At 69.9% G+C, this 112901-nt stretch carries 112 protein-coding genes, 1 tRNA gene, 1 pseudogene and 1 riboswitch (2 of these 115 running past the window's edge); of the genes and pseudogenes, 61 read left to right on the plus strand and 53 right to left on the minus strand.

Going from position 1 to position 112901, the window contains the following annotated elements:
- The 11 genes from CDO52_RS04630 to CDO52_RS04675 all read left to right on the plus strand — a co-directional run.
- Positions 1-34, plus strand: the final stretch of a protein-coding gene (locus CDO52_RS04630) for an antibiotic biosynthesis monooxygenase (protein WP_017621269.1). It extends 1211 nt beyond the left edge of the window; 34 of the gene's 1245 nt are visible here — the last part of the coding sequence; its start codon lies off the left edge, out of view; it ends in the stop codon at positions 32-34.
- A 258-nt stretch (positions 35-292) separates the two neighbouring features.
- Complete coding sequence (locus CDO52_RS04635; protein ID WP_017621268.1) at positions 293-991, plus strand: LmeA family phospholipid-binding protein; 699 nt, start codon at positions 293-295, stop codon at positions 989-991.
- A gap of 228 nt (positions 992-1219) precedes the next feature.
- Positions 1220-1531, plus strand: coding sequence for a thioredoxin family protein (locus CDO52_RS04640; protein WP_094932798.1), 312 nt, complete (start codon positions 1220-1222; stop codon positions 1529-1531).
- Positions 1532-1625: 94 nt separating this feature from the next.
- Positions 1626-1715, plus strand: a complete 90-nt coding sequence (locus tag CDO52_RS29380) for a putative leader peptide (protein WP_394340776.1) — start codon at positions 1626-1628, stop codon at positions 1713-1715.
- A gap of 125 nt (positions 1716-1840) precedes the next feature.
- On the plus strand, positions 1841-2263 hold the full coding sequence (locus CDO52_RS04645) for a DUF4395 domain-containing protein (protein WP_017621266.1): 423 nt from the start codon (positions 1841-1843) through the stop codon (positions 2261-2263).
- A 154-nt stretch (positions 2264-2417) separates the two neighbouring features.
- The gene (locus CDO52_RS04650) at positions 2418-3257 is read left to right on the plus strand and encodes a sulfurtransferase (protein ID WP_017621265.1); all 840 of its coding nucleotides are present in this window, start codon (positions 2418-2420) and stop codon (positions 3255-3257) included.
- Positions 3200-3562 carry a DUF1416 domain-containing protein gene (locus tag CDO52_RS04655; RefSeq protein ID WP_051060927.1) on the plus strand — a complete coding sequence of 121 codons (363 nt, stop codon included), beginning with the start codon at positions 3200-3202 and terminating at the stop codon, positions 3560-3562. Before CDO52_RS04650 ends, CDO52_RS04655 begins: the two co-directional genes overlap by 58 nt.
- A 248-nt stretch (positions 3563-3810) precedes the next feature.
- Positions 3811-4650 carry an EamA family transporter gene (locus tag CDO52_RS04660; protein WP_017621263.1) on the plus strand — a complete coding sequence of 280 codons (840 nt, stop codon included), beginning with the start codon at positions 3811-3813 and terminating at the stop codon, positions 4648-4650.
- Between the two features lie 119 nt (positions 4651-4769).
- Complete coding sequence (locus tag CDO52_RS04665) at positions 4770-6794, plus strand: hypothetical protein (RefSeq protein WP_094932219.1); 2025 nt, start codon at positions 4770-4772, stop codon at positions 6792-6794.
- A 181-nt stretch (positions 6795-6975) separates the two neighbouring features.
- On the plus strand, positions 6976-8232 hold the full coding sequence (locus CDO52_RS04670; RefSeq protein WP_017621261.1) for a MurT ligase domain-containing protein: 1257 nt from the start codon (positions 6976-6978) through the stop codon (positions 8230-8232).
- A 12-nt stretch (positions 8233-8244) separates the two neighbouring features.
- Positions 8245-8958: a type 1 glutamine amidotransferase gene (locus CDO52_RS04675; protein ID WP_017621260.1), complete on the plus strand. Its 714-nt coding sequence runs from the start codon at positions 8245-8247 to the stop codon at positions 8956-8958.
- A 169-nt stretch (positions 8959-9127) separates the two neighbouring features.
- Here CDO52_RS04675 and CDO52_RS04680 read toward each other — a convergent pair whose 3' ends face one another.
- The 4 genes from CDO52_RS04680 to CDO52_RS04695 form a co-directional block, all read right to left on the minus strand.
- Positions 9128-9907 (minus strand): GIDE domain-containing protein, encoded by a 780-nt coding sequence (locus CDO52_RS04680; RefSeq protein WP_017621259.1) that lies wholly within the window; start codon positions 9905-9907, stop codon positions 9128-9130.
- Positions 9908-10259: 352 nt separating this feature from the next.
- Complete coding sequence (gene ygfZ / locus CDO52_RS04685; RefSeq protein WP_017621258.1) at positions 10260-11288, minus strand: CAF17-like 4Fe-4S cluster assembly/insertion protein YgfZ; 1029 nt, start codon at positions 11286-11288, stop codon at positions 10260-10262.
- 9 nt (positions 11289-11297) lie between these two features.
- Positions 11298-11768, minus strand: coding sequence for a Fur family transcriptional regulator (locus CDO52_RS04690; protein ID WP_017621257.1), 471 nt, complete (start codon positions 11766-11768; stop codon positions 11298-11300).
- Positions 11769-12125: 357 nt separating this feature from the next.
- The gene (locus CDO52_RS04695; RefSeq protein ID WP_017621256.1) at positions 12126-12671 is read right to left on the minus strand and encodes an FABP family protein; all 546 of its coding nucleotides are present in this window, start codon (positions 12669-12671) and stop codon (positions 12126-12128) included.
- Between the two features lie 450 nt (positions 12672-13121).
- Between CDO52_RS04695 and CDO52_RS04700 the strand changes: the two genes are divergently transcribed.
- Entirely contained in the window at positions 13122-13898 is a 777-nt protein-coding gene (locus CDO52_RS04700; protein WP_017621255.1) for a GIDE domain-containing protein, read from the plus strand.
- Positions 13899-13964: 66 nt separating this feature from the next.
- Positions 13965-14327, plus strand: coding sequence for a DsrE family protein (locus CDO52_RS04705; protein WP_026126312.1), 363 nt, complete (start codon positions 13965-13967; stop codon positions 14325-14327).
- 117 nt (positions 14328-14444) lie between these two features.
- Here CDO52_RS04705 and CDO52_RS04710 read toward each other — a convergent pair whose 3' ends face one another.
- The 5 genes from CDO52_RS04710 to CDO52_RS04730 all read right to left on the minus strand — a co-directional run bounded on the left by CDO52_RS04710 (position 14445) and on the right by CDO52_RS04730 (position 19257).
- On the minus strand, positions 14445-15191 hold the full coding sequence (locus CDO52_RS04710; RefSeq protein WP_026126311.1) for a phosphoglyceromutase: 747 nt from the start codon (positions 15189-15191) through the stop codon (positions 14445-14447).
- Between the two features lie 139 nt (positions 15192-15330).
- Entirely contained in the window at positions 15331-15840 is a 510-nt protein-coding gene (locus CDO52_RS04715) for a YbjN domain-containing protein (protein WP_017621252.1), read from the minus strand.
- Positions 15841-15897: 57 nt separating this feature from the next.
- Complete coding sequence (mshA, locus tag CDO52_RS04720) at positions 15898-17205, minus strand: D-inositol-3-phosphate glycosyltransferase (protein WP_232524384.1); 1308 nt, start codon at positions 17203-17205, stop codon at positions 15898-15900.
- A gap of 335 nt (positions 17206-17540) precedes the next feature.
- Complete coding sequence (locus CDO52_RS04725) at positions 17541-18551, minus strand: alpha/beta hydrolase-fold protein (protein ID WP_017621250.1); 1011 nt, start codon at positions 18549-18551, stop codon at positions 17541-17543.
- Positions 18552-18729: 178 nt separating this feature from the next.
- Positions 18730-19257, minus strand: coding sequence for an O-acetyl-ADP-ribose deacetylase (locus CDO52_RS04730; RefSeq protein ID WP_026126309.1), 528 nt, complete (start codon positions 19255-19257; stop codon positions 18730-18732).
- Positions 19258-19513: 256 nt separating this feature from the next.
- Here CDO52_RS04730 and CDO52_RS04735 point away from each other — a divergent pair, with 256 nt between their 5' ends.
- The 3 genes from CDO52_RS04735 to CDO52_RS04745 all read left to right on the plus strand — a co-directional run bounded on the left by CDO52_RS04735 (position 19514) and on the right by CDO52_RS04745 (position 21292).
- Positions 19514-19882, plus strand: a complete 369-nt coding sequence (locus CDO52_RS04735; RefSeq protein WP_083920105.1) for a BlaI/MecI/CopY family transcriptional regulator — start codon at positions 19514-19516, stop codon at positions 19880-19882.
- Between the two features lie 4 nt (positions 19883-19886).
- Entirely contained in the window at positions 19887-20828 is a 942-nt protein-coding gene (locus CDO52_RS04740) for a M56 family metallopeptidase (RefSeq protein ID WP_017621247.1), read from the plus strand.
- A gap of 158 nt (positions 20829-20986) precedes the next feature.
- Positions 20987-21292, plus strand: a complete 306-nt coding sequence (locus CDO52_RS04745) for a DUF2516 family protein (protein ID WP_017621246.1) — start codon at positions 20987-20989, stop codon at positions 21290-21292.
- On the opposite strand, the gene CDO52_RS04750 is transcribed toward CDO52_RS04745, so the two are convergent.
- From CDO52_RS04750 to CDO52_RS04760, 3 genes are read right to left on the minus strand one after another with little or no spacing between them, the layout of a single operon-like run.
- Positions 21215-23578: a hypothetical protein gene (locus CDO52_RS04750; RefSeq protein WP_017621245.1), complete on the minus strand. Its 2364-nt coding sequence runs from the start codon at positions 23576-23578 to the stop codon at positions 21215-21217. The two genes, CDO52_RS04745 and CDO52_RS04750, sit on opposite strands and share 78 nt — an antisense overlap.
- A gap of 48 nt (positions 23579-23626) precedes the next feature.
- The gene (locus tag CDO52_RS04755) at positions 23627-24640 is read right to left on the minus strand and encodes a neutral zinc metallopeptidase (RefSeq protein ID WP_017621244.1); all 1014 of its coding nucleotides are present in this window, start codon (positions 24638-24640) and stop codon (positions 23627-23629) included.
- 48 nt (positions 24641-24688) lie between these two features.
- A complete protein-coding gene (locus CDO52_RS04760; protein ID WP_017621243.1) occupies positions 24689-25645 on the minus strand; it encodes a neutral zinc metallopeptidase in 957 nt (318 codons plus the stop codon).
- 231 nt (positions 25646-25876) lie between these two features.
- Between CDO52_RS04760 and CDO52_RS04765 the strand changes: the two genes are divergently transcribed.
- Both CDO52_RS04765 and dtd read left to right on the plus strand, forming a co-directional pair.
- Complete coding sequence (locus CDO52_RS04765; RefSeq protein WP_232524385.1) at positions 25877-27652, plus strand: DUF2207 domain-containing protein; 1776 nt, start codon at positions 25877-25879, stop codon at positions 27650-27652.
- A 27-nt stretch (positions 27653-27679) separates the two neighbouring features.
- Positions 27680-28105, plus strand: coding sequence for a D-aminoacyl-tRNA deacylase (gene dtd, locus CDO52_RS04770; protein WP_017621241.1), 426 nt, complete (start codon positions 27680-27682; stop codon positions 28103-28105).
- Between the two features lie 87 nt (positions 28106-28192).
- On the opposite strand, the gene CDO52_RS04775 is transcribed toward dtd, so the two are convergent.
- Together CDO52_RS04775 and CDO52_RS04780 are read right to left on the minus strand one after the other, a co-directional pair.
- Positions 28193-28888 carry a response regulator transcription factor gene (locus CDO52_RS04775; protein WP_017621240.1) on the minus strand — a complete coding sequence of 232 codons (696 nt, stop codon included), beginning with the start codon at positions 28886-28888 and terminating at the stop codon, positions 28193-28195.
- Positions 28885-30063: a sensor histidine kinase gene (locus CDO52_RS04780; protein ID WP_394340777.1), complete on the minus strand. Its 1179-nt coding sequence runs from the start codon at positions 30061-30063 to the stop codon at positions 28885-28887. Before CDO52_RS04780 ends, CDO52_RS04775 begins: the two co-directional genes overlap by 4 nt.
- Positions 30064-30187: 124 nt before the next feature.
- Between CDO52_RS04780 and phoU the strand changes: the two genes are divergently transcribed.
- The 3 genes from phoU to ispF all read left to right on the plus strand — a co-directional run bounded on the left by phoU (position 30188) and on the right by ispF (position 32229).
- Positions 30188-30850 carry a phosphate signaling complex protein PhoU gene (gene phoU, locus CDO52_RS04785; RefSeq protein WP_017621238.1) on the plus strand — a complete coding sequence of 221 codons (663 nt, stop codon included), beginning with the start codon at positions 30188-30190 and terminating at the stop codon, positions 30848-30850.
- 386 nt (positions 30851-31236) lie between these two features.
- Positions 31237-31719: a CarD family transcriptional regulator gene (locus CDO52_RS04790; RefSeq protein ID WP_017621237.1), complete on the plus strand. Its 483-nt coding sequence runs from the start codon at positions 31237-31239 to the stop codon at positions 31717-31719.
- Positions 31720-31755: 36 nt separating this feature from the next.
- A complete protein-coding gene (gene ispF, locus CDO52_RS04795) occupies positions 31756-32229 on the plus strand; it encodes a 2-C-methyl-D-erythritol 2,4-cyclodiphosphate synthase (RefSeq protein WP_193373711.1) in 474 nt (157 codons plus the stop codon).
- An 80-nt stretch (positions 32230-32309) separates the two neighbouring features.
- Here ispF and CDO52_RS04800 read toward each other — a convergent pair whose 3' ends face one another.
- Positions 32310-34037, minus strand: coding sequence for a DUF2637 domain-containing protein (locus tag CDO52_RS04800; RefSeq protein ID WP_020380415.1), 1728 nt, complete (start codon positions 34035-34037; stop codon positions 32310-32312).
- A gap of 342 nt (positions 34038-34379) precedes the next feature.
- On the opposite strand from CDO52_RS04800, the gene cysS reads away from it, so the two are divergent.
- From cysS to CDO52_RS04815, 3 genes are all read left to right on the plus strand, one after another.
- Positions 34380-35783 (plus strand): cysteine--tRNA ligase, encoded by a 1404-nt coding sequence (gene cysS / locus CDO52_RS04805; protein WP_026126304.1) that lies wholly within the window; start codon positions 34380-34382, stop codon positions 35781-35783.
- A 158-nt stretch (positions 35784-35941) separates the two neighbouring features.
- A complete protein-coding gene (gene rlmB / locus CDO52_RS04810) occupies positions 35942-36922 on the plus strand; it encodes a 23S rRNA (guanosine(2251)-2'-O)-methyltransferase RlmB (RefSeq protein ID WP_017621234.1) in 981 nt (326 codons plus the stop codon).
- A 40-nt stretch (positions 36923-36962) separates the two neighbouring features.
- Positions 36963-37035 (plus strand) — tRNA-Thr (locus CDO52_RS04815).
- A 160-nt stretch (positions 37036-37195) separates the two neighbouring features.
- Here CDO52_RS04815 and CDO52_RS04820 read toward each other — a convergent pair.
- Entirely contained in the window at positions 37196-37411 is a 216-nt protein-coding gene (locus tag CDO52_RS04820; protein WP_017621233.1) for a hypothetical protein, read from the minus strand.
- On the minus strand, positions 37408-37854 hold the full coding sequence (locus tag CDO52_RS04825) for a hypothetical protein (protein WP_017621232.1): 447 nt from the start codon (positions 37852-37854) through the stop codon (positions 37408-37410). The genes CDO52_RS04820 and CDO52_RS04825 overlap by 4 nt, the downstream gene beginning before the upstream one ends.
- Before the next feature lie 376 nt (positions 37855-38230).
- Here CDO52_RS04825 and CDO52_RS04830 point away from each other — a divergent pair, with 376 nt between their 5' ends.
- Together CDO52_RS04830 and CDO52_RS04835 are read left to right on the plus strand one after the other, a co-directional pair.
- Positions 38231-39082 (plus strand): helix-turn-helix domain-containing protein, encoded by an 852-nt coding sequence (locus tag CDO52_RS04830; RefSeq protein WP_026126303.1) that lies wholly within the window; start codon positions 38231-38233, stop codon positions 39080-39082.
- 6 nt (positions 39083-39088) lie between these two features.
- Positions 39089-39274 carry a DUF397 domain-containing protein gene (locus CDO52_RS04835; RefSeq protein WP_083920103.1) on the plus strand — a complete coding sequence of 62 codons (186 nt, stop codon included), beginning with the start codon at positions 39089-39091 and terminating at the stop codon, positions 39272-39274.
- A 94-nt stretch (positions 39275-39368) separates the two neighbouring features.
- Here the strand turns inward: CDO52_RS04835 and CDO52_RS04840 are convergent, their stop codons facing one another.
- Positions 39369-39614, minus strand: coding sequence for a hypothetical protein (locus CDO52_RS04840; protein ID WP_094932220.1), 246 nt, complete (start codon positions 39612-39614; stop codon positions 39369-39371).
- A 407-nt stretch (positions 39615-40021) separates the two neighbouring features.
- The gene (locus CDO52_RS04845) at positions 40022-40360 is read right to left on the minus strand and encodes a sugar ABC transporter substrate-binding protein (RefSeq protein ID WP_017621229.1); all 339 of its coding nucleotides are present in this window, start codon (positions 40358-40360) and stop codon (positions 40022-40024) included.
- A gap of 84 nt (positions 40361-40444) precedes the next feature.
- On the opposite strand from CDO52_RS04845, the gene CDO52_RS04850 reads away from it, so the two are divergent.
- Positions 40445-40927 carry a hypothetical protein gene (locus tag CDO52_RS04850; RefSeq protein ID WP_152471859.1) on the plus strand — a complete coding sequence of 161 codons (483 nt, stop codon included), beginning with the start codon at positions 40445-40447 and terminating at the stop codon, positions 40925-40927.
- A gap of 443 nt (positions 40928-41370) precedes the next feature.
- On the opposite strand, the gene CDO52_RS04855 is transcribed toward CDO52_RS04850, so the two are convergent.
- The 5 genes from CDO52_RS04855 to CDO52_RS04875 all read right to left on the minus strand — a co-directional run bounded on the left by CDO52_RS04855 (position 41371) and on the right by CDO52_RS04875 (position 45731).
- On the minus strand, positions 41371-42288 hold the full coding sequence (locus tag CDO52_RS04855; protein WP_017621227.1) for a MinD/ParA family ATP-binding protein: 918 nt from the start codon (positions 42286-42288) through the stop codon (positions 41371-41373).
- Positions 42289-42367: 79 nt separating this feature from the next.
- Positions 42368-43693 (minus strand): EsaB/YukD family protein, encoded by a 1326-nt coding sequence (locus tag CDO52_RS04860; protein WP_017621226.1) that lies wholly within the window; start codon positions 43691-43693, stop codon positions 42368-42370.
- A gap of 41 nt (positions 43694-43734) precedes the next feature.
- Positions 43735-44769 (minus strand): TNT domain-containing protein, encoded by a 1035-nt coding sequence (locus tag CDO52_RS04865; RefSeq protein WP_017621225.1) that lies wholly within the window; start codon positions 44767-44769, stop codon positions 43735-43737.
- Between the two features lie 249 nt (positions 44770-45018).
- A complete protein-coding gene (locus CDO52_RS04870) occupies positions 45019-45324 on the minus strand; it encodes a pore-forming ESAT-6 family protein (protein ID WP_017621224.1) in 306 nt (101 codons plus the stop codon).
- Between the two features lie 71 nt (positions 45325-45395).
- The gene (locus CDO52_RS04875) at positions 45396-45731 is read right to left on the minus strand and encodes a hypothetical protein (RefSeq protein WP_017621223.1); all 336 of its coding nucleotides are present in this window, start codon (positions 45729-45731) and stop codon (positions 45396-45398) included.
- Positions 45732-45978: 247 nt separating this feature from the next.
- On the opposite strand from CDO52_RS04875, the gene CDO52_RS27185 reads away from it, so the two are divergent.
- The 6 genes from CDO52_RS27185 to CDO52_RS28545 all read left to right on the plus strand — a co-directional run bounded on the left by CDO52_RS27185 (position 45979) and on the right by CDO52_RS28545 (position 51207).
- Entirely contained in the window at positions 45979-46317 is a 339-nt protein-coding gene (locus CDO52_RS27185; RefSeq protein ID WP_157745427.1) for a hypothetical protein, read from the plus strand.
- Between the two features lie 39 nt (positions 46318-46356).
- Positions 46357-47249, plus strand: a protein-coding gene (locus CDO52_RS04880; RefSeq protein WP_394340787.1) for an IS5 family transposase whose coding sequence is annotated in 2 segments (ribosomal slippage) — positions 46357-47065 and positions 47065-47249 — 894 coding nt in all. Because the reading frame shifts where the segments join, the coding sequence is not laid out codon by codon here.
- A 151-nt stretch (positions 47250-47400) separates the two neighbouring features.
- A complete protein-coding gene (locus CDO52_RS04885; protein WP_017620329.1) occupies positions 47401-47769 on the plus strand; it encodes a DUF6507 family protein in 369 nt (122 codons plus the stop codon).
- 82 nt (positions 47770-47851) lie between these two features.
- A complete protein-coding gene (locus CDO52_RS27190; RefSeq protein WP_152471772.1) occupies positions 47852-50317 on the plus strand; it encodes a CdiA C-terminal domain-containing protein in 2466 nt (821 codons plus the stop codon).
- 12 nt (positions 50318-50329) lie between these two features.
- Complete coding sequence (locus tag CDO52_RS27195; protein ID WP_152471771.1) at positions 50330-50689, plus strand: hypothetical protein; 360 nt, start codon at positions 50330-50332, stop codon at positions 50687-50689.
- A gap of 59 nt (positions 50690-50748) precedes the next feature.
- Positions 50749-51207 (plus strand): hypothetical protein, encoded by a 459-nt coding sequence (locus tag CDO52_RS28545; protein WP_232524386.1) that lies wholly within the window; start codon positions 50749-50751, stop codon positions 51205-51207.
- Positions 51208-51461: 254 nt separating this feature from the next.
- On the opposite strand, the gene CDO52_RS04895 is transcribed toward CDO52_RS28545, so the two are convergent.
- A complete protein-coding gene (locus CDO52_RS04895) occupies positions 51462-51866 on the minus strand; it encodes a hypothetical protein (RefSeq protein ID WP_033301270.1) in 405 nt (134 codons plus the stop codon).
- Positions 51867-52474: 608 nt separating this feature from the next.
- Here CDO52_RS04895 and CDO52_RS04900 point away from each other — a divergent pair.
- Both CDO52_RS04900 and CDO52_RS04905 read left to right on the plus strand, forming a co-directional pair.
- Positions 52475-52846, plus strand: coding sequence for a BlaI/MecI/CopY family transcriptional regulator (locus tag CDO52_RS04900; protein ID WP_017620326.1), 372 nt, complete (start codon positions 52475-52477; stop codon positions 52844-52846).
- Positions 52843-53913, plus strand: a complete 1071-nt coding sequence (locus tag CDO52_RS04905) for a M56 family metallopeptidase (RefSeq protein WP_017620325.1) — start codon at positions 52843-52845, stop codon at positions 53911-53913. Before CDO52_RS04900 ends, CDO52_RS04905 begins: the two co-directional genes overlap by 4 nt.
- Here the strand turns inward: CDO52_RS04905 and CDO52_RS04910 are convergent.
- Positions 53880-54635, minus strand: coding sequence for a tRNA-dependent cyclodipeptide synthase (locus CDO52_RS04910; RefSeq protein ID WP_017620324.1), 756 nt, complete (start codon positions 54633-54635; stop codon positions 53880-53882). The two genes, CDO52_RS04905 and CDO52_RS04910, sit on opposite strands and share 34 nt — an antisense overlap.
- A 162-nt stretch (positions 54636-54797) precedes the next feature.
- On the minus strand, positions 54798-55547 hold the full coding sequence (locus CDO52_RS04915) for a hypothetical protein (RefSeq protein ID WP_017620323.1): 750 nt from the start codon (positions 55545-55547) through the stop codon (positions 54798-54800).
- Positions 55548-55686: 139 nt separating this feature from the next.
- On the opposite strand from CDO52_RS04915, the gene CDO52_RS04920 reads away from it, so the two are divergent.
- The 5 genes from CDO52_RS04920 to CDO52_RS28035 all read left to right on the plus strand — a co-directional run bounded on the left by CDO52_RS04920 (position 55687) and on the right by CDO52_RS28035 (position 59256).
- The gene (locus CDO52_RS04920) at positions 55687-56517 is read left to right on the plus strand and encodes a cupredoxin domain-containing protein (protein WP_232524387.1); all 831 of its coding nucleotides are present in this window, start codon (positions 55687-55689) and stop codon (positions 56515-56517) included.
- The gene (locus CDO52_RS04925) at positions 56514-57851 is read left to right on the plus strand and encodes a hypothetical protein (protein WP_017620321.1); all 1338 of its coding nucleotides are present in this window, start codon (positions 56514-56516) and stop codon (positions 57849-57851) included. Before CDO52_RS04920 ends, CDO52_RS04925 begins: the two co-directional genes overlap by 4 nt.
- Positions 57852-57965: 114 nt before the next feature.
- The gene (locus CDO52_RS04930; protein ID WP_017620320.1) at positions 57966-58583 is read left to right on the plus strand and encodes a TlpA family protein disulfide reductase; all 618 of its coding nucleotides are present in this window, start codon (positions 57966-57968) and stop codon (positions 58581-58583) included.
- A gap of 149 nt (positions 58584-58732) precedes the next feature.
- A complete protein-coding gene (locus CDO52_RS28030; protein ID WP_017620319.1) occupies positions 58733-58870 on the plus strand; it encodes a hypothetical protein in 138 nt (45 codons plus the stop codon).
- Positions 58871-58875: 5 nt separating this feature from the next.
- Positions 58876-59256 carry an SCO family protein gene (locus CDO52_RS28035; RefSeq protein ID WP_017620318.1) on the plus strand — a complete coding sequence of 127 codons (381 nt, stop codon included), beginning with the start codon at positions 58876-58878 and terminating at the stop codon, positions 59254-59256.
- Here CDO52_RS28035 and CDO52_RS04940 read toward each other — a convergent pair.
- From CDO52_RS04940 to CDO52_RS04955, 4 genes are all read right to left on the minus strand, one after another.
- On the minus strand, positions 59234-59563 hold the full coding sequence (locus tag CDO52_RS04940) for an SHOCT domain-containing protein (RefSeq protein WP_094932222.1): 330 nt from the start codon (positions 59561-59563) through the stop codon (positions 59234-59236). The genes CDO52_RS28035 and CDO52_RS04940 overlap by 23 nt on opposite strands.
- 203 nt (positions 59564-59766) lie before the next feature.
- Positions 59767-61038 (minus strand): ADP-ribosylglycohydrolase family protein, encoded by a 1272-nt coding sequence (locus CDO52_RS04945; RefSeq protein WP_232524388.1) that lies wholly within the window; start codon positions 61036-61038, stop codon positions 59767-59769.
- A gap of 93 nt (positions 61039-61131) precedes the next feature.
- A complete protein-coding gene (locus tag CDO52_RS04950; RefSeq protein ID WP_017620315.1) occupies positions 61132-61830 on the minus strand; it encodes an ABC transporter ATP-binding protein in 699 nt (232 codons plus the stop codon).
- Positions 61827-62921: an ABC transporter permease gene (locus CDO52_RS04955; RefSeq protein ID WP_094932223.1), complete on the minus strand. Its 1095-nt coding sequence runs from the start codon at positions 62919-62921 to the stop codon at positions 61827-61829. The genes CDO52_RS04950 and CDO52_RS04955 overlap by 4 nt, the downstream gene beginning before the upstream one ends.
- A gap of 174 nt (positions 62922-63095) precedes the next feature.
- Here CDO52_RS04955 and CDO52_RS04960 point away from each other — a divergent pair, with 174 nt between their 5' ends.
- The 3 genes from CDO52_RS04960 to CDO52_RS04970 all read left to right on the plus strand — a co-directional run bounded on the left by CDO52_RS04960 (position 63096) and on the right by CDO52_RS04970 (position 65751).
- On the plus strand, positions 63096-64361 hold the full coding sequence (locus CDO52_RS04960; protein WP_017620312.1) for a sensor histidine kinase: 1266 nt from the start codon (positions 63096-63098) through the stop codon (positions 64359-64361).
- Complete coding sequence (locus CDO52_RS04965) at positions 64358-64996, plus strand: response regulator (protein ID WP_017620311.1); 639 nt, start codon at positions 64358-64360, stop codon at positions 64994-64996. Before CDO52_RS04960 ends, CDO52_RS04965 begins: the two co-directional genes overlap by 4 nt.
- Positions 64997-65103: 107 nt before the next feature.
- Entirely contained in the window at positions 65104-65751 is a 648-nt protein-coding gene (locus CDO52_RS04970; RefSeq protein WP_083920007.1) for an RDD family protein, read from the plus strand.
- Between the two features lie 149 nt (positions 65752-65900).
- Here CDO52_RS04970 and CDO52_RS04975 read toward each other — a convergent pair whose 3' ends face one another.
- From CDO52_RS04975 to CDO52_RS05005, 7 genes are all read right to left on the minus strand, one after another.
- Positions 65901-66206 (minus strand): putative quinol monooxygenase, encoded by a 306-nt coding sequence (locus tag CDO52_RS04975; protein WP_026126095.1) that lies wholly within the window; start codon positions 66204-66206, stop codon positions 65901-65903.
- A gap of 156 nt (positions 66207-66362) precedes the next feature.
- Positions 66363-67232, minus strand: coding sequence for a helix-turn-helix transcriptional regulator (locus tag CDO52_RS04980; protein ID WP_026126094.1), 870 nt, complete (start codon positions 67230-67232; stop codon positions 66363-66365).
- A 119-nt stretch (positions 67233-67351) separates the two neighbouring features.
- Positions 67352-68410: a DUF6177 family protein gene (locus CDO52_RS04985; RefSeq protein ID WP_051060858.1), complete on the minus strand. Its 1059-nt coding sequence runs from the start codon at positions 68408-68410 to the stop codon at positions 67352-67354.
- Positions 68407-68847, minus strand: a complete 441-nt coding sequence (locus tag CDO52_RS04990; protein ID WP_051060857.1) for a hypothetical protein — start codon at positions 68845-68847, stop codon at positions 68407-68409. The genes CDO52_RS04985 and CDO52_RS04990 overlap by 4 nt, the downstream gene beginning before the upstream one ends.
- On the minus strand, positions 68844-72866 hold the full coding sequence (locus CDO52_RS04995) for a type VII secretion protein EccC (protein WP_033301260.1): 4023 nt from the start codon (positions 72864-72866) through the stop codon (positions 68844-68846). The genes CDO52_RS04990 and CDO52_RS04995 overlap by 4 nt, the downstream gene beginning before the upstream one ends.
- A 109-nt stretch (positions 72867-72975) precedes the next feature.
- Positions 72976-73812, minus strand: a complete 837-nt coding sequence (gene otsB / locus CDO52_RS05000) for a trehalose-phosphatase (RefSeq protein WP_017620306.1) — start codon at positions 73810-73812, stop codon at positions 72976-72978.
- Positions 73813-73906: 94 nt separating this feature from the next.
- The gene (locus CDO52_RS05005; protein ID WP_017620305.1) at positions 73907-74185 is read right to left on the minus strand and encodes a DUF3263 domain-containing protein; all 279 of its coding nucleotides are present in this window, start codon (positions 74183-74185) and stop codon (positions 73907-73909) included.
- A gap of 265 nt (positions 74186-74450) precedes the next feature.
- Between CDO52_RS05005 and CDO52_RS05010 the strand changes: the two genes are divergently transcribed.
- Complete coding sequence (locus CDO52_RS05010) at positions 74451-75824, plus strand: S8 family serine peptidase (RefSeq protein WP_157745433.1); 1374 nt, start codon at positions 74451-74453, stop codon at positions 75822-75824.
- A gap of 74 nt (positions 75825-75898) precedes the next feature.
- On the plus strand, positions 75899-76510 hold the full coding sequence (locus CDO52_RS05015; RefSeq protein WP_017620302.1) for a GrpB family protein: 612 nt from the start codon (positions 75899-75901) through the stop codon (positions 76508-76510).
- A 125-nt stretch (positions 76511-76635) separates the two neighbouring features.
- Here CDO52_RS05015 and CDO52_RS05020 read toward each other — a convergent pair whose 3' ends face one another.
- Entirely contained in the window at positions 76636-78078 is a 1443-nt protein-coding gene (locus CDO52_RS05020) for an alpha,alpha-trehalose-phosphate synthase (UDP-forming) (protein ID WP_026126092.1), read from the minus strand.
- A 531-nt stretch (positions 78079-78609) separates the two neighbouring features.
- Positions 78610-78753: riboswitch (SAM riboswitch) on the plus strand.
- Between the two features lie 13 nt (positions 78754-78766).
- Between CDO52_RS05020 and thrC the strand changes: the two genes are divergently transcribed.
- The 6 genes from thrC (at position 78767) to CDO52_RS05050 (ending at position 87279) form a co-directional block, all read left to right on the plus strand.
- Positions 78767-80035: a threonine synthase gene (gene thrC / locus CDO52_RS05025; protein ID WP_017620300.1), complete on the plus strand. Its 1269-nt coding sequence runs from the start codon at positions 78767-78769 to the stop codon at positions 80033-80035.
- A 128-nt stretch (positions 80036-80163) separates the two neighbouring features.
- Complete coding sequence (locus CDO52_RS05030; protein WP_017620299.1) at positions 80164-80442, plus strand: MoaD/ThiS family protein; 279 nt, start codon at positions 80164-80166, stop codon at positions 80440-80442.
- A gap of 333 nt (positions 80443-80775) precedes the next feature.
- The gene (gene groL, locus CDO52_RS05035; protein WP_017620298.1) at positions 80776-82401 is read left to right on the plus strand and encodes a chaperonin GroEL; all 1626 of its coding nucleotides are present in this window, start codon (positions 80776-80778) and stop codon (positions 82399-82401) included.
- 470 nt (positions 82402-82871) lie between these two features.
- Entirely contained in the window at positions 82872-84416 is a 1545-nt protein-coding gene (locus CDO52_RS05040; RefSeq protein WP_198345828.1) for a condensation domain-containing protein, read from the plus strand.
- Positions 84410-85834, plus strand: coding sequence for a condensation domain-containing protein (locus CDO52_RS05045; RefSeq protein ID WP_017620296.1), 1425 nt, complete (start codon positions 84410-84412; stop codon positions 85832-85834). Before CDO52_RS05040 ends, CDO52_RS05045 begins: the two co-directional genes overlap by 7 nt.
- A gap of 2 nt (positions 85835-85836) precedes the next feature.
- A complete protein-coding gene (locus CDO52_RS05050) occupies positions 85837-87279 on the plus strand; it encodes a condensation domain-containing protein (protein WP_017620295.1) in 1443 nt (480 codons plus the stop codon).
- Positions 87280-87560: 281 nt separating this feature from the next.
- On the opposite strand, the gene CDO52_RS05055 is transcribed toward CDO52_RS05050, so the two are convergent.
- From CDO52_RS05055 to CDO52_RS05065, 4 genes and pseudogenes are all read right to left on the minus strand, one after another.
- A complete protein-coding gene (locus CDO52_RS05055) occupies positions 87561-87860 on the minus strand; it encodes a type II toxin-antitoxin system Phd/YefM family antitoxin (protein ID WP_017620294.1) in 300 nt (99 codons plus the stop codon).
- Positions 87861-87881: 21 nt separating this feature from the next.
- Positions 87882-88079: pseudogene (locus CDO52_RS29385) on the minus strand (hypothetical protein); the annotation flags it as partial.
- A gap of 168 nt (positions 88080-88247) precedes the next feature.
- The gene (locus CDO52_RS05060) at positions 88248-90143 is read right to left on the minus strand and encodes an ABC transporter ATP-binding protein (RefSeq protein WP_017620293.1); all 1896 of its coding nucleotides are present in this window, start codon (positions 90141-90143) and stop codon (positions 88248-88250) included.
- Entirely contained in the window at positions 90140-91954 is a 1815-nt protein-coding gene (locus CDO52_RS05065) for an ABC transporter ATP-binding protein (protein ID WP_094932225.1), read from the minus strand. The genes CDO52_RS05060 and CDO52_RS05065 overlap by 4 nt, the downstream gene beginning before the upstream one ends.
- Positions 91955-92111: 157 nt before the next feature.
- On the opposite strand from CDO52_RS05065, the gene CDO52_RS05070 reads away from it, so the two are divergent.
- From CDO52_RS05070 to CDO52_RS05080, 3 genes are all read left to right on the plus strand, one after another.
- The gene (locus tag CDO52_RS05070; RefSeq protein ID WP_017620291.1) at positions 92112-92729 is read left to right on the plus strand and encodes a TetR/AcrR family transcriptional regulator; all 618 of its coding nucleotides are present in this window, start codon (positions 92112-92114) and stop codon (positions 92727-92729) included.
- 68 nt (positions 92730-92797) lie between these two features.
- Positions 92798-93529, plus strand: a complete 732-nt coding sequence (locus CDO52_RS05075; protein WP_017620290.1) for a phytanoyl-CoA dioxygenase family protein — start codon at positions 92798-92800, stop codon at positions 93527-93529.
- Positions 93522-94505: a CPBP family intramembrane glutamic endopeptidase gene (locus tag CDO52_RS05080; RefSeq protein ID WP_017620289.1), complete on the plus strand. Its 984-nt coding sequence runs from the start codon at positions 93522-93524 to the stop codon at positions 94503-94505. The genes CDO52_RS05075 and CDO52_RS05080 overlap by 8 nt, the downstream gene beginning before the upstream one ends.
- 120 nt (positions 94506-94625) lie before the next feature.
- On the opposite strand, the gene CDO52_RS05085 is transcribed toward CDO52_RS05080, so the two are convergent.
- The 3 genes from CDO52_RS05085 to CDO52_RS05100 all read right to left on the minus strand — a co-directional run bounded on the left by CDO52_RS05085 (position 94626) and on the right by CDO52_RS05100 (position 96852).
- The gene (locus tag CDO52_RS05085) at positions 94626-95054 is read right to left on the minus strand and encodes an NUDIX hydrolase (RefSeq protein ID WP_033301222.1); all 429 of its coding nucleotides are present in this window, start codon (positions 95052-95054) and stop codon (positions 94626-94628) included.
- Positions 95055-95143: 89 nt separating this feature from the next.
- A complete protein-coding gene (locus tag CDO52_RS29390) occupies positions 95144-95620 on the minus strand; it encodes a type II toxin-antitoxin system VapC family toxin (RefSeq protein WP_083920002.1) in 477 nt (158 codons plus the stop codon).
- A 182-nt stretch (positions 95621-95802) separates the two neighbouring features.
- Complete coding sequence (locus CDO52_RS05100) at positions 95803-96852, minus strand: R2-like ligand-binding oxidase (protein WP_017620285.1); 1050 nt, start codon at positions 96850-96852, stop codon at positions 95803-95805.
- Positions 96853-97033: 181 nt separating this feature from the next.
- On the opposite strand from CDO52_RS05100, the gene CDO52_RS05105 reads away from it, so the two are divergent.
- Positions 97034-97270 carry a hypothetical protein gene (locus CDO52_RS05105; protein WP_017620284.1) on the plus strand — a complete coding sequence of 79 codons (237 nt, stop codon included), beginning with the start codon at positions 97034-97036 and terminating at the stop codon, positions 97268-97270.
- A gap of 57 nt (positions 97271-97327) precedes the next feature.
- On the opposite strand, the gene CDO52_RS05110 is transcribed toward CDO52_RS05105, so the two are convergent.
- On the minus strand, positions 97328-98974 hold the full coding sequence (locus CDO52_RS05110) for a DNA repair helicase XPB (protein WP_017620283.1): 1647 nt from the start codon (positions 98972-98974) through the stop codon (positions 97328-97330).
- 262 nt (positions 98975-99236) lie between these two features.
- Between CDO52_RS05110 and CDO52_RS05115 the strand changes: the two genes are divergently transcribed.
- Together CDO52_RS05115 and CDO52_RS05120 are read left to right on the plus strand one after the other, a co-directional pair.
- Positions 99237-99899, plus strand: a complete 663-nt coding sequence (locus CDO52_RS05115) for an RNA-guided endonuclease InsQ/TnpB family protein (RefSeq protein ID WP_017620282.1) — start codon at positions 99237-99239, stop codon at positions 99897-99899.
- A 76-nt stretch (positions 99900-99975) separates the two neighbouring features.
- Positions 99976-100404: a TetR family transcriptional regulator C-terminal domain-containing protein gene (locus CDO52_RS05120; protein WP_017620281.1), complete on the plus strand. Its 429-nt coding sequence runs from the start codon at positions 99976-99978 to the stop codon at positions 100402-100404.
- Positions 100405-100499: 95 nt separating this feature from the next.
- Here CDO52_RS05120 and CDO52_RS05125 read toward each other — a convergent pair whose 3' ends face one another.
- The 4 genes from CDO52_RS05125 to CDO52_RS05140 all read right to left on the minus strand — a co-directional run bounded on the left by CDO52_RS05125 (position 100500) and on the right by CDO52_RS05140 (position 104736).
- The gene (locus CDO52_RS05125) at positions 100500-100925 is read right to left on the minus strand and encodes a hypothetical protein (RefSeq protein WP_017620280.1); all 426 of its coding nucleotides are present in this window, start codon (positions 100923-100925) and stop codon (positions 100500-100502) included.
- 113 nt (positions 100926-101038) lie between these two features.
- The gene (locus CDO52_RS28555) at positions 101039-101560 is read right to left on the minus strand and encodes a hypothetical protein (protein WP_232524389.1); all 522 of its coding nucleotides are present in this window, start codon (positions 101558-101560) and stop codon (positions 101039-101041) included.
- A 53-nt stretch (positions 101561-101613) separates the two neighbouring features.
- A complete protein-coding gene (locus CDO52_RS05135) occupies positions 101614-102030 on the minus strand; it encodes a CD225/dispanin family protein (RefSeq protein ID WP_017620279.1) in 417 nt (138 codons plus the stop codon).
- Positions 102031-102186: 156 nt separating this feature from the next.
- Positions 102187-104736 (minus strand): helicase-associated domain-containing protein, encoded by a 2550-nt coding sequence (locus tag CDO52_RS05140; RefSeq protein ID WP_017620278.1) that lies wholly within the window; start codon positions 104734-104736, stop codon positions 102187-102189.
- Between the two features lie 121 nt (positions 104737-104857).
- On the opposite strand from CDO52_RS05140, the gene CDO52_RS05145 reads away from it, so the two are divergent.
- The 4 genes from CDO52_RS05145 (at position 104858) to CDO52_RS05160 (ending at position 110900) form a co-directional block, all read left to right on the plus strand.
- Positions 104858-105709, plus strand: coding sequence for a hypothetical protein (locus tag CDO52_RS05145; protein ID WP_152471768.1), 852 nt, complete (start codon positions 104858-104860; stop codon positions 105707-105709).
- A 548-nt stretch (positions 105710-106257) separates the two neighbouring features.
- Positions 106258-106641: a cold-shock protein gene (locus CDO52_RS29060; RefSeq protein WP_017620276.1), complete on the plus strand. Its 384-nt coding sequence runs from the start codon at positions 106258-106260 to the stop codon at positions 106639-106641.
- A gap of 266 nt (positions 106642-106907) precedes the next feature.
- On the plus strand, positions 106908-107714 hold the full coding sequence (locus CDO52_RS05155; protein ID WP_232524390.1) for a DUF3027 domain-containing protein: 807 nt from the start codon (positions 106908-106910) through the stop codon (positions 107712-107714).
- A gap of 108 nt (positions 107715-107822) precedes the next feature.
- Positions 107823-110900 carry a sacsin N-terminal ATP-binding-like domain-containing protein gene (locus CDO52_RS05160; protein WP_017620274.1) on the plus strand — a complete coding sequence of 1026 codons (3078 nt, stop codon included), beginning with the start codon at positions 107823-107825 and terminating at the stop codon, positions 110898-110900.
- A 95-nt stretch (positions 110901-110995) separates the two neighbouring features.
- On the opposite strand, the gene CDO52_RS05165 is transcribed toward CDO52_RS05160, so the two are convergent.
- On the minus strand, positions 110996-112537 hold the full coding sequence (locus tag CDO52_RS05165) for a DUF7059 domain-containing protein (protein WP_094932226.1): 1542 nt from the start codon (positions 112535-112537) through the stop codon (positions 110996-110998).
- Between the two features lie 212 nt (positions 112538-112749).
- A protein-coding gene (locus CDO52_RS05170; RefSeq protein WP_083919997.1) for a DUF2530 domain-containing protein crosses the window boundary here: on the minus strand, positions 112750-112901 show its end. Its footprint extends 154 nt past the window's final position; only the last 152 of its 306 coding nucleotides appear in the window; the start codon falls outside the window, past its right edge; its stop codon occupies positions 112750-112752.

A 112901-nucleotide genomic window follows, 5' to 3' on the forward strand; every position in this document is an offset into this window, starting at 1 on the left:
CGACAACCTGGCGAGCATGCTGATGCCGCGCTGAATCCGGGGCGAACGCGCGCGGACGCACCGATGAGCACGGGATGAGAAGTGCCCGACGTTTCCTGGGTCGGCGGTGGGAATCGGCTGGGAGATTCCCACCGGAAACCGGGAGAAGGGGACGCGTCAAGTACGCTTCCTTCTCGTCGACTAGTCAGCCTGGGCGTCCTGTGGCGTCGCTGAGCTGTGCTCCGCGGCCCGTGGACCATCTCCCCCGGGCCGTGCGGAGCGCCGGGACTAACGGGAGTGTGCTGGAACCCCGATGCGTAAGTTTCTCGTCTTCATCCTGATCTTCCTGCTGGTGATGGTCGTGGTCGCCGACCGCGGGCTGCACTCGGCCGCGCAGAACGAGATCGCCAAGCGTGTGAGCCAGCGGTACCAGCTGTCCTCGGAGCCCGAGGTCACCATCGGCGGATTCCCCTTCCTGACGCAGGCGATCGGCGGGGAGTACTCCGAGATCCACATCGTCACCGGCGCGATGACCGTCAACGACGTCAACCTCGACCGTGTGGACATCACCGCCCGAAACGTCCAGGCTGCCATCGGCGACCTGATGACCGAGCCGAAGGTCATCGCCGGTGCCGCCGACGCCAAGGTGATGCTGCCCTACAGCGAGCTCCAGTCGCGGCTCCCGCAGGGCATCGTGATCGAGAACAAGGACGGCAAGCCGCGGATGACCGGCGACCTCGCGGTGCCCGGCGGCATCAGCGTCCCGGTCGCGGCCGACCTCGACGTGAGCATCGACGGCGACATCATCAACGTCACGCCGACCGATATCGAGGTGAGCGATGCCCCGATCGACCTCGGCTCGGCGGTCAAGGACCGGCTGACGGTCAGCTTCCAGGTCCCCCAGATGCCGTTCGACCTGCAGATCACCAAGATCGACGCGCTGCCCAACGGTGTCGAGGTGTCGGCCGAGGCCACCGACGTCCGGCTCGTGGGCGCGGCTTCGGAGGGGTAACCGCGCATGGGGCCGGATCAGCTCGTCGGCGGGGCGGTGGTCATCGCGACGCTCGCTCTGGCGACGCTGGCCGGTGTGCTGTGGCAGCGCGGCAATGGGCGGATGCGCGAGGTGCGGCCGACCGCTGCCGCGAACGCGGGGGAGCGCGGCGGGTCGGGGGACGACCGCGCTGCGCCGGACGACGGAGGAGCGGGTGTGAGCGAGGCCGACGGCAGCAGTCTCGACGGAATGGCCCTGACGGCCGAGGACATCGGGTCCCCGCTGGGGGAGCGGGCCACCCTGGTGCAGTTCTCCACCGCCTTCTGCCAGCCCTGCCGCGCCACGCGGCGCGTACTCACCGAGGTCGCGACCATGGTCGAGGGCGTCGCGCACGCGGAGATCGACGCCGAGTCGCGGCTCGACCTGGTACGGCGCCTCGACATCATGCGCACGCCCACCGTCTTCGTCCTCGACGCCCACGGGCGCGTCACCCGCCGGGCCAGCGGCCAGCCGCGCAAGGCCGACGTCATCGCCGCGCTGGGCCACACCATCGACTCCTGAGAACGCACCCCGCGCCGATCGCCGACGCCAGCGCGGATGGATGTGATCCGCCCCACTCGTGACATCGGCGCGTCCAACCCGTACGATCGTGAGCGTGACTTCTCCGACAGATGCGCTTTTGACGAAGCGACGCGCCGTGGACTTCTGCCGCGTCGCCACCGCACTCTGTCGCGCTTCCCGCTAGAGCGGATCTCCGCGGCGCCCATGCCCCGGATCCGGCCCGCGGCCAGCCGTCCGTGACCACGGAGGACTGACCAGGCCACCGCCTCTCGCCCCTCCCGCACCGCTCACGCAGCTGGGAAGCCCATCATGCAGGTCGACCCCCGCGGACAGCGATTCGCCGCCGTCGTCACCACCGTCGTTCTCGCCCTCGTGCTGATCACCGGCAGCCCCTGGCTGCTGGCGTTCCAGGCGCTGGTGTTCGCCGTCGCCGTGATGATCGGCGTCCGCCACTCGCCCTACGCGTGGATCTTCGCCCGCTTCGTGCGCCCCCGCCTCGGTGATCCCGAGGAGCTGGAGGACGCGGCCCCGCCGCGCTTCGCGCAGGGGGTGGGGCTGGCGTTCGCCCTCGTGGGGCTGGCCGGATACCTGTTCGTCGGTGCCTGGCTGGGGATGGTCGCCACGGCATTCGCTCTCTTCGCCGCTTTTCTCAACGCCGCCTTCGGCTTCTGCCTGGGCTGCGAGATGTACCTGTTGCTCCGCCGCCTGCCCCTCCCGGGCAGGGCCGCATAGGCGCGGCTCGGTGGCCCCCTACGTGGGAACGCATCACACCGGTCCGTGGGTAGGGACAGACACAGTCGGTTCCCCGCCTGCGGACGACACACAACCGACCGACCGATCCGGCCATTGAGGCCATCGCAGGCAACGATCTATGAGGAGGATCCCCATGAGCCGCTCCGACGTCCTTGTGGACGCCGACTGGGTGGAGGCTCACCTGAACGACCAAGATGTCGTTCTCGTGGAGGTCGACGAGGACACCTCGGCCTACGACAAGGGGCACATCCCCAACGCCGTCAAAATCGACTGGAAGAAGGACCTCCAGGACCCGGTCCGGCGCGACTTCATCGACAAGACCGGCTTCGAGACACTGCTCTCCGAGCGCGGCATCTCCAATGACGACACCGTCGTCCTCTACGGCGGCAACAACAACTGGTTCGCCGCCTACGCCTACTGGTACTTCCGCCTGTACGGCCACCAGAAGGTGCGGCTGCTCGACGGCGGCCGGAAGAAGTGGGAGCTCGACTCCCGCGAGCTGGTCGAGGAGGTGCCCGAGCGCACCAAGACCTCCTACAGCGCCCAGGACCAGGACCGGGCCATCCGGGCCTTCCGCGACGAGGTCGTCGGCGCCATCGGCACCAAGGACCTGGTGGACGTGCGCTCCCCCGACGAGTTCGTGGGCAAGCTGCTCGCCCCGGCCCACCTGCCGCAGGAGACCTCGCAGCGGCCCGGCCACATTCCGACCGCCCGGAACATCCCGTGGGCCAAGACCGCCAACGAGGACGGCACGTTCAAGTCCAACGATGAGCTGCGTGAGCTCTACACCGAGGCCGGTGTGGACCTGAACAAGGACATCATCGCCTACTGCCGTATCGGCGAGCGCTCGTCGCACACCTGGTTCGCCCTGCACGAGCTGCTCGGCCTGGAGAACGTGAAGAACTACGACGGTTCATGGACCGAATACGGCTCGCTGGTCGGCGTGCCGATCGAGCTTGGGGAGGCCAAGTGAGTAACGACGGATGCGGAGCGCCGGTCGGCGGCGTGGCCCTGGCCAACGCGGACGCCGGTGACCAGGCGGTCATCCAGGGCGTCGTGAAGCGCGACGGGGCCCCGCTGCGCGGCGCCTACGCGCGGCTGCTCAACACCGACGGTGACTTCGTCGGCGAGGTCGCCACCGGCGACGAGGGAACGTTCCGCTTCTTCGCCGCCGATGGGGACTGGAAGGTCCGCGTGCTCGCCTCCCAGGGCTTCACCGCGGAGTACGACGTCGCGGCCCAGGTGGGCAAGGTCATCGACCTCCAGGTCGAGGCCTGATCGTCCACCGCGCCCTCCACCGGAACGTCGGTCGGCACCACGTCTGACATGCCGACCGGCACGGAACGCGCCTGACATCGTTCAGGCCGCCCGATCGGACGCCGGCCGATCGGACACCGAGCGCGTGCCCGCAGAGGAATCCCCTCTGCGGGCACGCGCTCGTCTTTTCGCCGTGATCACCGCGAGGAGGGGGTCCGGACAGCACCCTCCCCGCTGTATCGGCGGTCGGGTTGGGAGGATCGGCTTCCATGAGCCCCGCCATCCTCGCCGCCGTGCTCGGCGCCGCGCTTCTGCACGCCGCCTGGAACGCGATCGCGCACGCGATCACCGACCGCCTTCTCGGCTTCGCGCTCATCGGTGCCTCCGGGATGGTCTGCGGCGGGGCGCTGGCCGTGGCGACCGGGCCGCCCGCGCCGGAGGTCTGGCCGCTCCTCCTGGGGTCGGCCCTGGTGCACGTGGTCTACATGAGCCTGCTCATGCTCTCCTACCGGACCGGGGAATTCGGTCAGGTCTATCCGCTGGCCCGGGGGACGGCGCCGTGGGTGGTGGCGCTGGCCGCGACCGTCGTCATCGGCGAGGCCCTGCCCCCGGTCCACCTGGCCGGGGTGCTGGTGATCTCCGCCGGGCTGATGGCGCTGGTGTTCGCCGGCGGACGGCCCCGACCTGGTCAAGCTCCGGCTCTGGTCGCGGCCGTCGCCACCGGGCTGGCGATCGCCGCCTACACCGTCCTCGACGGCTCCGGCGCCCGCCTGTCCGGCGACCCCGTCGGCTATCTGGCCTGGCTGATGCTGCTGCAAGGGCCGGTCTTCATGATCGTCGCCGTCATCACGCGCCGGGGGCGGCTCGTGGAACAGCTGCGCCCGATCTGGCGCGTCGGTGCCCTGGGCGGCGCGCTGAGTGCGGGCGCCTACGGTCTCGTGCTGTGGGCGCAGACGCAGGGGGCGCTGGCGAGCGTCGCGGCCCTGCGCGAGACCAGCATCGTTTTCGGCGCCATAATCGGCGCGATCGCGTTCAAGGAGAGTTTCGGCCATGTCCGATCTATCTCCGCGATCGCTGTCGTGACCGGTATCGTCCTGCTCGCGCTCTGAATTACCGGTCGCGTTATTTCCCGGGAGGTCGTGACAACTCGGCTACCGCCTGAAACCATTCCACCGTACCCATCCCGATCTCCCCGGCTCCCGTTGGCCCGGGCAGGAGGTGCGACGCGGTGGCAGCCCCTCGATCAGGAGTACAGACCGGGCTGACCTATCTCGGATGGCGCCATGAGCTACTGGTCCCGGACCCCGGACCGGCGCCCCGCCGTCCCGCACCTCCGGAGAGAGCCGCCATCAGCGAGGAGTGGCGCGCCGCCCAGCGGCGCCACGAGGCGAGAACGAACCGGCCCCTCACCGCCCTCCTCGCCCTGCTGAGCCTCGTGGCCCTGGCCTGCGTCGGCCTGTGGCCGGTGCGCATCCTCCCCGGGCTCATCGCGCTGGGCCTGTGCCTGGCCTGCCTCGCCATGGCGGCGCCCATCGTGGTCGCCCTGATGCAGAGCCGCCAGGTCATGGCCGAGCGTCTGCGCCGCGAGGAGGCCCGCCTCGCCGAAGAGCAGGAGCGGCTCGACGCGCAGCAGCGTGAGCGCTTGGAGGAGCACGCCCGCCGGTACGCCGCATGGCAGACCCGCAAGCGCGCATTCGAGGCGCAGCCCCGCTGGTACGGGGTGCGGGTACCCGAGGACGCCGGAACCGTGGTCGTCGCCGGAGGGACAGAAAGCGGCTGGTCGGCCCTGCTCACCACCCTTGGCGCGTCCCGGCTCCGCAGCGGGCGCGACCTCACCGTCGTGGACCTCTCCGGCCGCGCGCTCGCCGGAGACCTCATGGCCCTGGTCAAGCGCTCCGGCATCACCCCGCGCATCCGCGTCCTCCCCGCCGACCTGCAGCGCCTCCACCTCGGCACCGACCTCGACGGCGCGCAGCGCGCCCGCATCCTCTCGTCGGTCGCCTCGGCCCTCGACCCCAAGGCCGACATCGACATCGACGAGATGCTGCTGCTCCAGATCCTCGACGTCGTCGGCCCCGGGGCAAACGTCTCCGCTCTCATCGGCGGACTGCGCGCCCTGGCCGAACCCGCCGAAGGCGCCGCCACCCGGAGCGACCCCGCCCTGATGCTGCTCAGCCCGGAGCAGCGGGCCGAGATCCGCGAACGCTGCGGATCGGACCGGCCCGTCATGGAACGCGCCTGGGAACTGGAACGGCACATCGCCCCGTTCGAGGGCATCGGCACGCGCTGCGGCGACGAACCCTACGCGCAGATCAAGGTGATCGCCACCGACCGCGCCTCGGGGGCTGTCTCCACACGCGCCTACGGCACCTACGCCGTCGCCGCCCTGCGCGAGCTGCTGGAACTGCGCTCCCGCAACCCCCAGAGCGCGCAGCGCGCCCTCCGCCCGTGGGCCAACACCATCGTGGTGTGCGGCGCGGACGTGCTCCCGGCCGCCGAGATCGACCGGCTGATCGGGGCGGCCTCCTGGTGCGGGGCCGGCCTGGTGCTGATGATCCGCGAGGTCGGCGAACGCACCGCGCACCGGCTGGCCGCCCACGGGGTCTTCCCCGTGCTGATGCGCCAGCCCACCTCCGCATCGGCGGCACGCGCCGCCTCCTGGCTGGCGACCGGACGCGTGGCGGCGTCCGCGGCCGCGGGAGCGGCGGCCGAGAAGGCGGAGGACGTGGAGGTGCTGGCCGCGAGCAACGGCCACCGGGGGGCGGCGCGGCTCCCGATGCATCAGCTCACCGAGGTCATCGGCGAGGCGCTGAACGACGCGGTGGGCGAGGGCTACGTGGCCGAGGACAGCGAGGGCATCACCGCTCCCGTGCCCGTGCGCACCGCGGCCCCGCCGATCGCCCCGCTCAACCTCGCGCAGAACATGCGCGCGGCCACCGCCTGGGGCCGCGTCACCACCCAGGCCACCGAGATCGGCGAGGCCGACGGCACCGGTCCGGTCAACGGCTACCAGGTTGACCCGCACGGCCTGCGCACCCTGCCGCCCACCGCGATGGTCGTCCCCGGTGACGCGGGGCCGGTCCTCGCCGACGCCAACCCGGGCATCCTGACCCTGCCCACCGCCACCCTCAGCACCGTCGAGGAGTCCCGTGGGGAACCGGCCCGCCCGCCGGAGCCCCCGACCGCTGATCCCGGCGCCGCGCACCCCAACGTCGGCCCGCCTCCTGAGCGCCTGGACTGGCGCACGGTCTGACCATCCGGGCCCCGACCGGCCGCCGTCGCGTGCGAAGCGGGCGTCCGCCCGCCCTCCGCCTCCCCTTTTGGTCCCACAGGAGGCCACGGGCAATAGGCTTAGGAGGCGCCGCCACTCGCGTCAGGCGCCTTTTCGAACTGCCTTTCCGGCAGCCACCTCCAGCAGCAATCTAGTGGGGATCATGAGCGAACTTCCCTTGCGCGCCCAGCTGGCCGCGGTTTTGGGCAAGGGCGCGGCCACGCTGTCCCGGGCCACCGGGCGCGGCGACGGTTCCGTCATCGGCGGCCGGGTCGCGCTCAAGGTCGAGCCGGAGCTGCTCGCCAAACTCGCCCGCGGACGCAGGCTGACGCTGGTCAGCGCGACCAATGGCAAGACCACGACGACCCGGCTGATCGCGTCGGCACTGCGCGAACTCGGCGAGATCGCGACCAACGAGCACGGCGCGAACATGCCGACCGGGCACATCACGGCCTTGGCGAACGCCCCGGAGGCCCGCAACGGCGTCCTTGAGGTCGACGAGAAGTACCTGCCGCAGGTCCTGCGGGACACCAGCCCGGCGGTCGTCGTGCTGATGAACCTGAGCCGCGACCAGATGGACCGCGCCTCGGAGATCAACCTGCTCGCCAAGAAGTGGCGCGACGCGTTGCGCCGCAGCGAGGCGCACGTCGTCGCCAACGCCGACGACCCCCTCGTCGCGTGGGCGGGCCTCGGCGCGCGGCACGCCACCTGGGTGGCGGCGGGCCAGCGCTGGAAGGAGGACTCCTGGTGCTGCCCGGAGTGCGGCGGCCACCTCAAGCGTGAGCCCGATCCCCACTGGGAGTGCCCCGAGTGCGGGCTGAGCCGCCCGGAGGCGAGCTGGGCCGTCGACAACGAGAACGACACGATCACGGACTCCAACGGCCAGCCGATGCGGATGGAGCTCGGCCTGCCCGGCGACGCCAACCGCGCGAACGCGGCCGTCGCCGTGGCCACCGCCGCCGCCTACGGCATCCACCCCAAGCAGTCGCTGCCGCGGCTGCGCGAGATCCGTTCGGTGGCCGGGCGCTACACCTCCGTCGTCACCGACGGCGTCGAGGTGCGGCTGCTGCTCGCCAAGAACCCGGCCGGGTGGCTGGAGTCGTTCGCGGTGCTCAGCCAGCCGCACGTGCCGGTGATCCTGTCCGTCAACGCGCAGATCCCCGACGGCAAGGACACCTCCTGGCTCTGGGACGTCGACTACACGGTGCTGCGCGGGCGGCGGGTCTTCGTCATGGGCGAGCGCCGTACCGACCTGGCGCTGCGGCTGGAGACCGACGGTGTTCCGTTCCAGGTCGCCGACACGGTCGCCGACGTGGTCAGCCACGTCAAGGCGGAGCAGTCCGGCATCACGCAGATCGACGTCATCGCCAACTACACGGCCTTCCAGCAGATCCGCACGGCCTACGGCCGTGTGCAGTAGGAGGGGGACCCCATGAGCGACTCCAGCAGCGCCCTGCGCATCGTCTGGATCTATCCCGACCTGCTCAGCACCTACGGGGACAAGGGCAACGTGCTCGTGCTGCGCCGCCGCGCCGAGCTGCGCGGCATCCCGGTGGAGGAGGTGCACGTCCACTCCAGCGACCCCGTCCCGGCCGAGGGCGACATCTACCTGCTGGGCGGGGGCGAGGACCGGCCGCAGATCCTGGCGGCGGAGCGGCTGCGCGCCGACGGGGGGCTGAAGCGGGCGGCGGAGCGCGGCGCCTGCGTCTTCGCGGTCTGCGCCGGATACCAGATCGTCGGCGAGAGCTACGGTGACGACGACGACAACCCGCTGCCGGGTGTGGGCATCCTGGACATCCGCAGCGGGCGGGGCCAGGTCCGCGGGGTCGGCGAGATCGTGGCCGACGTCGAGCCGTCCCTGGGCGTCGGGCGCATCACCGGCTTCGAGAACCACCAGGGCCGCACCGCGATCGGGCCGTCCGCCACCCCGCTGTCGCACGTGGTCAAGGGCGTGGGCAACGACGACGGCCAGACCGAGGGCGCCGTCCAGGGCCAGATCCTCGGCACCTACCTGCACGGTCCCGCGCTGCCGCGCAACCCGGGCCTCGCCGACCTGCTGCTGCGCTGGCGCGTCGGGCAGATCCCGCCGCTGGAGCCGTCGTGGGGTGAGCGCCTGCACGAGGAGCGGCTCACGGCCGTCCTGTAGGACCCCGCGCGGCGCGCTCTTCGCACGTTCCCGCCTCCGTCGCGAGGACCAGCGGAAGCGCAGGGAGGCGGAGCAGAAGCGGAGCAACGCTGAAGGGCGGTGCCCCCGAACGGGGGCACCGCCCTTCACCGTCGTGGCCCCGTCACCGGGGCACGCGTGCCACGCCCTCTTACAGCAGGATCAGCATCGCGGCCAGGATCAGCAGCGCGACGGGCAGCAGCCCGAACCCGAGCAGCTCCTTGTGCCAGTCGGCGCTGATCATCTCCTGCTCGGTGTGGGTGGAGATGCTCACCGGGTCGTCTTCGGTGCCCTCGATGAACATGTCGCCGTCCTCGTTGCGGCGTGCCAGGCCCCCGACGAACAGCTCCTGGCCGGGGCGGATGACCCACTCCTTGTAGGTGCAGCCCGGGGTGAGACCGGCGGGGCCGATGACCGTGGTGCTGGTGCACTTGTCCTTGCCCACGGCGGCCAGCTGCGCCGGAGAGAGGATGTCGGCCGGCGGCTCCTCGCTCGCGACGAACTGGTCGACGCTGACCTCGGGGTCGTTGACCTCGGCCCAGTCGGGCGCGCAGAGCACGCTGCCGGTCGTGTCGCTCATCCGGAACGGTTCGTGGGAGTGCAGGCCGAACAGCCGCTCGACCTCAAGGCGGTCGCCCGGTCCCCGCTCCTCCCGGTAGTGGTGGTGGGTGACCTCCACACGGAACCAGACACACGGTGTCTGCGAGTAGGGGGAGGTCAGCAGGCCTCCGGGCCCCTCGGCGGCGGTCGCGTTGATCTCGGCGCGTGACGGCAGCCGTTCGCACGCCTGCAGACCACCCGCCGTGTAGTCGGGGGTCAACTCAAGCCGCCGACGGTGCCGGTGGGCCCGCATGGCACGCAGCCACAGGAAGGCACTGAAGCCGACCAGCGCTAGCGCGATCAGCTGGAGTGTTGGCGCTACTTCATCCACGGTGTCGTCCTCGTGAACCGATGCGAGTCAATGATTGTTATGGCAGGTCGGGGGGCATTTCCCGATGCCGATTCCATCTGTATCCCGAGGCGAATCCACGGGGCAATGATTTCGGGTGTTCAGGTTTCGCTAAGAGAGACCCTGGGTACCCGCATTTGGCCTGCTCCTTGGGCGCGCGGAGGGCCTACTGCTCATGGCATCCCGCGCACATATCAGATGCGGAATACCACGCCCCGGTTCCCCGCAGTGGCAAAGAGCACACACATATAAGGATAGGGCCGGTCGTGGGACCGGCCCCGCACGCATGTCCGCTTGTGGCCGCGTGTTTTCGCGTCCGTCATTCGGCCGGTGATCAGGCCGGCCGGCGCCGGAGGCCGATCTGGGCGTTGGCGCCCGTGTCCGGCGGGACGATGACCTCCTGACCTGCCGCGATGCCGTCCACGACGAATTCGGCGTCGACGGGGACATTGCGCTTGACCAGACCGAGCGCGATCGGGCCGAGCTCGTGGTGGCGCGCGGAGGAGCCCACGGCGCCGACGGCGCGGCCGCCGAGCTCGATCGACGCCCCCTGCTCGGGCAGGCGCTCGGCGGTGCCGTCCAGGTGCAGCAGCACCAGGCGGCGCGGCGGGCGCCCCAGGTTGTGCACCCGCGCGACCGTCTCCTGGCCCGGGTAGCAGCCCTTCTCGAGATGCACGGCGCGGCCGACCCAGTTCATCTCGTGCGGGATGCTGCGGTGGTCGGTGTCCCGCCCCAGGCGGGGCCGGTGCTCGGCGATACGCCGGGCCTCATACGCCCACATCCCCACCGGGCGGGCACCGGCGGCGGTGAGCGCCTCGGCGACCGGGGCGAGAGCGTCGGCCGGGAGGAACAGGTCGGTCTCGTCCTCGGCGCGGCGTAGGGGAACGTCGTCCAGCCGGTCGGCGACGGCCTCCAGGGCCTTCTCCCGCTCGGGGCCGGCCAGCGTGAGGACGCGGCGGCTGTCGCTGAGGTCCTCGACCTCCACGCGCAGCATGAACCGCATGGAGTCCAGGAACTGCGCCAGGTCCGCGGCGGCCCCGGGCTCGGTGTGCGCCCAGACGGCCGTGCCGTCCTCGACGACCGACAGGTGGAACCGGATGTGCCCCTTGGTTTCCATCACCAGGGCCTCGGTCGCGGTGCCCGGCGCGATGCCGTCCAGGAACTGGCTGGTGAGGCTGTGCAGCCAGCTCAGGCGGTCGGGGCCGGTCACCCGGACGACGCCGCGGTTCCCGCGGTCGATCCATCCGGCGGCGTCCTCCAGGGCGCGGCCCTCCTGGGCGGGTTCCCCGTAGTGTGCGGCGACGTCGGCGTCCGGGGGCTCGGCGGCGACGGCCCCGGCGCGCGTCAACAGCGGCGAAGTCATACTTCGAGCCTATGCGGTCTCGGTGCCCCGTTCCGCGCCCGCGTCCGCCTCCTGCCCGGCCGCCGCGGCGCGGCAGCGGCTGCACTGGCCGACCACCGTCAGGTGGCGGGCGTCGGCCTCGAAGCCGAGGTCGCGGCGGAGCCGCTCGACCAGCGGATCGGCCAGCTCGAGCGCGGTGTCGGTGACCTCGCCGCACTCCCGGCACACGACGTGCAGGTGGTCGGCCTCCTCGGCGAGATGGTAGGAGGGCGCGCCCGCTCCGAGGTGGGTGTGCGTGATCAGCCCGACCTTCTCGAGCACGTCGAGGGTCCGGTAGACGGTGGAGAGGTTGAGCCCGGCGGCGGTCTTCTGCACCTCGGTGCAGATGGCGTCCGGGGTGGCGTGCTCCAGCTCCCGGACGGCTTCGAGCACCAGCTGCCGCTGCGGGGTCACGCGGTAGCCACGGGCGCGCAGCTCTTCACGCCAGGTGAGGTGCGACATGCCCTCGAGTCTAGGCGGTGGCCGGGTGACACCCGCCACGCCGGAGTCCGGCGTGAGGCCCGCGAAAAAACATTTGCCCTGTGTGGAGCGGCGGACATAACGTCAGAATCACGCAGGAAAGGAGGTGGTCCTAACAGTGAAGGCTTATGGGACTTGCGAGGTGTCCGCCCGCTAGGGCGACACGAAGAGTCGGATCGCTCTAGCGAATCCACAGTGGACACCCGGATCCCCGGGCAGCCGGACCTTGTCCTACCCGGCCCCGCCGCCCAGCGGAGGGAAGCGCCTGGGGATCTGTCATGCCCGCGCCGTCCCCGGCCACGGGCATGACAACGGGCACCGCACCCGCCTGTTCCCGGCTCAGCTCTGCGTGGTGGCCTGCTTGAGCTGGGCGGACATGTAGGAGCGCAGCTCCTGGCCGTGTGCGGCCATGTCCCACGCGTAGCCCAGCGTCTCGCGGTTGTCGCCGAACAGCCCGTAGAGCCGGTGCCCGGCGGTGACGTGCTTGCCCGTCTCGGTGCGCAGCACCACGTCGGTGGACATCTCCACGCGGTGGGCGAAGATGTTGCCGAGGTAGAGCTCCGTGAAGCCCTCGGGGTGCGAGATCAGCACCTCCAGGTGGATCGTCGGAGAGTCGGCGGTCGGCTCCGTGCCCTGCTCCGCCTCCGACTGGCGGATCCGCCAGAAGCCGGACTCGGAGGTCACGAAGTCGCCGAGGGAGCCGTCCTCGTTGATCCGCCACACGCGGCTGCGGTAGGTCAGGTAGGGCTCTCCGTCGTGCGTGAACTCGATCTCCTGGCCGAACTGGAACTCGTCCATGTCCGTGTAGCCGGCGACGCCGACACCTTCCCAGCGACCGATCAGGAACGACAGCTTCTCAAGATCGGGGTGCACCTCAGGCTGCATAATGTCCGAGGGTAGTCGCGGTGCGGGGGTGGCCTGTGCACTTTGGAGTACGGGTGTCGTCCGCCCCCTCGCCCCCCGTCCGAATACCGGTGGCTGTTCCGTCCGTTCCTGGTGAGCGTGTGGCATGCCTCGCAGTGCCGCCGCGTACGGGCTCGCGCGGGGCCGTACCGTGCCATTGACACCGATCGCCTGGATATCGGTGTCACGCAACGTACGCGACGTGCCAGGACATGCCGCGTCTTCCGCTGAACGGCGCGTTATCAATCTGTAATTTACGGTTCTGTCGTCCGCGTCGGGTATCAACGTTGATCGCTCCCGACCTGGGAAATCGGCCGCGAACAGGGGCAGCTGCGGTGTTCCGTCGCTACGTCCGTGCCCGCGGAACCTGGTAAAGAAGATGCCAATGCCACGACGATGTGTGGACGGCGAGTCACAGAAAAGAGGCGGCCCGTGTTGCTGGTGATCGGGGTAGTGCTGCTGCTCGGCGCAGCGATCCTGGCACCCCTGGCCATCCGGGCGGTGCGCAGATGGTCCCTGCAGCGGGGCATGGCCGAGGTGCGCCCCCGGGCGCTGGCCACGTGTGCCGGGCGGCAGGTCAGCGTCTCCGGGACCGCCGTGCCCGGCCCCAACGGCGCCATCGAGTCGGGCCTGGCCAGCGCCGAGTGCGTCTGGCACGGCCACGAGGTGCTGCGGCACTACTGGGCGCTCACCCGCAGCCCCGAGACCGCCGTTCACGACCGGGAGCGCGCCTCGGACTCCATCGCCGACTACGGTTCCTCCGAGCTGTTCGGCATCGTCGGTCCCGGAAACTCCGCCGACGGCTCGCCGGTCCTGATCGATCCCGAGGACGCCGCACTGTCCGGCGCCCACATGTGCCTGCAACGCGTCGTCGGCCGCCCGCAGCCCGGTGTGCCCGCCCAGGCCGACGACCTGCTGCCCCGGGTCAAGGGGAAGATCTCCGGTCTCTTCCGCGGCGAGACCATCGAGTTCGAGTACCGCGAGTGGGTGCTGCGCCCCGGCGACCCGATCGTCGTCCACGGGCGCCTGGAGATGCGCGACGGCCGCCCGGTGATCACCGCGCCGCTCGACGGGCGACTCCGCATCGAGCAGGGCGGCGACCGCCCGGAGGCCCCGTCCGCGCACCGCGCCACGGACGCTCTGCTGCTCAGCGGCAGCGCCGTGGTGACCGCCTGCACCGGCGTGCTGCTGGTGTTCGCCGGAGCCTGAGGGAGCGCGGAGGGCTATCGGCAGGGGCGCGCTTCATCGCGGTGCCCGCGGGGCTACGCTGGCCCCATGAGTCGCTCATTGGTGATCAAGGCCACGTCCGGTGAGGATGCCCCGGAACGGTGTAATCAGGCGTTCACGGTCGCCGCGGCAGCGGTGGCGAGTGGCGTCGACGTGTCACTGTGGCTCACCGGTGAGGCCAGCTGGTTCGCCGTCCCCGGTCGGGCCGAGTCCTTCTCCCTCCCGCACGCGGTGCCGCTCGGCGACCTGCTCCAGGGCATCCTGGCCGGTGGGAGGGTCACCGTCTGCACCCAGTGCGCCGCGCGCCGGGACCTCACCGAGGACGACCTGATCGACGGCGTGCGCATCGCGGGCGCCCCGACCTTCGTCGAGGAGGCCACCGCCGACGGAGTACAGGCGCTGGTGTACTAGCCGCCACGTCCACACCGCGTCCCTGACCCTGATCACCGCCGGGTGCGGGCCGCTGGAACAGCGAAAGGCCCGCGCCCCCATGGGAGCGCGGGCCGTGGACAGCGGGATGGGCGGCGGCTACTTCTTGCCCTGGTTCTTCACGGCTTCGATCGCGTCCTTGGCGGCCTCGGGGTCGAGGTACTCGCCACCGGTCTTGCGCGGCGTGAAGTCGTCGTTGAGCTCGTAGACGAGGGGGATGCCGGTCGGGATGTTGAGCCCGGCGATGGTCGCGTCGTCGATCCCGTCCAGGTGCTTGACCAGCGCGCGCAGCGAGTTGCCGTGCGCCGCGACCAGGACGGTGCGCCCGGCGGCCAGGTCCGGCACGATCTGGTCGTACCAGTACGGCAGCATGCGGTCGACGACGTCGGCCAGGCACTCCGTGCGCGGCATCAGCTCGGTCGGGAGCTCCGCGTAGCGGCGCTCGCCCACCTGGGAGTAGGGGTCGTTGTCGGCGATCGGCGGCGGGGGCGTGTCATACGAGCGGCGCCAGACCATGAACTGCTCGTCGCCGTACTCCTCGCGCGTCTGGGCCTTGTCCTTGCCCTGGAGCGCGCCGTAGTGGCGCTCGTTGAGCCGCCAGGAGCGCCGCACCGGAAGCCAGTGCAGGTCGGCGGCCTCAAGGGCGAGGTTGGCCGTGCGGATCGCGCGCTTGAGTACCGACGTGTGCACGATGTCGGGGCGAAGGTCGGCCTCGTGCAGCAGCTTGCCGCCCCTGCGCGCCTCCTCCTCACCCGTTGCCGAAAGGTCGACGTCCACCCAGCCGGTGAACAGTCCTTCGGCGTTCCAGACGCTTTCGCCGTGTCGAAGTAGAACCAGAGTCCCCATGGTGGCCAGCCTAGCGAGTCGGTGCCGGCGCCCTGACCTCGCCTTCGGCTTGGAGCCTCTCCTCCGTTGATCTCGGGGATATCGACCGAATTATGGCGGACATTCGGTCGATATCCCCGAGATCAACGGAAGTGGGGGGTTACCCGGGCCCCGGGCTCTCGATCAGGTGCCGGAAGGCCTCCAGGTTGCGCAGGCTGTACCCGCTGCTCTCGCGCCAGGCCCACTCCTTGCGGATCGAGGAGGCGAACCCGCGCTCCAGAGCCGCGTTGAAGTTCTCGTCGGAGTAGGTGAGCACGCAGCCCAGCAGCCGGTCCACCTCGTGCGGAGTGACGGCGGCCAGCGGCATTCGGCCGGTGATGTAGACGTCCCCGTTGTCATCAGCGGAGAAGGCCATGCCGTACATGTCCTCGTTCAGCTGCAGCAGCCAGCGGTAGAACCCGCCCTCGTTCTCGTCGGGCCGACGGCAGAAGAACGTCTTCACCAGGAGACTGTGCTCTCCGACGTTCAACCAGACCAGCGTCTTGAGCTTGCGCACGCCGGGCAGGGAGATCAGGAACGCTTCGGGGCGCGGACGCTCGAACTCGAGCTCCGCCTCCTTGACCGCGGTCTCGATCGCGGTGATGGCGTCGGCCTGGTGCTGCGTCGGCATCGGTGTCCCTCGTGTGCGAGTCGGGGCGGAGTGCTGGTGGGCGGACCTGTGGCGGGCCTACTGGCAGGCCGCGACGGGGAGCGGTTCGGAGACCAGGGTTCCACGGTAGACGTCCAGCAGCCCGTCCACCGTCGCCGACCAGGTCAGTGTGGCGGCGTGGCCGACACCCGCGGCGCCCAGGGCGTCGCGCCACGACCGCTCGGTGATCATGTGGTGCAGCGCCCGCGCGTAGTCGTCCGGGTCGTGTCCGTCGATGAGCACGCCGGAGACCCCGTCGCGCACCGCCGTGGGCAGGCCGCCCACCCGCGCCGCGACAACGGGGGTGCCGCACGCCTCGGACTCCACGGCGACCAGACCGAAGGACTCCGAGTGGGAGGGGACGACGGTGGCGGTCGCCGCGCGGTAGTAGTCGGCCAGCTCGGCGCGGGAGCGCGGCGGCTCCATCCGCACCACGTCGGCGATCCCCAGCGACCGGGCGAGTTCGGCCAGCCGCCGCGGCTCGGCGACATCGGCGCCGGACTGGCCGCCGACGACGGCCACCACGAGTCGGTCGCGCAGCGCGGGGTCGCGCTCCAGCAGCGCCGCCGCCGCGCGCAGCAGCACGTCGGGTGCTTTGAGCCGCTGGACGCGGCCGACGAAGAGCAGCAGCTCGGCGTCGGGCGGCAGCCCGATGCGGCGCAGCGCCTCCGTGCGCGACCCGGGGGTGAACATGTCCAGGTCGACGCCGGGCGGCACGGTGCTGACCCGGCTCGGGTCGGCGTCGTAGTAGGTCATGAGCTGGGCGGCCTCGTCGGCGGTGTTGGCGACGAGGTGGTCGGACTGCCGGACCAGCTGGTCCTCGCCGCGCACGCGTGCGTCCGGCTCGGCGGTGTCGCCCTGGGCCAGTGCCATGTTCTTGACCCTGGCGAGCGTGTGCATCGACTGCACCATCGGCACGCCCCACCGCTGCGCGGCGACGAGCCCGGCACGGCCGGACAGCCAGTAGTGCCCGTGGACGAGGTCGTAGTGGCCCGGAGCGTTGTGGGCCTCGGTCTGCAGCACGCCGAAGATGAACGGACACAGGTAGTGGGCAAGCGCCTGCTTGTCCAGCCCGCCGAAGGGGCCGGCGGGGATGTGCCGGACGGTGACGCCGGGCACCATCTCGACCGTGGGCGGCTGGTCGGGCCGCGTGGCCCGGGTGAAGACGTCGACGGCGACGCCGCGGTCGGCCAGCCGTTTGGCGACCTCGACCACGTAGACGTTCATCCCGCCCGCGTCGCCCGTCCCCGGCTGTTCGAGCGGGGAGGTGTGCAGGCTGATGGTCGCGATCCTGCCGGGAAGCCGGAGATGCTCGGGCTCATCGGGATCCGTCCCGGGTCCGGGCACACCACGAACGTCCGCGACCAATGTTTCCGTCCCCTCTTTCGGCTGCCGCGCCCTTCTCCTGTCCACAACACGGGCGACGGCGCGTCGTGTTCCCCGGTCGGGCCGTCCCCGCGATGTGCGAAGCGCTACCTATGATGAACGCCGCGCTGCGCGCGGCGTGCGTCCGGGGTGGGGTAATCGGGGTGAATCGGGCGCCCACGCGGGCCTGCGGGGCCGCACGGCCGGGGAAGCCGGCACAGAAGGACCGGCCCGTCGCGGCGGGCGGAGAGAGACGGACCACATTTCCCCGGCCGACCGTGGGGACGCCCGCCGCGTGAGCGGGGCGCGGCGTCGGGTCAGTCCGCGCTGGACGTCGGGGCGATTCCCAGGTCGGGGGCGGCCCACTGCTCCACGAGGAAGTCCACGGCCTCGGGGAAGGTCTTCTTCCAGGTCTCGAAGTCGTGCTCGCCTTCGGGGAAGGAGGTCCGCACGGTCATGTCGCGCTCGCGCAGCAGCTTCTCGAACCGCCGCGCCTCGCCGTGGATGCTGCCCTCCTGCAGAGGGGTCCGGTCGTCGGTGCCCTCGACGAGCATGAAGCGGATGTCGCGGACGCCTGGCTCGTCCACGAGCTGGTCGGGGGCGTGGGCGTCGGCGTTGTCGCCGAAGGTGCCGCTGGGGTCGTCCACCTTGTAGTACCCCGCCCAGCTGACGGCCTGGGAGTAGAGGTCGGGGTGGCGCAGCGGTAGCGCCGCGGCCGCGTATCCGCCCATGGAGAAGCCGCCGATCGCGCGCATCGCGCGGGGGCGGCGGTGGTCGCCCTCGACCGCCTCGATCGCCTTCTCGGTCACGAAGGTCTCGATCTTGAAGCTGCCGTCGACCGCGTCGCCCCACTCGGTGTCGGCGCCGCCGATCTCCTGCCCGAAGGGCGCGGCGATGACGAACTCCACCCCGCTGCGGCACATCTCCTCGTCCAGGAGCGGCCCGATGTCGGCCTCCATGATCGTGCGGTGCGTGCTCGTGGAGCCGTGCAGCAGGTAGAGCACGGGCAGGTCGGCGCTGTCGGGGCCGGGTGGGCGGCGGACCCAGACGGGGCGTCCGGGGGCCGGGGCGCCCGGGTCGGGGACGTGCAGGATCTCGTCGGTGCCGGGTTCCTCGCAGACGGCCACCTCGCCGGGGCGCGAGCGGAGCGGAGCGACGAGGTTCTGGGGTGTGCTGTTCACGCTCGGCCGGGGGCGGGGCGCGGTGTCCTGGGCGGCCGCCCCGGCGTGCTGTTCGGTGCCTTTGAACGCGGCGAGCGCGGCTGCGAGCGCTACGACCAGCGAGGTCGCCACCAGGAGGAGGGCCCTGCGGGAAACAGTCGTGAACACACCGAGATCCTAGGAGTGGGGATGGAACCGATGCGGGTCCGCATCGGGTGGGGGTAGGGGGCGCGGGTTTCGGTGCCGGGTGCGCACGCTCCGACATCGAAGGGTAGGCATTAGACTACCAACTGTAGTCAATGGCGGGTTTTCGCGTGCCGGGATGGCGGGTTTTCTCCGTGTGCCACTACCGGTCTGATGAGTCCGACGCGCCGACCGCCCGCTCGAACGCCGCGTATGCGTTGGCGTCGAAGAGAACGAAACGCACGTCGCGCACGGATGCCGGGGTCTCCCGGACCGTCCGGACGGCGATGCGCGCGGCGTCGTTTATCGGCCAGTGGTAGACCCCGGTCGAGATGGCGGGGAAGGCCACACTGTGCGCGCCGAGTTCGTCGGCGACCCGCAGCGACTCCCGGAAGCACGAGGCGAGCAGCGCGGACCGGTCCTCGGTCGCGCTGTGCACGGGGCCGACCGTGTGGATGACCCACCGCGCGGGCAGCCGCCCCGCCGTGGTCGCCACGGCCTGCCCCGTGGGCAGTCCCTTCCCGTAGGTCGAGGCCCGCAGCTGTCGGCACTCGGCGAGGATCTCCGGCCCGCCCTTCCGGTGGATCGCGCCGTCCACACCTCCGCCCCCGAGGAGGGAGGTGTTCGCGGCGTTCACGATCGCGTCCACCCGCTGCTCGGTGATGTCGCCCTGAACCAGGTGGATGTCCATATAGCCCTCCTTTTCCCAGGCGTCTTCGGCGAGTCGCGAAAGATCACGTCCTCCGCCGTAGCGCCAGGCGGTCGCCGAGCCGGTGAAGTCCATCTCCACACTGTCGAATGCCGCGAAGGCCTCCTGCGCCTGCTTGCCGACCGCGAATGAACTCCAGGCCGCATTGGAAGTCACGGGATGCCTCCATAGTCAGAGGAAGAGGGATGTAACTCAGGGGTGCGACGTGGTGTAGTACTACCCTCGGTAGACTTGAGGTATGAATCGGCTCGGAGATCTTGAACGTGCGGTGATGGATGTACTGTGGGCACAGGACGAGCCGTTGACAGTGCGTGAAGTGGGTCGGGCCCTCGCGGATCGCGACCTCGCCCACACCACCGTGATGACGGTACTCGACCGCCTCGCCAAGAAGGAGGTCGTCTCCCGGGATCGGGAAGGGCGCGCGTGGCGCTACCGCCCGGCCGCCAGCCGGGAGAGCTACGTGTCCGAGCTCATGTACGACGCGCTTGGCGAGACCGGTGACCGCGATGCCGCCCTGGCGGCCTTCGTACGGTCCATGAGCGGCACCGAAGCCGAAGCGCTTCGCCGTGCCCTCGCCGATGCGGATCTCGACGAGCCAAGGACGTAGCCGTATGGTCAGTGCCGCTCTGCTCACCGTGATCGCGGTCGGCTGTCTCTTCGCGGCGGCACGCCTCCGACAGGCCTCGTGGCCGGTCCGCGGCCCCTACGTCGCCGTCATCGCGTGGCAGGCGCTGGGCCTGGCCTGGGGCATCTCCACCATCGGCGCGCTCCTCGCGTTCGGTCTCGCGCCCTATGAGCGCGGCGTCTTCGGCGGCCTGATCTCCCTGTTCCAGGATGCCGCCTCGCACGACCTCTACCTGTCCGAGATCGCCGGGACCTCCTTCGGTTCCGCGCAGATCGCGGCCGTGGTCCTCGCGTTCGGCCTGACCCTCCTCCTCTTCTGCGGTCTGGTCGCCTCGTTCGTGCAGGTGGTGCGCACCCGGCGGCGCCACCACGACCTCCTGGGCCTCGTGGCCCGCGACGACCCCGACGTGCCCGGCGCCCGCATCCTCGACCACCCCGTGGCCGCCGCCTACTGCCTGCCCGGCGTCCTGCGCTCCCAGGTGGTCATCAGCGCCGGAGCGCTGCGCATGCTGGAGCGCGACGAACTCGCGGCGGTCATCGCCCACGAGCACGCCCACCTGCGCCAGCGCCACGACCTCGTGCTGCTCCCGTTCTCCTCGCTCAAGCGCGCCTTCCCGCACGTCAAGCTGGTCGAGACCTACTACAGCGCGGTCGCCCTGCTCATCGAGATGTGCGCCGACGACCAGGCGGGCCGCGAGCGCTCGCCCAAGGAGCTGGCGAAGGCGCTGGTGCGCTTCGGCACCTCCGGCTCCGCCGCGGTCCCGGCCGGTGCGCTGGCCGCCGCCGTGGACCAGCCCGAGGTCGTCACCCGCGTCTCGCGCCTGCTCAACCCCGTCGGCGAGCTGTCGCGCCGGGCCACCGTCACCGTCCTGGGATCGGCGTCGATTCTGATGGTCACTACCCTGGGTCTGTGGCATCTGCCCATGTGACGCCGGTCCTCGCGCGGGCCCGGCCGTCGGGCGGCGCGGTCACGTGGGACACGCTCGGGTCGGGCACGATCCGGCGGCGTTCGGCGTTGTGTTTGGGGAAGGCGGGTCCCGGCGCGGCCGGGGAAGCCCATCGTCACGTCAATGTTTCGGAGCGGCTCGTGCTCGGCAGTTCGATCGTGTTCGTCTGGCAGATCATCTACATCGCGATCTTCGTCACGACCCTGTACGCGTTCATCGAGGCACTGCGCGTTCCTGCGCAGGCGTATCCGGCGATGGACAAGCAGACCAAGGGCCTGTGGGTGGGGATCCTCGGTGTCGGGCTGTTCGTCTCCCTGAGCGCCGCCCTGACGTCCTACGGGTTCTTCACCTTCCTGGCGCTCGTCGCCTCACTGATCTTCCTGCTCGACGTCCGCCCCGCGGTGCGCGGGATCGGCCGTAACGACGGACCCTACGGGCCGTGGTAGCCGCTCGACCTCCGGCGCCCGCGCCACCCGCCTGACCGCCGCCAACGCGGCCTCGGTGTAGGCGGGATCGCGCGTGTAGAAGGAGTGGCCGAGCACCGGCGGCCGCAGGGCCTCGCCCTCGCCGGGGTCGAAGTGGCGCGGGTCCGGCAGCGGTTCGGCGAACCCGACGAACGCCGTCGCGCCCTCCTCCGCGTCGCGCTCCACCTCGATGGGGCCGCCGATCGCGTCGGTGGCGCGCCACAGGTTCCGCCAGTAGTCCACCCGCGCGTAGAGGTCGCCCAGCGCCCGCGGGCCGAAGTAGGCGGGGAAGTAGCGCGCGTACAGCCGGTAGAGCGGCGAGCCGTGCGTGAGCAGCACGACGTGCGACCGACAGCGGGCGGGCAGCTGCCAGGCCGTCGCCGCCGCCAGCACCGACCCCTGCGAGTGGCCGGAGAGCACCACCCCGATCCCCCGGCCCGTCTTCCCCGCGACCCGCGCCACCAGCTGCGGTACCGCCCGCTCGGCGTAGGACGGCGGCGCGAGCGGGTGGGCGGCGCGCGGCCAGAACGTCCCGATGTCCCACAGCACCCCGACCACCTGCCGGGTCGGCCGGTTCCGGTAGGCGCTGCCACCGATCGCCACCAGCGCGACGAGGAACAGCCCGCCCAGCCACGAGCCCACCGTCACCATGGCCGCGACCGTTCCCTGGATCCAGCCGGTCGCCCCGGAGACGGCCATGAACGGGCCGTCCACCGCCTCCGGCGCCACCGACAACCGCCCCGTCACCGCCGAATACAGGACCAGCACGATCAGCGCGACGACAGGCAGCAGGAACGCCGCGAGGACGGCGGGCAGCGTCTCGGTGAGGCTGCCGAACGCCCGCGCCTTGGCCAGCTCGCGGGTCCGGCGCTCCCGCGGGTCGCGCTGGTACAGCGCGGCCACCACGTCGACCTCGCGCCGGGTCCGGTTGTGCATCCAGATCCACAGCACGGCACCCGCCACCAGGGCGATGACCGCCTCCATGGTGAAGGCGAGCTGCAGCCACGCGAAGCCGCCGGGAGCGTGCAGCTCGATGCACCCGGTCGCCTTCGCGCCGGGGTAGTAGCACCCGCCCAGCATCCCGGCGGACTGGTAGACCACGGCCGCCGTCAGCACGCCGCCGAGCAGCGTCCCGAGCGCGGCGGCGGCAGGACCGGCCATGCCGCGCAGCGGGATGTCGGCGTGCGCCCGCCCGCCCCGGTACAGCACGATGGCGCTGACCAGCAGCAGCACCCCCAGCGCGCACTGGGCCGCGAACAGCGCGTTGAGCCCGACGCCGAAGCCGGGCAGCCGGCCGGTGGCCTCCCACCCCGGTCGCGGCACCAGCACATACAGCAGCGTGACCGCGAGCAGGAACAGCGCCAGATTGCGCAGCACTCGGCAGATCGCGTCGGCGTACCCGTTCCACCGGGGATCGGTCCCGGGAACGAGGACGCTCAGCGTGCTGCCGGTGAAGGTGAGCGCGACCAGGACGGACAGCGTCGTGCCCAGCACCGGGGAGCCGACCGCCCGGTCGTAGCCCAGCGCGGGCGCCAGCAGCAGAGTGGTCACCGCGGCGACGGCCGCGGCGATGTGCGCCGAGCGCAGCCGCCCCATGGTCCGGCTGTTGTGCCAGAACTCCGGGTCGCTGAGCGGCGCCTTGGGGTGGTGGACGGGCTTGTAGGGCGGTTCCACGACCTCGTAGACGCTCTCGGTCCGCCGCGACAGCCGCCAGAGCAGCGCGATCACCACGAGCGGCAGCAGCGCGCCGATGACCAGCGCCCATCCCGGCGTCGCCACGGGCGATTCGGGTGCGGACAGGAAGCCGAGCAGCGGGCGCAGCTCCGCGCACTGCTCGGCGTAGCCGGAGCACTGCCAGCCGATGAGGTCCATCCCCACCCCGGCCGCGGCCAGGGTGAGCAGCATGGTGAGGCTCAGCGCGAGCAGGCGCACCGCCAGCCCGTAGCCGGTGTCGGCGAGGCGGCGCACCGGGCCGGGGCGGTCGCCCGGCCGCCCGGGCCGCATCCAGTAGGCGATGTTGACCAGCATGAACGGAAGCAGGAGCAGCCACAGCGCGCGGGAGGCGCGACCGGAGGTCAGGTTGCCCCAGGCGAAGATCTCGCGGGGGACGTCGTCCTCCAGTTCGGTGTCGGGTTTGCGCCGCCACCGGAAGAACCCGGCCAGGCCGTCACCGGAGATCCGCATCGCCGGTTCGACGTCCAGCAATTCTTCTGCCTCGCCGCCACTGACACCGTGGATTCGCAACTCCACCGCACGCTCATCCGGCATATCCCGATTTTCACACGCACGGCGGCAAATTCGTATGACCGCAGTCGCTCATTCCAGCAGAGCCGTATTCTCGGTCGCCCAGGTGTTGCAGGTGCCGGGGCTCTGTCCGGTCAGGCCCTGGTCGAGCCAGTAGCGGCTGTTCTCCGCCGTGCCGTGGGTGCGCTCCTCCTCCGGGCCGTTCTCCCGGTCGGCGGTGGCCTCGGCGTCGGTGAGGACCGCCGACCGGTCGGCGTCGGTGAGGGGGTAGCTGACCTGGACGGAGCCGAGGAACGCCCCGGCGAAGCAGTTGGCCTGCAGTTCGCTCTTGCGGGTCCAGCTGTTCTGGTCCTCGCGGTCGGCCTCCTGGCCGCGCCGCTCGTGGTAGTACTCCAGCAGACCCGATTCGCCCTGCACGTGGTGGCCGTACTCGTGGGCGATCAGCGAGGCGTAGACGACGCTGTCGTCGGCCTCGTTCCACTTCCGCACGACGTCCTCCACGCCGATGTAGATGCCGGTGTCGGCGCGGCAGTAGAAGGCACCGGCGGCCGAGGGGTAGTCGCGGCAGGGGCTGCGGCCCGGTTCCCGCCAGAAGACCCGCCGCGGCGGGTGGAACGGGATCCCGGCCCGGTCGAACTGGCGCTGCCAGGTGTCGTCGAGGCAGTCGGCCATCGCGTTGAGGAAGGTTTCGACGGAGTCGGGGTCGTGGATGTCGAGGTCGGGGGCGGGGCAGGGGAGCGGGGACAGCCGCCCGGTGTCGTAGAGGGGGTTGGCCACGAGGGCGGACTCGCCCGACGGGCGCCGCGCGTCGGCCTCCTCGCCGCCACCGGTATCCGAGCCCGGCGTCCCGCGCAGGTCGCCCGGATCCGACGTGGGCGGTTGCGCGGTGCCGGCCCCGGCGCTCGCTGGCGGCTGGGGGTCCGCGCCTCCGGTGGTCGCGTTCCAGGCCAGGGCGGTCAGCGCGAGGACGAAGACGGTGAGAGCGGCGTACAGCGCCAGGCGGCGTTGTTGGGGCAGCAGCCATCCGCCGAGGCGCCCCAGGGCGCCTCGGCCGTGCGCGGGCGGCTCACCGAGACCCGGTTCCACGCTTGTCCGTTGATCCATCCGGCCGCTGGGGCGCGCGCCGCTCCGCCGTCATTCGACCAGGTCCTCCCGGGCGATCCAGGTGTTGCATGCGGCCGGGTCCCCCCGGTCCATTCCGTGGGCGGTCCACATCCCCCCGTTCTCGGGGGAGCCGTGCGTTCGGTCGTCGGTGCTGTAGTCGCCCCGACGCTCAGCGTCTTTGAGGATATTCGCATGCGCGCGGTCGGTGATCGGGAACGTGTCGCCGATCGCACCCAGAAACGTCCCACCCAGGCAGTTGGCCTGCAGTTCGCTGCGCCGGGTCATCAGGTGGCGGTCCTGGGCGCTGTCCTTCCCGCCACGCGCGCTGTGGAAGTAGGTCAGGATCCCCGCCTCGCCCTGCACGTGGTGCGCGTACTCGTGGCTGAGCAGGAAAGTGTAGGCCTCGGGGTGCCGATTGTCGCCGGAGTTGCGCACGATGTCCTCGACACCGAGGTAGAGCCCCTTGTTGGCCTGGCAGTAGAACGCGGCCGTGCCCTCGGCCGGGAAGTTGCCGCACGGGCTCTGTCCGGAGGCGTACCAGTAGACCCGGGTGGGGCGCTCGAACGCCATGTCCGTCTCGGCGAACTCCTCGCTCCACGCCTTATCGAGGCAGTCGGTGATCTCGTGGAGGAAGGCCGCCATCGACTCCGGGTCGTCCGGGTCGAGCTCCGGCGCGGGGCAGGTGACCTCGGTCAGCCGCTCGCCCTCGTACAGCGGGTTGTCGGTGAGGACGTCGGGGCCACGGGAGGCCACGCCGCTACCGGCCGCGGCTCCCCCTCCGGCAGTGGGGCGACCCGGGTCGCTGAACATCGCCGAGACACTCACGAAACCGGCCAGGCCGATGGCCGACAGGCCGGTCAGCAGGACCATCGTCACCGCGGGGTTCAGCCGCCGCCGCGTTCTGCGCGCGTACTCCGGAAGCTCGTAGCGCCGCGCGTCGCGCACCCGGCCGTCGCTCAGGCGCGTTCTGGCCCGGGTCTGGGCCATGGCCGATTCACCCCCCGTCGGCGGTTGGATGGCTGCCGGCGGAGCGCGCACGCGCCACCCGCCGGTCAGTGTGAGCCGGGCGGCCCCTGCCACGCCCGACCTGAACGATTATGACGGGTATGGCGGGCTTGTGCCCTCTCTTGCCCTCCCTGTCCCCAATCCGTGACCGGCCGGTATCACGTCGACCGGGGTGAACGGATAGGCTCTCACGCCATGTGGTGGGTTCGGATCATGCGCCCGGTGCCGGCGGCCGCGGCAGTCGTGGCGGCAACACTTCTCACCGCCCTCCCCACCGCACCCGCCACCGCGTCCGAATCGCCCTCCGCCGCCCAGGCCTCGACAGCCCCGCCGAACCACGCCGTCGTCCCCTCCGAGCGCGGCGACCGCATCGTCAACGACATCTCCCTGCGCCTCGACGACGACGGTGTGCTGCACGCCAAGGAGACCATCTCCTTCGGCACCGCCGCACCCGAGGAGTTCACCCGCACCTTCGTCACGCGCGAACCCTACGACGCCGACAACGACCGGCTCTACGAGATCGACGACGTCGCCGCCGAGGCCGCCGACGGGTCCGCGGTCGCCACCACCACCGACGAGCACCGCACGACCACCGACATCCGGCTCGACTCCGCCGAGGCCGAGACCGTCGTCCTGCGCTACCAGGTGCGCGGCGTCGTGGACGAGGTCGGCGACGGCGTGGAACTGGGGTGGACGGCCGTCGGCGGCTACAGCGCCCCCGTCGCCGAGACCAACGTGGTCGTCGACGCCCCGCTGCCGCCCGTGGCACTGTCCTGCGCGGCCGGGGAGCCGCGCAGCTCCATCTACTGCACCTCCTCCGACATGGGCGGCCACCAGGCGCTGGTGGCCCGCTTCCTGCAGGCCGACCTCGCCCCCGGCCAGCGGCTGGACATCGTCGTCGGCTACCCCGCGGGGACCGCCCCCGGCACCCCCATCCTGGAGCGGAGCTGGTCGCTGAGCTCCGCCTTCGCCATCACCCCCATGACCAGCAGCATCTTCGGCGTGCTCCTGGTGGTCCTCGTCGGCGGCTTGTTCGCGCTGATCCGGATCCGCGGCCGCGACGAGCGCGCCCTGCGCACCCACGCCGCCGCGGGCGACCACGCCCCGCTGGAGCCCGGCGCAGGGGACCCCGGCGGAATCCGCTTCCACCCGCCCGACGACGTCCACCCCGGTCAGATCGGCACCCTCGTCGACGACCAGGTCAACGTGGTCGACCTCACCGCCACCGTCGTCGACCTCGCTGTGCGCGGCCACCTGACCATCCGGGAGCTGCCGCACGCCCAGTTCTCGCCCGTGGACTGGCGCCTGGAACAGAACCCCTCCCCGGCCGACGACGCGCTGCTGCCCTACGAGCGCAAGCTGCTCGACGCCCTGTTCGACCAGTGGCACCAGATCAAACTCTCCGAGCTGGGGCACAGCGGCTTCGCCGGCCGGCTGGCCGACGTCCGCGAGGAGCTCTACCGGGACATGGTGCGGCTCAAGTGGTTCGCCAACCGGCCCAATGTGGAGCGCAACCGCTGGGCCACGGGCGGCATCGCGCTCACGGTCGTCGGCGTCGCCCTCACCGTGCTGCTGGCCGTCTTCACCAGCGCCGCGTTCACCGGGCTGGCCGTCATCATCGCGGGCGCCGCCGTCACTGTCGGCGCGCAGTACATGCCCGCCAAGACGGCGCTGGGCAGCACGGTCTACGCCCACACCCTGGGCTTCCGCGCCTACCTGCTCGGCGCCGACACCGCCGACGTGCCCGAGGGCCAGCGGGTCCGGCTGTTCTCCCGCTACCTGCCCTACGCGATGATCTTCGACAACGTCGAGCGGTGGGCGGGCATCCTGGCATCCGCGGGCTCCGACGAGATGCAGGGCGACGCGCTGCCCTGGTACGTGGGGCCCGACGACTGGACCCTGGCGGACTTCGCCGACTCCATCAAGACGTTCACCCTGACCCTGGCGGGGGTCATCTCCAACGCCCGCCAGTTCCGCACACTCGTGTAGAGAGCCACAGAAAGGCGGGGAGCAGCAGTGCGAGCGGTCGTGCAACGCGTCGCCAACGCCGCGGTGACGGTCGAGGGCGCCGTCGTCGGCGAGATCACCCGGCCCGGCCTGCTGGCGCTGGTCGGCGTCACCCACAGCGATACCGAGGCCGAGGCCCGCAAGCTCGCCGCGAAACTGTGGAAGCTGCGGATCCTCGACGACGAGAAGTCCTGCTCCGACATCGGCGCCCCGCTGCTGGTGGTCAGCCAGTTCACGCTGTACGGCGACGCGCGCAAGGGACGCCGCCCCACCTGGCAGGCGGCGGCGCCCGGATCGGTGGCCGAACCCCTGGTCGACGCGGTCGTCAAGGAGCTCCGCGATCTGGGAGCCGAGGTCGCGACCGGGGTGTTCGGCGCCATGATGTCGGTGTCCCTCACCAACGAGGGCCCGTTCACCGTCATCGTCGAGGTCTGATACCCCATCCTCCGTTGATCTCGGAGATATTGGGGTAAAAAGCGGCGCTGAGACCCCAATATTCCCGAGATCAACGGAGGGGGTGGGCTACCCCTCCGCGGCGGCGGGCTCGAACTTGTAGCCCAGGCCGCGGACGGTGACGATGAACTTCGGATTGCCGGGGTCGTGCTCGATCTTCGCGCGCAGTCGCTTGACGTGCACGTCGAGGGTCTTGGTGTCGCCCACGTAGTCGGCGCCCCACACCCGGTCGATCAGCTGCATCCGGGTCAGCACCCGCCCCGCGTTGCGGAGCAGCACCTCCAGCAGCTCGAACTCCTTCAGTGGGAGCTGGACACTGTCGCCGCGCACCGTCACCACGTGCCGCTCCACGTCCATGCGGACCGGACCGACCTCCAGGGCGGTGGGCAGGGCCACCTCGTCCTCACCCCGGCGGCGGAGTACCGCCCGGATGCGGGCGACGAGCTCACGCGAGGAGAACGGCTTGGTCACGTAGTCGTCGGCGCCCAGCTCCAGGCCGACGACCTTGTCGATCTCACTGTCCTTGGCCGTGAGCATGATGACTGGCACGTTGGACTTCTGCCGCAGCGTTCGGCACACCTCGGTGCCCGGCAGGCCGGGCAGCATCAGGTCGAGAAGTACCAGGTCGGCCCCGGTCCGGTCGAACGTGTCCAACGCGACCGTCCCCGTCGATGCCACCGCGACCTCGAAGCCCTCTTTGCGCAGCATGTACGACAGGGCATCGCTGTAGGATTCCTCGTCCTCAACGACAAGTACACGCGTCACTGTGCTGCCTCCCGATAGGTGTGTTCCCCCGAGCCCGTCCGCTCGCGGGTCTGCGGCCGGGGAAGACGCAGTGTAAACGTCGACCCCGAGCCCTCCTTGCTCCACACGGTCACTTCACCGCGGTGGTGGGTCATGATGTGTTTGACGATGGCCAGCCCGAGGCCGGTCCCTCCGGTGGCGCGGCTACGGGCCGCGTCGACGCGGTAGAACCGCTCGAAGATGCGCTCCAGGTCCTGGGGCGGGATGCCGATTCCCTGGTCGGCGACGCTGATCTCCACCGCTTTCTCGGTGACATCAGCGGAGACCGATACGCGTGTGCGCTCTGGACTATAGGCGACGGCGTTGGCCACGAGGTTGCGCATGGCCGTGACGAGCAGGCCCTCGTCGCCCATGACGGTGATGTCGTCGGTGCCGCTGGAGACCAGCTCGATCTCCTTGGCGTCGGCGGCCATGCGCACCGCGTCGAGCGCCTCCTCGACCACGGTGGCCACCTCCACTTTGCCGGGCTCCGTCATCGGTTCGGCGCCCTGGATCCGGGAGAGGGTGATCAGGTCCTGGATGACACTGGTCAGCCGGGCGGCCTCCTGCTGCATGCGGCCGGTGAAGCGGCGCACGGCCTCGGGGTCGTCGCTGGCGTCGGCGACGGTCTCGGCGAGCAGCGACAGCGCGCCGACCGGTGTTTTCAGCTCGTGGCTGATATTTGCGACGAAGTCGCGGCGGACCGCCTCGACGCGGCGGCGCTCGGTCTGGTCCTCGGCGAGTACCAGGACCAGTCCGGTGCCTCCGAGCGGGGCGACGCGGACGGCGAAGGAGGTAGCGTCGGGACCGAACTTGCGAACGGCCACCTCGATCTCGGTCTCGCGGATGACGCCGTCGCGGCGCACGCGCCGGGCCAGCGCCAACAGGTCGCTGATGACGAGTTCCTCGCCACGCACGATGCCGAAGGCGCGCGCGGCCGAGCTCGCCCGCAGCACGCGGTCGGCGGGGTCGAGGACCACGGCGGACGAGGGCAGCGCGGCGAGCACCTCGGCGATGCCCGGTGGCAGCTCCGAGGTGAGCGGCGGCTCAGGGGCGCGGCTGCGGCCCGACTCGCTGATACGGAAGGCGAGCCCGGCGGCGAGGCCGATCACCAGCCCAACGATGCCGGCGACCGCGGCCAGCAGTTCTCCTTGCACATTTTCGATCGTAAGCGGGCGGATCCGGGCTTTACCCGAATGACCATGTGTTACAACCTAGATTCTGCGATTATTCACCGATCCTTCCGCAGTGATTCAGCTACTACCTGGGACGATGTGAACCATGCGCGACACCTACCATGAGGAGCTCGACGCTCTTGGCGAGCGGCTCGTCGAGATGACACGGCTGGCCCGGAACGCCATCGCGCGCGCGACGACGGCTCTGCTCGACGCCGACCTCACCGCCGCCCAGGAAGTCATCTCCGGAGACGATGAGCTCAACCGCCTCGACGACGAGATCGAGAAGAGCGCGTTCGATCTGATGGCCCGGCAGCAGCCCGTGGCCCAGGACCTCCGGATGATCATCACCTCGCTGCACATGGCGGGGGACCTGGAGCGGATGGGCGACCACGCGGTGCACATCGCGAAGATCGCGCGGCGCCGCCACCCCGACTCCGCCATCCCGGCCGAGCTGCGCTCGATCGTGCTGGAGATGGGGCACCAGGCCGAGCTGCTCGTCATCAAGGCTGGCGAGGTCGTGGGCAACCGCGACGTCGACACGGCGCTGGAGCTCGACGCCGACGACGACCGGATGGACCGGCTGCGCCGCAAGCTGCTGGAGCGGATCCTGCGTCCGGGCTGGCAGCACGGGGTCGAGGCGACGATGGACGTCACCCTGGCCGGTCGCTTCTACGAGCGCTTCGGCGACCACGCCGTGCACGTGGCGGACAACCTCGTCTACATGGTCACCGGCGAGAAGCCCAAGGACTACGACCCGGAGGTCTAGCCAGAGGGAGGTCTGGCTAGCAGGACGAGCTCGGATCGGGGACGGCCGGAGTCATGGACACGGCCGCCCCGCTGTCAGTGGCGAATATCACGTCGTGGAGGCCGCGCTCCTTGCGCCACCGGCGATCCGGGGTCAGAGGCGGGGGCATCCGCGAGTTTTCTCGATTCCGTCAGCGGCTTCTACCCGTTACTCTGGGTAGGTACTGCGGTCGGCGATGACCGGCGAGAACGTGTGGCCGGAACGGTTTCCCTGGGTGCCGGAAGCACCTCCGGCACACTTTGTCAAGCCCTGAAAAGCGCCGCTGACCTGCGCGTACACAAACGGAATAGGTACGTTAAGTCACAGATTCATGGTACCCTTGTGGTAGCGGAAGGGGTACTTGTCACATGACTTTCAAGGTCGGCGACACCGTTGTCTACCCCCATCATGGGGCTGCTCGTATTGAGGCGATCGAGACTCGCGCCATTAAGGGTGAGGATAGGACCTACCTGGTTCTGAGGGTCGACAAGGGTGATCTCACGGTACGCGTGCCTGCCGAGAACGCCCAGGATGTCGGTGTTCGCGACGTGGTAGGCCAGGAAGGCCTGGACCGGGTCTTCGAGGTGCTGCGCGCGCCGCACACCGAAGAGCCCACCAACTGGTCGCGGCGCTACAAGGCGAACCTGGAGAAGCTCGCCTCCGGGGATGTCAACAAGGTGGCCGAGGTCGTCCGCGACCTCTGGCGGCGCGATAGGGAGCGCGGTCTCTCCGCCGGAGAGAAGCGAATGCTTGCGAAGGCCAGGCAGATACTGGTCAGCGAACTCGCACTCGCGGAAAAGACCAACGAGGACAAGGCCGAAGCCCTCCTCGACGAAGTCCTCACCAATTAATAAAGGCCACGAAGAACCACTGCATTCATGGTGAAAATGCCACGGGTGGGCGTCGGAACCGACGTCCACCCATTTATGTCAGGACGTGTCCTTTTCCTCGCAGGTCTGGAATGGCCCGGCGAGGACGGCATGAGCGGTCATTCCGACGGCGATGTCGCCGCGCACGCCGCCTGTGACGCTCTGTTCTCAGCGACCGGCCTGGGCGACCTCGGCGCGCAGTTCGGCACATCCGACCCCCGGTGGAAGGGGGCCTCGGGCGCCGCGCTGCTGACGGAGACGGCGTCGCGGGTCCGTGCCGCGGGCTTCGAGATCGGCAACGTCGCGGTGCAGATCATCGGCAACCGGCCGAAGTTCGCGCCGCGCCGCCAGGAGGCGGAGAAGGCCCTCTCGGAGGCGGTGGGAGCGCCGGTCACGGTGTCGGCGACGACCACCGACGGCCTGGGCCTCACCGGCCGGGGCGAGGGGATCGCGGCCGTCGCCACGGCCCTGTGCGTGCCGCGGGACGAGTAGAGCCGACGCGGTCAACGTAAACGGGGGCGGGGGACCTGTACCAGGTCCCCCGCCCCCGTTTCGGCCGTCGTCAGCCCCGGTCAGTCCTGCGGCGGCGTGGGCTCACTGCGGACCATGCGGGACGGCGGGTCTGAGGGAAACGGGAAGGCGGCCATCGGCTGTCGGCGCGGCTTGAGCACCATCGGCCGCTTCTCGAGGGGGTCGCGCTCCTCAGCCGGAGCAGGCGCGTCCTGCGGTTCTTCGCTCACCGCGTCTCGGGACGCCCCCGCCGGCGCGCGATCCCCATCCCCGCCGTCATCCGGCTGGTCCGGCGCGTGCACGGGCACGATCTCGGCCTCGTCGCTCGTGGGATCGCCCGGGATGATGTCGTGCGGGAAGCTGTCATCGGCCTCCGCGGCCGGGGCGTCGACCGCTTGGTCAGCCGGGCTCGCATCGTCCGGGCCCCGCACGAGGTCCACTGGGTGGCCGCCGCTGGCCGCGACCTCCACCGCCTCCTTGATCGGATTTCCGGAGCCGGGCGTGCGCTTCGGCAGCCCGCCCGAGTCACTCCCGTCGTGCGGGTCCTCGGGCGTGTCGCCCTCGCCGTCGCTGTCATCGGTCGGCTCGCCGTGCTCGGCGCGCCGGTCCTCCCGGCGCCTCTCCGCCTCCCTGGCCTCCTCGGCCCTGCGGATCTCCTCGATCGCCTGCGCCTTGTCCGCCCACTCGTCCTCCTCATCGGCGGGCGTCGGTGGCAGCAGAGGCTCGGCGACCAGTTCAGGGTCCGCAGCGGGCGTGGGCTCGGGCTCCGGCTCGGCGGTCGATGCGGCCTCAGCGGCCGGTTCAGCCGTCTCCGCGGGTTCGGCCTCCGGCCGGTCACCGGCGTCCACAGGGGTGTCCGCCGGGGTATCCACGGGCCGCAGCAGGTGGACACTGGGCACCGGCGTAACGGTCACATCGTCATCAACGTCGTCATCACCGACGGTGTCGGGGGCGGGGTTCGCAACGACGTCAGGGCTCGTGCCGGAGAGAGGACCGCTCGCGCTCGCCTCCGCAGCGCTGTCGCCGCTCTTCGGGCGTTTGTCCTTGGTCTCGGCGCGGGGCCACAGCAGGGCGGGCTTGCGCCGCCGCTCCTCAGTCGGGGGTGCCTCCGCGCGTCTGTCGTCCTCGCTCTCCTCCCCCTCGCCGTCGTCGGTGTCGGTGTCCTCCGACCGCTCACGCGTCACCGCCGGGTTCGGGAACGGGCCGGTGGTCCGGACAGCGGGCGGATCGGCCTCCTCTTTCGCCGCTTCCACCAGGGGCTGTTCAGCAGGGACGGGCGGCGGCGCGACCGCGCCGCGCCGGGGCGCCGGGGTGGCGCGGTCCTCGTTCTCGCCGCGCAGGTGCGTGTAGACCCACATGAACACGCGGAACGCGACGAGCAGGGCGAGCCAGGGGGTCGCGGCGACGGCGACGACGACCACGCCCGTGGGGACCCTAGTCTCGGTGGCGTTCAGCGCGCTCGCTCCGGCCGCCAGCAGGATCAGGGCGAGGATCAGCGCGTCCGCCCACAGGCGGCGTGGCCGTGGAGCGGCGCGCAGCAGGTAGCTGGCCCCGAACGCCATCAGGAGCAGGAGGGTGAAGCCGCCCGGGTACAGGTGGGCGTACCGCCGCTCGATGCCGCCCTGGAGCGCGATCTGGTAGATGCCGTTGTACGAGAGCAGAACGGCGCATGCGGCGATCAGCAGTACCCCGACCCCCGTCAGGGCGATGGCGGGGAGCGGGGAGCCGGTGTCGGCCTGCCCGCGAGCGGTGCGCGGACCGGTGGTTTCGGAGGAGGGTTTAACGGCCATCGTGCGCAGAAGGGTAGTCCAGCAATCCCCGCTGACACGAGGTTCTGCCCGAAAGTGGCCGGATCCAGATCGGTCGGCCGTGCCGTCGGCAAAAGAAAACGGTCCAGTTCGTCGCGGATTATGCGGGGTCGGGTGACGGAAGGGTGACCGGGAGTGGGGAATGCCTCGGTTTCTTCGGACACTAAGACGGGAAATAGATCACGTCCAATTCCCGAAGGCCGCTGAGTGGCTCCGAGGCGCGTTCGCATGGACGACCGCGGCGGGGTGACCGGAGGCGGACAGAGGTCACCGTCATGCGACGAGGCGGCCCCGCGTGGCCCTGAAACAGCTACCCTTGGCACTGTGAGTTTGCGCTTCTATGACACCCGAGCCCGCGAGGTCCGCGATTTCACGCCCCTGCACGAGGGGTGTGTCTCGCTGTACCTGTGTGGCGCGACGGTGCAGGCGCCTCCGCACATCGGGCACGTGCGCTCCGGTGTGAACTTCGACATACTCCGGCGCTGGCTCGTCTACAAGGGCTACCGCGTCACGCTGTGCCGCAACGTCACCGACATCGATGACAAGATCATCAACGTCGCGCAGGCCGAGGGCGTGCCGTGGTGGGAGGTCAGCGAGCGCAACCAGCGCGCGTTCGACTGGTCCTACGACATCCTCGGCTGCCTGCCGCCCACTGTGGAGCCGCGGGCGACCGGGCACGTGCCGCAGATGATCGAGCTGATGCGTCGGCTGATCGACGCCGGGCACGCGTACGCCGCCGACGACGGTTCCGGTGACGTCTACTTCGACGTGCGGTCGTTCCCCGAGTACGGGGCGCTGTCCAACCAGCGGGTCGACCAGATGCGCGGCGCCGCCGATACCGACACCGACCGCGACAAGCGCGACCCCCGCGACTTCGCCCTGTGGAAGGGCGCGCGGCCGGGGGAGCCGAGCTGGGCCACGCCGTGGGGCCGTGGGCGGCCGGGCTGGCACCTGGAGTGCTCGGCCATGGCCACCGAGTACCTCGGCGCGACCTTCGACATCCACGGCGGCGGGCTGGACCTGGTCTTCCCGCACCACGAGAACGAGATCGCGCAGTCGCAGGCCGCCGGGGACGGGTTCGCCCGCTACTGGTTGCACAACGGCCTGCTGACGATGGGCGGCGAGAAGATGAGCAAGTCGCTCGGCAACTCGCTGCTGATCCCGGAGATGGTGCGCAAGGTGCGGCCGGTCGAGCTGCGCTACTACCTCGGCCAGGCGCACTATCGGTCGGTCATCGACTACTCCGACGAGGCGCTGCGCGAGGCGGCCGCCGCCTACCAGCGGATCGAGGGGTTCCTGACGCGGGCGACCGAGGTCGTCGGGCACATCGAACCGGCGCCGGGTGTCCCGGCGGAGTTCGAGGCGGCGCTCGACGACGACCTGGGCGCCTCCCAGGCGCTCGCTATCGTCCACGGGCACGTGCGCGAGGGGAACACGGCGCTGTCGGAGGGGCGCAAGGAGCGCGTCGCCGAGCTCGGCGCGGACCTGCGCACGATGCTCGGGGTGCTGGGGCTGGACCCGCTCTCCGAACAGTGGGCGGGGGCCGAGGACACGGGGTTGCGCGAGGTCGTCGATGCCCTGGTGACCGTGGCCCTGGAGCAGCGCCAGGCGGCGCGGAAGCGCAAGGACTACGCGGCGGCCGACGAGATCCGCGACCGGCTGAACGAGGCGGGAATCTCGGTCGAGGACACCCCGCACGGCCCGCGCTGGGAGCTGCGGCGCGGCTGACCAGGATCGGCTGGGCAGAATCAGCTGACCGAGCCAGTCGAGCCCATACGGCACCATGGCAGTAGAAGCCATTCCGTACACCATCAGACCAACTGACGGGACCGTCCCAGGTTCCGGCATGCACGCGTGCGAAGTGACGCGAGGGGGAGGCGGCGTTCATGCCGGCGAAGAAGAGCAAGAAGGGCCCGACCAAGGGCAGCGGCGGCAAGGGACGTCGCTCTCTGGAGGGCAAGAAGACCACCCTGCCCGCCGAAGAGCGGCACTGGTACCAGGGCAAGCAGCGGCGCGCGGCCAAGAAGACGGCCGCGCCGTCGGCGGCCCGTGGCCAGGGCGGGGCCCGCACCGAGCCCCACGGCCGCACGCACCGCGACAGCGCGGCCAGCGGTGACCTCCTGATCGGCCGCAACCCCGTCGTCGAGGCGCTGCGGGCCGGGGTACCGGCCACCAAGCTCGTCATGCTCAACAGCCTGGACTCCGACGACCGCATCACCGAGGCAGCGCGCCTGGCCGGTGACGCAGGCGTGGAGATCCTGGAGGTGACCCGCGCCGAGCTGGACCGCCGCTGCGAGAGCAACGGGCAGCCGGGCGCGGCCCACCAGGGCATCGCGCTGCAGGTGCGGCCGTATAGGTACTGGCACCACAGCGACCTCCTGAACGCCGCGCTGGACGCGGAGGAGCCCGCGCTGATCGTCGCGCTGGACAGCGTGACCGACCCCCACAACCTCGGCGCGATCGCCCGCTCGGCCGCCGCCTTCGGCGCCCACGGCCTCCTCATCCCGGAGCGCCGGGCGGCCGGTGTGACCATGACGGCCTGGAAGACCTCGGCGGGCACCCTCGCCCGGCTCCCGGTCGCGCAGGCGACCAACCTCACCCGCGCGCTGGAGGAGTACAAGAAGGCGGGCCTGTTCGTGGTCGGCCTCGACGCCGGGGGCGACACCCGGCTCGACAACCTCGACCTGGCCACCGGCCCGATCGTGGTCGTCGTCGGTTCTGAGGGCAAGGGGCTGTCCCGCCTTGTGCGCGAGACGTGCGACGCCGTGGCCAGCATCCCCATCAGCGGCGCCGAATCCCTCAACGCATCGGTGGCGGCAGGCGTCTCCCTCTACGAGGTCGCTCGCCGCCGGACGTCCGGGGAGTAGCCAGAAACCGGTACTATTCGACTGGGTGTCCGAGGCACCGGCCGACGTAGCTCAATTGGCAGAGCAATCGCCTTGTAAGCGATAGGTTAGGGGTTCAAGTCCCCTCGTCGGCTCTTCTCCTTCCTGGCCTGGGAAGACGCGGGAGTATCGCCGCCCAGGGGAACCCGACTTCGCGAGGAAGCGCCCGCCCGGACACGTCCGGGCGGGCGCTCCGCTCTTAGGCCGCCTGACCCCACCCCCTCCGCGGGGCCGGGCGGCCGGTCTGAGGTTGGGTCAGCGCCGTTCGGCCTCGATCCGCCCCAGGCGGGCCTGGACCTGCGCGATGTAGGGGTAGGCGCGCTTGGTGTTGGCGGTGTGGTCGGTCAGGATGAACCGCCATCCGTAGTCGGTGCGGTGCCAGGTGAGCGTGCAGCCGAGAGCTTCGGCCCGGTGGCGCACCTCGGTGAAGATGTCGCCGAGGTGGCCTGGCGGGAGCTGCGGAAAGATCACCGTGCCTCCATCTGCTCGGCGCAGTCGCCGGGGTAGGTGCGCTCGGTAGTGAGCACGACAAGGTTCTCGGCGGTGGCCCCGCATACCGCGCGGCGCTCACGCTGGATGTTGGCGGCGGCGACCAGCGCTGCGAGGTGGGCCGGGTCGTCGCCTTCGCCAGCGGTCTCGGGGATGACCTCGCGGACGTGGTAGCAGTAGGCCCCGGCCGGTTCGTGGAAGAGCGCCACGGTGAAGGTGTTGGCGCGACGCTTGAGCGCAACGCATGGGGGCATCTGCTCGCGGTAGGAACAGAGGTAGCGCCTGGCTCCGCAGATCGCCTCGGCCTGGTAGGTGATGTGGTCCCAGGTCTCCTCCGTGATGGTGACCGGCGCAGCGTGAAAACGGGCCCAGTCCCACAGCTCGCGGCGGTTGGCGACCGTCCAGGTCTTCACGGTGCTCGTCATCGGGTCACCTCTGAGCGAAAGCGCTGGAAGTCCACGTCCTGTGCGGCCCGCTTTCGCTCTACGGCGTGGAGGTAGGGGCGGACGCGCGAGGAGCGTCCTCGAAGTAGGGTGTGCATCGTCAACAGAGCTCCTAAGTCTGTCTGTTGGCCGCGCCCCGGGAGTCCTGGTTGGCACCGACTCGCCGGGGTCTTTCCATGTGCGGCTTGCCATCTCAGATCGCCGCATCCCTGCCCATCCCATAGTGGCCGGAAGCCGCAGAAGTTTCAATACAAAGATTAGGATTCCTGTTATGCGGGGCACAAAAGTTTCGCGAATGGGGTGATCTAACATCGGGGCAGGACGAAGGAGCCGCAGGAAGAAGCGAGGAGCGCGCGTCGTGGCAGACAGGTACAGCCCGACAGTCAGGCGGCGTCGGCTGTCTGCCGAATTGAAAAGATTGCGCGAGGAGTCAAAGCTGACGGCTGAGCAGGTCGGCGAGCGGCTGGGATGGTCCCGCGGGCGGCTCACCAACATGGAGCTGAACAAGTGGAAGCGTCCTGACCCCGTCATCGTTCGAGCGCTTGCGAACCTCTATGGCTGCACCTCGGAGGTCACCGAGGCATTGGTGACGCTGGCACGCCAGTCGAGGGAGAAGGGTTGGTGGACGCGCTATGACGACGTACTGACAGACGCGTATGTCGGCTTCGAGGCCGAAGCGTCTTCGATCTCGACGTATCAGTCCATGGTGGTACATGGACTGCTGCAGACGCCCGAGTATGCGGCCGCATCAGCAAGGGCTGGACAGTCGCGTTCACCGCACATCATCGAGCGCATTGTCCAGGCTCGACAGGAACGCCAGGAGATTCTTGATCGGGAGGATGCACCGAAGTTGTGGTGCGTCCTCGACGAGGCGGTGCTCCATAGACCTGCGGGCGGCAAAGAGGTCATGCGTGACCAGATCCGTCGGCTGCTAGATGTGGTTGAGCGCGAGGAGAACATCAAGATCCAGATGCTTCCCCTCGACCAAGGTCTTCACCAGGGCACTGCTGGTTCCTTCACGATCCTCGACTTCCCTGAGTCCATGGACCCCTCCATCGTCTACATCGAAGTCCGGACAGATGGCCTCTACCTGGACGAACAGGACGAGGTTGAAGTGCACCGAGACGCATGGGATGACATCCGGATGAGGGCCATGCACCCTGATGCCACGGCTGAGCGCATGGCGCTGATCCTGAAGAAGTACGAGTAGGAAACCGTGAACGAGACCCCGAAGTTCCGAAAATCCACCTATAGCGCAACCGCGAACGACTGCGTCGAGGTAGCTGATCTTCATGGAGGCGCCGCCGTCCGCGATTCCAAGAACGCTAGTCGCGGACACATCGCGTTCCCCAGCGACGAGTGGCGTGCTTTCCTGTCCGATGTGAAGCGCGACCGCCTCTAGCAGCCTGCATTAACACGGCCCTCGATCCCAGACGGGATCGAGGGCATCGTCGTCCTACCCGTGTCGTAGGAATACGTCGAGTGGTGGCCTTGTCTCATAGCGGATACCCGCACAGGGTGCACTTGCTTGTGCCCCGGTCGTTCCACGCGGTGCACCTCGGGCAGAAGTCGAGTCGCGGGTTGGTGTCACCCACCTCGATCTTGGTGTCCCGGATGATCTGGTTGAGGTGCCAGGGGTCGGCGAACCCGACCTCACGCGGGAGGCACCCGGTGACGTGGATGCTGGCGATGCCGTCCTTGATGATCACTGCCTGAACCTGCGGGGGATGCGAACGGTACATGGTGGCCACTCCTAACGCCGTCCTCGGCCCGTGTGTGAGCGGTGTCATAAGAATGGCACGGGCTTGTAGGCGCAGGCAGCCGGTTCGCGCGGACTGCCCTGGTAACAATTCATGACTCGTGTGGATACACACCGTTACAGAAGCGATCTCGTGAGTCAGTCCTGAGCGGAGCCATCGAAGCGTCGGCACCCCACGCCGGTCGTGAAGACGGAGACCTCTCGCTGACCCCTACCCCCCCCGTTGATCTCGGAGATATCGACCGAATGTCCGCCATAATTCGGTCGATATCTCCGAGATCAACGGAGATACATGTGGCGCGGTGGGGTGGGTGGCTCGGGGCGGGAAAGCGCCGTCTCCCCATACTGGAGCCGCACGCTTTCCCATCCCCAGTCACCCCGCCCCGAGATCTATTGGAAGGTAGTGAACTTCTCGGCGTTCTCCTTGGTCACGATCTCCGTTCCGGTATCGATGCGCTCTTGGACCTTCTTACCGCGGACGGCGTCCGCTGCGGTCTCCACCGAGATGGTGCCCATCTTCTGTGGGAACTGCGCCACGCTGGCAGTCTCATCACCTGCGAGGATGGCCTTCGACTCCGCAGGCATGGCGTCGAACCCGACCAGGAGCGGATCCTCGCTGAACGGGTTCCGCTTCTTCATCGCCTGGATCCCGCCCAGAATCGGCGGCCCGCAGGCGGCGTAGGCGGCGTCCACGTCGGGGTGGACGCCGCCGATGCCGTTCGGCCGCAATTTCCCGCTGGCCGGGGAGCCCCGTGGGGCGACGGGTTCCGGTAATCAGCACTACAGAGTGGGCTGTACGGGGTCGGAGACGCGATGCGTGCCGCTGAAGAACGGAACCGTCCAACCCCGCCGGGCGGCGACGCCCTCCGGAAGATCATTGAAGTGGTGCGCGACTACGCCGCCGAGTTCGGTGGGGCTGCGCCGCTCACCACGCGGGTTGCGGACAGCTCAACCAGCCTAAGAATCTTGGATGCTTCAGGACGATTGGTGGGCTGCGAGGCTGACCGGGACCTGCCATGGGACCTGCTCGAGGAATTGTGGGAAGTAGAAGCCCATCCGGAGGAGGGTGGGTGGCTCTACCTCCGCGTCGCCATTACTTCGGACGGCGAGGCCGTCGATCGAGCCTACGACCACTGGCCTACCTGGCAACGGGCGGATGACCGCCATGAGGCAGCGGCTCCGATCGGTGAACTCCGACAGGAGATGGCCCGGCGAGCCCCGCAGTGGCGGCCCGACTGGATGCCGCTCCTCGACGAGGCGGTCATGTTCGCGCCGCCCTGGTCGGTAGAGTCCTGACCTCGGCTTCCGAGCGGAAGAGACGCGAGGCGGACTCCGATTTCCCCCTTCGTCATCAGGCCGGGGTGACCGTCGACGGGCTTCGTGATGCCCTGTGGCGGAATGTCATTCTCGGGGGTTCGTCCGTGTGGAGGGTCCCACGTTCTTCGTCCGGCGGATGAGTCGGTGGACCGTACGCCTGAGCCGTGATGTCGGGAGGTCGGGGAGGGTATTGAGCTGTTGTTCGTAAGTGGGGCCTGCGGTCGCCTGGGGACGGTGTGGCGGCCGGGGGCGCGGTTGTGGTTGTGGGGCTTCCTGAGGCGTCGGCCGGTCGCCGGCTTCGAGGAAGGCGCGGGCGGAGTCGTCGTCCACGGTGGCCGGGACGCTCGGCCGGGGATGGTTCTGCACGGGCGCCCACCTCCTCAGGCTCGGGTCGGACAGCGGACGTGGCGTCGTGGGCTCGCTCACCGGGCGCGGCGCAGGGCCTCAAGCGCGATGCGCGTCGCGGCGGTGCGGGTGGTCTCGGCGATCCGCTGCGGATCGAACGCGGCGGTTGCGGCGAGGTGTCGGTCGTAGCCGATCCGGACGACCGCCGCCCCGCTCTGGCGCAGGATATCGGCGGCTCCGGCGGCGTCGAAGGTCGGATCCTCACCCGGCTCCTGCTCGACGAACACGACCACGATGTCGGCCGGGAGCGCCGCGTTGCCGTGGGCGGTCATCCAGTCGAAGGCGCGCGCGATGCTCATCGCCCCGTCCCGGGTGGCCGGGGCCACCAGCACATGGGCGTGAGCGCTGGCCTGCGCGGCTCGGTTGAAGCCGTCGAAGACGTCGGCGCCGCGGTCGATGAGCGTGACGCCGAAGAACCGGGTGAGAGGCAGCAGCGTTCGGTGGAAGGTCTGGCCGTCGACACCACCGCGGCGCCCGTTCTGAACACCGGGCAGCATCCAGAGCCGGTCCCGCACCCGGGTCAGATACGGACGCAATTCCTCGAAAGAGTCGGGATCGCTCTCGCCGCGCTCGACGTCGCCGAGGGACGACTCCGGCCGGACGCCGAGGCGGCGCGCGAGCGCGTCCGAGCCGGGGGTGATGTCCATGGTGAGCACGCGGTCGTTCCGGTAGTGGGCGAAGACGGTGGCGAGTAGGGCGGTCACCGTGCTCTCGCCCGCGCCGGCGCGCGGCCGGCTCACCACGATCCTGCGGCTGGTGGTGATGGTCTGCTGCAGGGACTCCCCGAGTTCGACAGCGGAGTGGGTTCGGTCCGAGGGCTGGAAGGGCAGCATGATGCCCCGGCCGAACCGCCGCAGCAGGGAGTCCCCGTGCCGGTCCGACGCCGTCATCGCGTCGACGCTCGGCGGCTCCACTCGCCCGGTGCGCTCGCTCATCTCACCCTGACCTCGCTGTCGTCACTCTGTCCTCGTCAGCGGCCTAGCGCCGTAGATCTCGCTCCCGTTCTCCGCTCCCTCAGAAGGTGGACAGGAGCCGCTGGTAGGTCCCGAACGCCCCGATCGCCACGGGGATGAACACGACGATCGCCACAGCCTCGACGCGGTCGGTGATCCGGCGGAGGCGCGCCCGGACATAGGCGGGCGGATCCGTTGTGAGCACCACGATGGGGATGGCCAGGCTCGCTAGGAGGAGGCCGATCGCGGCCGCGGCTCCCCACGGCGCGGAGTCGCTCACGGCCGCGGCGAGGCTGACCACGATCGCCACCGTCGCCGCCAGCAGCGGCGCCTTCTCCGTGATCAGGGGGAACATCCGTGACCTGCTGCCCACCACGACCGCGAGGAGCGCCGCCAGGGCGGCGCTCCACGCATTCAGGTGGGTCGTGAGGCCGAAGCCCGCCACCGCCGCGGTGATCGCGACCGCGATGGTCGAGACGACCATGCCGTTGTGGGCGTTGGCCAGCGCGCTGCGCACATCGGTGCTGGCCACCACCGAACCCTCGCTGCGCCGGTCGTCGAGCATCGTCAGCCCTGAGAAAGTCAGCGCGATCCTGAGGAGGAGGCCCAGGAGGACGGTGCACGCGACGGCGGCCAGGATGGAGGCGCGGGCGAAGGTGAGGCCGAAGGTCGCCGAACCCGTCCACAGGAGGGCCAGCATCAGCGCGACTCCGCCCCCGACGAGGCCGCCGCGGCCGAGACGGGAGGTGAGGCCGAGGCCGACGACGAGGAGCGCGGCGACGGCGGCGAGCCCGCCCCAGCGTGCCCATTCGGGCCAGGCGAACAGGTCGGCGGCGGCCCAGACGGCGAGTCCCGCCACGGCCCCGCCGCTGACGGAGAGCGCTGTGCCCAGCGGCTCGCGCCAGAAGGGTCCGACTATCGCGCCGGTGGCCGCCAGCAGGACCGCGATCGCCGCGAGGGAGAACACGCCCGTCTGGGCGCCGGTGAGGCTCCAGACGATGCCACCGATCGACAGGCAGAGCACCAGCGACGCGGCGGTGGCGGTCCACCGGGCCGCCCCCGGCCCCCACAGATTCTTGTGTCCGTCGAGTGCGGAGCCCACCGCCTCGGGGACCTCGTGCACAACGGGCGCGGGCAGGGGGTCATCGGCGCGGACGACACGGAGAACGGCGCCGTCCGCGATGTCCTTGTCAGACAGGGTGGATCCGCCGTCGAGGAAGTCACCGGCGGCGGTCATGAGGTGGAGCGGGACGGCCGGGTTCTGCACGGGGTCGCCGAGGAGCCGGAGCAGCTCCGGCATGAGGGCGCCGATCGGTTCCTCGGCGGGCAGGACGGCGTCGACCCTGCGCCGCTCTCCGACGAGGGTCACCCGGCTCCACGTGGTCATGGGGGTGCGTCCAATCGTTTCTTCGTCTCTGCGTCTAGTCGTCAGTTCCGGCCGTCATCGGAAGGAGAAGGTGGGGCGGGCGTGGACGGGGTGGGGGAAGGCCGGGGAGCGGGAGAAGAAGGCCGGTCGCTCGGGAGGTGGCCGGCCGCCGCGACGGGCTCAAGGTATCCATTGGCGACCAGCCAGCGAATACTCGGCAGCTGCGGCGGCTGGGCGAATCCGTCGGCGGTGACGCGGAAGCGTACGCCCTCGCCCCCGGTGAGAGACGCCTGCGCCTGGAAGGGGTAGGCGACCTGGTAGCGGTGGTAGGCGTCTGCGTCATTCCGGACGGTTCCGGGGAGGCCACGCTCGGCGAAGGGCGTGCCGTCGGGGAAGAACAGGGAGCCGCTCTCCTGGCCGTAGGCGTCCACCACCTGGCCCGGCTCAAGGGTCACGCGACTCGGGGTGCCAGCTCGCCCATCGATCTTCTCCCGGACGGACGTGGCGAGTTCGGAGGTCTGCTCGGAGGCCTTCTGCTCCTCCTCGTCGCTGAGCACGCGGGGGTCGGCGGCGCCCGTCACCAGCTCCAGGTACAGCCAGCGTGCGGCCTCGTCCTCTGTGCGGAACTCGGCGCCGGTGCGTCCCTGCGCGAACTCGACGATGCCGATGGAGTAGCCGTCGGCGCCTTCCTTGGTCAGCAGGTAGTAGCTGGAAGCAGTGGCCGGGTCGGGGCGGTCGTCGCCGGGGAGGACGTAGAGGTCCGGGGGCACGTGGGCCCGGTCGAGCTCCTTCCGCAGCATCGGGAAGGTGACCTCGGCACCGATCCAGTCGGCGGGGAGGGGCGCGGTCGCGGCGTTGGGACCGGCCGCCTGCTGCTCCTGCTGTTCCTTCTGGCTTTTGAGGTGGTTCTGCAGGAACGACCAGCCGACCGTGCCCGCGCAGATGACAGCGGATACGACCAGGCTGGCAATGATCTTTCCGATGTTCTCGTCGAGGCGTCGGCGGGTGCGCTGGGGGCCGAAGAACACGGCTTCGCGGAGTCGCTTGCGGCGCACGGCGGTCGACTCCAGCAGCTGACTGTCGTAGTCGCGTGCCATCGCAGACTCCCTTCGAGGCCTCGGCGGTGGTTTGTCCCTACCGGATCGCGATCACGCGCACGGCACGCGGCGGGACGCGGAGTACGGAGGTGATGGACCACGGAACGGGAAACGCACGGAACGGGAGGGGCGTCCGTCGCGTGGACGGACACCCCTCCCGTGGACGCATGTGGTGCCTCTCGATACTTCCAGACCTCCCGGACCACCGCACACTCAGGGGTGGGCTGACCAGGGAGGAGGCGTCAGACGTCAGATGCCCTGGACCGCTGCGCTGGCACGGCCGAGCGTGGACTGGGCGGTGCCGTCGTTGGTCTCCAGGGTCTCGCGGACGAGCCGGATGATGTCGCGGACCTCATTGCCCGCGTTGTGCCACTTCAGTTCCTTCTCGCTGTACTCGTCGGAGACGCCAGTGGCCTCGAAGTCGGCCATCGCCTTGCTCACGTCGACGTCGTGCTCACCGATGAGGGATTCCAGCCGCGACATGACGGCGTGGATGTTGGTCTGGGACTCCTGCGAGGCGCCGAGGTCGTAGCTGTTGCGTCCGTTGCCGCTCATTGAGGGAACTCAACTCCTTGGAACACGGTGGGGATCGTTCGGGGAGGGACCCGGGGTCACGTCGGGCGCGGTCAGGCCGTCCGGAACTTCGCGGCGTCGAAGTTGGCCGCTGACATGTTGCGATTGGCGTCGTCGGCCATGTTCTGGTTACCGCTCGAGAAGGCCGACTGCATGCCGTACTGCCCCTCGTTGACGCGACCGAGGCCGGAGTTGAGGTCGGCAGTGATCCCGTCGGCACGGGCCTTGAACGAGTCGAAGGCGGCCTTCCCCGCGCCGTTGAACTTCCCGGACAGCGGCTCGGCCGCCTGGATCAGCTGCGTGATCAGGTTGCTCAGTTCGTCGGTCGCCCCCGAGGTACTGCGGGCCAGGGTCGTCAGGGTCTGGTCGCCGAAGTCCCAACGTGACATCTCTTCACCCGTTCCTCGTCGTCCATCGGTTGCGGGGGTCGGGGCCGCCCGCGCGTTCGCTGAGCCACCACTGGCGGACAGGGGGCTCTCGGGGGTCGGACGCGCACAGCGGACCGCTGGTTTCCTGTGGTGGGCGTGACCGTAATTAATACAGCTGCTCTCACCGTGCGTCGTCAAGCATAGGCATAATGCCGACAAACGGAACTCGGCGGATGCGGGTGAGCACGCTGCGCATGTGGGGAGATCGATGAAGTTTCAGCAGGTAGACCCGGGCGAGTGGGACTCCGCCGAACCTTCTGCCGCGGCCGAGGGGCGTCCGGCACCGGATGTGTCCTCAGGCACACCCGACTCCGCTGAACAGATGGATCCAGCAGCCCGGCTCAGCGCAGCGGCATCCCTATTGACCTGCGATATCGGCCGCGATGCTGCCAGCGCGAGCGAATCGATCGCGGCGTTGATGCAGCGAATCGCCGACCGCAACCGAAAGTCGACCGATTTCGGCCACCCCGCCCCACCACCCCCACCCACGACCTTCCGCGCCGACCGCTTCGCAGGGTCCCCGCCACCGGAAGGTGCCTCCGACTAGGGCCTGTTTTTTGAATCGGCGGGTGGAGTGGGGCTCGCGCTGGCAATCTTGGTGAGCGTGTCCGGCCGTCATGAACTCACCGATGCCGAGTGGGCCCTGCTCGCCCCGCTCATGCCCGACAACCCGCCCAAAGGCGGCCAATGGGCCGACCACCGCCGCGTCATCAACGCCGTGCTGTTCCGAACCCGCACCGGGATCCCCTGGCGTGACCTGCCCGAACGCTACGGCCCCTGGGAGACCGCGGCCGGGCGCCACCGCCGCTGGTGCCTGGACGGCACCTGGCAAAGGATCGCCGACCGGCTGCGCATCGACGCCGCCACCGGAGAAGACCTGGTGGTCGGCATCGACTCCACCAGCGTGCGCGCCCACTCCCACGCCGCCGGAGCCGCGAAAAAGGGAAGCGGTACGGGACGAAGCGGACGGCTCGGAAGCACTGGGACGTTCCCGGGCGGGCTGACCACCAAGATCCACCTGATCGCCGACCAGCGCAGGCGGCCGCTGGTGACCGCGACCAGCCCCGGCCAGCGCGGTGACGCGCCCATGTTCGAGCCGCTGATGGTCGCCCTGCACCTGCCCCGCTCGGTCGGGCGCCCCCGGACCAGGCCCGACCGGCTGCTCGCGGACAAGGCCTACTCCTCAGCGGCGATCCGCTCCCACCTGAGCAGGCGCGGTATCAAGGCGACCATTGCCCAGCCCGCCGACCAGCGGGCCAATCGCAGGCGCAGGGGATCGGCGGGCGGTCGGCCCCGGCTTTCGACCGGGGTGCCTACCGCGGCCGCAACACTGTAGAACGGGCGATCAACCTGCTCAAGCAGAACCGGGCCGTGGCCACCAGGTACGACAAGCGCGCCGCGATCTACGACGGGACCGTCCAGCTCGCCTCGATACGGATCTGGCTACGCGACCTCACCCGTTCGAAAAACACTGCCTAGACAGGACCACCGCTCAACACCGCCCTATGGCCGAAGGCGGCCACGATGCCGCATGCATCGGATTGGAACTGTCGCTACCGTTCGGTAGTCATATCTGGGCGCGCAGTTACAGCAATATCGGCCTCACGGAGCCGCACGGGAGGACAAGTACGTGAGCGGGTGGGACATCAACCCCGAGGGTGTCGGCGGCGTTCTGCAGACGGTCTCCGGTCACCTGGGCGACGAGGAGGGGACCGAAGGTCTGACCTCCGACATCAAGTCGTTCGGCAATCACATCGAAACGGCGGCCGTCAAGGCGGACAGCGGACCGATCGGAACCGCGTTGCATGGGTTCTTCGACAAGTACTCGGAAGAGATGCGGGCCATGGCGTCCAAGACCGCCAGCGCAGTCAACGGGTGCGGCAACGCGGTGAGCGCCTACATGGACGGGAACCTCGAAATGGCCGCGGAAGCCCAGAGCAATGCCGGAACCGTCGAGGACCCGGGCCTGAACCGCCCGAAGGGCGCCGAGCTGCAATAACCCCCCATTGGTAGGCGGCACGGCCGCTCCTCCACGATCCCCTTCCCCCGCACATGCAGCGCAACAGGATGGCGAGGCGTCGTTGAGCGACTCCGAGATGGTCAACTTCAAGAAGGTCTTTGTTCCCGACGTTGACCCCGATGAACTGGAAACGGCCGCCGCCGGACTCAAGAAGGACGGCAGCAACATCGCCGACGCCGGCAACGACATCAAGTCCGCCTGGCAGGGCCTGAGCGAGGTCTATTCCGCCCCCGAATCCGAGCAGCTGCTGTCGGCGATCAACCCGGTGGCCACCAAGGGCGACGACATTGATGACGCCACGAGCACGGTGGCAGACGCGCTGCTCACCTTCGCCGAGAAGGCCCGCAAGCTCAAGAAGCGCTTGGAAAACCTCAGGCACGATGCGCTTCTGTTCTTTGCAGCTCACAGCAGTGACGAGGACTGGGCCGACGACGAGGATCTGCGCGAGGAGAACAACAAGCGCAAGACCGACATCGATGCCGCTTTCCTCGAATACCAGGCGGCTGAGCGGGAGTGCGCCAACAAGATCACTCCGCTGTACGACGGCCCTGAGTTCGTCGCGGACAACGGCGAGATCATCCCCGCAGGCAAGAAGGCCTACGGGGTTGAAGAGATCCCCGAAGAGGCGGCGATGCCCTGGGGCTCCACCGTGGAGCCGGATTCCAACTTTTTCCTTGACCTAGGTACCGCACTTTGGGAATTCACACCGCTGGCTATGGGCTGGGACGCTGGGGTTAACGCAGCGTACGCGTCAGGCTTCTATACCGACGAGGGCTGGGGCGTGGAGTCCGCAGAGGAGTGGTGGGGAAACGTGATGGCCCACCATGACGAGACGAACAAGAATATGCGGGCATTGGTGGGCCAGGTCAAGGTTCAAGGCACTGGTCCCGGACTTTGGGGCGAATGGGAGTTCAGAGAGGGCGTAGCCGACGAAGCGTGGAGCGGCGTGTGGGACGGTATGACTGGCTTGAGCCAGTGGGATGATCGTCCGGGATACACCATCGGGACCTCCGTTATGACGACGATCAGCTTTATCGGTGGTGCTGCTGGATTGGCCCGTGGGGGAACCCGGGCGTTGGCCACGGCTGGTCGGGCTATCAGCAAGTGGAAACCGGGCCTTGGCTCCTTCAACCCCAATGGCGGTGTGCCCACCCTGGGAAGAGGAAAGTTCCCGAACCCATCGTTGGACTTCGGCGGCGAGCACGGCGCTTCGCCAGGCTTTGGCACCCACGAGTCCTCGGGAACTGATCACGGTCCTTCGGCCAACAGTGGTCAGGGATCTCCCAGCGAGGGTTATCAGGGATCCAGCCCTGATTCCTCGGGAGACGGGCTGCCTGGCCGTCAGCAGGAAGGACCGGGGCAGTCGGGACACACCCCCGACAGCAATGGCGCCCACAGCTCCTCAGCCGGTAACGACCACGGGACACAGCCCGACTCCTCGCCCGAACCGCGTGTGAACCAGGAGTCTCAGACCCAGCACGGCCAGGCTCCCTCCACTCCCGCCCAGAGAAACGGCTCCACGACACCGGAGCGCCACGACGAGGCCGGAGTCGGTTCCCGCGAAGGAGCCTCGGACAGCTCTGCCCCGGCTCGTGACAACCACGCCAACACCGACCGAACCACTACCGAAGTCCAGCGCGACATCTCGCGGCTCGAGGAGCTGACGAAGAAGCACGATGGCAACATCGACGCAGCCCTAGACGAACTCGCGCGCGAACGCCAACCCGAACTCGTCGGTGCAGGGGCTCGACATGGAGACATGGGACCCACCGCCTCCGCAGGAGACGGTCCGGGATCCCCGAACTCGGGCACAGGACACGGCGGGGAACACTTGTACACGCCACAGGAGTCGGTCTCACATGGAGGCAGCATTCGCCCAGACTCCGGCGGTTCGACAGGAGGAGGGCATGGCTTCGGCCAGGACTCCTCGGGGACTCCAGGAAACGGTAGTAGCGGCGTTGGGCCAGCTGATGACCACGGGATTGGCAGTGGTGGCAGCGGATCCACGCCAGATGGCGGAGTGGGTAGCGTCAAGCCGTCGAAACCCATACTCGCGGGCATAGGCGAATCCGTTCCACACGAAGGCCGTCTGCCTCGCCCAGAAGACCTCCCGCCTGGAACACGAAAGCATCCGACAGTGGAAGAATTGCGTGATCGGACTGGCGAGGGGTGGGAATACTACGATAGTAAAGAACGTGAGATCGCCGAGTTCCTCCAGGAACATGGGATCGAGGTGCGCTCTGTAGATGTCGCCCGCTCGGATGGAGTGAAGTCACCAGACTCCGTTATTGAGGGAACCAACTCAACGCTCGAATTTAAGACTGTTGAGACATCTTCGAAAAACGCATTGATTCAGAACATTCGAAAGGGTCGTGACCAGTCAAGCCGACTCGCCATCGATCTTCGGGCTGGGGGGACGACGCAGGATGCGGCGATGGCAGGACTCAAGGACGCTCTTCGCAGATATGGTGGGGACCTCGAGGAGATCGTTCTCATTGGTGACGGTTACGTAATCACCTGGCCCTAAAGGGAGAAGTAAATGGCACATTCGGAAACAATTATGGTTTCTGCTCAATATGACGAAGTTGTCTCTGTCATGTCCTCCCTTTCTTCGTCGGTCTCGTCGGGCAGGAGTGGCGACGTCGCGGAGGTTCGCATTGATGACCTCGTGTTGGATGTTGAGTCGTTCGATATTTATGAGGGATTCGCCACAGCGATAGATGTCTACGGAAAGTCGAGGGAGGGTGCAATCTCGAATGCACGGCATATTTTTGACCTCCTTTCGAAAGTAACGAGCTGGAGAATCGCTCTCGGTTTTGACGAGAAGGATAATCCCATTGTTGAGCGGCCCGAGCAGGCGGCTGGGGGTGAAAGGGGGCAGGATGGTGGACGAGCTTGAGGACGCCCTGCAGGATGGAGTACTTGACTGTGCGGAAGTGAAGGGAAAGCCAAGCGGAGATGGAGACTGAAATCAAGAGAGGGCACTTGGGTCCTGTTGAGCAACATCAAATTCTTACGAATATCGGGAGGGAAATCGTTTCGGGTGTGCCTGATAACTGGGAAGGACTTGAATACAGCGCCAAGTCGATCATTAGTGGCACGGCCGATCTCCTTTTGGCCACCTATGACGGCGGCCAAACTGAGTCAATAGACATGCCCGACAGTATCTTGGGAATGTTGAGGGAACTGCGCGCTGGCATGTACCAAGAAGCCAAGGGTACGTGTTCAATGAAATACACCATCGTGCGTCCTGGTAACTTCAATACCGAGTTCAACTATGATAATGACCCGGGATTCACGTTTGAGCCGACGCCAGAGGAATTCGTGCGTGATCTTCAATGCTTCCCTCGTGATGATGAATACATTCCCGCCTGGCTGCGCGAGAAAATTCGGGCCGCTGAAGAGGGCGGTGAATAAGAAGCGTGGCCGGTGATTTCACTGGGGTCTGGAGGATTTCTGCCTGGCCTATGACGCTGAACTTCACGGACCCGAACTCAGTATCGAGGTCGAGTCGCCGTGTATTGCCGGTATCCTGCTGAAGCGCCCCTGGGTCGGCGAGTTTGATACCTGGGTCGAGGTGCCGCGAGGATGCTTAGTGCGTGCTCCCACCACCGGGAAATGAGGGGATCTCGCTGAGTTCTCGGTGGCGGGGGCGGTCGAGTGGGGCTTCGTTAGTTCCCGGAGCTGCTTTTTCCTGACCGGTAGTGCATCCGCGCGTCCTTGGTCAGCGTGAATGAGACGATGAGGACGCTCATGACGAGGGTTGCGACGGCGCCGATGTTGTTTCCGTTCTGCCCATCGGATACAGCGGAACCGATAAATGCGACGATGCCCAGCGCGGCAAGTGCTGAGTGGAAGCAGGCGATGGTCCACATGACCGCTTGCGAGCGCTTGACCGCGAGGAGGCCGAGGACGAACGAGGAAATCCCGATCGCCACGGCCAAGGCACCGACGATTCCGAGCACAGTCGATAGGGTCGCATTGCTTGACCCGGGAGCGGCGGTATGGCCGACGATGAAGCTGCCGAAGCTGACGAAAAGGCCCGCGGCGAGCTCAAGAGCTCCGAGGATGAACATGAGGATGCGGGCATTGGTGACTGACTGGGGTGGCCTGGGCTTGGCTGGCTGTTGCCAGTAGGGAGTGCCGTATGGCGCCGCTGGATAGCCGGGGTAGCCGGTCGGGTAGGGCTGTCCGGGCTGGGGAGCCTGCGGGTGCTGAGGGAACGGTTGGGCGTACTGGCCAGAGGCAAGCTGCGCTTGTTGCCCCGCGTTGGGTGGTGCGTACGGCCCCGGGTTGGGCTGCGCGTGCGGTCCGCCGGGTGGGGGAGCGGCGGGGTCAGGATGTTCAGGATGCACGGAACGTCTCCTGGTGGTCGGTTTGGGTAACCGGGGCAATGTACATGTTTTGGGCGCGCCCAGTGGACGCCTGTAGTGCGGCGGAATGGGTTTTGCGAAGTGTCGTCCAGCTGCCACCTGGGCGGGGCTTCTGCGGAGTGAATGCCGTGTGGCCGCGTGTGGACAGTTCGGGGCGAAGGTGGGCTCGGCTGGGCGTGGCGCGCGTCCGTGGCTGGATCGACTCGGAACCTCGAGAATGGCTTCCAGAAATCACCTAAGCTGATTGAGTATGCGGCGGGTGTGCTGCGATCTCGCCGAGGTGTGAGGAAGTAGTAGGAGGCAGGAGGCCGATGGCGAAGTTCGGGGAGCTTGAGGCAGCGATCATGAGATCGGTGTGGGCGGGCAGTGAACCGATGCGCGTGCGGGATGTCGTTGATGACCTGCAGCGTGAACGCGACATCGCCTTCAACACCGTGCAGACCGTCATGGACATCCTCTTCCGCAAGGGCTGGCTGAAGCGGGCCAAGGAAGGGCGGGCCTACCGGTACTGGGCGGCCGCGTCTCAGGAGGACTACGCCACCAAGCTTGTTGAGGAGGCTCTCGAGTCCGCTCCCGACCAGGCCGCCGTCCTCTCCCGACTGATCACCCAGTTGCCCGAAGACGAGCTCTCCGGACTCCGTGCCGCCCTGAATGACGCCAAACGCCGCGAGGGTATGACGTGATCATCGCGCTGCTGCTCCTGGGGTACGGCCTCCTCCTCGCGGTCTTCGGACCCCTGGCTGTGCGGCGGGCGCGCTGGGTCGAGCGGGCTCCGCGGCTCGGCATCGCCGCATGGCAGACGCTCAGCATCGCCTTCCTCGCTTCTCTCGTGCTCGGCGGGCTGGCACTCAGCGTGCCCGATCTGCGGCTCGACACCGGCCTCGCTCAGCTGCTCGACGCCTGCCTGGCCGCGCTCCGTGCGCAGTACGCCACGCCTGACGGCATCGCCATCGGCCTCAGTGGGCTCGGGCTGGCGCTTCTGCTGGGGCTGCGCTGCGCGTGGTCCATCGCCCGGACCCTCACGCGCGCCGTTGCCGACCGCCGCCGCCACGTTGACGCCCTCCGCATCCTGGCCCGTCAGGATCGAGCCACCGGCGCCATGGTCCTCGAATACGCGCTGCCCGCCGCCTACTGCCTCCCCGGGAACCGCGGCCAAATCGTCCTGACCAGCGGCGCCCTGGACGCGCTCTCACCCGAACAGCTCCAGGCAGTGCTCGCGCACGAACACGCCCACCTGCGCGGCAGGCACGACCTCGTGGCCGCGGCCGCCACCGGCATGGCCGACGCCTTTCCCGGCCTGCCGCTGCTCCGCGTGATCAGGGACGAGACGCTGCGCCTACTTGAGCTGGCCGCCGACGACGCCGCAGCCCGCACTACCCACCGCCTCGTGGCAGCCGAGGCCCTGCTCAACGTCGCCGACCACCACCGCCCGGCCGGCGCCTTCGCCGTCGGAGGGCCGGGCACCGGCGACCGCGTCAAGCGCCTCATCGCCGGTGTGGCCCCCTTCGGCCGGAGTCGGGCGCTGCTGGTGGGCACCCTCGCGGCCATGCCGATCGCGGTGCCGCTGACGCTCTTCGCCGGACCCGCCGCTGCCCTGGTCGACTCCACCTGCTGTCCTACCGACATCCCGACCATGCGCCACCCCGTCGAGGTGTGTGCGTCCATGCCGAACATGCAGGACTGCCTCACGCTCCGCCCCGGCTACTCCGACGCTCCCTACGGCACTGGGCCGAGCTGGACGAATCCCTGACCGTCCTGTGGCCCCCAGGGAAGACGGCGTTGAAAAAGGCGTTCCACGAAATCCGGTGGCCGGTGGTAGCAGAACACCGATGACGCCGTTCCCACGATGTGGGGCGTGTGCGTGAAGAACGGAAGTTCGGCCAGCAGATAGCGGGCCGCGATGCCCATGCGCTCCGTGGTCAGCTCGGCCGACTCGACCCGATCCGCGAGTATCCACCGACCGGCGTCCAGACAAGCTTCCTGGAATGCGGCATCGGCGTCGAAGAGTGCGTGTGCCTCGCCCAGAAGCCGCTCGTAGCGACGGTTGCCCGCGAGAGTGCCGGAGTCGAGGATCATCCCTTGCGGCTCGGCCGCGCCCACCGCGTCAAGCGCTCGGATCATCTTGTTGCGCAGGTAGTTCGCCTGTCGTCGCGCCTTGGCCGAGGCACGTCGCCGCGGGTAGCCCGACGCTTCGAGCGTCAACGCCGACGGCCCATCGGGCATGTAGAGGTGGACTGTGGAAAAGCGGTCCAGCGCCCACCGGGCCAGCACGGTGATCCGCTCGGTGGTGAAGTACCCGTTGAACGGGCTGATCCCCAGGCAGGCGTGCTCACCCTTGTCGAACGCCGATGCGCAGGAGGGGGAGAGCGGCCGAACTCTCGGCCCCTCCTCGGCGGTGTCCCGCGCGGGCGGTGCGGCATCGCCTGACCTGGGTGGAGCGATCACGCCGGGCGTTTCGGGCGTACCGGACACGGGGGTTCCTCGCTCTCGTGGTCGTGTCGTCCCTGTCTGGGTGCGCACGGGGGGAGGGGCGCTCCCATCCGGTGACCAGTCTTGCCTAACGTGCTTAGGTTTTGTGGGATCGGGGCGTGGGTGTGTCCCCCGATGTGCGACGGGGCGGCGGGCGGGTGCCTCTTATTCCCCGGGCTTGAAGTCGAAGTCGTCCGGGACCTCGACATCGGCGTCCTTCGGCCCGTAGATCAGGGCGATCTGGCCACGCGGCTTCAGCTCGATCCGTGCCGGATCGCCGTCGAAGGGCTCCCCGTCGACATAAGCGCGCAGCGTGTTGGTCTCGTCCGCCTCCAGTCCGCCGAGCGTGTCCTCGTCCAGCTTGACGTCCCACTCGGCGAAGAGCTGGCCGAGCGTGTAGCGCTTGTCGTCGGTGGGCGCCTCGATGTGGATGACACCGCGCTCATCGTGGGTGTGCAGCTCCGACATGGCGGTCCCTGCCGGGTGGATGCCGATGTTGGCCGGCACGGTCACCGGCTCCCCGTCCACGATCACGTCGAGGTGCGTGTGGAAGTGCTCGGCCGTTCCCTCCATCGGAGCCACGCGCAGGCTGGCCTTCTCGGCCAACGCGACCGGGTCCTCCGGCAGAGGCCAGGGCGGAAGGTTGGTCCCCTCTCCGCTCACCAGCTCGGGGAGCGGGGTGGTCTTCTCGGAGTCCGGTAGCTGGGTGATCCCCCACCCGGCGATGCCGATCACGAGGATGCCCATGGCCGCGACGGATCCGAAGACCAAGACGCGCTTGCGTCGTTCCCTGCGTGCCTGCTCGGCCTGCATGAGGGCGATCTTCTCGGCTCGCTGACGCTTGCGCCGCTGCTTGGAAGCGCCAGTGGAGGTCGAGGATGAGGACGAGGAGTTCGTGTGGCCGCGCGACGACATGATCGGACAACCTCCTGACGAGGGGACGGGCGTGCCAACTATACCTAAACACCTAAGGTGTATGGGTATAGTTGCCCGCGCCGCGATAACTCGTACGCCGCCCCACCCGGGATCCGACCCCCGAGGAGGTCTTTCTCCGATGCCTCTGCCTCTCATGCCGCCACGCGCCCGCCTGGGCCTCGCAGGAGCAGTGACCGTGCTCGTTCTCGCTGGGTGTGCCGCAGATTCGGACACCGACGCGCCTAACCCAACGGCCTCGGCTTCTTCTCCCGCGCCGTCCTCCGAGAACGACTCCTCGTCCGGCCATGGGCACAAGCACGAGATGCGGGAGGCCGAGGGAGCCCCGGCGCCTTCGGTGAGCATGCAGGTGAGCGAGGACCCTGTGTCGGGCTGGAACGTGCGGCTCAAGGTCAAGGAGTTCGCCTTCACCCCGGAGCGCGCCGGCGGAAAGCCCCGTGACGCGGAAGGCCACGCCCACCTGTACGTGGACGACGAGAAGGTCGCCCGTGTCTATGGCTCCTGGTACCACCTCCCCGCCTCGGCCGTGCCCGAGGGCGAGCACACCCTGTCGGTGCGGCTCTCGGCCAACGACCACAGCACCTGGGGCATTGACGGAAAGCCGATCGCCGACAGCGCCACGATCACGGGAGAGGGCAGTGACGGCTCATCTGCGTCCTCCGACACCGACAACGACAGCGAAGGTGACGCCGACGTCACCGCCGAGATCAGCGTGAGCGACGGATCCGTCTCCCCCGAGCCCGGTCGGCTGGAGGTCGAGAAGGGGCAGCGGGTGCGCATCGAGGTCACCGCTGATACCGCTGACACTGTCCACCTGCACGGTTACGACATCGGGGAATCGGTCGGGCCCAAGAAGCCGGCCGTCCTCACCTTCACCGCTGATCAGGCCGGGGTCTTCGAGCTGGAAACCCACGACTCCGGACTCCTCCTCACCCAGGTCGCGGTTGAATGAACCCGAATCTCGGCCTCGCTGTCGATCTCGCGCACGGTATCGGCGGACGCGACGACCTGCCACTACCGCTCTCACACGCCCTGACCGGCGCGGCCGTCGCCGTCGTCGTGTCGTTCGTCGCGGCGGGGCTGCTCTGGCGCACACCGCGGCGGCCCGGCGACACCGCGGGGCGCCCGCTGCCGCCACGCCTCCAATCGGCCCTTGACGGGCCGGTGATCCGCTGGGGGCTGCGCCTGCTCGGGCTCGCCGCAGCCGTCTTCGCCGCGGTAGCGGCGGTGCTCGGGCGGAACGACGCGCTCAACCCGGTGCCGGGGTTCGTCTACGTGTTCCTCTGGGTCGGACTGGTCCCCGCCTCGCTGCTCTTCGGGCCGGTGTGGCGGCTGCTCAACCCGCTGCGCACCGTCCACCTGCTCCTGGCCCGCCTCACACGCACCCCTCCCGACCGCGGGCTATGGCGCTGCCCCGACTGGCTCGGGTACTGGCCGGCGGCGGCCGGGCTGCTCGCCTTCACCTGGTTGGAGCTGGTGTGGCCGCACAGCACGGATCTGGCGAGCCTGCGACTGTGGTTCGCGGCCTACGCGGCCGTGCAGCTCCTCGGTGCGCTGGCGTTCGGAAACCGGTGGTTCGACCGCGCCGACGCCTTCGAGGTGTACTCCACCCTCATCGGGCGGCTCGCCCCGCTGGGACGTCGCGGCGACGGGCGGCTGGTCCTGCGCGGGCCGTTCAGCGGGCTCGACGGGATGAAGCCGGTCGCGGGCATCACGGCAACAGTGTCGGTGATGCTCGGTTCCACCGCCTTCGACAGCCTGGCCAGCGCGCCGTGGTGGATCGGCTACACCCAGACCGTCCCCCTGCCCGGGCTGCTCACCGGAACACTCGGCCTGGTCGGCATGGCGCTGCTGGCCGCGGCTCTGCTGTCGGGAGGCGCGCTCCTGGCCGGCGTGATCGGGGGGCGGAGCCGGGCCGGGCTGCCGTCGGCGTTCGCCCCCTCGGTCATCCCGGTGGCCACGGGCTACCTGATCGCCCACTACTTCTCACTGTTCCTGTTCGAGGGCCAGCGCACCCTCATCCTGGCCTCCGACCCGCTGGGCACCGGCGCGAACCTCTTCGGTACCGCCGAGCGCGGGGTGGAGTTCAGCGTGGTTTCCCCGGAGACGATCGCGTTGGTCCAGGTCGGCGCGGTGGTGGCCGGCCACGTCGTGGGCGTGGTCGCGGCGCACGACCGGGCGATCCGGCTGTTCGCGGCGCGCCGGGCCGTGCTCACCCAGCTCCCGCTGCTGGTGCTCATGGTCGCCTACACCGTTGGCGGGCTCGCCCTGCTGTTCGCCACGTGAGCGCCTCGGTGGCGTGTTTCTCGGGGGTGCGGGCCACGGCACACAGGACAACGCCTAATCTGTTTAGGTGGCAGGGATTCGCGCAGTGACGTGGGACGACGGAGGGCGAAGGCCATGGGGCGCAGCACGCGGCTGGTGATCACGGCGGCCGCAGCCATCGCCGCGCTCGGTGTCACCACCGCCGTGGGCGCCGTGCTGCTCTCCGAGGGTCGCGGCACCGAGCGCGTTCCGTCACCGGAAGCCACGAGCGCGCCTACCGGAGTCACCCGGTACGCCCTGGCGGAGCGTCCCGACGCGCCGCCACTGGCCGGGCCGCGGCTGGACGGCGGGCGGATGGATCTCGACGCACCAGACGGTCAGGGCCAAGTGAGCGTCATCAACGTCTGGGGATCGTGGTGCCCGCCGTGCCGCGAGGAGGCACCGGATCTCCAGCGCGTCTGGGAGGGCGTCGAGAGTGACGGAGTGCGGTTCATGGGCGTGAACACCCGCGACACCGAGGCGGGCGCGGAGGCGTTCGTCGAAGAGTTCGGCGTCACCTACCCGAGCATCGTCGACCCCGACGGCGATGCCCTGCTCGCCTGGCGTGAGATCATCCCGGTCCAGGCGATCCCGAGCACCGTCGTGGTCGACCGTGAGGGGCGGGTGGCCGCCCGTGTGATCGGCCCCGTTGACGCCGCCACCCTGCGCGGCCTCGTCAACGACATCGTGAACGAAGGGAAGCCAGCACAGTGAACCTCCCCCGTCGCGGCAGGACCCGACCCGCCGGTCGTCACGGTCACCCTCGTCGTCCCGGTCGCATCGGTGCGGCCTCCGCGCTCGCCGTCGCACTCGCCGCCGCAGGGTGTGCGGCCCCAGGCGGGGAGGCGACGGGTGACAGTCCCTTGACCGTCATCGACGGCGAGTCCAACAACGGCTACCACGGCAACTACATGGAGCCGCCCTACCAGATGCCGGCGCTTACCTTCACCGACACCTCGGGCCGGGACTTCGACCTGGCAAGGACACCACGAAGCCCCTGACCCTGGTGTTCTTCGGCTACACCAACTGCCCCGACGTGTGTCCCACCGTCCTGGCCGACGCCGCGGCGGCGATCCGCCGCATGCCCGAGGAACGCAAGGACGACGTGGAGCTCGTCTTTGTCACTACCGACCCCGACCGCTTCGACCCGTCGTTCGTCGGCCTGACTGGCGACATGGACACGATTGAGCAGGCGGCCGACGACCTCATCGTGGAGATCGAGCCGAAGGAAGAGCAAGCCGACGGCGGCTACACCACCGACCACGGATCCCATGTCATCGGCTTCGACGCCGACGATCAGGGCTGGCTCCTGTGGACGCCCGGCACACCCGTGGGCGATCTCCGCGAGGACTACACCCGCTTCCTCACCGAGTTCCCCGCGGACTAGGCGCGGTCTGTCGGGGCCACTCCTCGCGGTTGCGCATCAGCACATCGAGACGGCGCTCGAACTCCCCGTGATCGACCTCTCCTCGGGCGTAACGCTCCTTGAGCATCTCAATCGGCCCGTCGACGACCGGCGGAGGCGACTGCCGGTGCCGAACAGTCGGCGTGGCGAGAGTGGTGAGGGCCGTGTTCCGCAGGACCAGGATGGCGACAGCGATGACGACCGCGACGGTCAGCAGCGGCGCCAGCGTGGTCGCGACAGCCTCGGCCCACCCGGTCTCCGCTCCCGTCATGCCGTGGCATCCCATCATGCTGGCCCCTTTTCTTCGCGAGGTGCGTGCCGTCCCGCCGAACCGGGATCCGACCGCTCATGAGCGACCGGCCACCTCTTCTACCTAAGAACCTTAGGTTATTGGCTGCTGTCAGCGCAGCTCAAGATCCCCCACCTTTCATCGCTGTGCTGCCGTACCGCCCTTCACAGAGACCGGCAGGCCGCGCGTCCGAGAGCTCGTGGTCACGCCTTGGGGGAGCGCTGGAGCCATTGGAAGGAGGGAGCGCCGTAGCCGTCGGGCTCGGTCGGGGAATCGGGGCCGAATTCGAGGGCGCAGTCGGCAGCCAGTTGGATGATGGTGCGGCGCACTTCGAGATTGGCCTGCCAGTGGCCGGGGAAGACGGTGCTGCCGTACCGGGCGCCGAGGAGGTTGCCGCAGATGGCACCCGTGGAGTCGCTGTCGCCTGAGTGATTGACGGCCAGGCGGAGGCCGCGGCGGCCGATTTCGGCGGGGCCTCTGCGAGAGGAGTAGGGGTTCGGTGGGTCGTTGACCATGGACAGCTCGGCGGACAGGGCGGCGTAGACGCCCATGGCCAGGGCCTCTTCTCCGGTCCAGCCACTTCCTAGCCGTTCCAGCTGTTCAGGCCTTGGTGATCCCTGCCTCGCGAGCGTGATCGCGGCGTCAAGTGCCTTCGAGGTCTCCTCGTGCCCTTGCCGCTCCATGAGTTCAGCGCGTGCCAGCTCCAGAGCCGAATCCAACTGCGCGCCGCGGACTAGAGACCACACGGTAGCGGCGAGTACGCCCGCCGACAGGTAGCCGCTGGGGTGTCCGTGTGTCAGAGCTGCCGCGCGGCAGCCCATGTCGAAGGCGACTTCGACGCTGATGACCCCGAAACCGCAGGGGGCGGCACGCATGACGCCGCCGCAACCCTTGGAGTCGTTGATCGGTTCGTCGACCGTGCCCAGGGGCCACCCCGGCTTCTGCCGCTCCGCGGCCTTGTGCAGGGCCGACAGGCAGGTCTTACCGGGGCCGCGCCGGGACATCATCACGTTGTCCTGACCCAACCAGCCGTAGCCCCCACCCAGCCCCTGCTCCGGGATGTTTTCACCCTGCCCCCGCAACCACACCAGGTAGGACTCTTGCAGCATCCCGATCGCCGCGCCGCCGATCCCTTTGGCGCGTTGCCGCACCGACGCCTGGATCAAGGCCTGCGCGGTGAACGCCATCATCTGCGTGTCGTCGGTGATCGCTCCGACGCCGACCCGCTCAGGGCTGTACTCGGTGAGACCGTCGGGGCCGTACTTCTCCCTGATCTGCGCGATGGGGATCCCCTCGATCGGCGCCCCCAGCGCATCACCGATAGCGCCGCCCAGCAGGCAGCCCAGCAGGCGATCCGGATCGGGGTCGGGGAGGAGGCGCGGCATTGTCGACATCGTGGAGGAGCCCATGCGGGAGAGTATGGCAGCGGCCTCAGACACGGCCGTGTACCCGGTCGCTGCCGTACTCTCCCGCATGCCAGTCACGTTTCCCGCCGATCCGGACCCCTCGCCCCTCGTCCGTCGGCCTCGTCATGGGCCTGGCAAACACTCCCCGCGGGAGGAGAGGCGCTAACGCGCGCCACCTCCGACCGTGACCGAATCGGTGGTCAGGCGGCCATCCCGCATGCGGGAGACCGTGTCGGCCCGGTCCAGATACTCGGTGTCGTGGGTGACGACGACCGTGGCCACGTTGTACTCGCGGGTGATCTCGGTGAGCAGGTCCATGATCTGCGCTCCCCGGTCGTGGTCGAGGGCGGCGGTGGGCTCGTCGACCAGGAGTACCTGCGGCTCGCCGGTCAGCGCGCGGGCGATGTTGACGCGCTGGCGTTCGCCGCCCGACAGCTGCGCTGCGCGCCGGTGCTGCTTGCCGTCCAATCCGACGATCGCCAGCAGGTGTTCGGCCGCCTCCCGGCGCTTTCGCGCCGACCGCCCTCGCATGTGCTCGGTGACCAGCAGCTGGTCGACCGCGGTGAGCGAGGAGATGAGGTTGGGCTGCTGGAAGACGATGCCGATCCGGCTCATCCGCAGTCGGCTCAGCTGGGCGGGAGATAGAGACGTGGCCTCGGTGCCGTCGATTCGGACACTGCCGGAATCGGGGCGGATCAGCGTCGAAGCGACTGCCAGCAGGCTCGACTTCCCCGAGCCCGATGGCCCCAGGACCGCGTGCAGCTCGCCGGGGCCCACCTCTAGGGACACGCGGTTCAGGGCGGTCACGGTGGAGTCGCCGTCGGGGTAGGTCAGCACGATGTCGGTCAGTTCGATGCTCATCGGACGCCTCCAAGGGCGGTCAGCGGGTCGACGGAGGTGATGCGGCGGACGGACAGGACCGCCCCGAGCATGCCGAGGACGACCATCGCGGCCACCGGCAACACGGTGGTCGCGACCGTCAGCGAGAACGGAACGACGCGCTCGGCTAGGACCCCCACCCCGAATCCGGCGAGCCCGCCGACACCGGCGCCTGCCAGGAGCACCAGCAGCGCCTGCGCGAGGGCGTCGCGCAGCAGGTAACCGGTCGAGCCACCGAGCGCCTTGAGAATGGCGATGTCGCCCGACCGCTGGATGGTCCACACCGTCAGGAAGGCGCCCACGACCAGGGCGGAGATGGCGTACAGGAACCCCTGGATCATCAGTAGCGAGCCGTTCTCGGAGGAGAACGCGCCGATCGCCGACAGGCTGTCGGAGCGGGTGGCCGACACGGTTTCGGCGTCGGTGTCGATGGCCGCCGTATCGGCGGGGGCGTGATCGGCGCCCATGCCGATCGCGATCACCGTTCCGGCAGGGGAGCCGTTGGCCGTACCGGATGGGGCGAAGGAGCGCCAGGTGTCCAGGGACGTCCACACCACCGGTGTGTGGCTGTAGCTGTCGTCCCGAGCTATGCGGGTGATGGTGAGGTCGGTGCCGCCGAGCGTCAGGACGTCGCCCACCTCCAGCCCTTTCTCATCGGCCAGCGAACGCCCGACGACCAGGCTGTCGTCCGCGGTGCCGTCAGGCGCCAGGTCCTCGCCCGGCTCGGCGGCGAAGATGGTCGCGGCGGTTGTGGAACCGTCCGGCGCCTCCACCCGGGTTTGGGTGATGCCCAGCGGTTCGGCCCAGGCGACGCCCTCGGCTCCCGCCCACGTGTCGACCTGATCTGCGGTGACTGAGCTGTCCGCGAACGACTCCTTGGGTTCGGAGTCCCCGGCGGCGCCGAAGGCGATCCGGTCGGCGGGCAGGCGGTCGACGGCGGAGACGGACTCGGCGGCAAGTCCTGCGGTGAGTCCCGACAGCAGGACGACCAGCAGGGTGATGAGGGCGACGACCGAGCCCATCAGCGCGAACCGCCCCTTGGCGAAGCGGATGTCACGGATGGCTACGAACACGGATGTCTTCTTCCAATGCGGGTGAGGCCTTTTCAGTGCTTCACCCACGATCGCGACGCGGAGCGCGGATTCCATCGGGGCGACGGATGGTTCTGCGGAGCGAGATGGATGATCGCGGCATCAACCGTTCGGTTGATGCCTGGTGGGACGCGAGACGCCTAACGTGAGAGGGATATGGATACCGCTCACCAGGCGCCCTTCTCCTCGTTCAGTACGGGGACCGTGACCGTGCTCGCGGTAATGAGGGCGTGCCTGCACGCGGCCTTTTTCGTCCTCCTGGGCGTCGCTGCGCTGCGCCTCTTCACCGTGCGCGAGGCCGGGCACTGGAGCTGGGCGGCGCTTGTCGGCGCCGCGCTGCTCGCCGCCCTGTACACCAGCGGGCCGTTGGTGATGCGTCGGCTGCCGCCCGGCCGCCTCCCCGCCCGTTCCGCCGCGCGGGTGTGGCTGGCGCTGGTCACTGCGCTGTGGGCGATCCTGCTGCTGATCAGCCCGGACTTCTCTTGGCTGGCCTTCCCGCTGTTCTTCCTCCATCTCCACCTGCTGCGCCGCTACCACGCCGTGGTCGCGGTGGCCGTGATCACCGGCGCGGTCATCGCGGCGCAGGCGCTGCACGCCCGCGACATCTCCGTCGCCATGGTGCTGGGGCCGACGCTGGGGGCCGCCTTCGCGGTCGTGATCGCCCTGGGGTACTCCGCCCTCTATGCGGAGAGCGAGCAGCGCCGGCGGCTGATCGACGATCTCCGGCGCACTCAGGACGAACTCGCCGACTCCCAGCACCGCGCGGGCGCACTCGCCGAGCGCGAGCGGCTCGCCCGCGAGATCCACGACACCCTGGCCCAGGGACTGTCCAGCATCGTCCTGCTGTTGCGGTCCGCCGAGGGAGCTGTGCGAGCCGATCCGGACGCCGCCCTTGCCCGTATCGCTGAGGCCCGGGAGTCCGCATCGGAGAACCTGGACGAGGCGCGTGGATTCGTGCGCGGCCTCGCCCCGCCCGCGTTGGCGGGTGGGGGCTCGTTGCCCGATGCCCTGCGGCGGCTGTGCTCGCGCGTGGCGGCGGCGAGCGGGATCGACTGCCAATGCCGGGTGGAAGGAGAGCCCGTGCCGCTTCCGGCCGACTACGAGGTGGCGCTGCTTCGGGCGGCGCAGGCCAGCCTCGCCAACGTCGCCGCGCATTCGGGCGCGAGCACGGCCGTGGTCACGCTGGCGTACCTGGGCACCGAGGTGACCCTGGACGTATTCGACAACGGGCGCGGATTCGACCCGACTGCCGTGCCGCAGTCCCGTTCCGACGGCACCGGATACGGGATGCGGGCACTCCGTGACCGCATCACCGCGCTCGGGGGCCGTCTCCACATCGAATCCGCTCCAGGGGAGGGCACCGCGGTTGCCGTGGCCCTTCCGTTCGTCGCTGAGAACAACAACGCGAAGGAGGAGGAGTGAGCGGCGGACCGCTGCGGATCCTGCTCGTCGACGACCACCCCGTGGTGCGGCGCGGGCTGCGCGCGATGTTCGACGAGCGCGAGGATATGGAGGTCGTGGCCGAAGCCGCTGACGGGCGGGAGGCCCTGGATGTCCTCGACACGGCCGCCGTCGACGTCGTCCTGATGGATCTGCAGATGGGCCAGGGTATGGACGGCGTCAGGGCCACCCGGACCATCAGCGAGCGCGCGGACGCTCCGCCCGTACTTGTCCTGACCACCTACGACAGCGACGCCGACATCCTCGCCGCAGTCGAGGCGGGAGCCACCGGCTACATGCTCAAGGACGCCCCGCCCGACCAGCTGTGCCAAGCGGTCGCCGCCGCGGCGCGCGGCGAGACCGCCCTGGCCCCGAACGTGGCCGCACGCCTGATGGGTCGCCTGCGCTCTCCCCAACCGGCGCTCAGCGCACGCGAGATCGAGATCCTGGGGCTGCTGGCGCGCGGACTGTCGAACAGGGCGCTCTCCCGCGAACTGTTCATCAGCGAGGCCACCGTCAAGACCCACCTGGTGCACATCTTCGACAAGCTCGGCGTCGGCAACCGCACGGCGGCGATCTCCACGGCCCTGGAGCGCGGCATCATCCGGCCACGCTGAGGCGTGTCCTCAGTATCGGTGCAAGCCGGGGCAGTTATGAATCAGACAGACATATGTGTAAGAATCTGTCGTCCCTGACTCTTTTTATTGATGATTGTCCTGATTAAATGAGCTACCCTCACAACCCATCGCAGCAGTATCCTCATCCTCGCCCTGGCGGTGGCTACGAGCCGCCCACTGGATACGGCCCTCCGCCCGGCTACGCGGCCGCTCCGGCATACTTCCCGCCGGGGTACTATCAACCTTTTTCTCCCTGGCCGCCGCCAGCCAGTTGGGGTTTGCGAGCCGTCGCATTGATCCTCGACTCGTTCATCAGCCTGCTCATATTCGCCGTGATCTTTGTTCCCGGCATTTTCTTTTCCATCGAGATCTTCGACGCCGAGGGCAAGTCGATGGACGAGACGCCGGAAATGGCGGTCGCGATGCTGGTGCTGATCCTTGTCGGAGTAGCAGCCTCCTTCTCATACTTCTGGTTGACGCATGCACGTAGCGGGCAGCCGCTCGGCAAGAAGTTGATGGGGATCAAGGTGATCTCGCTGCGTACGGGCATGCCGCCGTCTCTCGGCGCGTCGGCGCTGCGCCAGTTCATCCGCATGATGCTCGGGCTCTTGGGCTGGCTGGGATCGCTGCTCAACTACCTGTGGCCGCTGTGGGACGAGCCAAACCGTCAGGCGATCCACGACAAGGCCGCAAGCACCCGAGTCGTCAAGGTCCGCGGCGTTGCGGAGACCCCTATTCAGCCGTATAACTACTGAGCTATTCACGCGCGATGCCGGTTTCCGCCTCGCTTCTGTTGATCTCGGGGGTCGAGGGTTTCCCGACGTACCGGTGCCACGCCCCCCAGCGGACGGGGCGCGACCGAGCCCGGACCGGTCACCGGCCCGGGCTCGGTCACCACGCCGCATCAGCTCGACTGGGGCTCGGCGCGCTCTCCCTTGAACAGGAAGGTGGGGCCGTAGGCGTAGGAGTCAACCATCTCGTAGAACTTCTCGATGGTCGGGTTGTTGCAGTGCTCCTCGAACGCCGCACTCGAGGTGTAGACCTCGTCCAGGTAGAAGCGGTTGGGGTTGTTTTCGTCGCGGATGACCTCGAAGCGCAGGGTGCCCGGCTCATTGGCCAGGGAGCTCTCGGCGTCGAAGAGGCCGGCGGCGACGAAGTCGTCGCGCTTGTTCGGCGGGACGTCGAACTGGACGAGCACGTGGTACGTCATGATGAATTCCATTCAGTGGTCGTTCGCTGCTGTTTGCCGACTGATCCCTCAGCGGCAAAAACCACTCTGCCGGGAAATTCTCCGGCTGCACAGGCTCGGATTTTCCAAGGAATGGAATTCCTGGCATGGGTCATCCTGGTAATGGCGGTACCCCTGTCAGCTGGCGGCACCCTTGGCCGCCAGCAGCCGCAGATTCGAAGCCGCCGAAGTTCCCGGTTCCGGTAGATAGGCCACAACGGACTGGTCCGGGTCATCGGGCAGCTGCAGTGTCTCGAATGACACCTGTAAGGTGCCGACCAGCGGGTGGAACAGCGGCTTGGGGCCGTGGGTGACATCCCGCACGTCGTGCTCGGACCACATTCGACGGAAGTCCTCGCTGTTCGAGCTCAGTTCCTCGATCAGCGCCGCCAGCTGCGGGTCGTCGGGGTGGCGGCCCGCGTCCAGCCGCACGAACGCGACGGTGTCCTCGGCCTTCTCCTGCCAGCGGATGTAGCGCTGGCGCGCCGAGGTGTCCAGGAAAGTGAGCCGGGCGAGGTTGCGTTCCTGACGCGACAGTGCCGGGAAGTCGGCGATCAGGATGCGCGCGAGTTCGTTCCAGGCGAGGATCTCCAGGCGGCGCCCCACCACATACGCCGGTACGTGTTCGAGGGCGTCCAGCAGCGCCCGCACCCCCGCGCGCACTTCCTGCCGATGTTCGCCGACAGTCCGGACGTCCTCGCCGCGCACCAGGGCATACAGGTGCGCCCGCTCGAACTCGTCCAGCCGAAGCGCTTCCGCAAGGGCGTTGAGTACCTCCGGTGAGGCCTGCCCGCCGCGCCCCTGCTCGAGGCGCACGTAGTAGTCGATACTGATCCCGGCCAGCTGGGCCAGCTCCTCACGGCGTAGCCCCGGAACCCGGCGGCGTCCGCTGAACCCGGAACTCCGGACCAGCCCCACATCTTCGGGTCGGAGACGCGCTCGCCGTGATCTGAGGAATTCCTTCAGTTCCTCTTGCCGGTCCACCTCTCGCACCCCTCTCGCTCCCACATTGCCGTGCGCCCAGCCGCGGGTCTACGGTGCCGGCCGCTCATATCCAGGATGGCGGCGAAGAGGCCCAGCTCCGTTCACCGGTCACGGCCGTGTTCGGAGTCACGATGGGTGATGTTCTACGTGGTTCGTGCTCCCGACGGGGCGAGATGGTTCATCAGGGAGACGAATCGCAGCCACCCTTCTGGAGTGTTGCCATCCCCGAGGGGGAACCACACGGCGGGCTGGGCGCGTGGGCCGAGCAGGTGGCCTTGGGCCGGTGACTCCAGGACGTGGTCCAGGCCCGTCTCGGCGGCGGGTTCGGGGCCGAGGGCCAGGCCGACCGGGGTGGGGACGGATGGCACGTGCGGCTCGTAGGTCAGGTCGGGGCGGCCCGGGAGGCGGTGGGCGGTCAGGGTTTGCAGGGTGCCCTGGGAGGCGAGGTCCTGGACGATGTCCTCCAGCCGGTGCAGGGCGGGTTCCTCGTCCTCGGCGTAGGCGACCGCGAAGGTGATCTTCTCCTTGACGCCGGACACCACCCGGGAGACGCGCTGCGTGCCGATGCTGGGGCGGGCGTCTCCGCCGGGGCCGACGAAGGTCAGCCAGGTCTGCTGGGGTGCTCTGTGGCGGCACATATCCGTGAGGGCTGTGCGGTCCCACGAGCTGAGGGCGGGTTCGCTGGTGCCCCAGCCGCCAGGCGGCGTTCCGGTGAAGGTGCGCGTCAGTGCTTCGGCCGCCGCCCCCAGCACGAGTGCGTCCGTGGCGGGGTGCACCACGGTGACGTCGATGATCAGGTGGGAGCCGAGGACGGCCGACTGGTCGAGGAACGTCGGTGCGGGAGTGCTCGCAGTGGTGCCGTCAGCGGCACGCGCGTCCGGTCGCGGGTCGTTCGGCGTCTCCTTCGGGACGTAGCCCGACGATTCATCCCAGACCAGCGGGAGCCCGGAAAGGCCGTCGTAGTGGCCGCCGGAGCCATCGGGCTCCTCGACGACCCAGCGCGCCTGCGGTCGGCTCAGCAGGGTGCGCAGTGGGAACGTGATGCGCGACTCCGTCGGCGTCACGACCTGGAGCCCTCGCCGCTCCTTGGCGAACGTCGCCAGGGCGTCCGCCAGCCACGAAGAGAAGGGGACGACGGGACGGTCTTGGTAGACCAGGAGCGTCTGGTCGGTGGCGATGTCGACTGCGGGGTGGATCGTCACTGCGCGTTCTTCCCGTTGGTGTCGATGCGATGGGTGGCGTGGTCCGCGGCCGGGCCGCCTCCGGCCGGACGCGGTCGGGACGACCAGACCGTCCCGCCGAGCCGCTCCACCAGGGCGTCGGCGAAGCGGTGGGCGAGTGCGGCGGTGTCGGTGGTGCCCCGGGCCGCGCTCGACGCCCGGACCTCGACCCACCAGCACGGGTCGGGCATGCGCGCCGCTGTCTCGGCCCCGAGCAGCCGCCCCACCTCGCCGGGCACGTCCACGCGCTGCGCCGCCTCGATGCTGACCAGCGGGGCGCTGTCGTCATCCCGAAGCTGGACGACCGCGCCTCCTCCCACGCCCCGCACCCGCAGGTCGGGTCCGGCGTCCACCATCGCGTCGACCAGCGCCCGCATATCCGGGTCCTGTCTGACCAGCGCGACCACGTCGTAGGTCAACGGTGCTCCTCTTCCAGAATGGCCGTTTGCATGAGCCGCGGCGTCGACTCCCCGCGTCGGATCCAGCGGCCCCGCCCCGGCGGCTGCCGGTTGGCGTAGATGCGCGGGAAGAGCTGGCCCTCGCCCCGGTCGCCCGACATCAGCAGCGCGCTGGTGCCGATCTCCCGCATGGACTGGACGAGCGGGTCGTACAGCCCGCGTCCGGCCCCCGCCACGCGGCGGGTCACGACGAAGTGCAGCCCGATGTCCCGCCCGCTCGACACGAACGGGACGAAGGCGGCCAGCGGCTTCTGCCCGGCCGTCGTCAGCACGTCATAGTCGTCGACCAGGACCACGATCCGCGGCCCGGAGATCTCCCCGTCTCCCGCCTCCGACTGCTGTGCCGCGGTCTCGTCGGGCAGCCGCCCCTCCAGCTCCTTGGCCACGCCGCCGGCCAGTCCCGCGCACACCCGCGCATTGCTGGCATAACCGCCGAGGTAGGGCTCGGGGATCACGTCGCGCAGCGCCCGCCGCGGGTCCATCACCGCGAATACCAGCTCCGAGGAGCTGTAGCGGGCCATCAGCCCCTCCGCGACCAGGCGCAGGAGGTTGGTCTTGCCGCACTCCCCATCACCCATGACCAGCAGGTTCTGGTCGTGGTCGAACAGGTCGAGGAGGACCGGCTCCAGCGCCCGCTCGTCGACGCCGAACGGGACCAGGCGGGGTTCCGTGCCCGGACCCGGCAGGGTGCGCGCCGATAGGCGGTGCGGCAGCACCCGGACCGGCGGGGCGATCGGCCCGCGCCACGCTCCGCTGATCGCCCGCGCCGCCTTCTCCACGACCTCGCCCAGATTCCGGTCGTCCGGTTCGCCGTCGATGCGGGGGAGCGCGACCTGACCGAAGAGCTTGCCGTCGGTCAGCGCCCGCCCTGGCGCCTTCGCGCTGATCGTCTCGGCCAGTTTGCGGTCCACCGAGGAGTCCGACGGGTCGTTGAGCCGCAGCTCCACCTTCTGCCCGAAGTTCGACTGCATGGCGATGCGCACGTCGTTCCACCGCAGCATCGCCGCCACGACGTGGATGCCGTACCCGCCGCCGCGCTGCAGGAGGTCGGAGACCATGTCGTTGATCTCGTCGAAGTCGTTGCGGATCGCACCGAAACCGTCGACGCACAGCACGACGTCGGCGCACGGCAGCTCGGGCACCTCGCCACGCTCGTGCATCCGCCGCAGCTGCTCGATGGAGTCGATGCCGCGCTCCCGGAAGACCTCCTCGCGGCGCTCCAGCATGCCGTGGATCTCCTCCACGGTGCGCCGCACCCGCTCGGCGTCGGTCCGTCCGGCGACGCCGCCGACGTGCGGCAGCCCGGACAGCGCCTGCAGACCGCCGCCCACCAGGTCGAGCGCGTAGAGGGCGAGCTGGCTCGGCGTGTGGGTCAGGGCGATGGACAGCGCCATCGTGCGCAGCAGCGTGGTCTTGCCGGTCTGCGGCCCGCCGATGATGGCCAGGTGGCCGCCCGACTCCGTGAGGTCGAGCGCCCACAGCCCCTGCCACTGCTTGGCCGCGTCGTCGAGCTGCCCGACGGGCACCTGCAGCGGGCGCAGGTCGTCGGGCACCGGCAGGCGCATCCCGGCACCGTCGTCCCGCACCGGTCCGGTGACCGCGTCCAGGGTGGTGGCCGACGGCAGCGGCGGCAGCCAGACGTCCCGGGTCGGCACGCCGTGCCGGGACAGCTGCCCGACCATCACGTCCAGCAGCGTCGGCCCCACGGTGCGCTGGGGCAGGACCGTGTCCTCGTCGGCGGCCGACGGCGAGGCCTCCGCCGCCTGCGCGCCTTCGGCCTCCCCTGCGGTGTAGGCGGTGTAGGGCCGCACCGGCGGTGGGCCCTTGCGCTCGGCCTCCTCCTCGGCGGCGACCGGGCCCCGATAGGGGCCGGAGACGTATCCGGCCTTGAAGCGCTGGTAGACGGTGGTGTCGACCTTGAGGTAGCCGAAGCCCGGCAGCGAGGGCAGGTGGAACGCGTCAGGGCTGTCGAGGACGGTCCGGCTCTCCTCCTCCGAGAAGGTGCGCAGCCCCAGCCGGTAGGAGAGGTAGGTGTCCAAGCCGCGCAGCTTGCCGCCCTCGATCCGCTGGCTGGACAGCAGCAGGTGCACGCCGATGCTCCGGCCGATCCGCCCGATGGACAGGAACAGCTCGATGAAGTCGGGCCGGGCGGTCAGCAGCTCGCCGAACTCGTCGATGATCACCAGCAGGTGCGGCAGCGGCGGCAGGCTCGGGTCGTGCTTGCGCTTGTGGGCGTAGTCGCCGATCCCGGCCACGTTGCCCGCGTCGCGCAGCACCTCCTGGCGGCGCTGCACCTCGCCCGAGAGACTCGTGTAGGCGCGCTCGATCAGCGCGGCGTCGTCCTCCAGGTTGGTGATGACCCCGGCGACGTGCGGCAGGTCGGCGAAGGGCGCGAACGTGGCACCGCCCTTGTAGTCCATCAGCACCATGCTGACGTCCTCGGGGGGATGCGCCGCGGCCAGCGCGGCGACCAGCGTCCGCAGCATCTCGCTCTTGCCGGAACCGGTGGCTCCCACGCACAGCCCGTGCGGCCCCATACCGAGTTGGGCCGCCTCCTTGAGGTCGAGGATGACCGGCTGCCCCAGGTCGTCGACGCCGATCGGGACGCGAAGGAAGGCGCGTTCGCTGCGCGGCGCCCACAGCCGCTCGACGTCCATGTCGCCCGGGTCGCTCACGCCCATCATGGTCGGGAAGTCGACGCTCCCGCCTTCGGCGGCGGTCTCCTCGATCGACTCCTGGGAGAGGCGGAGCGGGGCGAGCATCCGCGCGATGCCGGAGAGGGACGCCGCGGGCACGTCGTCGACGGTGCCGGTGAGCACCGGCGGGTCGGCGACACGGAGGTCTTCCATCCGCACCTGGTCCCCGGAGACCGTCAGCCGGATGCTCACGTCGCCCGGCTCGTGCACCTGCTCGGACACGAGGTGGACGACGGTCGCGCCGAGGTCGGACGGCGGCACCGCGTCGTCCGGCCGGGCCAGCTCGCAGGCCACCTGGCCGTGGGTGTCGTGGACGACCACCAGGCGCCGCATTTTCGCATACGCCTCGCGCTTGCCCATGCCGCGGCGCACCTCGGCCGCGAAGTCGTTGCGTGCGCGCAGATCGTCGGAGAGCAGCGCCCCCAGCTTGGCCGGGGTGGCGGCGATGAGGCGCGCGTTGACGCCGCTGTCGCGCCGCTGCTGGTCGAGCGCCTGGGGCAGCCACTTCACCCAGTCCCAGTCCTCGGCACGCGAGGTCGGGTGCATCACCGCCAGCGCGGCGTCCTCCGGGGCGTGGAACACGCTGAACTGCGCGAGCAGCGCCCGCATCAGGCGCAGGACGTCCTCACGCTCGCCGATCACGCTGATGTTGCCCACCATGTCCAGCGGCACGGTGAGCGGCATCTCCGGGATCTTCTCGAAGCGCCGGATCGCCCCTCGGGCCTCGGAGAGCATGAAGGGGTCGGTGGGGGCGAGCGCGGTGCCCTTCTCCGCCAGCCGGAGCAGGCGCCCGGGCATGATGCCGGTGCCGATGCGCACCCGGAGGAAGTCGCGGTCCCTGCGGCGGCGCTCCCACAGGCGCGTCGGGTCGTGCACGGCGTCGTACAGCGCCTCGGGCGGCGGGTCCAGCTGGCGGGCGTGGGCGCGGGTCTCCCGTTCCCACCGGTTCAGATCCTCGCGGAGTTCCTCCAGGTACTCGAGGTAGAGCTCCCGTTGGTTGCGGCGCTGCCGGGCGGCCTGGCCGCGGCGGGAGAAGAGCATGCCGATGGCGGCGAGCGCGGCGACGACCAGAACGATGGCGCCGAGTGCCATGAAGGCGGGGTTGCGCAGCACCATCATGATGGTCAGGCTGCCCATCATCCCGACCATCGGCAGGATGCTCATGAGCGGGTTGGTCTGCGCGTTGCCGTCGGGAAGGGTGGGCGGCGCCTCGACCTCGTGGGGTTCCTGCTGAGGAGGCGGATGCACGGTCCGGGCCGGGCGATGCACGATTCGGATCGACACCTTCACTCCTCCTCATTACGGACCGCCCAGATCCTAGTGCCCATGAGTGACGGCCGCCGGTGGCGGATAGGTGTCCGGTGTTCGCAGGTACGGGCGGTCGCCGGGGCGCTCAGTCCCGTGGAGCCGCGGACTCCAGGGCGGCGCGCAGGGAACCGAGCAGGTCGGCGATGCCCGGCGGGCCGTCGACGATCAGGTCGGCGCGCTCCGCCAAGGCGGTGACCTCGTCGGAGCCGCTGCACACGGTCAGACCGGCCACGCCCTTCTCGCGGAGCCGCTCGACGGCGTCGAACGCGGCGAGGTCACCGAGGTCGTCGCCCGCGAACAGCAGGGACGTGGCACCGCGTTCGGTGGTGAAGCGGGTGAGGGCCGCGCCCTTGTCCATGCCGGACGGGCGGAGTTCGATGACCATGCGGCCTGGCTCGACGGCCAGATCGGCGCGTTCGGCCAGCGCGGCGAGGGGGTGGCGCAGCAGGGACAGGGCTGCGTCGGGGTCGGGTGTGCGACGCGTGTGGACCGCCAGGGCGTGGCCCTTGTCCTCGATCCAGGTGCCTTCCGGGGCGTCGTACCGCCGCAGCAGGCCCGGAAGTTCCTCCCGGACGAGCTGTACCCCCGCGGGCGGCTCGGGCGCGTCGAGGCGTCCGGCCTCCCAGCGTTCGCGGCCGTACTGGCCGAGGACGACGACCCCCTCGATGCTGTCGAGACCCCCGTACTCCACCGCCAGCCCGGCCGGGCGGCCGGTGATGATGACGACCGACGCGACCAGGGAGGACAGCCGCGCCAGTTCGGCGGTGGCGCCGGGGTACGCGCGGGCGTCGCGCGGGTCGGGGACGATGGGGGCGAGCGTGCCATCGAAGTCGAAGGCGAGAACCGCACGAGACGGTTCGGCGAGCAGCCGGTCCAGCGCGGCGGAGCCCTCGATGCTGCGGGGGCGTGGCACGGTCGTCATTGCGGCCTTGGCCTTTCGCGACGGGGTGTCGGTGGTGAGGTGATCTGACGCCCGCGGGGGGAGGGGACGGGGCGGGCCCGTGGCGGCGCGTCGGCTAGAGCTGGATTCCCAGCATGCGGGCGGTCCGCTGGCGCCGCCGGTGGGCGCGGAGGCGGCGGAGCCGCTTCACGGTCATGGGGTCGAAGGCGAGTGCTTCGGGACGATCCACGAGACCGTTGAGGAGTTGGTAGTAGCGGGTCGGGGAAAACCCGAACTCATCGCGGATGGCCTGTTCCTTGGAGCCTTCGAGCTTCCACCACTGGCGTTCGAAGGCGAGAATACGCTGTTCGCGGTCGGCGAGTTCGGGTCCACCGGTGGATGCCGCCGTCTCCATCGGGATAACGGACGGTACTTCATCGAATGGACCGGGATCAGACATTGGGCGCCTCCTCGTCCGGATAGGCGCGACTCATGGTAGCGAGTCCGCAGTGGAACGGAAGAGGGGATCCGGGAGGACTCACCCTGGGGGTCACACTTCCCTGACCTTTAGGAGTGGCACCTGGATCACGACTTCCGTGCCCCTGGGCGATCCCGGTTCCCACCCGCCCCCAGCGGTGTGCACGAGGCCTCACGCGCAGACCTCCGTCCCATACCCGTACATGGCAGAATTGCCACCGCTCGTCCGCACAGCGGAGGCCGCGCGCGCGATCCACGACATGTCACAGGGGGACATTCTCATGCGCCCGATGCGCCCGAACACCGTCGGCACACCCGCTGCGCTGGGAGTGTGCGGGGCGATTCTCACCGCTCACCTGGCCGCCGCGGCTCCCGTCGCTGCTGACACGGTGGCCGACCTCCGCCCCGAGCAGTGGGGGCTGGAGGCCATCGGCGCGTCGAAGGCCTGGGACCAGAACCGGGGCAGCGGTGTCCTCATCGGGGTGCTGGGAACCGGCGTCGACAGCGAGCACCCGGACTTCCGCGACAGCGTCACCGTCGGCACCGACTTCACCGTCAAGAAGGGCGGCGAGAGCGCGGAGGCCGACGCAGCCTTCGGCGCGTCGGGCACCGAGACGGCCGGGATCGTCGGCGCGCGCGGGCACGGCCAGGAGCACAAGGGCGGAATGCTGGGCGTCGCGCCGGAGTCGCAGCTGCTGTCGGTGCGCGTGCAGAAGGAGAGCGCGGAGGACGCCGACGGCGCCGCTTCGGCGCAGGGGGACGGCGACGTCGATCCGGCCACGGCCCTGGAGAAGGGCATCCGCTACGCGGTCGGTGAGGGCGCGCAGGTTATCACCCTCCCCGAGGGCATGGGCGAGGCCGCGGGCGACGCCGACGTGCGGGAGGCCATCGACCACGCGGTCCGCACCGGCTCGCTCGTGGTCGTGCCCGCTGACGCGGGCTACCCCGCGGACTCCGAGGGCGTACTCGCGGTCGGGGCCGCCGACCGGCAGCTGCGGCCGATGGGCGGCGCGAACGCCCCGGCCGGTGTTCCGGCCGCCGAGCCCACCGAGAGCCCGTCGGCCGGGCTGATCGCTCCGGGCGACCAGGTGGAGACCATCACCGTCGAGACCGGCTACACCAAGGTCAGCGGCGACGATGCGGCCGCCGCGTTCGCCGCGGGGACGGCCGCGCTGGTCCGCGCCGAGCACCCCCAGCTCCTCCCCGACCAGGTCGCCGAAGCACTGGTCGAGGGCGCTGAGTCCGGCGGCGTGCTGAACGCGCCGGGCGCCCTGTCCGCGTCGGCCGGGGCGGCCGAGGACATCCCGCTCTACGACGAGGACCTCGCCGACGAGGCCGGGGACGGACTTCCGGTGCCGGGGTGGACGCTGTGGGCCGGGACCGCGGTCCTGCTGCTGAGCCTGCTGGTCGTCGGGGTGGTGCTGCTGCGCCGCTCCATGGCCAATCCCTACGGGCTGCGGCCCGACCCGGACGCCAAGGCGGCGGCCGAGCAGTGGAGCCGGCAGCAGGCGCTGGAGGTCGAGGCCGAAGCGGCGGCGGCTCCCGGGCGCCGCCGCCGTGGTCGCCGCAAGCGCTGAGCTGGGGGTATCGGGTCCGATCGGTGGGACAAAAGCCTTGACGGCGCACGGCAGGGCACTGAAGGCTTCCGTCCATGTCCCTCGAAGAAGCCCCCCGTTCCCCTGCCTCGCCGCCGCTGCCCGCGCGCGGTGAACCGATCGTCGAGACCGCCCACACCTCCCGCAACCTCCTCGTCGACGGGCGGGTCCGGCTCGACGCCTACGACCCCAAGTGGCCCTACCTGTTCGAACGCGAGGCCGAGCGGATCCGCGAGGCCTTGGGCGACCGGGTGCTGCGCCTGGAGCACACCGGTTCCACGTCGGTGCCGGGGCTGGTCGCCAAGCCGTGTGTCGACATGCTGCTCCTCGTCGCCGACTCCGCGGACGAGGACGCCTACGTGCCCGCTCTGGAAGCGGCCGGGTACGTGCTGGTCATCCGGGAACCGGACTGGCACGAACACCGCTGCTTCAAAGGGCCCGACGTCAACATCAACCTGCACGTCCACACCGTGGGCGACCCCGAGGCCGACCGCATCCTGGCCTTCCGCGACCGGCTGCGCGCCACCCCCGCCGACCGCGCCGAGTACGAGGGGGTCAAGCGACGCCTCAGCGAGCGGACATGGGACCGGATCCAGGACTACGCCGACGCGAAGTCCGAGGTCGTGGAGGCGATCATCGCCCGCGCCATGGCCGAGCGCGGCGCCTGATCCCGGCCTGAGCGTGTATGCCGCGCCCCTCCGTTGATCTCGGAGATATCGGGGTCTCAGCGCCGATTTTTACCCCAATATCTCCGAGATCAACGGAGGGGGTGGCGCGACGGTTGGTGGACAGCTCAGTGGTCGAGCGCCCTGAGCTGCTCGGCGAACCACCGCTGCGGCGGCATGGCGGTCGCGCTCTCCACCAGGCGCTCGCAGCGCGACCGGCGCTCCTCCTCGGGCATCGACAGCGCGGTATGCAGGGCCTCGGCGGTCTCGGACACGTCGAAGGGGTTCACCAGCACCGCGTCGCTCCCCAGCTCGTCGGCGGCGCCGGCCTCGGTCGACAGCACGAGCGCGCACCCGTCGTGGGACAGCACCGGTCCCTCCTTGGCGACGAGGTTCATGCCGTCGCGGATGGGGTTGACCAGCAGCACATCGGCGAGCTGGTAGGAGGCCAGTGAACGCGGGTAGTCGTCGTTGACCTCCAGGATCAGCGGAGTCCACTCGGCGGTGCCGAACTCGTCGTTGATCTCCTTGGCGACGCGCTTCACCGACTCGGTGTACTCCCGGTACTCCGGTACGTCGCCCCGGCTCGGGTAGGCGAAGGCGAGGTGGCTGACCCGCCCGCGCCACTCCGGGCGGGTGGTCAGCAGCTCGCGGTAGGCCTCCAGGCCGCGGACGATGTTCTTGGACAGCTCGGTGCGGTCCACGCGCACGATGAGCTTCGTGTCGCCGACGCGTTCGCGCAGCGCCGCGCGGCGCTCGGCCACGTCGTCGGCCGCGGCGCGCTCGCGCAGGCCCTCGGCGTCCGCGCCGAGGGGGTGCACGCCGATGTCGATCACGCGGCCGCCGTACTCGACGGTGCGCTTGGCCCAGTCGACGTCGGCGCGCAGGAACGCCTCGCAGCAGCGCAGGAAGGCGTCGGCCCAGCGGCGGCTGAGGAAACCGAGGTGGTCGGCGCCGAGCATGCCCTCCAGCAGCTCGCGGCCGATCTCGGTGGGCAGCTTCCGGAAGTACTCGGGCGGCGCCCACGGCGTGTGCGAGAAGTGCGCGATCCGCAGGTCGGGGCGGCGTCCGCGAAGGAGCCGCGGCACCAGCGCGAGGTGGTAGTCCTGCACGGCCACGCGCGCGTTGTCGGCGGCGCCGGTGAGCAGGGCCTCGGCAAAGGCGGAGTTATAGGCGCGGTAGTCGTCCCACTGGGCGCGGAACCCGGCGTCGAAGGCGGGCTTGTTCGGGGTGTCGTAGAGCAGGTGCTGGACGAACCAGAGGGTGGAGTTGGCCACCGAGGTGTAGGCGTTGGCGAAGACGTCCGGCGGGATGTCGAGCATGCGCACGCGCATGCCGCCGAGGTCGAAGCCGGCCCGGTCCAGCCGCCCGTCGGGCGTGTCGGCCGCGGCCTTGCGGTCGGTGTCGGAGAGGGCCGCGCACACCCACAGCGTGTCGGTGTCGGCCGCGACGGAGCTCAGTCCGGAGACCAGACCGCCGCCTCCGCGTCGGTAGTCGAGGGATCCATCGGCATTGACCGAGAAGGACACCGGCCCCCTGTTGGAAGCGACGAGGATCTGCGCCTTGTCCACCTGATCAACCACCTCTCGCGCGAACGGCGTTAACGGAAGGGCTCCATCGAATCGTACGAAACGGGACGAAACTTAGTGAAACGGGTGGATGTACATAAAGAGGAAAGCTCTTGTGGGTGCAGGACCATCTTGCAACGGACGGTCGTAGGTGAGGACGACCGCCCGTGGGTGTCCCTAGGTCTCGCCGGTCGCGACGGCGCGCAAACCCGCGTGTGCCCTTGCCCGGAATCGGGGGAAAGGGCGAACGATGCCGGTAACCGGCACATGCTCCCACGGGGCATCCGCGCGGTTCCGGGCGGGTGTGCGGGTCGGGTCGCCTGCGGTGGTGCCGGGGTGGATACGTGAGAGGGAGGGTGGGGAGGCGTGGCAGGTCACGGGCGCCAGGTCCGATAGTCGTGGACACGTCGTCTCACCATGTGAGCAGATTCATGTTATCCAGGTCACCCTCCATGGAAACGCGGTGCGCCCGTCCGTTACAGTTGCCAACGGATCCCCACCGGGTCCGTCGACAACTTCATGACAACTTCATATTGCTCATCCAGAGGGGTGGAGGGACCGGCCCTGCGAAGCCCCGGCAACCATCTCGGTATGCGTTTCTCGCTGCAATCCGCGAGGCGGCCGAGGCAGGTGCCAACTCCGGCCCGTGGCCAGATCGGTCACTGGGGAAGATGAGGGGAGACGCCTCGCAATGGCGATTGCCGCCACTGAATCCGAAGCCGCCGCCACCGCTCGCTCCTTCGGCCCCGCCGCCGCACTGTCCTGCCGGGAGTGTGGAGAGCGCTACGACCTCGGCCCGCGCTTCGCCTGTGAATTCTGTTTCGGTCCGCTGGAGATCGCCTACGACTTCGGCGCCGTCACCCGCGCGTCCATCGAGCGCGGACCCAAGAACATCTGGCGCTACGCCGGACTGCTGCCGGTCCCGGCCAACGTCGCCTCGCTGCCCAACATGAACCCCGGCCTGACGCCGCTGGTCCGCGCCGACCGGCTGGCCGCCGAGCTGGGACTGGAGTCCCTGCACGTCAAGGACGACTCCGCCAACCCCACGCACTCCTTCAAGGACCGCGTGGTGGCCATGGCCGTGGAGGCGGCGCGCGCGTTCGGCTTCCACACCCTGTCCTGCTCCTCCACCGGCAACCTGGCCGGGGCCGTCGGCGCCGCCGCGGCCCGCGCCGGATTCTCCTCCTGCGTGTTCATCCCCGCGGGCCTGGAGGAGGGCAAGGTGGTCATGGCCGCCGTCTACGGCGGCAAGGTCGTGGCCATCGACGGCAACTACGACGACGTCAACCGCTTCTGCTCGGAGCTCATCGGTGACGCCGCCGGCGAGGACTGGGGCTTCGTCAACGTCAACCTGCGCCCCTACTACGCCGAGGGCTCCAAGACGCTGGCCTACGAGATCGCCGAGCAGCTCGGCTGGCGGCTGCCGGAGCAGATCGTCATCCCGATCGCCTCGGGCTCCCAGCTCACCAAGATCGACAAGGGCTTCCGCGAGCTCATCGCGCTCGGCCTGGTCGAGGACCGGCCCTACAAGGTCTTCGGCGCGCAGGCCACCGGCTGCTCCCCGGTGGCCCAGGCCTGGGAGCAGGGCCACGACGTCATCCAGCCGGTCAAGCCCGACACCATCGCCAAGTCGCTGGCGATCGGCAACCCGGCCGACGGCCCCTATGTGCTCGACATCTGCAAGCGCACCGGCGGCGCCGTGGTGCACGTGAGCGACGCCGAGGTCGTCGACTCCATCAAGCTGCTGGCCCGCACCGAGGGCATCTTCGCCGAGACCGCCGGGGGCGTGACCACCGGTGTGCTGCGCAAGCTGGTGGCCGAGGGCGTGCTCGACCCCGGGGCCGAGACCGTTGTGCTGAACACCGGTGACGGCCTCAAGACACTGAACGCCGTGGACTCCGGCGTCACCGCGACCATCAAGCCGTCCCTGGACGCGTTCAAGGACGCCGGGCTGCTCTGACCCGGTTCTGACCCGGTACGCCGGGCCCGCGCCCGAACCGTGCCGCCGCCGGCGGCCCCACCCACGTCCCACGCAGTTCCACGCTGATCCCGTCGGCGAATCACACCTGATCAGGAGTTTTCACAACCATGAGCGTCAGTGTTCGCGTCCCGACCATTCTCCGTACCTACACCAAGGACGCCGCCCAGGTGACGGCGGAGGGCGCCACCCTCTCCGACGTCCTGGCCGACCTGGAGGCCAACTATCCGGGCATCAAGGCGCGCATTCTCGACGACTCCGGCAAGATCCGCCGGTTCGTCAACGTGTACGTGGGCGACGAGGACGTCCGCTTCGCCGACGGACTGGCGACCGCCACCGCCAATGGGGTGCAGATCTCGATCATCCCGGCGGTCGCCGGGGGCTGCTGAGCCCCTTCGCGTCGTCCCAGGAAACCGCGCCCTCCTGCCCCTTCGGCGGGCGCGGTTTTCGTGCTTTCCGGGGTCCGTTCGGGGCCGAGATATGCGGGTTGACCTGCGGGTAACCAGGTCTCCACGGTTCCGCCGAGTCGTTTGCACTCGACCATGGAGAGTGCTAAAAAAGGGTTCGTTAGCACTCTGAGATGAGGAGTGCTAATCCAGGATCGAGACGATGAGGCCGCGGTCTCCGGCAGTCGGGTTGTCGGACCAAGCCGTGGTCGTCCGTCGCGGGCGTCGCTCTCGTTCCCTCGCGTATCAGCCCGGTCACGGGAGGACAAGAACTCTATGGCAGCCAAACTGATCGCGTTCGAAGAGGAAGCCCGGCGCGGCCTCGAGCGCGGCATGAACACGCTCGCGGACGCCGTCAAGGTCACGCTCGGCCCCAAGGGCCGCAACGTCGTCCTTGAGAAGAAGTGGGGCGCCCCGACCATCACCAACGACGGTGTCTCCATCGCCAAGGAGATCGAGCTCGAGGACCCGTGGGAGAAGATCGGCGCCGAGCTCGTCAAGGAGGTCGCCAAGAAGACCGACGACGTCGCCGGTGACGGCACCACCACCGCCACCGTGCTGGCTCAGGCGCTCGTACGCGAGGGCCTGCGCAACGTCGCCGCCGGTGCCAACCCGGTCGGCCTGAAGCGCGGCATCGAGACCGCCGTCTCCCGCATCAGCGAGGAGCTGGCCAACCTGTCCAAGGACGTGGAGACCAAGGAGCAGATCGCCTCCACCGCCTCCATCTCCGCCAGCGACGCGCAGATCGGCGAGGTCATCGCCGAGGCGATGGACAAGGTCGGCAAGGAAGGCGTCATCACGGTCGAGGAGGGCCAGACCTTCGGTCTGGAGCTCGAGCTCGCCGAGGGCATGCGCTTCGACAAGGGCTACATCTCGCCCTACTTCGCCACCGACCTTGAGCGCATGGAGACGGTCCTCGAGGACCCCTACATCCTCATCGTCAACTCCAAGATCTCCAACAACAACGAGTTCCTCCCGGTTGTGGAGAAGGTCCTGCAGGCCGGCCGTCCGCTGATGGTCATCGCCGAGGACCTCGAGGGCGGCGCGCTGCAGACCCTCATCGTCAACAAGATCCGCGGCACCTTCAAGTCCGTGGCCGTCAAGGCGCCGGGCTTCGGCGACCGCCGCAAGGCGCAGCTCGGCGACATCGCCGTGCTGACCGGCGGCCAGGTCATCACCGAGGAGGTCGGCCTCAAGCTCGAGAACACCGAGCTCGACATGCTGGGCCGTGCCCGCAAGGTCGTCGTCACCAAGGACGAGACCACGATCGTCGACGGTGCCGGTGACGCCACCTCCATCTCCGGCCGCGTCAACGAGATCCGTGCCGAGATCGAGCGCACCGACTCCGACTACGACCGCGAGAAGCTCCAGGAGCGCCTGGCCCGCCTGGCCGGCGGTGTCGCCGTCATCAAGGCCGGTGCCGCCACCGAGGTGGAGCTCAAGGAGCGCAAGCACCGCATCGAGGACGCCGTCCGCAACGCCAAGGCCGCCGTCGAGGAGGGCATCCTGCCCGGTGGTGGCGTCGCGCTGCTGCAGGCGGGCGTTCCGGCCTTCGAGAAGCTGGACCTGTCGGGCGACGAGGCCATCGGCGCCGACATCGTCCGCCGCGCCATCGAGGAGCCGCTGAAGCAGATCGCGATCAACGCCGGCCTTGAGGGCGGCGTCGTCGCGGAGAAGGTGCGGGGCCTCGACGCCGGTGTCGGCCTCAACGCCGCCACGGGCGACTACACCGACCTGTTCAAGGACGGCGTCATCGACCCGACCAAGGTCACCCGCTCCGCGCTGCAGAACGCGGCCTCCATCGCCGGTCTGTTCCTGACCACCGAGGCCGTCATCGCCGAGAAGCCGGAGAAGTCCGCTCCGGCCGCTCCGGACGCCGGCATGGGCGGCATGGACTTCTAAGACCCACGGCGACCCATGGGTCAGAACATGTCCAGGTACGCGTAACAACGCCTGCGACGATCGGGCGGTCCCCTTGCGGGGGCCGCCCTTTCGCGTGTTCGGATGCGTGTGACGTGGGCAACCTCAGAAAAATGATGAAATCCGACTTATCTCCTACTAACATCGGGCGGGCAGCGGCACTCGAAAAGGTGTTTTTCTGGATATCGCTGCCCGAAGGTGCCCCCAATGATGTGGGTCTTATTCGATCCCGATGAATGAGCGTCCGTCTTGTTAACAAAGTATTGCGCGGGCGTGAATTTACTTGGGGTGGATGTCTCATAAGCCCTCTGACCTCGGGCGATGTCCTGTGTGTGCGGGTATCTCGGTTGATGTTGGCCTATACCTGCATGCGGTGTTGGACTGCGACACGTTCCTTCGGTGGATGCCATTCCATTGGTTTTTCTTTTGCTTTTCTTTGCTATCGTTCCGGCATGGCAATCGGGGGCCAAATGAAGTTCACCGAGATTTCTGGTATCGACGTCGAACCGGGTGCGCTCACCGAGTGGCGGCCCTGGTGCGGTCCCGACGGGAGCCGATGGAGAACCGACGAACGGCCGCCCTCCTATATCCAGGAGGAGCACGTGCGGAACAGGCTGGCGGGGCAGCGCGAGGGACGTGCGTCGCCATCGTGGCTCGCGACCGTGTTCGACCTGCCCGGTCGGCTCGACCCAGAGGCGTTCCGTACCGCCCTTCTCACCTGGATCGACCAGCACGAGACCCTGCGCAGCGGACTGCGCGTCGACGGGGACCACATCAGCCGCTTCACCCTCGACAAGGGGGAAGCCGACCTGCGGGGGGCACCGGTCGGCGAGTACTCCAGCGGCGCTGAGCTGGCCGAGCGGATCGAAGCCTTCTTCGACCTGGAAACCGACCCCCTGGCCTGGCCGTCCTACGGGTGCGCCACGATCTCCCGGGCGGGCTCCACGACGGTGTGCCTCGGCTTCGACCACTCCAACGTCGACGGCTACTCCATCCTGCTCATCGCCCAGGAGATCCGCTGGCTGTACGCGGCGGCGGTGGTGGGATCACAGCCCGACCCCACCGACGTCGGCAGCTACATCGACTTCTCCCACATCGAGCGGGCGGGCGCCGCCGAGGTCGGCGCCGACCACGCGGCCGTCGTCCGCTGGCGCGACTTCCTCGTCGAGAACGGGTGGAAGCTTCCCGAGTTCCCGGTCCCGTCCTACCTGGGCGGCGACACGCGTACCGAGTCCCCGGGGTGCGTCGTCCACGGTGACAGTGGCGACAGCGGCGACGACCCGTGCGACGGCCTGTGCGACGAGATTCCGGTCCCCCAGTACAGCGGGGACGAGCTCATCCTCGACGCGGACCAGGCATCCGCCTTCGACGCCGCCTGCCGCGGGAACGGGGGATCTCCCCTCGCGGGCATCCTGACCTGCCTGGGGATCGCGGGGCGGGAGAGCCTGGACCAGGACGAGTTCCGGGCGCTGACCATCTTCCACACCCGCAACCACCCCAAGTGGGCGCGCTCGCTCGGCTGGTACGTGGGGCTGGCACCGGTCCACTTCCCCGTCGCGGGCCCCGACACCTTCCCGAAGGTCATGCTGGGTGCCAAGGACGCGGTGAAGGCGGCCAAGCCGCTGTCGGAGGTCCCGTTCGCGCGGGTCGTCGAGCTGCTCGGCGCCCAGCTGGAACCGCGGTTCGTCGTGTCGTACGTGGACATGCGCCTGACCCCGGGAGCGCGCTACTGGAAGGAATGGCGGATGCACACGCTGCGCAGCCGCAGCCACCATCCCCATGAGGTCTACCTATGGATCAACCGCGGGTTCGACGGCACCCGGCTGAGCTTCCGCTACCCGGCCATCGGACACCGCGCGTCGGCGACGCGGCTCTACATCGACCGCGCCGCGGCGGAGATGCGACGCGTCGCCGCAGGCGGAGACCTCACCGAATCCCCCCGTCCCGCTGCCGGAGTCCCGCCGGTGGCCGTCGATATGGAGGCCGCATCATGCTGATGACACGGATGGTCGAATACAGCCCCGAGCCCGGCGAGCTCGTGGAGTTCGAGGTGCAGGACACCGCCGGAACCGAGTGGAGCGAGCATCCGGAGCCACCGTCGTGGGTCCAGCAGCACCACACCGGGCTGTGGCTGGCGAACCAGGCCGCCGGACGGACCACCTCGCCGTGGGTGTGCATCGCCTTCGACCTGCCCGGCCGACTGGACACCGACGCCATGGCGGCCGCGCTGGAGACGTGGGCGCGGCGCCACTCCACGCTGCTTACCTGGTTCGCCGCGGACGACAGCGGGCTGAAGCGGTACGCGATGCCGCCGGAGTCCCTGGCGATCCGCCCGGTGTCGCAGGGCGAGGTCGAATCGTCCACCGAGATCCGCACGCACCTGCGGGAACGGCTCGACACCTCGGTGAACCCGATGCAGTGGCCGCCGTTCGCCGTCACGGCGGTGCTCCGGGACACCACGTCGACCCTCGTCTACGCGGTCGACCACTCCCATTGCGACGGGCTCTCTCTCATGCTCGTGTTCGCCGAGCTTCGCGCGCTCTACCAGGCGGAACTCGACGGGACCGACCCCGGGCTGCCCGAAGTCGGCAGTTACGTCGACTTCTGTGCGCTCGAACGGGAGCGGCTCGCCCAGATCGGCCCGGACACGCCGGGCGTCGACCGCTGGATCGACTTCTGGCGGGAGGGCGGCGACCAGACGGTCCCGCTGGACCTCGGCACCGAACCTGGTAAGACCTACCCCTCGCTCATCATCGAGGAGGACGTGCTTACCGCGGTCGAGTCGGACGTGTTCTCCCAGGTCTGTAAGGCGAGCGGCGGCGGGTCCACCGCCGGGCTGCTCGCGGCGCTGGCCATCTGCGGCTACGAACTGAACGGGAGCGAGAGCTACCGCGGCCTGACGGTGGTGAACACCCGGGACGAGGCGCGCTGGTACGGGGCCCAGGGGTGGTTCATCAACGTCGTGCCGATCAGCTTCCCGGTCGCGGGGAGGAAGGGCTTCGCCGAGGTCATCGTCGAGGCACAGCGGGCGTTCAAGGAAGCGCGGGCCATGGCCGGGGTGCCGCTGCCGCGCGTCGCCGAGCTGTACCCCGACCTCGCCGCCCAGTTCGTTCCCGGCGCCGCCCCGCCGATGGTGTCCTACCTCGACCTCCGGCACGCTCCGGCGTCGGCGGACTGGCCGGGCGCGGACCTGCGCATCATGGCCCCGCCGGGGGAGACGCGGGAGGTGTCGATGTGGCTCAACCGCGCGTGGGACCGGACGTTCCTCAACACCAAGTACCCGGACACCGAGACGGCCCGGACCAACGTGCCGATCTTCCTGGAGCGTCTGCACCACGTGCTGCGGGAGGTCGCCCGGAACGGTGACTATCCGATCGGCGACCGCGCGGCGGCACCGGCCGACCCGGTGGTGTAGGCGTGCGCGTCACCACATTGGACCACTATGACCCGGCCCCCGGCCGCGTCGTGGAGTTCGTGCCGTCGGCGGCGACCCTGACCGCCGCCGACGGCACGCCCGCCTCCCCCGTGCCACCCTCGCTCAACCAGCGCTTCCACCTGGAAACGGAGCGCCGCCAGGACGAGGGGCCGAGGCACTGGCTGGCCTGTGCGTTCGATCTCGACAACGTCGTCGACCCGGAGGCGCTGCGGAAGGCGTTCGTCGCCTGGGTGCGGCGCCACGAGACGCTGCGCAGCGGCTTTCGCCCGGGTCCGGACGCGACGGCGATCGAACGCTTCGTCCTGCCCGCCGAGTCCTTCGACCTGGAAGCGCGGGACGCGGGTGCCTACGCCACCACGTCCGACCTGCGCGAGCACTGGGCCAAGCGGCTCGACGAGGCGTGCCGCGCGCTGTCGTGGCCGCCGTACCTGTTCGCCGTGGTCCTCCGTCCCACGGGCACCACGGTGTTCTGCGGCTTCGACCACTGCAACGTGGACGCGCATTCGCTGGCGATCGCCGTCCGCGAGCTGGGCGCGTTCTACCGCGCCATGGTTGCCGGAACCTCCCCCGACCTTCCCGAGGCCGGCAGCTACGTGGACTACTGCGCCCTGGAGCAGGAGACCACCGGATCCCCACCGGACCGCGACGACCCGCTCGTGCAGGGCTGGGCCGATTTCTTCGCCGCCTGCGGCGGCACCACCCCGTCCTTCCCTCTCGACCTGGGGCTCGCCCCGGGCGAGCGGTGCCCTCAGGGCACCGACACCCGCCGCCTGCTCGACGCGGCCAGTGCCGACGCTTTCGAACGCATCTGCCTCGACTCCGGCGGCAGCCTCTTCACCGGCATCCTCGCGGCTACCGGACTCGCCGCTCACCGTCTCGGGGCGCGGGACGAACTCCGGCTGTGTGTCCCGATGCACACCCGCAACGAGGAGCGCTGGGCCAATGCCATCGGCTGGTTCACCACCGTCGCCCCGCTGACGCTCGACATCAGCGGATCGACCGCGGCCGGTGCGTCGGACGAGGCGGGCGATCGCGCGGCCGCGGACGGGTTCGCGGCACGCCTCCGTTCCGCCCGCGAAGGCTTCCGCGTGGCCCGCGACCTCGGCCGCCTCCCGGTCGCCCACGTCCTCGCCGCCCTTGGAGAGGAGTTCGCGCGCGGGAAGGACGACGTGTTCATGCTGTCCTTCATCGACTACCGCCGCTTCCCGGAGTCGGAACACTACGTGGCCGCCAACGCCCACCACCTCAGCGCGGTGACCATGGCCGACGACGCCCAGTTCTGGGTTTCGCGGACACACGAGGGCCTGTTCCTGCGTTCGCGCTACCCGGACGACCCCGTGGCGGAGAACGCTGTCCTATCCTTCGCCGACGCCCTGGCCGCGGCGATGGTCACCCACGCCCCGGAACCGATGAGTACCCAGTAAGAGGCGGCTTCAGCATTGGTCCGTCCCCGCTCGCGCGGGGACGGACCAAGTAGTGGCGTCACAGTGTCAGCTAGCGATTGATCCGGATCCGCCAGACACTGACCGACTCCGGCTCGACCGTGTAGTACACCAGAAGGTCACGTGTGGTCAGCCGATAGGCCTAGGGAACTCCACCAAACGGCTCAGACTCCGGTAGTACCGGGTCCTTCAAGAGATCAGCACAGATGTCAACGAAAGCGCGCTGCAGCTCTCGTGGCATCTGTGGCAGATGGGCATGTACCTCAGCATCGATCAGGAGGCGACGCGTCACCGGTCGAGCCCAAGGCTGTCCGCAGCTCCTCAGCCGAGTTGAATGCGACCATGCGGTCGGGATCGGCCTGAGCCGCCGCCTGGCGTTCGAGCACGACCTTGCGGTCGTACTCATCGCGCAGGCGGATGAGGTCCTCATAGTCGTCAGGCGAGATCAGGACAGCGGCAGGGTGACCATGCCGGGTGACATAGGTGGCCTTACCGCCGTGCTCTGCCCGGCCGACCGCGTCGGACAGCTGACGCCGGAACTGCTCAAGGGTGAGTGTGTCCATACCTGCAGATTCTCGAGGAACTCAAGGTTCTCTAGGTGCTTCTTGGCCTCGCATGTTCGGATGCTGAGCGCTGTCTCCATGCCAGGAGCGCCAGAGGGAGGCGTAGGAACCATTGCGGGCCAGGAGCTCGTCGTGGGTGCCCAGCTCTGTGATGCCTCCGTCCTCGACGACCGCGATGCGGTCGGCGTCGTGGGCCGTGTGAACGGCCAGGCGGTGTCGTACGTACCTTCCCGTTCGCCTGTTGTCTGGAGTCCCGCACAAGTAGTGGTGTCAGCCCAGGAGACCCAGGGCATGGGCGAGGAGCGTGGCGCCGATGACGTCACAGGTGTAAGGCAGCTGTCCCTTGTTCCGGGACATCGAGGTGGTGCAGCGGTGCGGCGAGGCCTGTTACTCGCCGTGCCAGGTGCGCCAGAGGGAGGCGTAGGAGCCGTCGCGGGCGAGAAGTTCGTCGTGGGTGCCCAGCTCTGTGATGCCTCCGTCTTCGACCACCGCGATGCGGTCGGCGTCGTGGGCGGTGTGGAGTCGGTGGGCGATCGCGACGACCGTTCGGCCTTCGAGGACCGCGTTGAGCGAGCGTTCCAGGCGGCGGGCGGCGCGTGGGTCGATCAGGGACGTGGCCTCGTCGAGGATCAGGACCTGGGGGTCGGCCAGCACCAGGCGCGCCAGGGCCAACTGCTGGGTGTGCGCAGGGTCGAGTTCAAGGGCACCGGTTCCCACCTGGGTGTCCAGCCCCTCGGGCAGGTCCCGGACCCACTCCGCGCACTCGGTCGCCTCCAGTGCCGCCCAGATCTCCTCAGGTGTGACCGCACCCTCGCGGGCCATGGCCACGTTGTCGCCGAGCGTGCCCCGGAAGACGTGGGTCTCCTGGGTGACCAGCACGACGCGGCGCCGCTGTTCGTGGGAGGGCAGGGCCGACAGGTCCGCGCCGCAGACGAGGACATTGCCGGAGGTCGGTGCGTGAACCCCGGCGATCAGCTTGCCGAGTGTCGACTTTCCCGCGCCGCTGGGGCCGACCATGGCGAGGCGTTCGCCCGGCCTCAGGGCCAGGTTGACGCCGTGCAGCACCTCAAGGTCGGGGCGGTAGCCGAAGCGGACGTCGCGGAGTTCGACCTTGCCAGGGTCGGTGGAGGTGGTCGGGTGGGGCTCCACCACCGATAGAGCCGCTCCATCGTCCTCCTTGGTTACTCCGCTGCTGGGCTCGTTGGCGATCGCGAGTCGGATGCCCAGCAGACGGCGCATCGCGGCGAAGCCGTACGTCAGGGCGTCCAGCTGCATGATCAGCCGGTCGAGCGGGCCGATGAGCTGATAGGTGAACAGCGTCGCGGCGGTGGCCTGGCCCAGGGTGACGACGTCCTGGGTGTACAGCCACCCCCCGGTGAGGAAGGTGGCGGCGACGGGGAGCCCGTAGCCGAAGTCCAGGGTCGGGTACCACACGCAGCGGATCCACAGCGTGTAGCGCTCAGCCGCGTAGGCGTGGACGATGTTGCGGTCGCCGCGTGCGCGCATACGGTCGGCGCGGCGCAGGGCTTCGATGGTGTGGGCGCCCTCCACGGTGTCGGTCATCCCCTGGACCAGGTCGCCGTAGCGGGCCAGCTCGCGTTCATAGCCCGGGTTCGCGCGCCGCAGGTACCAGCGGGTGCCCAGCCAGAACACTGGGACCGCGGTGAGGGCCGGCAGCAGGAGCAGGGGGTGCACCGTGCCGACGGCGGCGATCGTCAGTGCGCAGGTGACCAGAGCGATGATGGCCTCGGGGAGGCTGTTGCGCACGACGTAGGCCAGGTGGCCGGTGTCGCGGCCGGTGCGCGTGACCAGGTCGCCGCTTCCGGCGCGCTCGACTGTCGCCAGCGGCAGGCGCAGCACCGAGCGCATGAACTCCTCGCGCAGTTCGGCGATGAACGCCTCGCCGAACCGGATCGAGGCCGCGACCGATCCGTAGGTGAATACCGCGTGCGCCACCATGGCCCCGGCGATCACCGCGATCGTCAGGTCGATGCGCGCGACGGTGGTCCCCGCGCGGACCGCGTCGATGATGTCTCCCAGCAGCCAAGGCGCGGCCAGACCGGCGATCGCGGCGACCGCGTGCAGCACGACGACCGCGGTCAGAATCCCCCTGTGTGCCCGCAGCGCCTCTCCCAGCCGTTCGCGCACGTGGGCGCTGTCGGCAATGGGGAGAATCTTGCGGCGGGGCCGGTGCTCACCGTTCTCGACGCTCTGGCCGTGTGTCCTGGGTTCCGGAGGTTCTCCGGGTTCCGCACGCGTGCTGCCGGGTTCGGTGCCGATCATCTGTTCTCTCCTGCACTGGCCGGGGTCGCCCGGCCGGTGTCGAGGTCGTCGCCGTCGTCTATCGCGGAACGCAGAACCGTCGTGCTGTACCGCGGTTCGTCGTGCAGCAGGTCGTGGTGCGTCCCCTCGGCCACGACGCGTCCGTCGTCGACGAAGACCACATGGTCGGCCTGGTCCAGGAGCAACGGGCTTGTCGTCAGGACGACGGTGGTGCGCCCCCGCCGCGCCGCGCCCAGGCGGGCCGCGATGGTCGACTCGGTGTGCGCGTCGACCGCCGAGGCCGGTTCGACCAGGATCAGCACCTCGGGGTCGGCGAGCAGGGCGCGGCCCAGCCGGAGCCGCTGCTGCTGACCACCGGAGAACTCGCGGCCGTGGTCGGCCACATGACCGTCGAGCCCGCCCGGAAGCGCGGTGACGATGTCGTCGGCGCAGGCCGCGTGGAGGGCGGAGTGCAGCTCCTCGTCCGCTGCACCGCCGTCCGGGGACAGTTCCTCACGCAGCGATCCGGAGAACAGCACCGCGCTGTTGGTGCCGACCAGGATGCGCTCACGGACATGGTCCAGGGGGAGGTCGCGTAGGCGGACGGGGGCTGACGCTCCTTCCTGCTCGCCGTCTCCGGCGACTGCGGCGCGCATGGTGACCTCGGCCTCCGGGCCATCGCGGTAGCGGCCGAGCCGGTCGGCGATCAGCGCGGCCTGCTCCACGTCGGTGCAGGCGATGCCGGTGAGCCGTCCAGCCGGAACAGTGACCCCGCTGCCCGGGTCGTGGAGGACGATGTCACCTTCGGGAGCGGCCGCCGGGCGCTCCGGCTCGGGCAGGTCGTGGGGGAGGGCCAGGATCTTGACGATTCGCCGCGCGGATACGTGCGCGCTGATGACCAGGTTCGCCGACCTCATCAGACCGTGCACCGGCATCATCAAGTACGCGGTGTAGCCGTAGAAGGTCACCAGCTGGCCCACTGTGATCTCGCCTGCAAGCGCGAGACGCGCGCCGAACCAGATGATCCCCGTGACCAGGAGCCCAGGGAGAAGCACTTGGAGCGCGCGCAGCCCGGCCGTCAACCAGCCGACGTGCACACCGGCGGCGCGGGCGCGCTGGGATTCGGCCGTGTAGCGGGTCTCGGACATGTGCTCGCCGCCGATACCGCGCAGGACCCGCAGACCCGCGACGATGTCGCTGGCGCGGGTCGCTACCTCGGCCTGGAGGTCACGCTGTTTGGTCTCCCGTCGGTGCAGCGGGCGCATCAGCGGACCCGAGCACAGCACGATCAGCGGAACACCGACCAGGACCGCGAGCCCCATCGGCACCGACGACCGCAACATCAGCACGCTCACCAGGGCGATGGTGAGAAACGAGGAGAAGATCCGGGCGGCGTGCTCGAACAGGTCACCGATGTCGTCGATGTCGGTCGTGCCAACGGCGACGACCTCACCGGTCGGCAGCCGTCGGGCGAGTGTGCTGCCGAGCCGGGTGGAGCCCCGCGTTACCACCTGCACAGTGCGGTAGGCCGCGTCGTACCAGTTGTACGCCTCGGCGCGGTGGCTCGGCACGATGAGGAGCGCCAGGCCAGTGCCCATCCCCGTGATCGCTCCGGCCCACAGCAGCAGCTGCCCCGGCTCACCCGAGGTCAGGGCGTTGTCCACGGCCGCGCCGAAGACGGCCGGTAGCAGCGCCTGGAGTGAGTAATAGACGGTGACGTAGGCGGTGGAGATGATGAGTGCCCACCACTGCTTGCGGGCAAGCCACGCCAGGTACCTCCCGGCCGATCGATGGTCGGGGGTTCCTGGGTCACGTTCGGGAAGGGCTCGCACAGTTGCCGCACGCTATCCGTGCGGGCGTCGGTGCCGCCACTGGTTTTTTCCTCGGTGGTGCCGCTATAGGCCGCTATGACCTGCACTGATGCGTATCTCGTGGCCAGGATCGGCAAAATCCCTTGTGGGGTTAGGCCGATCGGCCTACCTTTAGGCCATGCAGCCGAAAACCAGTGCGGTCGGCCGAAAGCGCAACGCGTTCATCGAGGCGGCCCGGAGGGCGCAGATCATCCAGGCGGCCACCGAAACCGTCGCACAGGTCGGCTACGCGCAGGCGTCGCTGTCCCGCATCGCGCAGCACGCGCGTATCAGCAAGAGCGTCATCTCCTACCACTTCGCGGGCAAGGACGAACTGCTCGAACAGGTGGTGACGCAGATCTTCGACGAGGGCTGGGCCCTCATCGAGCCGCGCCTGGCGACCGCACGCACCGAGGCGGAGCGGCTGCGCGTCCACATCGAGGTGGAACTCGAGTACTGGGAATCGAACCGCACCCGATTCCTGGCCATGGCGTCCATCGTCGACGGCCACCGCACGAGCGACGGGAAACCGCGGTTCGCCGACAAATGGGAGGAGACGGTCACGGTCGTCGAGGATCTCCTGCGCAAGGGGCAGGAGAACGGGGAGTTCCGAGACTTCGATCCCCGCGTCGTCGCGGTCACCGTCCGGCAGGGGATCGAGGGCGCGCTCGACCAGTGGGCGAGAAACCCCGACCTCGACCTCAAGGCGTATACGGCGGAGCTGATCACCCTTTTCGAACTCGCGATACGAAAGTGACGGCGAACCGGAGCGCCCTCCCCGCACATCCGACCGACCGCGGACGCCATCCGAGAGGAGAGACCGTCGTGCGAGTCGAACGACATCCGTCAACCGCTCTGCTCGAATCGGACATCACCGAGTACCGCGAGGAAGGGGTCGTGTGCGTCCCCCGGCTGCTCTCCGGTGAGTCCTTGATCCACGCCCGCGAGGCGGCGTGGGAGGCGTACCGGTACGAAGCCGAACCCTGGTGGGACGAGAGGGGCATGACCGTCCTCCAGGGCGCCGGCGACTGGCACTCCGACCGGACCCTGCGCGACCTGGTCCTCGGGCCGCTGGGGGAGGCGGCCGCCGCCCTCGTGGGCGGGCGGGTGCGCCTGTTCACCGGTGGATTCCTCTTCCTGGAGCCGCACCGCGACACCCCCACCGTGCGGCACAGCGACGCTCCCTACGACCCCTACGACGCCACGGAGACGATCACCGCATGGATCGCCCTCTCCGACATCCCCGAGGAACGGGGCTGCCTCTCCTGCCTCCCCCGATCGCATCGCGACCGCGGACTCGTCCCCATCCTCCGCGGCCCCTCCGTCACCCTGCCGCTGGCCGCGGGCGACGGCGTCTTCCACAACGGCCGCACGGTCCGCTGGGCCGGCGGCAACACGACCGAAGAACCGCGCATCGTGGTGTTCGCGAGATACATGGCAGCGGATGCGATCTACAACGGCCGACCCGACGCGATCACCGATCCGCTCGGCCTCACGGTCGGACATCCGCTTGGCGGAGCACACTTCCCCCTGATCACAGGAGCCCTTCATGACTGAAAGGCGCGCAGGCTCCCAGGTAGGCGGCCCGACCGCGGGCACGGCCGGGGCCCGGCGGGACGACGACGGCGTTCCCTGGCTGCTGTCCGGGCTGCCTCCGTTCGCCAGGACCGCCATGTGGCGCCGGACCCCGGGGCATCGCGGCGACGGACGCCCCGACCTCCTCTGGCGGGTCACGGTCGTATCCGTCGCCATCACCCTGCTGTGGTCCGCCATCGCGTGGGTGGTCCGCGCGACGGTCGGTCCTGAGTACAGCCTCCTGTCCCACGCGATGTCGGCGGTGCTCACCAGCCTGCTGGTCGTCCCGATGATCGCCCTGGCCCGGCGGCACCTCGACCAACGCCCGTGGAGCGGGCTCGGCCTCACCGGCCTGTCAGCGGGCTGGCGCCATCTGCTGCTGGGTATGGCTGTCTGGCTGGTGCCCGCCGGGGTCGGGACCGCCCTGTGCGTGGCGTTCGGCTGGACCGAGATCACGATGCGCGCCTCGGTGCCCGAGGCGCTGGGCTTCACCGCGCTGCTCGTCGTCCTCGTCCTCTTCTACGAGGCGATCCCCGAGGAGCTGGCCTTCCGCGGCTACCTGCAGCGCAACCTGATGACAGAGATGAGCCCGGGCGGCGCCGTGCTGGTGCAGGCAGGGCTGTTCTGCCTGTTCGGAAGCGCTGTCTGGGCGATCCTGGGCGAGCAGACCATCGACGTCGCGCGCTCCCTGATCCTCCTCGCGGCGGGGATCGTCCTGGGCGGTATCCGCGTCGTCAGCCGGAACACGTGGGCGTGCGTCGGCTTCCACCTGGCCTTTCAGGTTGCCGCGCAGCTTCTGCTGGCCCCCGCGAACGGCCAGTTCGCCGTCAGCGACCCGCTGCCCCTCCAGCTGGTCGCCTTCGGGTTCCTCCCGTTCGGCCTGGCCGTGCTGCTCTACCAGATCTTCCACCCCGCGCCGGTCAACTGGCGCATTCCCGAGCCTGACAGGAAACCCTGAGGGGGACGGAGCCTCAGGGGAAGAGGTCGGTGCCGATGCTGCGCGCCGGTGGCGTCGGCACCGACCCGCACTACGACGGCGTGTGGTGGCGACCCCGGTACACGCGGCAGGGCGGCGGCCTCAGCGGATCAGGCCGCGCTCGACCAGTTCGTCCATGACCCGCCGCACGGCCGGAGCGCAGCGGGGACGGCCGGAGCGGTCCAGCCAGGCGAGTTCGGCGATCTCGTTGCTCGCGGTGGGCTCGCCGTCGTGCTCGGCGCTGTAGCAGGACAGCCGGACCCTGGTGCCCTCGGGATAGCCGTCGGCGAGTTCGTCGATCACGACCAACGGGCGCAGCGTTCCCGGGCGCAGCGCCACCGCGATCTCCTCTTCGACCTCACGCGTCACCGCGGCCTCGTGGCTCTCACCGGGCTCGGGCTTGCCCCCGGGCAGGTAGAAGAGCGTCCGGCCGTGCGTGCGGGCACACAGCAGGCGGCCGTCACGCACATGCACCCAGGCGATGGCATCGATGACCGGCGCGGACGAGGCGGATGGCACTGGGGTTCCCATAGCGCACACCCTAGATCGTTGAGGGGGACGGAGCCTCAGGGGAAGAGGTCGGTGCCGACGTCGCGCGCCGGTGGCGTCGGCACCGCCGCTTACGGCAGGAGCTTCAGAGAAGGAACATGGCGTGGCTTGACGGCGTGGAAATGACGGTGATCCAGGGTGGCGACAGCCGCCGCATTGCAGCGCTCGGCCAAACTGATGACGGATGCGTCTGCGAGTCCGAGGGGAAAACCCTGATAGCAGTGCATGAGCTCAGCGATCCTGGCGAGATCATCCTGGTCAGGAATGACTTGTGTGAGATCACCGGCTGCAACGGCTTCGACAAGATTGATTTCGGCCTGGGCACCGATGTACTTAGCAACCAGGTAGCAGGCTTCAGTTAGCACGTATGGGGTGACCATCAGCTGCCCCTCGTGCGATTCGAGTAGGTCAACGCGGCGGACGTGCTCAGGGTCTTTTCGGTGGAGGTAGGCGACAAGAGGTCCAGTGTCAACTATCAGCATCGTCCTCGCCGATCTCCGTCCGGACGATGTCCTTGGCGCGTGCAGCGAGATCCATCTCGGGGCCATCGAAGGACCTCAGAACCCGAAATCGACTTCGGGGGCTCTTGACCAGACGGAGCGCATGGCACCGCAGCTCTTCAGCCTGCTCAGGTTCCAGGTGATCGATGAGCTCGTGGAGTTCTCTGTAGTCTCGTGCCGCCGTCATCGCAGTCTCCCTCTCCTCGCGTTCCGACGATAGTCATCGCGGCTTACTCCGACGGGGAGATCGATGGGTTGGTCCACTGCGCTGCGCGGTCCTCGGCGCCGAAGCGCTCCTCCAGTTCCTCTGGTGAGGCGTCGGTGTCGATGCGGGACACCGGCATTCCCCGGGCCGTCTCGATGGCGCCCAGACGGCGCCTCGCCCGGTTTTTGGCGTAGCTCCGCAGCTCGCTGTTGGAGAGTGCGTACTGCGCCTCCTCCGGGCCGAGCTCGTCGTCGCTGCGCCCGACCGCCTTCATCAGGTGCGGCATCAGCTCCTCCAACCGGTCCTCGACCACGTGCCAGTTGGCGTCGTCGGCGGCCACGTGCCGCCGACACGTGAACGTGCCCCACGCCATGTGGCGGCGTTCGTCGTCGCCGATATGCCGGATGATCCTGCGCATGCCCGGGAAGATCCCGCGCGCCGAGCACAGGTGGTTCCAGATGTGGTAGCCGGTCAGCGCGAGCGAGCCCTCGATGACGTGGTTGTAGGTGACCGACGCCCGGACCTGGTTGCGCGGGCTGGGGTCGCGGTCCAGGGCCCGCAGCGACGCCGGCAGTTCCTCGTAGAACAGCGCGCAGTAGCCGGGGTTGGCGTCCACGAACGCGTGCAGGTCCTCGGTCACGCCCAGCGCGTCCAGCCAGATTCGGAAGGCCTGGACGTGCTTGGCCTCCTCGAACGCGAACTGGGTCAGGTACATCTCATCGCCGATGCGGCCCTCCGCGGCCATCGCCTGGATGAAGGGCCGGATGTCCTCGGTGACGGCCTCCTCGCCCGCGACGAACCCCGCGCACAGCCGCAGAACGCGCCTCCGCGCCTGCTCGCCGAGCCCCTTCCAGTCCTCGGCGTCCTGGCTCAGGTCGATGTCGGCGGGGTTCCAGAACTTCGCGTTGCCCTTGGTGAACAGCCGAAGCGGAAAGGAGTCCCAGTTCAGCCCGCCCGAACGCACGGACCGGAAACCGTCGCGGTACGGCTCGGCGGAGGCGGCGGGATCGAGGGAACCCCCGGAGTCGGCGGCGATGGCGGGGCTGTCGGACACGCGGGCGGGGCGATCGGCCATGGGGGTACCTCCGTGTGGGGTCCGGACCCTCCAACATGCGGCCCCGACCGTCGCACTGTAAAGGGCGCGCCCGACCCCGCTGTATCGGCGCCGCTCACCCCGCCGGGAAACGGTACCGTCGTGGTGTGCCCCCTCCGGGCGCACAGGCTGGTGCTGTTCGACTCTCGAACCGGGAGAAACGTTGTTCTGTGGCGATCTGAGCGGCGACAACTACACAGAGTGCGTCGCGCAGATGCAGCTCTTCGCCGTGGCCTCATTGATCCCCGCGATGCTCGCGATGATCCTGATGGTCGCCGCCTTCGTCACCCCCGCGATGCGCCAGCGGCCCGAGCTGCGCGCGCGCACGCTCCTCTACTCGCTCATCGCGTGGGGACTCGCCGGGTTCACCTACATCCTGGGCGGGCTCCCCTCGGTGTGATCCCGACCGACGACGCTCGGGCCGGGCAACCGCGGGCGGACCCGCCGGAGGGGAGGGTCAGATCTCCTCGCCCGCCAGGACGTCCCCGGCGTCGATGATGCGGTAGGCGTAGCCCTGCTCGGCGAGGAAGCGCTGCCGGTGCGCCGCGTACTCCTGGTCGAGGGTGTCGCGGGCGATGACCGCGTAGAAGCGGGCGGTGCGCGAGTCGGACTTGGGACGGAGCAGACGGCCGAGCCGCTGCGCCTCCTCCTGCCGGGAGCCGAACGACCCCGACACCTGAATGGCCACCCCCGCCTCGGGCAGGTCGATGGAGAAGTTGGCGACCTTGGACACGACCAGGGTGTGCAGCTCACCGGAGCGGAACGCGTCGAACAGCCGCTCGCGCTCCTTGACCCTCGTCTCGCCCTTGATGACCGGGGCGTCGAGCTCCGCGCCCAGCTCGTCGAGCTGGTCGATGTATGAGCCGATGACCAGCGTCTGCTCGCCCTTGTGGCGCCGCGTCAGCTCGCGGACCACGGCGGTCTTGGCGGAGGTGGAGGAGCCGAACCGGTACTTGTCCTCGGGCTCGGCGGTGGCATACGCCAGCCGCTCGGAATCCGACAGGTCCACCCGGATCTCCACGCAGTCGGCCGGGGCGATCCACCCCTGGTTCTCCATCTGCTTCCACGGAGCGTCGTAGCGCTTGGGCCCGATCAGCGAGAACACGTCGCCCTCGCGGCCGTCCTCGCGCACCAGCGTCGCGGTCAGGCCCAGGCGGCGGCGCGCCTGGAGGTCGGCGGTCATCCGGAAGATCGGGGCAGGGAGCAGGTGCACCTCGTCGTAGATGATCAGGCCCCAGTCGCGTGCGTCGAACAGCTCCAGGTGGGTGTAGGCGCCCTTGCGGCGCGCGGCCATCACCTGGTAGGTCGCGATCGTGACGGGACGGATCTCCTTGCGGGTGCCGGAGTACTCGCCGATCTCGTCCTCGGTGAGGCTGGTGCGGCGCAGCAGCTCACTGCGCCACTGGTGCACCGAGACGGTGTTGGTGACCAGGATCAGCGTGGTGGCCTTGGCCAGCGACATCGCCGCCGCACCGACGAGCGTCTTCCCGGCGCCACAGGGCAGCACGACGACACCCGATCCTCCGGCGTAGAAGCCCTCGGCGGCCTCCCGCTGGTAGCCGCGCAGCTGCCAGCCGTCCTCGGCGAGGTCGATCTGGTGCGCCTCGCCGTCGACGTACCCCGCGCTGTCCTCGGCTGGCCAGCCGAGCTTGAGCAGCGCCTGCTTGAGGTTGCCGCGCTCGCTCGGGTGCACGGCCACGGTGTCGGACTCGATCCGCTCGCCGAGCATGCCCTTGATCTTCTTGGCCCGGACGACCTCCTCCAGCACCGCCCAGTCGAGGGCGTGCAGCACCAGCCCGTGGGCGGGGTGGGAGAGCAGCCGCAGCCGCCCGTAGCGGTCCATCGTCTCGGCGATGTCGACCAGCAGTGAGTGCGGGACGGGGTAGCGGGAGTACTCGATCAGCGCGTCGACGACCTGTTCGGCGTCGTGCCCGGCGGCGCGCGCGTTCCACAGCGCCAGCGGGGTGATCCGGTAGGTGTGCATGTGCTCCGGCGCGCGTTCCAGCTCGGCGAAGGGAGCGATGGCGCGGCGGCACTCGTCGGCCAGGTCGTGGTCGACTTCCAGCAGCAGGGTCTTGTCGGACTGGACGATCAGGCAGGACACGCGTACCTCGCAGCAGGGATCGAGAAGGCGGGCCGACCACGGGTGTGCGTCCTCGTGGGCCGGACCCGTCAACCAGGGTATGCGGGCGGCCCTCGGTCTGTCGGCTGTGCGTGGAGGGGCTGTCGATGAGGCGGGCCCCTGACACCGCTCATCTACCGCCTCTTGGTGGAAGGGTTACCGGCTTCAGCTGGTAGGTGAATCGCCCCACCAGGCAATGTCGCACCACCACACTAGGGTTCCTGTAGTCAGAGGGAGGTGACACGTGAAGCGGGAACGCGGCCACAAGGCGCGCCTCTACGTCGACCCCGATCAGGCGGCTGCGCTGGAAGAACAGGCACACGCGGCTCGCGCACTGTGGAACCTCCTGCACGACTGGTGGGTCATGGTCTCCGAGAACCGGCGGGTGTCTATGGCCGCCGCCGACGAAGCGATCCGCCAGGCCCGCAAGGACATTTCCTGGCTCGCTGCGCTGCCTGCTCAGGCCTCCCAAGCAGTTCTCAAGACGTACTACCGGGCATGGCAGAACTGCTGGGCGGGGCACGCCGGCGAGCCGACCTTCAAGGCCCGATTCCGCTCGCGCATGGCCATTGACATACCGCAAGGCGGCAATCTCGGGGTGCGCCGGATCACGCGCCGTTGGGGCGTGGTCAAGGTGCCCAAGATCGGGGTGATCCGCTTCCGGTGGACCAAGAACTTTCCGGTGGGCAAGCATGCCGATGCGCACAGTCGCATCACCGGCGCCCGCCTGGTCAAGGAGGCGAACGGCTGGCACGTAGCGTTCCGTGTCCGCACCCGGGTCAAGGAGCCCGCGCCGCACGTCGGCCCGGGCATCGGTATCGATCTTGTGGGTGCCAGGACGTGGAGCCTTCGGGGCTGCCCGGGCGATGAAGCGTCAACCACCAGCGACGGGTGCGCTTTCCGTTAGCTGGATTCTCCTGCCTGTCGGCGGGAGAGGATGTCAATATCACTTCAAGAACCGCCGCGGGCTCCTGGCCGGGGCCATGGCCTACGTGGACGAGCGCGCTACCCGCTACACCACGCCATCGGCAGAGGGGACCGGCGACGAGAGTGGGTCCGGGCGGGACGGGTCCGCGGCCGACCTCCTGCGCGAGATCGTCCTGCGCGAGGTCCAGGACACCCCGGAGGTGCGCGGCAACTCCGCCGTCTGGGGGGAGATGCGCGCGGCGGCCGTCTTCGACGCGTCGCTGCGCCCCCTGGTGGCGGAGGCGACCGGGCGGTGGAACGCCGCCCTGGCCGCGATCATCCGGGACGGCCAGAGCGACGGCAGCGTCCCGTCCGGCGTGGACCCGGCGCGGGCGGCGGCGCGGCTCACCACGATGATCGAAGGGGTCAGCTCCCGCTGGTTGGCCGGGGTGATGACCACGGACGAGGCGCACGCCCTGCTGCGCGACGCGGTCGACGCGCTCTGACCGGCTGTGCGGCGGCCCCGGCAGCGCGCGGGATGCCGCCCCGCTGTAGGGCGCGGTTCCGCGGGCTGCCACCGCAGGACAGGGGGTCCGGCCGGTCAGGCGTCCGTGGCGATCGCGGCGGCGAACAAAGCGACGCCGAGCAGGATCAGGCCCAGGTGGATCCAGTTGCTGATCCACGCGTACTTGCCGAACTTCCGGGCCTCGTAGGGGTTGGTGGTGCGCTTGCCCAGCGCGAGCGCCACCAGGATGACGCCGATGATGTTGGTGCCCTGGCAGATCAGCATGGTGATGACCGCGACGACCATGGCGCCGATCAGGCCGCCGGTGCTCGGCGGCTCCTCGACCGTACCCGCGCCCGGGTACGGCTGCGGGTATCCCGGCGGGTACGGAGGCGCCCCGTAGGCGGCCTGCGGGTAGCCCTGCCCCCACGCCGCGTCGGGCTGGCCGCCCGGCGTCGGCTCGTAGCCGCCCGCGGGGTCGTTCCAGTACCCCTGCTGTGGGTCGGGCCACTGTGCGCTCATCTTCTAGGGCCTCCGTCGAATCGTCAGGCGTGGTCCATGCTTGCGCTCCGGTCCGGTCCCTCTTGGACGGCCGAGGGGAGTCGACCGGTTGCGGCCGTATCCGGCCAGCCGGGTCACGCCGTTCCGGCCGGGGCGAACATCAGGGAGACGATGATGACGACCAGGGCGACGTAGGTGAGGGTGCACGCCCAGGTGTAGCCGATGTGGCGTTCGACCTCAGCCGGATCAGCGATCTTGGTCAGCCCCATGACCCCGAAGGCGATGCCGGGGATGTTCATCAGGAGGAAGAGCAGGGGCTCACCGATCACGAGGAAGACTATCGGGAACGCGAGGGTGAGGATCGCGCCGACGAGAGCGGCCACGGCGCTGCCCACCCGTGCCGGAGGGCCGCACGGGGGCGGGCCGGGGAACCGCTGCGATCCGGGGGCGAGCGGGGGTTCGAACCGGGGATAGGGGCGCGCCGACGACGGCGGGGGCGCCGGTGTCCAGGCCGTGGGCCCGGTGTCGGGCCGGGAGCCCGGCCCGGCACCGCTGCCGTTCCCGTCGGCCTGCTCCTGCGGCTCCATCGCCGGGCGGGCGTCCCAGTACCGCGGCGCCCGCGACCACTGCTCGTCCATCGTCTCCCTCCCGCTCACACCCGCTCCCTCTACTATTCCCGCTCTGTCGACCCGCCCGCGGGCCTCGGCGCTCACCAGTTCCGCACCGGGGCGATCCCCTCCACCCAGGATCCGGCCTGGGTGAAGATCCACAGGGAGAGGACGAACATCACGACGAACATGACGGCGGCGGCACCCAGGGAGTACCAGGAGTAGCGGGTGAGCGTCTCGGCCTCCAGGAAGCGCCCCTGGTCGCGCTTGTGCGCGGCGCGCACCGCGAACACGATTCCGATCACTCCGAAGATCCAGTTGGCGCAGCACAGGAACGTCATCGCGTGCAGGATCAGCGCCATGGTGGAGCTGCTCGACCCCGTGGGCGCCCCCGCCGCGTGATCCCGGGCGCCGTCCCGAACGGTGGCGTCCCCTCCCTGTTCCCGGGTCTGCTCACGGTTCATCCGGTCGTCGTCCCGGGGGGAGGACGCCCCGGGTGGCAGCGACTGGTTGCTCATGGCGTTGTGCCGTCCCTCTCCGCGAATCCGTTGGCCGTGGCGCCGCCTCGCACGATCGGACCACCGGGAGACCGGTCGCGCGTCCGTTGCTGGGGGCCGACGCCCGGGGCGCCGTCCCCTCATGTGTACCGCCGCGGGGGAGCGGATACACCGCCCCTATTCGGCATCTCCGGCCGAATCGGTCACCGGTTGTCCGTCTCCCGGTGTTTCGGACGCGTCGAGTGGTGCGGTCTGCCGCGCCGCGTCGAGGTCGGCCACCCCGGTGATCCGGTGGACGGCGAAGCGGTGGACCGCGGCGCGCGTGGCGTCGTAGCCGGTCATGTAGCCGCCGTCGACCCGGGCGGGTTCCACGATGCGGCTGCTCGCGCGGCCGTCGGTGTCCAGGTAGCCGATCCACACCCGGCGCCCCTTCTCCGTGGCCGCCGTGAGTGCCGCGAGCGTCGCGGCGGTCGCGGACCGCGGCGGTGCGGCGTCCGGCGCCGGGATGGGGTGCCGTACCGCCGTCGCGGCCTCGTCCCCGGCCCGGACCGCCCGCACGGCCGCCATGCGCAGTGTCGGCCCCACGGGCGCGGGCTCGTCGAGCTCCCGGGCGAGCGAACGCTCCTCGGCCCGGCGCGCCTCCGGCCCGGACAGCCGCACCGCGCCCGAGCCGTCCTCGGGCACCGGGTGGTAGCCGAGCTCGTTCAGCCGCTCCAGCAGCGTGGCGCGGGCCGCCCGGCTGGCGATGACCGTGGGCGCGAGCCGCACGAGCATCAGGTCGCCGGTGCGGCGGTCGCCGAGCAGTTCGTCCAGCACCGAGGGCTCGTCGCAGCGCAGGTAGCTCGACGCCGTGCCGACGCGCAGCCGGCCGTGCCTGCGCGCCACGTCGTCGATGAGGTAGCGCAGCGCCTGCGGCAGCGGGGTCTGGGAGTGGCGTTCGAGGAGGGCGGTGATGTCGGCGGCGCCGCGCCCCGCGTCCAGGGCGCGGCGGAGGGAGGCGTCGGTGAAGCGGTAGACGGTGGCGCCCCCGGTGGACTCCACGTCGGCGGCCAGCGCCAGCTCCCGCGCCAGATCCGGCACGAGCGGACCCGGCGCGACGGCGGTGAGGTCTCCCTGCACCAGGATGTGCGTCAGCGGCGTGGGCAGCTCCGTGGCCAGCAGCTCGGCGGCGCGGGAGTGGTCGCGCTCGGCGACGGGGGTGTCGTCGTCGGCCGACTCCGCCAGCAGCGCCTGGGTGTGGGGAGCGATGGCGCCGCGCCCCGTAAGGCCGAGCAGGGCGGCCTCCCGCAGCGCGACGTCGATGAGCTCGGTCGTGCTCTGCCCTTGGCGGCGCGGGCGCAGCCAGGCCAGGACGTCGACGACGGCCTCGGGGGTCGGCGCCGTGCCCGCGGGGGCCGCGGCGAGCGCGTGCAGTACCTCGCGACGGATCTCCGGGGCCGAGCGCCGGTCCAGGCCTTCGCCGAGGACGCTGCGTGACCGGCCGCGCGTGTCGGCCGATGCGCTGAGGGCCGCCACCCGGGTCGTGCGCAGCCACGCCTCGGCCAGCCGGAGCCAGCGCCGTTCGGGGGCCGATCGCCGCCACAGGTCGTAGCCGGGGGTGGGCAGCCACTCGCCGCCCACCTCGGCGTCGGCGGCCAGCAGCCCGGCGGCGTGTGCCGTCTCGATGAGCAGCGCGGCGGTCGGTTCGTCGGTGTCCAGGCTCTGCGCGGCCCGGCGCAGGTCGCGCACGCCCAGGCCGCCGCTGCGCAGCACGCCGGGGGGATCCTCGGCCCAGCGCTCGAGGAGTTCCTCGATCGAGCGGATGACGGTGAACGCCTGCCCGGCGGCGGCCCGCGTGGCGCGGTCGGGGTCGACCCGCGCGCCGGTGAGCGGTGGCGGGTCGGTCGCGACGCGCTGGAACAGCCGCCCCTCCCGCAGGACCAGCCCGACCTCCAAGGGAAGGGTGACGGTGTCGGCGGCGGTGGCGACCAGCAGGCCGCGGGCGAGCAGGCGGTCGACGGGGGAGGTGGCCGTGGCCGCGTCGACGTCGCGGGCCGCCGCGCCCGACACGGTGCCGTCGGGCGGCCCCCACGTCAGCCGGTCCAGCACCTCGCGGGCCTGCGGACCCGCCTCGGCGATCCGAGCGGTGAGCAGTTCGGGGGTGGCGGCCGCGGCGATCCGGGAGGCCGGGTCGCCCGCGCCGTCGGGAGCGTCGGTGCCGGCGGTGTAGCCGGTGGGCAGGCCGAGGTCGGCGGCGATCCGGTTGAGCCGCTCGGTCGGGAGGCCGCCGAGCAGGACGCGCAGCGGCGGCCCGAGCCCGGCCGGTCGGGTGAGGACGTCGCGCAGGACCGAGACCGGGCGGAGCCCGTCGCCGTCCACCCAGACCAACGCGGCGCCGTGGAGCCGGGACAGGGCCTCGTCCAGACGCTTGTCCGGGACGTCGAGGGCGGCGGCGAGCCGGTCGCGGCCGACCCCCGGCGTCGCGCTCGCCCGGTCGTCGCCGAGCGCGACCAGCCCCTCCAGGACACACAGCGTGAAGCGGTCCAACCGGTCCAGAACGCGCAGCACGGCCGGCCGGGAGACGGCACGGGCGGCCAGCGCGGCGATGTCGGCGGGGACGGGGGTGATGAGATCCGGGCGCGCCTCGAACAGCGCGGCCAGCTCGGTGTCGGACAGGTTCCGCAGCCACGAGGTGAATGTGGGGAGCCGACCCCCACCCCCGCGCCCCGCATCGGCGTCGTCGATCATCGTTCATCACGCTATGCCATCCGCGCGTCCGTGGCCGTTCCGGGGCGCGGGGGTGGGGGCGGTCGCCCGGGGCGCCCGAGATCCCCTGGGCCATCGGCGATCTTGGGGCACTATGGGGCGTATGACTGAGCCTGAGCGTGCGGAACAGGTGGTGCTGGCCTACCTCGCGCAGGTCGGGGACGCCGCGTACGGGCGGCTCTCCCACCGGCAGCGCGCCAGGTTCATCGGCGACCTTCGCGGGCGCATCAACGCCGCCTGTGCGGCGGCCAACGCGCGCAGCCCGGAGCGGGTGCGGCGGATTCTGCGCGAGTTCGGCGATCCGGAGGACGTGGTTCTACGCGCCTGCCGACAGGGGCCGGGCATGGCCGACGAGCAGGTGGTGGACGGGGCCGCACTCGGGGATGGCGCGGACGGCGGCGACGAAGGCGAGGGAGAGTCCGAGGGCCGGGGGTGGGCGGGCTCCGAGCGTCCCATGCCCGCCCACCGTGTCCACCGGGATCCGCCGCCCTGGCGCGGCGGGCCGGACCGGAGCTGGCTGCGCGGCGCGTCGGGCGCTCGCGGCGACGCCGACGCGGGTTCCTCGCGCGCCACGGGACCAGGGCCGATCGATGTCGCCCGCCGCTATCCGGCGGAGGCGCTCACCATCGGTATCTACCTGATCAGCGGCATTATCGGCGGTATCGTCTTCCTCTGGCTGCTGGGCGCCGTGCTGGCGGTGCTGAGCCGGGTCTGGTCGCGCGTCGACCGGTGGGTCGCGGTCGTGGTCCCGGTCGCCGCGACGGTCGGGGGCATGGCGCTGTGGCAGGGGGAGGCGCCCTACGTCGACCAGTTCATCATGGCGTCACTCCTGGACACGGGCGTGATCGGGCTGCGCGTGGCGGCGGTGGCGTGCGGGCTGTACTTCGCCCTGCGACTGATGCGCCTGGTGCGGCGCGCCGAGGTTGGGGGAGCCGGGCGGGCGCGGTCGGAGTAGGGTGCCGCCCGATGTCGCGCGGTGTCGGTCATCCACCGGCAAACCCTCAGGAATATCGTGCTTGACCTGCGCATTTCTGTGAGTGGCGGGTGAGACGTCGGGTAATGATGTCCATGCGTTCCGTTCCGGTTTGGTCCGGGTTGCGGACGCGATTGGCGCGCATGCGACGACATCGGCGTGCGGCGTCATCGGCATTGACGGCATCCTGGTCCCGCCGGGTCCCGTCCCATAACTCCGCAACCAGCGGCGACGGGGATCGTTGTCAATGGAGAGGCCCGGAGATCCGCGTCCGGGCCTCTCGTGCGTCCGCTCTCGGGGTGTCGCGGACTCCGTTGGAGATGGCCGGTTATGGCCGTTTCTTTGCGGTGATTTGCGGCTTTTCGCGGCGGTTAGTCTCTCGCTCGATACGCTCTGTGGGCACTAGCCTTAAAAGGTCCCTATGGGAAGATAGGGCGCAAGGAGGCCAAGCGGACATTCGGTGCTGAACGCGGCCGATCCGCCCGGCCTCCTTCCTATTGGTCCGACGGCGAGAGCGTGAGGTCACACACGTGCCCACCGGCAAGGTCAAGTGGTACGACAGCGACAAGGGTTTCGGCTTTCTCACCCGTGATGACGGCGGTGAGGTCTTCGTGCATTCCTCCGCGCTGCCGCAAGGGGCCACCTCCCTGCGCCCCGGGCAGCGGGTGGAATTCGGTGTCGTCGAAGGGCGCAAGGGGGCTCAGGCGCTCCAGGTGAAACTTCTCGACGCCCCGCGTACGGTCTCCAAGGCCCAGCGCAAGAAGCCGGACGAGATGGTGATCATCGTCGAGGACCTCATCAAGCTCCTCGACGGCGTCTCCACGTCCTACCGCCGGGGCAAGCACCCCGACCGCCGCGAGGCGGCGAAGATCGCGCAGGTCCTCCGCGTCGTCGCCGACGACCTGGAGGCCTGAGAAGCTCCCTGTGGCCCCGGCGGCGTCCGTGTGCGAACGCCCCGCGGCCGAGCACGTCAACGCATCAGTGAAACCCGTGCCCCCGAGGCACGCCCACCCATCGACAGGAAAGGTACGACGTCAGCCCGTCCGACGGTCGGCCAAGGGTGAGCCCCGCCACTTTTTCGGTGGCGGGGCGTGCCATGACGCCCCCAAGTCGACGTAACGGTCGACTATCGATCGGTGTCATGGTCAAGTCGGGGGTCGCAATCAGCGAAAATGGAACTGTGAGCCGTAGCCGTCGTTCTCCCACACCAGACAAGGCCTGCATCGAAGCGGTCGAACTGGCCCGCTCTGTGGCCGCCGAGATCGGGCGGCCGGACTGGGTCGGCGACCACCTCTCCGCGCAAGTCGAGGGTGATCGTCTCGTCACCCATATCTTCGGCTGCCTCGACCCCGCCTACCCCGGCTGGCACTACGCGGTCACCGTGGTACGCGCCTCCCGTGCGAAGAGGGTCACGGTCAACGAGGCGGTGCTGATCCCCGGCGCCGAAGCCCTGATCGCTCCCCAATGGGTGCCCTGGAAGGAGCGCCTGCGCCCGGGTGACCTCGGCGTGGGCGACCTGCTGCCCACCGAGGCCGACGACGCGCGCCTGATGCCCGGATTCGCCCAGGTGCCCGGGGGCGAGCTCGACGAAGAGGGCGCCGACCAGCAGATGCTCTGGGAGCTCGGCCTGGGCCGGGTCCGCGTCCTGTCGGAGCTCGGCCGCGAGGCCGCGGCCGAGCGCTGGTACAACGGCGACGCCGGACCGCGCAGCCCGATCGCCGCCTCCGCCCCCGCCAAGTGCGCGACCTGCGGCTTCATGACCCCGCTCGCCGGTGAGTTCCGGCAGATGTTCGGCGTCTGCACCAACGAGTTCGCGCCCGACGACGGCAGGGTCGTCTCGCTGGACCACGGCTGCGGCGCCCACTCCGAGGCCGCGCGCCCCGCCCCCCGCCCCGACCCGGTCGCCCCCGTCGTCGACGAGCTGGGCTACGATCACATCGTCTTCGACGACACCACCGAACTGGAGCTCGTCTCCTCGGAGAACTGACATCCCCCAAGGCCGCTCCGCGGCCCGTCCCCAATCGAAAAACCTCTTTCGAGAACGTCCCCGGGGTCGCGTACCGTAGTGCCGCACCCACTCTTAAGAGGTTGATTCATGTCCCAGACATCGGACGACCCGTTCGGCACGACCGAACTTCGCCGACGTGTCCTCGATGGCTGGGCCGACGCACCGGCGCGCTTTCGCGAGGACGCCAACGCGGAGGAGGACTACGCGCTCGGCGGCTACCGCGACCGCGTCATCGTCGAACTCGCGCAGAACGCCGCCGACGCCGCCCGCCGCACGGGCGGCACCGGTCGGCTCCTGCTCCGGCTGAGCGACCACCGGTTCATCGCGGCCAACACCGGTGCGCCGCTGACAGCCGCGGGTGTGGAGTCCCTCGCCACGCTGCGTGCCTCCGCCAAGCGCGACGATGCCGCCGCGGGCGGCTCCACCGGGCGCTTCGGCGTCGGTTTCTCCGCCGTTGCCGCCATCAGCGACGACGTCACGGTGGCCTCGCACGAGGGAGCGGTGCGCTTCGACCGCACCGATGCCTCCGCCGAGGTCCGCGCCCTCCTGCTCGAACCCGGTCGCGCCCACCCCGAGCTGGGGGAGGAGTTCGAGCGGCGCGGTGAGCAGGTGCCGCTGCTCCGGCTGCCCTTCGCCTGCCAGTCCGCCGTGCCCGCGGGCTACGACACCGCGGTCACCCTCGTGCTCCGCGACGACGAGGTCCGCGACCGCCTGCGCGCCCAGCTCGCCGAGACCAGTGAGGCGCTGCTGCTCGCCCTTCCCGACCTCGCCGAGGTGCGCATCGAGACCGGGGACACCGAGCGCGTGCTCACCCGCGAGTCCGGGCCGGGCGCGGACGGCACCGGCGAGGTGCTGACCCGGGTCCGCGACCGGGCGGGGGAGCACATCACCCGATGGCGCACCGTCACGCGCTCCGGCCGGGTCGAACCCTCCCTCCTCGCCGACCGCCCCACCGAGGAGCGCGCGCGTCTGGACTGGACCCTCACCTGGGCCGCCGCCGTGACACCCGACGGCCATGTCGCCGAGCTCCCGTCCGGCGTCGAGCGCGTCGTGCACGCGCCCACCCCCAGCGGCGACGAACTCGCCCTGCCCGCCCTGCTCATCGGGACCTTCCCACTCACCCCCGACCGCCGCCGCATCGCCCAGGGCCCTGCGGCCGAGATGCTCACCGGCGAGGCTGCCGAGGCCTACTGCGACCTGCTCTGCGCCTTCGAGGCCCGCGCCGCGCTGGACCTCGTTCCGGTCACCGCGCTGGGTCGAGGGGAGTTCGACGCCGGGTTCCGCTCCCACGTCGCCAAGGCCCTGCCGGACACCCCCTTCCTGCGCACCAGCGAGGGCGACCCCATCCGGCCGCGCGACGCCGTACTGCTGGAGGGAGGGCCGGAGGTCACCGCCGTGGTCGGCGCACTCGTCCGCACCGCGCTCCCCGGCCACTGGAACCCGCGTCACCCGGGGCTCGCGCAGCTGCGGGTGCGCCGCGTCGGCCTCGCCGAACTGGCCGACCTGCTCGCCGACCTCGACCGCGAACCGAGCTGGTGGGCGCGGCTGTACGCCGCGCTGCGCGCCGCCGGGCGGCAAGGCGCCGACCTGGGCGATCTCGGTGCGCTGCCGGTCCCGCTGTCCGACGGGCGGCTGGTCCGCGGCCCGCGCTCACTGCTCGTTCCGGTGGGCGACCTCTTCGGCGCCGACCAGATCGACCCGCACACGCTGGACCCGCTCGGCCTGCGGATCGTGCACCCCGAGGCCGCCGACCCGCTGCTGACGCGCCTCGGCGCCATCGAGGCCAACGAGGCGGCGGTGCTCACCGACCCGCAGACCCGCGCGGCCGTGGAGAACTCGCTGGAGGCGGACAACCCCGAGGAGATCGCGGCCGCGGTGCTGGAGCTGGTGGCCGCCTCCGGGACCACCGCCGACGACGCACCCTGGCTGGCCGAACTCGCCCTGCCGGACGACGAGGGCGGGTACTCGGTCGCGGGCGAGCTGCTGCTGCCGAGCAGCCCGCTGCTGGACATCTTCACCGACGACGCGCCGTTCGGCGTCGTCTCCACCGACACCGTCGAGCGCCACGGCGCCGACGCCCTGCGCGCGGTCGGCGTGCTCGACGCGTTCAACCTGGTGCGCGCCGAGGACGTCACGCTGGGCGCCGCGCTCGACCACGACGATCTTCCGCTGGACGGCCTGGAGGAGTGGGCCGAGGAGGTCGCCGAGCGCACCGGCGCGGCCGACATCCCGCCCGTCGTCCCCGAACTGGTCGGCGTCGCCGACCTGGAGTTCGTCCGCGAGGACCGCTGGCCGCAGGCGCTGGAGCTGCTCGCCGGTCCCCGCACGCGCGGGGCGATCGTCGAGCCCGCGCGGGTGCTCAGCGGCGACGGCCGCGCCGTGGACGTCCCCTCCTACACGGCGTGGTGGCTGCGCACCGGCGCGGTCCTGGGCGGCCGCTGCCCGGTGGAACTGCGGACCCGCGACGCCGCCCCGGCGCTCACCGGCCTCTACGACCTGGCCCCCGAGAGCCTCGACCCGGCGTTCGCCCGGGAGATCGGCGTGCGGGCCAGCCTGGAGGCCCTGATGGCCGAGCCGGACGGCCCCGACGACCTGCTGGAACGGCTGGCCGACCCGCAGCGCCACGTCGAGCGCCAGGCGCTGCGCGAGATCTGGACCGCCATCGCCGCGGTGGACCCCGACCGCGTCTCCCCGCCCGAACGGGTCCGCGCGGTGCGCGGCGGCGCCATCGTGGTCGCCGATCCCGAGGAGACCGTGGTCGTCGACACTCCCGACCTCCTGCCGCTGCTGGACGACCGCCCCGTCGTCCTCGTGCCCGCCGAGCAGGCGGTCGCGATGGCCGACGTCCTCGACATCGCCCTCGCCAGCGAAGTGGTCCCGGGCGAAGTCGCCTCGGTGGGCGAACTCCGTCCGATACCCGAGGTCGTGGCGCTCTTCCTCGACATCGACATGCACACCTACCTGCACCACGACGAGCTGCGGGTCGATGGCGTCCCCGTGGAATGGCGCTACAGGGGCGGCTCCCTGCACGCGGCCACCACCGACGGCCTGGCCCGCGCCCTGTGCTGGGCCGCCGGACGCTGGTCCAGCCGCCACCTCCTCGCGGCCGTCCTCCGCGACCCCGCCGAGGCCCCGGCCCTCCTGGCCGAGACCGACCTCGACTAGCGCCCCAGCCCGCTCATCCGTTGATCTCGGGGATATCGACCGAATGTCGGCGATTATTCGGTCGATATCCCCGAGATCAACGAGGGCGGGGCGGGTCACCGCGTGACGCGGAAGAAGCCTTCGGTGATCAGCGACCGCAGCACGTCCGGGGTACGGGCGCGGACCGCCGCGGCGTCCTGGTCGGTGAGTTCGGCGATCGCGTCGAGGAGGGGGCCCACGGGCATGGTCCCGTCGCAGACGCTCGCCAACGCCGCCTCGATCGTGCCGACCTGGGCCACACGGTGCAGGCCGCCGCGCTGGCGGAGCAGGATCTTCTCCGGGTCCGGTGCGCCCGGCGTGCCGATCCGCTCCTCCACGACGTCCGGCGCCAGTGCGACGTGCGCGGACAGTAGGGCCGCGTCGGTCAGGCGGCGGGCCGTCATGGCGCCGTCGACCACATCGGGCAGGTAGCGGCCGACCGGCTGCTCGATCTCGTGGCGCAGCTCCTCCACGCGCACGGCGGCGTCCTGGGCGGCGTCGTTGCGCACCGAGATCCAGCCGAAGCCGATCCCCGTGACACCCTCCCGCTCGAAGTAGTCCAGCCAGGCGTCATAGCGGCGGGTGTACTCGGGGGTGCCGTGCTCGCAGGAGTCGCGCAGCCACAGCTCCACGTACTCCGCCGGGTCCTGCACGTCGCGCTGGACCACCCAGCCCGAGCACCCCGTGCCCGTCACCCACGCGCCGACCCGGTCGCGCCAGTCCTCGTCCTTGACGTGCAGCCAGTTGGCCAGGATCTGGATCCAGCCGCCATCGGTGAGGTGGTCGGGTGCCTGCCGGATGATCTCCGCGCACACCGCGTCCCCCGAGAGGTCGGACTCGCGGTAGGTGTAGCGCGCCGAGTCGGGCGTGATGACGAACGGGGGGTTCGACACGATGAGGTCGAACCGCTCCCCGGCGACCGGGGCGTACAGCGAGCCCTGCCGCATGCTTACGTTGTCGACACCGGAGAGCGCGCAGCTGATCTCGGCGAGGTGCAGGGCGCGCGGGTTGACGTCGGTCGCGCACACGTCGGCGGCGCGACCAGCCAGGTGCAGCGCCTGCACGCCGCAGCCGGTACCCAGGTCGAGCGCGCGGTCCACGGGGCCGTCCACGATCAGCTTCGACAGCGTGGCCGAGGCGCCGCCCGCGCCGACCACGTGGTCCGGACGCGGGTTGCCGTGCCCGGGGCGGACGGTGGGGTCGGAGACCACGTAGCCCGCGCGCACTGTGCCGCCGACACCGCCGTCGCCGGAACCGGCGCCGCGACGTACGTCGCGCCCCTCGTCCACCTCCCACGGCGTCAGGTGGACCAGGGCGCGCACCTCGCCGTCGCCCACGGCCAGCAGCCCGGCCTCGGCGAGCTCGGCGACGGGGAGGATGCCGCGCGCGGCCTTCTCCGGGATCGGCTCGTGCAGCCACCACAGGCGCAACAGCATCCCCAGCCGTTCCTCGCCGCCGGTGGCGCGCAGAGCGGGGACGAGCTGCTCACGGGCGAGCGCCCGGGCGGCCGTGTCACCGAGCCGGTCGCGGACGCCGGAGACGGTGTAGTCGGCGTCGATCAGGATGCGCCGCAGGCGGTCGGCGAGACGTCGCGGGAAAGGGTGCAGCGATTCAGACACCTGCCCATTATCGAGCAGAAACGGCGAAGAAGTGTGACTGGTACGCCGGACCGCAATCCACCATGTTGCTCGCGTCTCCAGGAGGACCGAACGGGTACCCGGGCCGTGGCCCGGAGCGTCGAACGTCGCGCTGTGGAGCACGTACGCCGAGACCCGCGCCTGACCTGGGATGACGGGCGAACGAAATCACCTGTGGCAACGATCACGCGTGGTCACGAGTGCTCCTGCGGTGCCGCGTCCTCGCCCTGCTGTTCGGCGCGCTCGCGGCGCCTGGCCGCGCCGCGTTCCTCGGCCTCTCGGCGTTTGCGCAGCAGACGGGGGATGTAGAGGTAGGCGAACACGCCCAGCGCGATGCCCACGGCGC

This window comes from Nocardiopsis gilva YIM 90087 (genome assembly GCF_002263495.1).
GTDB lineage: Bacteria > Actinomycetota > Actinomycetes > Streptosporangiales > Streptosporangiaceae > Nocardiopsis_C > Nocardiopsis_C gilva.

Coding starts and splice junctions, on each gene's coding strand:
- CDO52_RS04635 (WP_017621268.1), top strand. CDS start 293: ATGCGTAAGTTTCTCGTCTTCATCCTGATCTTCCTGCTGGTGATGGTC.
- CDO52_RS04640 (WP_094932798.1), top strand. CDS start 1,220: ATGGCCCTGACGGCCGAGGACATCGGGTCCCCGCTGGGGGAGCGGGCC.
- CDO52_RS04645 (WP_017621266.1), top strand. CDS start 1,841: ATGCAGGTCGACCCCCGCGGACAGCGATTCGCCGCCGTCGTCACCACC.
- CDO52_RS04650 (WP_017621265.1), top strand. CDS start 2,418: ATGAGCCGCTCCGACGTCCTTGTGGACGCCGACTGGGTGGAGGCTCAC.
- CDO52_RS04655 (WP_051060927.1), top strand. CDS start 3,200: ATGGACCGAATACGGCTCGCTGGTCGGCGTGCCGATCGAGCTTGGGGA.
- CDO52_RS04660 (WP_017621263.1), top strand. CDS start 3,811: ATGAGCCCCGCCATCCTCGCCGCCGTGCTCGGCGCCGCGCTTCTGCAC.
- CDO52_RS04670 (WP_017621261.1), top strand. CDS start 6,976: ATGAGCGAACTTCCCTTGCGCGCCCAGCTGGCCGCGGTTTTGGGCAAG.
- CDO52_RS04675 (WP_017621260.1), top strand. CDS start 8,245: ATGAGCGACTCCAGCAGCGCCCTGCGCATCGTCTGGATCTATCCCGAC.
- ygfZ (WP_017621258.1), bottom strand. CDS start 11,288: ATGACTTCGCCGCTGTTGACGCGCGCCGGGGCCGTCGCCGCCGAGCCC.
- CDO52_RS04690 (WP_017621257.1), bottom strand. CDS start 11,768: ATGTCGCACCTCACCTGGCGTGAAGAGCTGCGCGCCCGTGGCTACCGC.
- CDO52_RS04695 (WP_017621256.1), bottom strand. CDS start 12,671: ATGCAGCCTGAGGTGCACCCCGATCTTGAGAAGCTGTCGTTCCTGATC.
- CDO52_RS04705 (WP_026126312.1), top strand. CDS start 13,965: ATGAGTCGCTCATTGGTGATCAAGGCCACGTCCGGTGAGGATGCCCCG.
- CDO52_RS04710 (WP_026126311.1), bottom strand. CDS start 15,191: ATGGGGACTCTGGTTCTACTTCGACACGGCGAAAGCGTCTGGAACGCC.
- CDO52_RS04715 (WP_017621252.1), bottom strand. CDS start 15,840: ATGCCGACGCAGCACCAGGCCGACGCCATCACCGCGATCGAGACCGCG.
- CDO52_RS04730 (WP_026126309.1), bottom strand. CDS start 19,257: ATGGACATCCACCTGGTTCAGGGCGACATCACCGAGCAGCGGGTGGAC.
- CDO52_RS04735 (WP_083920105.1), top strand. CDS start 19,514: ATGAATCGGCTCGGAGATCTTGAACGTGCGGTGATGGATGTACTGTGG.
- CDO52_RS04740 (WP_017621247.1), top strand. CDS start 19,887: ATGGTCAGTGCCGCTCTGCTCACCGTGATCGCGGTCGGCTGTCTCTTC.
- CDO52_RS04750 (WP_017621245.1), bottom strand. CDS start 23,578: ATGCCGGATGAGCGTGCGGTGGAGTTGCGAATCCACGGTGTCAGTGGC.
- CDO52_RS04760 (WP_017621243.1), bottom strand. CDS start 25,645: ATGGCCCAGACCCGGGCCAGAACGCGCCTGAGCGACGGCCGGGTGCGC.
- CDO52_RS04765 (WP_232524385.1), top strand. CDS start 25,877: ATGCGCCCGGTGCCGGCGGCCGCGGCAGTCGTGGCGGCAACACTTCTC.
- phoU (WP_017621238.1), top strand. CDS start 30,188: ATGCGCGACACCTACCATGAGGAGCTCGACGCTCTTGGCGAGCGGCTC.
- CDO52_RS04790 (WP_017621237.1), top strand. CDS start 31,237: ATGACTTTCAAGGTCGGCGACACCGTTGTCTACCCCCATCATGGGGCT.
- ispF (WP_193373711.1), top strand. CDS start 31,756: ATGCCACGGGTGGGCGTCGGAACCGACGTCCACCCATTTATGTCAGGA.
- CDO52_RS04800 (WP_020380415.1), bottom strand. CDS start 34,037: ATGGCCGTTAAACCCTCCTCCGAAACCACCGGTCCGCGCACCGCTCGC.
- rlmB (WP_017621234.1), top strand. CDS start 35,942: ATGCCGGCGAAGAAGAGCAAGAAGGGCCCGACCAAGGGCAGCGGCGGC.
- CDO52_RS04825 (WP_017621232.1), bottom strand. CDS start 37,854: ATGACGAGCACCGTGAAGACCTGGACGGTCGCCAACCGCCGCGAGCTG.
- CDO52_RS04840 (WP_094932220.1), bottom strand. CDS start 39,614: ATGTACCGTTCGCATCCCCCGCAGGTTCAGGCAGTGATCATCAAGGAC.
- CDO52_RS04850 (WP_152471859.1), top strand. CDS start 40,445: ATGCGTGCCGCTGAAGAACGGAACCGTCCAACCCCGCCGGGCGGCGAC.
- CDO52_RS04855 (WP_017621227.1), bottom strand. CDS start 42,288: ATGAGCGAGCGCACCGGGCGAGTGGAGCCGCCGAGCGTCGACGCGATG.
- CDO52_RS04860 (WP_017621226.1), bottom strand. CDS start 43,693: ATGACCACGTGGAGCCGGGTGACCCTCGTCGGAGAGCGGCGCAGGGTC.
- CDO52_RS04865 (WP_017621225.1), bottom strand. CDS start 44,769: ATGGCACGCGACTACGACAGTCAGCTGCTGGAGTCGACCGCCGTGCGC.
- CDO52_RS04870 (WP_017621224.1), bottom strand. CDS start 45,324: ATGAGCGGCAACGGACGCAACAGCTACGACCTCGGCGCCTCGCAGGAG.
- CDO52_RS04875 (WP_017621223.1), bottom strand. CDS start 45,731: ATGTCACGTTGGGACTTCGGCGACCAGACCCTGACGACCCTGGCCCGC.
- CDO52_RS27185 (WP_157745427.1), top strand. CDS start 45,979: ATGAAGTTTCAGCAGGTAGACCCGGGCGAGTGGGACTCCGCCGAACCT.
- CDO52_RS27195 (WP_152471771.1), top strand. CDS start 50,330: ATGGCACATTCGGAAACAATTATGGTTTCTGCTCAATATGACGAAGTT.
- CDO52_RS28545 (WP_232524386.1), top strand. CDS start 50,749: ATGGAGACTGAAATCAAGAGAGGGCACTTGGGTCCTGTTGAGCAACAT.
- CDO52_RS04895 (WP_033301270.1), bottom strand. CDS start 51,866: ATGTTCATCCTCGGAGCTCTTGAGCTCGCCGCGGGCCTTTTCGTCAGC.
- CDO52_RS04900 (WP_017620326.1), top strand. CDS start 52,475: ATGGCGAAGTTCGGGGAGCTTGAGGCAGCGATCATGAGATCGGTGTGG.
- CDO52_RS04915 (WP_017620323.1), bottom strand. CDS start 55,547: ATGTCGTCGCGCGGCCACACGAACTCCTCGTCCTCATCCTCGACCTCC.
- CDO52_RS04920 (WP_232524387.1), top strand. CDS start 55,687: ATGCCTCTGCCTCTCATGCCGCCACGCGCCCGCCTGGGCCTCGCAGGA.
- CDO52_RS04925 (WP_017620321.1), top strand. CDS start 56,514: ATGAACCCGAATCTCGGCCTCGCTGTCGATCTCGCGCACGGTATCGGC.
- CDO52_RS04930 (WP_017620320.1), top strand. CDS start 57,966: ATGGGGCGCAGCACGCGGCTGGTGATCACGGCGGCCGCAGCCATCGCC.
- CDO52_RS04940 (WP_094932222.1), bottom strand. CDS start 59,563: ATGATGGGATGCCACGGCATGACGGGAGCGGAGACCGGGTGGGCCGAG.
- CDO52_RS04945 (WP_232524388.1), bottom strand. CDS start 61,038: ATGCGGGAGAGTACGGCAGCGACCGGGTACACGGCCGTGTCTGAGGCC.
- CDO52_RS04950 (WP_017620315.1), bottom strand. CDS start 61,830: ATGAGCATCGAACTGACCGACATCGTGCTGACCTACCCCGACGGCGAC.
- CDO52_RS04960 (WP_017620312.1), top strand. CDS start 63,096: ATGGATACCGCTCACCAGGCGCCCTTCTCCTCGTTCAGTACGGGGACC.
- CDO52_RS04970 (WP_083920007.1), top strand. CDS start 65,104: ATGAGCTACCCTCACAACCCATCGCAGCAGTATCCTCATCCTCGCCCT.
- CDO52_RS04975 (WP_026126095.1), bottom strand. CDS start 66,206: ATGACGTACCACGTGCTCGTCCAGTTCGACGTCCCGCCGAACAAGCGC.
- otsB (WP_017620306.1), bottom strand. CDS start 73,812: ATGACGACCGTGCCACGCCCCCGCAGCATCGAGGGCTCCGCCGCGCTG.
- CDO52_RS05005 (WP_017620305.1), bottom strand. CDS start 74,185: ATGGAGACGGCGGCATCCACCGGTGGACCCGAACTCGCCGACCGCGAA.
- CDO52_RS05010 (WP_157745433.1), top strand. CDS start 74,451: ATGGCAGAATTGCCACCGCTCGTCCGCACAGCGGAGGCCGCGCGCGCG.
- CDO52_RS05015 (WP_017620302.1), top strand. CDS start 75,899: ATGTCCCTCGAAGAAGCCCCCCGTTCCCCTGCCTCGCCGCCGCTGCCC.
- thrC (WP_017620300.1), top strand. CDS start 78,767: ATGGCGATTGCCGCCACTGAATCCGAAGCCGCCGCCACCGCTCGCTCC.
- CDO52_RS05030 (WP_017620299.1), top strand. CDS start 80,164: ATGAGCGTCAGTGTTCGCGTCCCGACCATTCTCCGTACCTACACCAAG.
- groL (WP_017620298.1), top strand. CDS start 80,776: ATGGCAGCCAAACTGATCGCGTTCGAAGAGGAAGCCCGGCGCGGCCTC.
- CDO52_RS05040 (WP_198345828.1), top strand. CDS start 82,872: ATGGCAATCGGGGGCCAAATGAAGTTCACCGAGATTTCTGGTATCGAC.
- CDO52_RS05045 (WP_017620296.1), top strand. CDS start 84,410: ATGCTGATGACACGGATGGTCGAATACAGCCCCGAGCCCGGCGAGCTC.
- CDO52_RS05055 (WP_017620294.1), bottom strand. CDS start 87,860: ATGGACACACTCACCCTTGAGCAGTTCCGGCGTCAGCTGTCCGACGCG.
- CDO52_RS05060 (WP_017620293.1), bottom strand. CDS start 90,143: ATGATCGGCACCGAACCCGGCAGCACGCGTGCGGAACCCGGAGAACCT.
- CDO52_RS05070 (WP_017620291.1), top strand. CDS start 92,112: ATGCAGCCGAAAACCAGTGCGGTCGGCCGAAAGCGCAACGCGTTCATC.
- CDO52_RS05080 (WP_017620289.1), top strand. CDS start 93,522: ATGACTGAAAGGCGCGCAGGCTCCCAGGTAGGCGGCCCGACCGCGGGC.
- CDO52_RS05085 (WP_033301222.1), bottom strand. CDS start 95,054: ATGGGAACCCCAGTGCCATCCGCCTCGTCCGCGCCGGTCATCGATGCC.
- CDO52_RS29390 (WP_083920002.1), bottom strand. CDS start 95,620: ATGGCCCCGAGATGGATCTCGCTGCACGCGCCAAGGACATCGTCCGGA.
- CDO52_RS05100 (WP_017620285.1), bottom strand. CDS start 96,852: ATGGCCGATCGCCCCGCCCGCGTGTCCGACAGCCCCGCCATCGCCGCC.
- CDO52_RS05120 (WP_017620281.1), top strand. CDS start 99,976: ATGGCCTACGTGGACGAGCGCGCTACCCGCTACACCACGCCATCGGCA.
- CDO52_RS05125 (WP_017620280.1), bottom strand. CDS start 100,925: ATGAGCGCACAGTGGCCCGACCCACAGCAGGGGTACTGGAACGACCCC.
- CDO52_RS05135 (WP_017620279.1), bottom strand. CDS start 102,030: ATGAGCAACCAGTCGCTGCCACCCGGGGCGTCCTCCCCCCGGGACGAC.
- CDO52_RS05140 (WP_017620278.1), bottom strand. CDS start 104,736: ATGATCGACGACGCCGATGCGGGGCGCGGGGGTGGGGGTCGGCTCCCC.
- CDO52_RS05145 (WP_152471768.1), top strand. CDS start 104,858: ATGACTGAGCCTGAGCGTGCGGAACAGGTGGTGCTGGCCTACCTCGCG.
- CDO52_RS05160 (WP_017620274.1), top strand. CDS start 107,823: ATGTCCCAGACATCGGACGACCCGTTCGGCACGACCGAACTTCGCCGA.